At 35.1% G+C, this 115343-nt stretch carries 97 protein-coding genes, 2 tRNA genes and 1 other RNA gene (2 of these 100 running past the window's edge); 39 read left to right on the top strand and 61 right to left on the bottom strand.

The window, feature by feature from the left end; genetic code table 11:
- From ICJ85_RS02135 to ICJ85_RS02160, 6 genes are all read right to left on the bottom strand, one after another.
- A protein-coding gene (locus ICJ85_RS02135; protein WP_188222120.1) for a putative glycoside hydrolase crosses the window boundary here: on the bottom strand, nucleotides 1–408 show its beginning. It extends 708 nt beyond the left edge of the window; 408 of the gene's 1116 nt are visible here — the first part of the coding sequence; its start codon is at nucleotides 406–408; the stop codon falls past the left edge of the window.
- A 59-nt stretch (nucleotides 409–467) separates the two neighbouring features.
- Nucleotides 468–1628 (bottom strand): glycoside hydrolase family 18 protein, encoded by a 1161-nt coding sequence (locus ICJ85_RS02140; RefSeq protein ID WP_188222121.1) that lies wholly within the window; start codon nucleotides 1626–1628, stop codon nucleotides 468–470.
- 92 nt (nucleotides 1629–1720) lie between these two features.
- Entirely contained in the window at nucleotides 1721–2800 is a 1080-nt protein-coding gene (locus ICJ85_RS02145; RefSeq protein ID WP_241739473.1) for a carbohydrate-binding family 9-like protein, read from the bottom strand.
- Between the two features lies 1 nt (nucleotide 2801).
- A complete protein-coding gene (locus ICJ85_RS02150; protein ID WP_188222122.1) occupies nucleotides 2802–3767 on the bottom strand; it encodes a glycoside hydrolase family 130 protein in 966 nt (321 codons plus the stop codon).
- Between the two features lie 11 nt (nucleotides 3768–3778).
- The gene (locus ICJ85_RS02155; RefSeq protein WP_188222123.1) at nucleotides 3779–5653 is read right to left on the bottom strand and encodes a sodium:solute symporter family protein; all 1875 of its coding nucleotides are present in this window, start codon (nucleotides 5651–5653) and stop codon (nucleotides 3779–3781) included.
- Between the two features lie 4 nt (nucleotides 5654–5657).
- A complete protein-coding gene (locus tag ICJ85_RS02160; protein WP_188222124.1) occupies nucleotides 5658–7901 on the bottom strand; it encodes a GH92 family glycosyl hydrolase in 2244 nt (747 codons plus the stop codon).
- 115 nt (nucleotides 7902–8016) lie between these two features.
- Here ICJ85_RS02160 and ICJ85_RS02165 point away from each other — a divergent pair, with 115 nt between their 5' ends.
- Together ICJ85_RS02165 and ICJ85_RS02170 are read left to right on the top strand one after the other, a co-directional pair.
- Nucleotides 8017–9075 carry a sensor histidine kinase gene (locus ICJ85_RS02165; protein WP_188222125.1) on the top strand — a complete coding sequence of 353 codons (1059 nt, stop codon included), beginning with the start codon at nucleotides 8017–8019 and terminating at the stop codon, nucleotides 9073–9075.
- Between the two features lie 38 nt (nucleotides 9076–9113).
- Entirely contained in the window at nucleotides 9114–9827 is a 714-nt protein-coding gene (locus ICJ85_RS02170; RefSeq protein WP_188222126.1) for a LytR/AlgR family response regulator transcription factor, read from the top strand.
- Nucleotides 9828–9945: 118 nt separating this feature from the next.
- Here the strand turns inward: ICJ85_RS02170 and nagB are convergent, their stop codons facing one another.
- The 3 genes from nagB to ICJ85_RS02185 all read right to left on the bottom strand — a co-directional run bounded on the left by nagB (nucleotide 9946) and on the right by ICJ85_RS02185 (nucleotide 16041).
- Nucleotides 9946–11877 carry a glucosamine-6-phosphate deaminase gene (nagB, locus tag ICJ85_RS02175; protein WP_188222127.1) on the bottom strand — a complete coding sequence of 644 codons (1932 nt, stop codon included), beginning with the start codon at nucleotides 11875–11877 and terminating at the stop codon, nucleotides 9946–9948.
- Between the two features lie 131 nt (nucleotides 11878–12008).
- A complete protein-coding gene (locus tag ICJ85_RS02180; protein WP_188222466.1) occupies nucleotides 12009–14114 on the bottom strand; it encodes an alpha-L-fucosidase in 2106 nt (701 codons plus the stop codon).
- A gap of 28 nt (nucleotides 14115–14142) precedes the next feature.
- A complete protein-coding gene (locus tag ICJ85_RS02185) occupies nucleotides 14143–16041 on the bottom strand; it encodes a six-hairpin glycosidase (RefSeq protein ID WP_206688025.1) in 1899 nt (632 codons plus the stop codon).
- A 211-nt stretch (nucleotides 16042–16252) separates the two neighbouring features.
- Here ICJ85_RS02185 and fucP point away from each other — a divergent pair, with 211 nt between their 5' ends.
- On the top strand, nucleotides 16253–17557 hold the full coding sequence (gene fucP, locus ICJ85_RS02190) for an L-fucose:H+ symporter permease (RefSeq protein ID WP_188222128.1): 1305 nt from the start codon (nucleotides 16253–16255) through the stop codon (nucleotides 17555–17557).
- A gap of 39 nt (nucleotides 17558–17596) precedes the next feature.
- Here fucP and ICJ85_RS02195 read toward each other — a convergent pair whose 3' ends face one another.
- Both ICJ85_RS02195 and ICJ85_RS02200 read right to left on the bottom strand, forming a co-directional pair.
- Nucleotides 17597–18508, bottom strand: a complete 912-nt coding sequence (locus ICJ85_RS02195; RefSeq protein WP_188222129.1) for a L,D-transpeptidase — start codon at nucleotides 18506–18508, stop codon at nucleotides 17597–17599.
- A 23-nt stretch (nucleotides 18509–18531) separates the two neighbouring features.
- Entirely contained in the window at nucleotides 18532–18939 is a 408-nt protein-coding gene (locus ICJ85_RS02200; RefSeq protein ID WP_188222130.1) for a CBS domain-containing protein, read from the bottom strand.
- A 213-nt stretch (nucleotides 18940–19152) separates the two neighbouring features.
- Here ICJ85_RS02200 and ICJ85_RS02205 point away from each other — a divergent pair, with 213 nt between their 5' ends.
- Together ICJ85_RS02205 and ICJ85_RS02210 are read left to right on the top strand one after the other, a co-directional pair.
- A complete protein-coding gene (locus tag ICJ85_RS02205; RefSeq protein ID WP_188222131.1) occupies nucleotides 19153–19521 on the top strand; it encodes a hypothetical protein in 369 nt (122 codons plus the stop codon).
- A 4-nt stretch (nucleotides 19522–19525) separates the two neighbouring features.
- The gene (locus ICJ85_RS02210) at nucleotides 19526–21229 is read left to right on the top strand and encodes an ABC1 kinase family protein (RefSeq protein WP_188222132.1); all 1704 of its coding nucleotides are present in this window, start codon (nucleotides 19526–19528) and stop codon (nucleotides 21227–21229) included.
- Nucleotides 21230–21307: 78 nt separating this feature from the next.
- On the opposite strand, the gene ICJ85_RS02215 is transcribed toward ICJ85_RS02210, so the two are convergent.
- The gene (locus ICJ85_RS02215; protein ID WP_188222133.1) at nucleotides 21308–21910 is read right to left on the bottom strand and encodes a hypothetical protein; all 603 of its coding nucleotides are present in this window, start codon (nucleotides 21908–21910) and stop codon (nucleotides 21308–21310) included.
- Between the two features lie 220 nt (nucleotides 21911–22130).
- Between ICJ85_RS02215 and ICJ85_RS02220 the strand changes: the two genes are divergently transcribed.
- The 3 genes from ICJ85_RS02220 to ICJ85_RS02230 are packed head-to-tail and all read left to right on the top strand — an operon-like array spanning nucleotide 22131 to nucleotide 24682.
- Nucleotides 22131–22901 carry an MlaE family ABC transporter permease gene (locus tag ICJ85_RS02220; protein WP_188222134.1) on the top strand — a complete coding sequence of 257 codons (771 nt, stop codon included), beginning with the start codon at nucleotides 22131–22133 and terminating at the stop codon, nucleotides 22899–22901.
- Between the two features lie 2 nt (nucleotides 22902–22903).
- Nucleotides 22904–23683, top strand: a complete 780-nt coding sequence (locus tag ICJ85_RS02225) for an ABC transporter ATP-binding protein (protein WP_188222135.1) — start codon at nucleotides 22904–22906, stop codon at nucleotides 23681–23683.
- 12 nt (nucleotides 23684–23695) lie between these two features.
- Nucleotides 23696–24682 carry an MlaD family protein gene (locus ICJ85_RS02230; RefSeq protein WP_188222136.1) on the top strand — a complete coding sequence of 329 codons (987 nt, stop codon included), beginning with the start codon at nucleotides 23696–23698 and terminating at the stop codon, nucleotides 24680–24682.
- A 46-nt stretch (nucleotides 24683–24728) separates the two neighbouring features.
- On the opposite strand, the gene ICJ85_RS02235 is transcribed toward ICJ85_RS02230, so the two are convergent.
- The 9 genes from ICJ85_RS02235 to ICJ85_RS02270 form a co-directional block, all read right to left on the bottom strand.
- On the bottom strand, nucleotides 24729–25397 hold the full coding sequence (locus tag ICJ85_RS02235; RefSeq protein ID WP_188222137.1) for a BON domain-containing protein: 669 nt from the start codon (nucleotides 25395–25397) through the stop codon (nucleotides 24729–24731).
- Nucleotides 25398–25457: 60 nt separating this feature from the next.
- Complete coding sequence (locus ICJ85_RS02240) at nucleotides 25458–25955, bottom strand: nicotinate-nucleotide adenylyltransferase (protein ID WP_188222138.1); 498 nt, start codon at nucleotides 25953–25955, stop codon at nucleotides 25458–25460.
- A gap of 126 nt (nucleotides 25956–26081) precedes the next feature.
- Nucleotides 26082–27302: a metallophosphoesterase gene (locus ICJ85_RS02245; RefSeq protein WP_188222139.1), complete on the bottom strand. Its 1221-nt coding sequence runs from the start codon at nucleotides 27300–27302 to the stop codon at nucleotides 26082–26084.
- A 15-nt stretch (nucleotides 27303–27317) separates the two neighbouring features.
- A complete protein-coding gene (locus ICJ85_RS02250; protein WP_188222140.1) occupies nucleotides 27318–27905 on the bottom strand; it encodes a CDP-alcohol phosphatidyltransferase family protein in 588 nt (195 codons plus the stop codon).
- A gap of 112 nt (nucleotides 27906–28017) precedes the next feature.
- Nucleotides 28018–28203: a hypothetical protein gene (locus ICJ85_RS16675; protein ID WP_317173032.1), complete on the bottom strand. Its 186-nt coding sequence runs from the start codon at nucleotides 28201–28203 to the stop codon at nucleotides 28018–28020.
- Between the two features lie 38 nt (nucleotides 28204–28241).
- On the bottom strand, nucleotides 28242–28667 hold the full coding sequence (locus ICJ85_RS16680) for a mechanosensitive ion channel domain-containing protein (protein WP_317173033.1): 426 nt from the start codon (nucleotides 28665–28667) through the stop codon (nucleotides 28242–28244).
- A 9-nt stretch (nucleotides 28668–28676) separates the two neighbouring features.
- Nucleotides 28677–28973, bottom strand: coding sequence for a chaperone modulator CbpM (locus ICJ85_RS02260; protein ID WP_188222141.1), 297 nt, complete (start codon nucleotides 28971–28973; stop codon nucleotides 28677–28679).
- Nucleotides 28973–29860: a DnaJ C-terminal domain-containing protein gene (locus ICJ85_RS02265; RefSeq protein WP_188222142.1), complete on the bottom strand. Its 888-nt coding sequence runs from the start codon at nucleotides 29858–29860 to the stop codon at nucleotides 28973–28975. The genes ICJ85_RS02260 and ICJ85_RS02265 overlap by 1 nt, the downstream gene beginning before the upstream one ends.
- A gap of 106 nt (nucleotides 29861–29966) precedes the next feature.
- Nucleotides 29967–30374 carry a hypothetical protein gene (locus ICJ85_RS02270; protein ID WP_188222143.1) on the bottom strand — a complete coding sequence of 136 codons (408 nt, stop codon included), beginning with the start codon at nucleotides 30372–30374 and terminating at the stop codon, nucleotides 29967–29969.
- A gap of 131 nt (nucleotides 30375–30505) precedes the next feature.
- Between ICJ85_RS02270 and ICJ85_RS02275 the strand changes: the two genes are divergently transcribed.
- From ICJ85_RS02275 to ICJ85_RS02300, 6 genes are all read left to right on the top strand, one after another.
- A complete protein-coding gene (locus tag ICJ85_RS02275; RefSeq protein ID WP_188222144.1) occupies nucleotides 30506–32386 on the top strand; it encodes a PAS domain-containing sensor histidine kinase in 1881 nt (626 codons plus the stop codon).
- Nucleotides 32383–33441 (top strand): response regulator, encoded by a 1059-nt coding sequence (locus ICJ85_RS02280; RefSeq protein ID WP_188222145.1) that lies wholly within the window; start codon nucleotides 32383–32385, stop codon nucleotides 33439–33441. The genes ICJ85_RS02275 and ICJ85_RS02280 overlap by 4 nt, the downstream gene beginning before the upstream one ends.
- A gap of 87 nt (nucleotides 33442–33528) precedes the next feature.
- A complete protein-coding gene (locus ICJ85_RS02285; RefSeq protein ID WP_188222146.1) occupies nucleotides 33529–34377 on the top strand; it encodes a universal stress protein in 849 nt (282 codons plus the stop codon).
- 4 nt (nucleotides 34378–34381) lie between these two features.
- Entirely contained in the window at nucleotides 34382–34768 is a 387-nt protein-coding gene (locus ICJ85_RS02290) for a hypothetical protein (RefSeq protein ID WP_188222147.1), read from the top strand.
- A 372-nt stretch (nucleotides 34769–35140) separates the two neighbouring features.
- Nucleotides 35141–35989 carry a universal stress protein gene (locus ICJ85_RS02295; protein WP_188222148.1) on the top strand — a complete coding sequence of 283 codons (849 nt, stop codon included), beginning with the start codon at nucleotides 35141–35143 and terminating at the stop codon, nucleotides 35987–35989.
- Between the two features lie 92 nt (nucleotides 35990–36081).
- Nucleotides 36082–36924: a universal stress protein gene (locus ICJ85_RS02300; protein WP_188222149.1), complete on the top strand. Its 843-nt coding sequence runs from the start codon at nucleotides 36082–36084 to the stop codon at nucleotides 36922–36924.
- Between the two features lie 97 nt (nucleotides 36925–37021).
- Here the strand turns inward: ICJ85_RS02300 and ICJ85_RS02305 are convergent, their stop codons facing one another.
- The 11 genes from ICJ85_RS02305 to ICJ85_RS02355 form a co-directional block, all read right to left on the bottom strand.
- Nucleotides 37022–39076 carry a glycoside hydrolase family 53 protein gene (locus ICJ85_RS02305; protein WP_188222150.1) on the bottom strand — a complete coding sequence of 685 codons (2055 nt, stop codon included), beginning with the start codon at nucleotides 39074–39076 and terminating at the stop codon, nucleotides 37022–37024.
- An 8-nt stretch (nucleotides 39077–39084) separates the two neighbouring features.
- Nucleotides 39085–41517 (bottom strand): DUF4982 domain-containing protein, encoded by a 2433-nt coding sequence (locus ICJ85_RS02310; protein ID WP_188222151.1) that lies wholly within the window; start codon nucleotides 41515–41517, stop codon nucleotides 39085–39087.
- Between the two features lie 28 nt (nucleotides 41518–41545).
- Entirely contained in the window at nucleotides 41546–41848 is a 303-nt protein-coding gene (locus tag ICJ85_RS02315) for a hypothetical protein (RefSeq protein ID WP_188222152.1), read from the bottom strand.
- A gap of 62 nt (nucleotides 41849–41910) precedes the next feature.
- Nucleotides 41911–44316 carry a sugar-binding domain-containing protein gene (locus ICJ85_RS02320; protein WP_188222153.1) on the bottom strand — a complete coding sequence of 802 codons (2406 nt, stop codon included), beginning with the start codon at nucleotides 44314–44316 and terminating at the stop codon, nucleotides 41911–41913.
- A gap of 11 nt (nucleotides 44317–44327) precedes the next feature.
- Entirely contained in the window at nucleotides 44328–45197 is an 870-nt protein-coding gene (locus ICJ85_RS02325; protein ID WP_188222154.1) for an alpha/beta hydrolase, read from the bottom strand.
- An 11-nt stretch (nucleotides 45198–45208) separates the two neighbouring features.
- Nucleotides 45209–46129: an alpha/beta fold hydrolase gene (locus tag ICJ85_RS02330; protein ID WP_188222155.1), complete on the bottom strand. Its 921-nt coding sequence runs from the start codon at nucleotides 46127–46129 to the stop codon at nucleotides 45209–45211.
- Nucleotides 46130–46336: 207 nt separating this feature from the next.
- A complete protein-coding gene (locus ICJ85_RS02335) occupies nucleotides 46337–47956 on the bottom strand; it encodes a family 43 glycosylhydrolase (protein WP_188222156.1) in 1620 nt (539 codons plus the stop codon).
- 366 nt (nucleotides 47957–48322) lie between these two features.
- Nucleotides 48323–49570 carry a DUF2264 domain-containing protein gene (locus tag ICJ85_RS02340; RefSeq protein WP_188222157.1) on the bottom strand — a complete coding sequence of 416 codons (1248 nt, stop codon included), beginning with the start codon at nucleotides 49568–49570 and terminating at the stop codon, nucleotides 48323–48325.
- A 409-nt stretch (nucleotides 49571–49979) separates the two neighbouring features.
- Entirely contained in the window at nucleotides 49980–51971 is a 1992-nt protein-coding gene (locus ICJ85_RS02345; protein ID WP_188222158.1) for a RagB/SusD family nutrient uptake outer membrane protein, read from the bottom strand.
- A gap of 11 nt (nucleotides 51972–51982) precedes the next feature.
- Nucleotides 51983–55291: a SusC/RagA family TonB-linked outer membrane protein gene (locus ICJ85_RS02350; protein WP_188222159.1), complete on the bottom strand. Its 3309-nt coding sequence runs from the start codon at nucleotides 55289–55291 to the stop codon at nucleotides 51983–51985.
- A 161-nt stretch (nucleotides 55292–55452) separates the two neighbouring features.
- The gene (locus ICJ85_RS02355; protein WP_188222160.1) at nucleotides 55453–56634 is read right to left on the bottom strand and encodes a glycoside hydrolase family 88 protein; all 1182 of its coding nucleotides are present in this window, start codon (nucleotides 56632–56634) and stop codon (nucleotides 55453–55455) included.
- Nucleotides 56635–56962: 328 nt separating this feature from the next.
- Here ICJ85_RS02355 and ICJ85_RS02360 point away from each other — a divergent pair, with 328 nt between their 5' ends.
- A complete protein-coding gene (locus ICJ85_RS02360) occupies nucleotides 56963–61078 on the top strand; it encodes a two-component regulator propeller domain-containing protein (protein WP_188222161.1) in 4116 nt (1371 codons plus the stop codon).
- A 154-nt stretch (nucleotides 61079–61232) separates the two neighbouring features.
- On the opposite strand, the gene ICJ85_RS02365 is transcribed toward ICJ85_RS02360, so the two are convergent.
- Nucleotides 61233–61805: an HPP family protein gene (locus ICJ85_RS02365; protein WP_188222162.1), complete on the bottom strand. Its 573-nt coding sequence runs from the start codon at nucleotides 61803–61805 to the stop codon at nucleotides 61233–61235.
- 206 nt (nucleotides 61806–62011) lie between these two features.
- Between ICJ85_RS02365 and nirK the strand changes: the two genes are divergently transcribed.
- Genes nirK through ICJ85_RS02380 form a run of 3 tightly spaced genes read left to right on the top strand, consistent with a single transcriptional unit; the run spans nucleotide 62012 to nucleotide 64946 of the window.
- Nucleotides 62012–63454 carry a copper-containing nitrite reductase gene (gene nirK, locus ICJ85_RS02370; RefSeq protein WP_188222163.1) on the top strand — a complete coding sequence of 481 codons (1443 nt, stop codon included), beginning with the start codon at nucleotides 62012–62014 and terminating at the stop codon, nucleotides 63452–63454.
- A gap of 5 nt (nucleotides 63455–63459) precedes the next feature.
- The gene (locus ICJ85_RS02375; protein ID WP_188222164.1) at nucleotides 63460–64233 is read left to right on the top strand and encodes a formylglycine-generating enzyme family protein; all 774 of its coding nucleotides are present in this window, start codon (nucleotides 63460–63462) and stop codon (nucleotides 64231–64233) included.
- A 2-nt stretch (nucleotides 64234–64235) separates the two neighbouring features.
- Nucleotides 64236–64946 carry an SCO family protein gene (locus ICJ85_RS02380; RefSeq protein ID WP_188222165.1) on the top strand — a complete coding sequence of 237 codons (711 nt, stop codon included), beginning with the start codon at nucleotides 64236–64238 and terminating at the stop codon, nucleotides 64944–64946.
- 11 nt (nucleotides 64947–64957) lie between these two features.
- On the opposite strand, the gene ICJ85_RS16520 is transcribed toward ICJ85_RS02380, so the two are convergent.
- The 6 genes from ICJ85_RS16520 to ICJ85_RS02405 form a co-directional block, all read right to left on the bottom strand.
- Complete coding sequence (locus tag ICJ85_RS16520; RefSeq protein ID WP_241739475.1) at nucleotides 64958–65242, bottom strand: hypothetical protein; 285 nt, start codon at nucleotides 65240–65242, stop codon at nucleotides 64958–64960.
- A gap of 14 nt (nucleotides 65243–65256) precedes the next feature.
- A complete protein-coding gene (locus tag ICJ85_RS16525; RefSeq protein ID WP_241739476.1) occupies nucleotides 65257–65412 on the bottom strand; it encodes a hypothetical protein in 156 nt (51 codons plus the stop codon).
- Nucleotides 65409–66566 (bottom strand): hypothetical protein, encoded by a 1158-nt coding sequence (locus ICJ85_RS02390; protein WP_241739477.1) that lies wholly within the window; start codon nucleotides 66564–66566, stop codon nucleotides 65409–65411. Before ICJ85_RS02390 ends, ICJ85_RS16525 begins: the two co-directional genes overlap by 4 nt.
- Before the next feature lie 124 nt (nucleotides 66567–66690).
- Nucleotides 66691–67413: an iron-sulfur cluster repair di-iron protein gene (gene ric, locus ICJ85_RS02395; protein ID WP_188222167.1), complete on the bottom strand. Its 723-nt coding sequence runs from the start codon at nucleotides 67411–67413 to the stop codon at nucleotides 66691–66693.
- 11 nt (nucleotides 67414–67424) lie between these two features.
- Nucleotides 67425–69671, bottom strand: a complete 2247-nt coding sequence (locus ICJ85_RS02400; RefSeq protein ID WP_188222168.1) for a nitric-oxide reductase large subunit — start codon at nucleotides 69669–69671, stop codon at nucleotides 67425–67427.
- A gap of 127 nt (nucleotides 69672–69798) precedes the next feature.
- Nucleotides 69799–70233 carry an RrF2 family transcriptional regulator gene (locus ICJ85_RS02405; protein WP_188222169.1) on the bottom strand — a complete coding sequence of 145 codons (435 nt, stop codon included), beginning with the start codon at nucleotides 70231–70233 and terminating at the stop codon, nucleotides 69799–69801.
- A gap of 356 nt (nucleotides 70234–70589) precedes the next feature.
- Here ICJ85_RS02405 and ICJ85_RS02410 point away from each other — a divergent pair, with 356 nt between their 5' ends.
- The 3 genes from ICJ85_RS02410 to ICJ85_RS02420 all read left to right on the top strand — a co-directional run bounded on the left by ICJ85_RS02410 (nucleotide 70590) and on the right by ICJ85_RS02420 (nucleotide 73700).
- The gene (locus tag ICJ85_RS02410; protein WP_188222170.1) at nucleotides 70590–71003 is read left to right on the top strand and encodes an HYC_CC_PP family protein; all 414 of its coding nucleotides are present in this window, start codon (nucleotides 70590–70592) and stop codon (nucleotides 71001–71003) included.
- 83 nt (nucleotides 71004–71086) lie between these two features.
- Complete coding sequence (locus ICJ85_RS02415) at nucleotides 71087–73336, top strand: TonB-dependent receptor (RefSeq protein WP_188222171.1); 2250 nt, start codon at nucleotides 71087–71089, stop codon at nucleotides 73334–73336.
- A gap of 16 nt (nucleotides 73337–73352) precedes the next feature.
- Complete coding sequence (locus tag ICJ85_RS02420; protein WP_188222172.1) at nucleotides 73353–73700, top strand: heavy-metal-associated domain-containing protein; 348 nt, start codon at nucleotides 73353–73355, stop codon at nucleotides 73698–73700.
- A gap of 111 nt (nucleotides 73701–73811) precedes the next feature.
- Here the strand turns inward: ICJ85_RS02420 and ICJ85_RS02425 are convergent, their stop codons facing one another.
- The 4 genes from ICJ85_RS02425 to ICJ85_RS02440 all read right to left on the bottom strand — a co-directional run bounded on the left by ICJ85_RS02425 (nucleotide 73812) and on the right by ICJ85_RS02440 (nucleotide 77606).
- Nucleotides 73812–75032 (bottom strand): site-specific integrase, encoded by a 1221-nt coding sequence (locus ICJ85_RS02425; RefSeq protein ID WP_188222173.1) that lies wholly within the window; start codon nucleotides 75030–75032, stop codon nucleotides 73812–73814.
- Between the two features lie 204 nt (nucleotides 75033–75236).
- Nucleotides 75237–75311, bottom strand: a tRNA-Pro gene (locus ICJ85_RS02430).
- A 50-nt stretch (nucleotides 75312–75361) separates the two neighbouring features.
- Nucleotides 75362–75445: transfer RNA gene (locus tag ICJ85_RS02435), tRNA-Ser, on the bottom strand.
- A gap of 100 nt (nucleotides 75446–75545) precedes the next feature.
- Nucleotides 75546–77606, bottom strand: coding sequence for an HD family phosphohydrolase (locus tag ICJ85_RS02440; RefSeq protein ID WP_188222174.1), 2061 nt, complete (start codon nucleotides 77604–77606; stop codon nucleotides 75546–75548).
- Nucleotides 77607–77730: 124 nt separating this feature from the next.
- Between ICJ85_RS02440 and ICJ85_RS02445 the strand changes: the two genes are divergently transcribed.
- Together ICJ85_RS02445 and ICJ85_RS02450 are read left to right on the top strand one after the other, a co-directional pair.
- Nucleotides 77731–78909 (top strand): acetyl-CoA C-acyltransferase, encoded by a 1179-nt coding sequence (locus ICJ85_RS02445; RefSeq protein ID WP_188222175.1) that lies wholly within the window; start codon nucleotides 77731–77733, stop codon nucleotides 78907–78909.
- Between the two features lie 5 nt (nucleotides 78910–78914).
- On the top strand, nucleotides 78915–79664 hold the full coding sequence (locus tag ICJ85_RS02450; protein WP_188222176.1) for a C40 family peptidase: 750 nt from the start codon (nucleotides 78915–78917) through the stop codon (nucleotides 79662–79664).
- 55 nt (nucleotides 79665–79719) lie between these two features.
- On the opposite strand, the gene ICJ85_RS02455 is transcribed toward ICJ85_RS02450, so the two are convergent.
- Complete coding sequence (locus tag ICJ85_RS02455; RefSeq protein WP_188222177.1) at nucleotides 79720–80970, bottom strand: tetratricopeptide repeat protein; 1251 nt, start codon at nucleotides 80968–80970, stop codon at nucleotides 79720–79722.
- A gap of 11 nt (nucleotides 80971–80981) precedes the next feature.
- Entirely contained in the window at nucleotides 80982–83552 is a 2571-nt protein-coding gene (gyrA, locus tag ICJ85_RS02460) for a DNA gyrase subunit A (protein WP_188222178.1), read from the bottom strand.
- Nucleotides 83553–83809: 257 nt separating this feature from the next.
- Between gyrA and ICJ85_RS02465 the strand changes: the two genes are divergently transcribed.
- Entirely contained in the window at nucleotides 83810–86356 is a 2547-nt protein-coding gene (locus tag ICJ85_RS02465; RefSeq protein ID WP_188222179.1) for an ATP-dependent Clp protease ATP-binding subunit, read from the top strand.
- A 70-nt stretch (nucleotides 86357–86426) separates the two neighbouring features.
- Here the strand turns inward: ICJ85_RS02465 and ICJ85_RS02470 are convergent, their stop codons facing one another.
- Nucleotides 86427–86912 (bottom strand): Lrp/AsnC family transcriptional regulator, encoded by a 486-nt coding sequence (locus tag ICJ85_RS02470; RefSeq protein ID WP_188222180.1) that lies wholly within the window; start codon nucleotides 86910–86912, stop codon nucleotides 86427–86429.
- A gap of 136 nt (nucleotides 86913–87048) precedes the next feature.
- Here ICJ85_RS02470 and metE point away from each other — a divergent pair, with 136 nt between their 5' ends.
- The gene (metE, locus tag ICJ85_RS02475) at nucleotides 87049–89352 is read left to right on the top strand and encodes a 5-methyltetrahydropteroyltriglutamate--homocysteine S-methyltransferase (protein ID WP_188222181.1); all 2304 of its coding nucleotides are present in this window, start codon (nucleotides 87049–87051) and stop codon (nucleotides 89350–89352) included.
- 28 nt (nucleotides 89353–89380) lie between these two features.
- Here the strand turns inward: metE and ICJ85_RS02480 are convergent, their stop codons facing one another.
- Nucleotides 89381–90712 (bottom strand): MFS transporter, encoded by a 1332-nt coding sequence (locus tag ICJ85_RS02480; protein WP_188222182.1) that lies wholly within the window; start codon nucleotides 90710–90712, stop codon nucleotides 89381–89383.
- A 90-nt stretch (nucleotides 90713–90802) separates the two neighbouring features.
- Nucleotides 90803–91618, bottom strand: a complete 816-nt coding sequence (locus ICJ85_RS02485) for a M48 family metallopeptidase (RefSeq protein ID WP_188222183.1) — start codon at nucleotides 91616–91618, stop codon at nucleotides 90803–90805.
- Between the two features lie 164 nt (nucleotides 91619–91782).
- Between ICJ85_RS02485 and msrB the strand changes: the two genes are divergently transcribed.
- The gene (gene msrB / locus ICJ85_RS02490; protein WP_188222184.1) at nucleotides 91783–92259 is read left to right on the top strand and encodes a peptide-methionine (R)-S-oxide reductase MsrB; all 477 of its coding nucleotides are present in this window, start codon (nucleotides 91783–91785) and stop codon (nucleotides 92257–92259) included.
- An 18-nt stretch (nucleotides 92260–92277) separates the two neighbouring features.
- The gene (locus ICJ85_RS02495) at nucleotides 92278–92829 is read left to right on the top strand and encodes a DUF1572 family protein (RefSeq protein WP_188222185.1); all 552 of its coding nucleotides are present in this window, start codon (nucleotides 92278–92280) and stop codon (nucleotides 92827–92829) included.
- Nucleotides 92830–92881: 52 nt separating this feature from the next.
- On the opposite strand, the gene ICJ85_RS02500 is transcribed toward ICJ85_RS02495, so the two are convergent.
- Nucleotides 92882–93808, bottom strand: coding sequence for a nuclear transport factor 2 family protein (locus tag ICJ85_RS02500; protein ID WP_188222186.1), 927 nt, complete (start codon nucleotides 93806–93808; stop codon nucleotides 92882–92884).
- A 485-nt stretch (nucleotides 93809–94293) separates the two neighbouring features.
- On the opposite strand from ICJ85_RS02500, the gene lpdA reads away from it, so the two are divergent.
- Complete coding sequence (gene lpdA, locus ICJ85_RS02505) at nucleotides 94294–95670, top strand: dihydrolipoyl dehydrogenase (protein WP_188222187.1); 1377 nt, start codon at nucleotides 94294–94296, stop codon at nucleotides 95668–95670.
- Nucleotides 95671–95753: 83 nt separating this feature from the next.
- On the opposite strand, the gene ICJ85_RS02510 is transcribed toward lpdA, so the two are convergent.
- From ICJ85_RS02510 to ICJ85_RS02525, 4 genes are all read right to left on the bottom strand, one after another.
- Nucleotides 95754–96221, bottom strand: coding sequence for a hypothetical protein (locus ICJ85_RS02510; protein ID WP_188222188.1), 468 nt, complete (start codon nucleotides 96219–96221; stop codon nucleotides 95754–95756).
- Nucleotides 96218–96721, bottom strand: coding sequence for a hypothetical protein (locus ICJ85_RS02515; RefSeq protein WP_188222189.1), 504 nt, complete (start codon nucleotides 96719–96721; stop codon nucleotides 96218–96220). The genes ICJ85_RS02510 and ICJ85_RS02515 overlap by 4 nt, the downstream gene beginning before the upstream one ends.
- Before the next feature lie 103 nt (nucleotides 96722–96824).
- Nucleotides 96825–97241 carry a type II 3-dehydroquinate dehydratase gene (gene aroQ / locus ICJ85_RS02520; protein ID WP_188222190.1) on the bottom strand — a complete coding sequence of 139 codons (417 nt, stop codon included), beginning with the start codon at nucleotides 97239–97241 and terminating at the stop codon, nucleotides 96825–96827.
- A 17-nt stretch (nucleotides 97242–97258) separates the two neighbouring features.
- Nucleotides 97259–98137 carry a hypothetical protein gene (locus ICJ85_RS02525; protein ID WP_188222191.1) on the bottom strand — a complete coding sequence of 293 codons (879 nt, stop codon included), beginning with the start codon at nucleotides 98135–98137 and terminating at the stop codon, nucleotides 97259–97261.
- A 49-nt stretch (nucleotides 98138–98186) separates the two neighbouring features.
- On the opposite strand from ICJ85_RS02525, the gene ICJ85_RS02530 reads away from it, so the two are divergent.
- Nucleotides 98187–98507 carry a TM2 domain-containing protein gene (locus ICJ85_RS02530; protein WP_188222192.1) on the top strand — a complete coding sequence of 107 codons (321 nt, stop codon included), beginning with the start codon at nucleotides 98187–98189 and terminating at the stop codon, nucleotides 98505–98507.
- A gap of 187 nt (nucleotides 98508–98694) precedes the next feature.
- Nucleotides 98695–99591, top strand: coding sequence for a site-specific tyrosine recombinase XerD (gene xerD / locus ICJ85_RS02535; protein WP_188222193.1), 897 nt, complete (start codon nucleotides 98695–98697; stop codon nucleotides 99589–99591).
- Nucleotides 99592–99634: 43 nt separating this feature from the next.
- Here xerD and rny read toward each other — a convergent pair whose 3' ends face one another.
- The 4 genes from rny to ICJ85_RS02555 all read right to left on the bottom strand — a co-directional run bounded on the left by rny (nucleotide 99635) and on the right by ICJ85_RS02555 (nucleotide 102030).
- Complete coding sequence (gene rny, locus ICJ85_RS02540; RefSeq protein ID WP_188222194.1) at nucleotides 99635–101209, bottom strand: ribonuclease Y; 1575 nt, start codon at nucleotides 101207–101209, stop codon at nucleotides 99635–99637.
- 59 nt (nucleotides 101210–101268) lie between these two features.
- Nucleotides 101269–101375: non-coding RNA, 6S RNA (gene ssrS / locus ICJ85_RS02545), on the bottom strand.
- Nucleotides 101376–101430: 55 nt separating this feature from the next.
- Nucleotides 101431–101724, bottom strand: a complete 294-nt coding sequence (locus tag ICJ85_RS02550; RefSeq protein WP_188222195.1) for a cell division protein ZapA — start codon at nucleotides 101722–101724, stop codon at nucleotides 101431–101433.
- Between the two features lie 15 nt (nucleotides 101725–101739).
- Nucleotides 101740–102030, bottom strand: a complete 291-nt coding sequence (locus ICJ85_RS02555; RefSeq protein WP_188222196.1) for a hypothetical protein — start codon at nucleotides 102028–102030, stop codon at nucleotides 101740–101742.
- Nucleotides 102031–102205: 175 nt separating this feature from the next.
- On the opposite strand from ICJ85_RS02555, the gene ICJ85_RS02560 reads away from it, so the two are divergent.
- Complete coding sequence (locus tag ICJ85_RS02560; protein ID WP_188222197.1) at nucleotides 102206–103891, top strand: M23 family metallopeptidase; 1686 nt, start codon at nucleotides 102206–102208, stop codon at nucleotides 103889–103891.
- Nucleotides 103892–103898: 7 nt separating this feature from the next.
- Nucleotides 103899–106358 carry a TonB-dependent receptor plug domain-containing protein gene (locus ICJ85_RS02565; protein WP_194420791.1) on the top strand — a complete coding sequence of 820 codons (2460 nt, stop codon included), beginning with the start codon at nucleotides 103899–103901 and terminating at the stop codon, nucleotides 106356–106358.
- Between the two features lie 32 nt (nucleotides 106359–106390).
- On the opposite strand, the gene ICJ85_RS02570 is transcribed toward ICJ85_RS02565, so the two are convergent.
- Nucleotides 106391–107533, bottom strand: coding sequence for a cysteine desulfurase family protein (locus ICJ85_RS02570; protein ID WP_188222469.1), 1143 nt, complete (start codon nucleotides 107531–107533; stop codon nucleotides 106391–106393).
- Between the two features lie 101 nt (nucleotides 107534–107634).
- Here ICJ85_RS02570 and ICJ85_RS02575 point away from each other — a divergent pair, with 101 nt between their 5' ends.
- Nucleotides 107635–108567, top strand: a complete 933-nt coding sequence (locus ICJ85_RS02575; protein WP_188222198.1) for a hypothetical protein — start codon at nucleotides 107635–107637, stop codon at nucleotides 108565–108567.
- On the opposite strand, the gene ICJ85_RS02580 is transcribed toward ICJ85_RS02575, so the two are convergent.
- The gene (locus tag ICJ85_RS02580) at nucleotides 108564–109127 is read right to left on the bottom strand and encodes a Smr/MutS family protein (protein ID WP_188222199.1); all 564 of its coding nucleotides are present in this window, start codon (nucleotides 109125–109127) and stop codon (nucleotides 108564–108566) included. The genes ICJ85_RS02575 and ICJ85_RS02580 overlap by 4 nt on opposite strands.
- A 5-nt stretch (nucleotides 109128–109132) precedes the next feature.
- Nucleotides 109133–109324, bottom strand: coding sequence for a hypothetical protein (locus ICJ85_RS02585; protein ID WP_188222200.1), 192 nt, complete (start codon nucleotides 109322–109324; stop codon nucleotides 109133–109135).
- A gap of 246 nt (nucleotides 109325–109570) precedes the next feature.
- Between ICJ85_RS02585 and ICJ85_RS02590 the strand changes: the two genes are divergently transcribed.
- Both ICJ85_RS02590 and ICJ85_RS02595 read left to right on the top strand, forming a co-directional pair.
- Complete coding sequence (locus ICJ85_RS02590) at nucleotides 109571–109858, top strand: DUF2752 domain-containing protein (RefSeq protein ID WP_188222201.1); 288 nt, start codon at nucleotides 109571–109573, stop codon at nucleotides 109856–109858.
- A gap of 13 nt (nucleotides 109859–109871) precedes the next feature.
- Nucleotides 109872–110192, top strand: a complete 321-nt coding sequence (locus ICJ85_RS02595) for a CCC motif membrane protein (RefSeq protein WP_188222202.1) — start codon at nucleotides 109872–109874, stop codon at nucleotides 110190–110192.
- A 49-nt stretch (nucleotides 110193–110241) separates the two neighbouring features.
- Here ICJ85_RS02595 and rocD read toward each other — a convergent pair whose 3' ends face one another.
- Complete coding sequence (rocD, locus tag ICJ85_RS02600; RefSeq protein WP_188222203.1) at nucleotides 110242–111486, bottom strand: ornithine--oxo-acid transaminase; 1245 nt, start codon at nucleotides 111484–111486, stop codon at nucleotides 110242–110244.
- 237 nt (nucleotides 111487–111723) lie between these two features.
- Here rocD and rlmD point away from each other — a divergent pair, with 237 nt between their 5' ends.
- From rlmD to ICJ85_RS02620, 4 genes are all read left to right on the top strand, one after another.
- Nucleotides 111724–113133, top strand: coding sequence for a 23S rRNA (uracil(1939)-C(5))-methyltransferase RlmD (gene rlmD, locus ICJ85_RS02605; RefSeq protein ID WP_188222204.1), 1410 nt, complete (start codon nucleotides 111724–111726; stop codon nucleotides 113131–113133).
- A gap of 63 nt (nucleotides 113134–113196) precedes the next feature.
- Nucleotides 113197–113751, top strand: coding sequence for a DUF6452 family protein (locus tag ICJ85_RS02610; protein WP_188222205.1), 555 nt, complete (start codon nucleotides 113197–113199; stop codon nucleotides 113749–113751).
- On the top strand, nucleotides 113717–114445 hold the full coding sequence (locus ICJ85_RS02615; protein WP_188222206.1) for a DUF6048 family protein: 729 nt from the start codon (nucleotides 113717–113719) through the stop codon (nucleotides 114443–114445). The genes ICJ85_RS02610 and ICJ85_RS02615 overlap by 35 nt, the downstream gene beginning before the upstream one ends.
- Nucleotides 114446–114637: 192 nt before the next feature.
- Nucleotides 114638–115343, top strand: partial view of a carbon-nitrogen hydrolase gene (locus ICJ85_RS02620; RefSeq protein ID WP_188222207.1) — the 5' portion only. 182 nt of this gene lie beyond the right edge of the window; only the first 706 of its 888 coding nucleotides appear in the window; its start codon is at nucleotides 114638–114640; its stop codon lies beyond the right edge, outside the window.

A 115343-nucleotide genomic window follows, 5' to 3' on the forward strand; every position in this document is an offset into this window, starting at 1 on the left:
CCCTACATAAGGACGCGTATCAAAGCACGATTTTCCTTCTCTACTTACCTGATACCATTCTGGATGTTGCAGAGCAATAGTATCTCCCGGACGGTTTACTGCCATAATCCAGGCATGCACTCGTAACCCTTTTTCCTTAGCTAACGGCACTAATCGCTCTAATAACTTAGGGTCGGTTCCGGTGTTAATTAACACTTCATCTATACCGCCATTGCTGTATTTTTCAAATTCCTTAAGGTATTCTTCATCCGATTTTTTGTCGTTTGCGGTTGTCCAAACACCAAATTCGAAAGCTTCTTTTTTAGGTTCAGGAGAATCAACTTCAGCAATAGCCCCCTCTTTTTTTTGATCTCCACATGATATAAAGAGTAACACCAAAGCAGTTATTAGTAAGTATTTTGTTTTCATAAGTTGTTGTTAGTCGTTTGTTGTTTTATTGCCTTTTGTCTATCTCTAGACGTTTGTTGTTATTCCATACCCTTAAACAATGCGTTTAATAATTCTTGATTTTTATCCAAGCTATATTCCCAAAACATAGCGCCACCAAGACCTTTTTCTTTTATAAACTTTGTTTTAGCATCTATTTCTTTAGGGGTTTCCCATGAAATAAAAATGCTGTCTTTTGCATTCCATAAATAGGACGCTTTAGCAGATTCATCATATAACTTTTCGAAATCTCCTGATTTCATTTTTTCAACAATATCCCAATAAGGAATAATCATTCCTGTTGACATAGCTGATTGATAATAACCGTTATTTTCAGGGTTTACTTTCTCCCACATTCTTCCGTAAAAAGGAATTCCCATAATTAATTTATTTGCAGGAACACCTGCATTTAAATGTCTTTCAATGGCCTGTAATCCACTATTACCTTCGTATTTATCCTGTTTTGTTGGGTATAAATTGGCATGATGCCCTGTTTGGTAAAACCACCCATGATAATAATCGTAGCACATCACGTTAATAAAATCTAGGTATTCCTGAGCTTTACCTAACTCGGTATGGTCTATATAAGCCTGATTCGATCCAGTTGCAATAGTTAATAAATAATGCCTCTGATCTTTTTTTCCCTGCGCTTCTAATGCCACACGAATGGCTTTAAGAAGTAATGTGAAATTCTGTTTGTCTTCTGGGCGAAACGCATTGTCTTCCCCACGCTGTCCAGGGTATTCCCAATCTAAATCCACACCATCAAAATCGTGCTTTTTCATTAGCTTCACACAGGCTTCTGCAAACTTATTTCTGGATGCCTCAAAGGCAGCCACATGTGAAAACTCATTAGACCAAACCCAGCCACCAACAGAATACAACACTTTTAAATCTTTATTTTTAGACTTAAGCGCTATTAAACTTGCTATTTTACTGGAATCGACCTCTAACTCAAACTTCGGCTTACCATCTACTATATTTGCAAAGGCATAATTTATATGTGTCAACTTTGATGCATCAACTTTTGCTGGATCGAAATCCTCGTAACCCGCAACGTAGCCTATTAATTTAAAATTCTCAACTGGTGTTGCTTTTAATTCCTTCTTATTTTTACAACCAAAAATAGTAGCACCTACCAAAAGATACACTCCTATTTTTAAGATTCTAAATTTTATATTTACTAAGCTTAATTGAAACATCTATTACTTAATTTCCTTACTTCAACATTAAGGTTCTTTTATATTTATACGTGTGATTTTTATTGAACCCTGCTATTATATTTAACGTATTTCTATTTTATTTCTGAAAACTCTCCGTTCTCCTTAATTATCAATGTTTTATTTGAAAATGGACTTTTTACAGAAATATTATACCCAGTTGAGTGGTTCTCTAATACCGGTTTTAATACCTTGCCATCAACTGTAATATCTTTATCAACAAGTTGGGATATGGATGATGCCCAAACTTTTTTCTTATTTCGATAACTTTTCTGAGCACGGTACAAACTGAACATTTCCCATTTTATTTTTTCGTCCTGCGGAATTTCAAAAGCATCCTTTCCTCCTATTTCCTTTGATGAAAAATAAACATAACCCCATTTTTCAGGCTCATGCATATTAATCACCCCCATTGGTGACCATACCCAGTTATACTCTGGTAAAAATTTATCGTCTTCGTCTTTTTTACGGCTGTATTTTCCGTTATTTAAATCATGCTGCCAGTTAACACGCGAAAAATTTACACGCCAAAAACTATCCACCGGTACATTTTTATGAAAATAAGACGTTTTATAAGCAGCAAATGGAATCGCTATTTCTAATGTCCAGCCTTCATCAATATCGCTCGAATTATTCAAAGAGCCCTGAACGGTAACAGCTGACTTTAATCCGTTAATGTCCCAATCATTTAAAATTTTAGGATTATCTCGATAAGGCTTGGTTAAAAACAAATCCCATACCGTATTTAATGCATTAATTTCCAACTCATAATAGTTATACGCATCACTATCCGGATCGATAAAAACTTCAAAATCATTATTATAAAAAATAATAGTGTCTCTCTGCTTTAAATCGGCCCACACATGAGGCTCCTCCATTTTGGCCAGAATATAATAATACTCATCATCCCAAAGCATCTTAACCTTGGTGTCGTATTTTGGCTTCTTATCACCTTCAATATCTATGAATAAATCTGTCCATTCTGCTTTATCCCAAGAAACTTCAGACCCTTTTCCATCAATAGAAATAGACTCTGAAGTTTTGTACGCAATATATTGTCTAGGTTCTAAATCCTGCTTAGGTTGCGCACAACCCAGTGCACAAAAACACCACGCAGTACCAACCAAAGCCTTTATTTTCCTTTGTACCTCCAAATTATAAACTATTATTCTTTGTAAACTCAACCACTTCACTCAATTTACCGAATGCCATGGCTACCACAGTATCTGCCGCACCATAATACACCGCTAATTTATCCTCTTCGTAATCATGCAATGCTGCACATGGGAACACCACGTTAGGCACATCTCCATTCTGTTCGTAAGAAACCGCAGGTCCTAATAAATAGGGTTGTGTACGGTACTTTACTTTATTTGGCTCGTTTTCATCTAAAAGTGCAGCCCCCATAGCGTAACGGAATCCGTTACAGGTGTTAATCACTCCATGATACAACATTAACCATCCATCATCGGTTAAAATCGGAATTGGCCCTGCTCCAATTTTGGTACACTGCCAAGCACTCTCCTCAAAAGGCGCTGCTTTCATTACACAACGGTGTTCGCCCCAATATTTCATATCTGGACTGTAACTAATGTAAATATCTCCAAAAGGAGTATGCCCATTATCACTTGGTCGACTTAACATTGCATATTTACCGTTGATTTTTTTAGGGAATAACACCCCGTTTCTGTTGAAGGGTAAAAAGGCATTTTCACATTGAAAAAACTCTTTAAAATCGTAAGTATATGCGATACCAATGGTTGGTCCGTGGTACCCATTACACCAGGTAATCCAATATCGGTCCTCGATGAAAACCACACGCGGGTCGTATTTATAATCGGAATCAATCATTTCGGTATTCCCGGCTTGCATCACAATAGGATCATGATTTATATCCCAGTTGATACCATCTTTACTAAAGCCTGCGAAAATATTCATCTGCACTGCTTTATTATCACATCTGAAAACTCCAGCAAACCCATCTTCAAATGGTACTACCGCACTATTAAAAATACTGTTTGATGATGGAATTGCATATCGATCTATAATTGGGTTTTCAGAATATCTCCACATCACCTCATTACTATTCTCCGGTCTATCTTGCCAAGGTATATTTGCCACTTTTATATAATTTAATCTGTTATTTTATTTACTTTATTTAACCATGTATATTTTAAAATCCATGTTGTTACTAAAAATACAACTAAAGAGATTAAAGTTTTCGGGTAATCTCGTATTAAAAGGTAAATTGGTAACACAATCATACTTGATTGCCATATAATACCTATTACACAATTCAACATGTCGCTTAAAAAGTCATTATTCTTTTCAAAAGATGCATCTTCCGCTTTTAATTTTTTATACACCGGTTTCCACCATCCCCAAGGTCTTACATTAGTGTAAAATGATTTCAGAACAGCTTCATCTGTAGGCTTAGAAAAACAAGTTCCTAATAAACTTCCAATTAATGAAAAACCAAAAATAATGGGGAATAAATATATTGATGGCATGGTTGCTAATTGATACCATAACCCCCCAACATCAAAATTCATTTTGTTCTGATCTAACACAAATTGAAATGAAGCGATAATTAATCCTGCCAACATACCCCAGAAATAGCCCCAGCCATTAAAACGCCACCATACCCATTTCAAGAAATTTGCAGCCACATAACCGCCGAATAGCGAACTTGTAATCCATAAGGTTAATGAGTTAATTGAATCGGCAAAAAAGCCCATAAGTACCCCTAACAATACAATTACAAAGGATGCTAAATGACTAACTTTAATATAATGAGAGCTATCAGCCTCCGGTTTAAAATACTTTTTATAAATATCGTTTACAATATAAGCCGGCCCTGCATTTACGAATGCCGAAAACGTAGACATGAATGCCGCTAGCAACCCTGCCAAGAGTAACCCTTTAATTCCAACAGGCACATGAAAATTAATCACTTTAGGTAAAATAACTTCTAAATCCCCTCCTGTTAAATCGGCCGTATTCATGCCTGGTGCTAACACCATTAATGCGATCACGACAATACCTCCAATTAACAAATATCTAGGGATGAATAAAATCAAATTTGTGAAACCTGACATGTAAGCCGCCTCCTTTACGGTTTTTGTAGATAATATACGCTGTAAATCGTAGCTTGGTGTTGGTCCCGCGATACTAGCGAAAAAGCCTTTGAATAAAGACATACCAATAAAAGCACCAAACATTTTATAGCCTTCCGTATCAATTAAATTATTAAATGCTGCATATTCATCACTCCAATGCGGCCCTAATTCCCAACCAAAAAATATATTTTTCCATTCTTCAGAAATTAGAGATGTAATTTCTATATCTGTAAATGAAATCATTGTATAACCTGCCACCAAAACACCGGCAACAACCATAATTAAATACTGAAGTACTTCGGTTGCCACAACCGAAAACATACCACCTTTAATTGTATAAATTGTCGTTAAAAGTATAATGATTAATGCATAAGATTGCGTGGAGGTAAAAATTACAGTCTCTCCTATTTGCGCTGTTAAATCCCAAGGCAAAATAATGGTTAGAAACTTCCCAACACCTTCAAAGAAATAGGCTATAAACCCAATGGCTGACACAATAGCAAAGATTGCCACTATAATATGCGAAGCCTTTCCGGCTTTATCATTTCCAAAACGTGTTAAAATCCATTCCGATCCGGTCATCACTTTAGAGCGACGAATCCAAACCGCCAGGAACATCATAACAAAAATCTGATTCCAGATAGGCCAAAGCCACATAAACATAAAGCTTTTAACACCATACAGGAATAAAATCCCAACCATCCAGGCCGTTCCTGAGACATCAAACATTCCGGAACCATTACTTAAACCTAAGTAATACCATTTGATTGATTTTCCACCCAGAAAATAATGATCTAACCCTTGCGAAGCCTTTTTTGAAATCCAGACTCCCACTCCTACTGTTATTAAAACGTAGGAAACAATAATACTAATATCTATTATATCCATCCTACTATTTTTTAATTCCCCAGTTTTTATTTGGATTTGGTCCCATTACAAAATGTAATGTACCGCCTTCTAAAATCGCCTGATGCGAAATTGATGTTTGATTGAATTCTTCACCATTTAAAGTCGCCGATTGTATATAAATGTTTTTATCGGAAACATGTTCTGCTTTTATAGTAAATGTTTTTCCATTCGGTAAATTCAATGTTGTTTTATCAAAAATCGGACTTCCTATTTCGTACTCTGCGGAAGCGGGATTCATTGGGTAAAGCCCTATAGAACTGAACACATACCAAGCCGACATTTGTCCACAATCTTCATTTCCACTCAATCCGTTTGGTGTGGTGTTGTATTGCGTGTCTAAAATATGACGCACCCAATACTGTGTTCTCCACGGTTTGTTCGCGTCATTAAACATATAGGCAATATGATGACTCGGCTCATTACCATGCGCATACTGACCAATTAAACCTGATATATCTGCGGAAGTATGCGTTCCTGTAATCTCTGAACTTTCGGTAAATAATTGCTCCAATCGAGAGGTAAACACATCTTCTCCACCGTGTAGTTCAGCTAACTCTTTAACCGCATGAGGCACAAACCAACTGTGTTGCCAGGCATTACCTTCAGTGTAATCTGTTTGAACTCTGTGGTTCGAGTATTTCGGATCGAATGGTTCATTCCAGGATGTTCCATCTTCAGATTTCCCGCGCATAAATCCGGTTTGGTTATCGAACACATGTTCAAAGGCCTTTGAACGCTTCATGAAAAACTCGTAATCTTCAGTTTTGCCAAGTGCTTTTGCCATTTGAGCTACACACCAATCGTCGTAAGCATATTCTAAAGTAATGGTTACCGATTCATCAATTGATGTATAGGGAATATATCCGAACTCTTTATAATATTTTAATCCACGCTCATCCTGCATCATGGTGTTTTTCATCGCTTCAAAAGCTTTCTCTGCATCAAACCCTCTTATACCTTTTAAGTAAGCTTCAACAATTACAGGAATAGAATGGTATCCGGTCATGGTATTGGTTTCATTCGCATAAAGTGTCCACACCGGTAAAATTTTCTTCGTTTCATAATACGTCAACATAGAATTGATGATATCTGAAACATTATCAGGAGCAATTAAAGTTAATAAAGGCTGCTCTGCTCTAAAGGTATCCCAAAGTGATAATGTTGAATAGGCTGTGAAATCTTTAGCCGTTGCAATACTATCATTCTCCATTCTAAACTCGCCATTAGCATCACTAAACGTTACTGGCGCAACTTGTGCATGATACATAGCCGTGTAAAAAATAGTTTCTAAAGAATCTACAGAACTTTCAACTTCAATAGATTTTAAAGCGTTGTTCCAAGTATTGCTGGCAGCAGTTTTAACCGTTTCAAACTCAAAGCCACTGGTTTCTAAATTACCCTTGGCATTTTCAATACTAACTGATGATAATGCTACTTTTGCTAATAATTCGGTAGAATCTGAATCATTGAAGAATAGCTGTAAAGCGGTTTTTGCTCCTTTGGCAAAGTTACCTTCTATTTCTACACCATCGCTAAATACATTTTTACCAGTAATTGGTTTAGAAAATTTTGCTACAAAAAATACTTTTTGATTTGGCGCCCAGCCTTTACTATGTCGGTAACCTGTTATAGTATATTCATCCTCTACTTCCAGAATGGTTTCAACGGTCTTATCCCAATTTAAGCTAAAACCTAAATCAACCACAACAGACTGCTTGTCGCCTTCTTTAAAAGTATATTTATGATAAGCCGTTCGCTTTGCTGTGGTAAGTTCAACATTAACATCATGATCCTCTAAAAACAACTGGTAATAACCTGGCTTTGCAGTCTCATTATCATGACTATATTTAGACCTGTAAGTGATACTGTCTCTTGATTTAGGGTAAACAGACAAATCCACTTCTTTATTTATCGGCATGAATAATATATCGGCTAAATCACCAATACCCGTTCCACTTAAACTTAGGTGACTAAATCCAACAGCGATAGAATCGGAATAATGGTATCCGGAACACCAGTCCCATGAACTAATACCATTAATAGGACTTACCTGCAACATTCCAAAAGGCACTGTCGCCCCCGGATAAGTATGCCCGTGTCCTCCTGTTCCAATAAAAGGATCTACTTCATCACTTAAAATTTTGTTAGTCACAGTTTTATTAGTAACATTGTCTCCACAACTCACGAAAAGACTCACTAACAAAACAATTACCGATACGTTTTTCATATTATATTTTTAATATTGAAGTCTAAAGTTTCTAGTTTTTTTTAAACTTTGAAATTATTTTAGACGGATGACACATTTTAAGACCTAAACACCAAAAAATAAAAATTGCTTTTAAATGGACGCAAATCAAAACAAACTCTTTAAAATTCCATTGGTTTATCACCTTGTTTTTTGGTCAATTTATTTCCTGTTTAATACATTTCGTTGGGGAAGTTATTTTGACGACTATGAATATTCTTTAAAAACCAACTTGATAGGGTTTCCTATTCATATGATTTTATGCTACCTAAATATTTTCATTTTAATGCCCTTTCTGGTTTATAATAAAAAGTATGTGCTATATGTTATTTCTGTATTAGGGTCTATTTTTGTAATGGTACTGGTAAAATACAACTTAACATATTGGCTGGTTAGCCATAACGTATGGCCTGAAGGTCCGGAAGCTATTGAAAAATTAAACCTGAATTACACGGTAGACATGATGATTGGTGAGCTGTATGTAATCACCTTTGTAACAGCAATAAAAATCACTTTAGACTACTTAAAAGAACACAAACGCGTAGCACTTTTAGAAAAAACACAGTTAGAAACAGAATTACGCTTTTTAAAAACTCAAGTGTCTCCACATTTCTTTTTTAATACCTTAAATAACATCTATTCGTTATCTGTTGAAAAATCTAATAAAACCCCAAAAATGATTTTAAAACTCTCTGAATTGATGCGATACTTATTATATGAAACACGAGAAAGACGTCAAACTTTAGAGAAAGAAATTATTTATATTCAAAACTACATCGATTTAGAACGGGTAAGGTATGACGAGAATTTAGAAGTTAATATGTACATATCCGGCGACATTCACGACAAGGAAATCGCACCTATCCTATTATTAACATTTATCGAAAACGCCTTTAAACATGGGGCTGACAAGAATATTGGCAAAGTGAAAATTAATATCAACTTTAAGATTATAGAAAATTTTCTTTACTTTACCGTCACTAACCCGATGCCACAAATTAGCGAGCTCCAAAAGCCTAATAAAAAAGCCGGAGGAATTGGTTTGGTAAATGCCAAAAAACGATTGGAATTAGGTTATAATAAAAACGACTACAAACTCTCAATTAAACAAAAAAAGAACAAATTTGTTGTTAAACTGAAAATTAAAGTCGCTTAACAAACTATTACAAAACTAAAACTACGACCAAACAAACTATGAAAATTAAATGCTTGATAATTGATGACGAGCCATTAGCTATAAATGTCATAAAAAATTATCTTGAACAAATCGATGATTTTGAAATTATAAACACTTTTAATAATGCTATTGATGGATTAAATTTCCTAAAAAGCAATGCTATTGATGTGGTTTTCCTTGATATAAATATGCCTGTTTTAGACGGTATAAATTTTATTAAAAGTCTGGAAAACCCTCCATTAATAATAATAACGAGCGCATACGATGAATATGCTTTGGAAACCTACGAGTTAGATGTTTTAGACTATTTGGTTAAACCTATAGAAATGCCAAGGTTTATGAAAACCTTAAATAAAATCTCGAAACGCCTAGAATCTACAAACAAAATTCCTACAAGCACAACGAAAGACACACCCTTCATTTTTATTAAGATCGATAAAAAGAAAATGAAGAAAATTTTCCTTAATGAAATTTTAATTATTGAAAGTTTAAAGGATTATTTAAAAATTAAAACGTTTTCGGGGTCCTACATCGTTCACTATACATTAAAAGACTTTACTAATCTTTTACCACCTGCTGATTTTATTAGAATTCACCGCTCGTATACAGTGGCCATCGATAAGATTGATGCTTTAGAAGGAAATAGTGTTGAAATAGAAGGCTTACGTTATGTAATTGGCCGTTCATATTTAGATGAAGTGAAGCAAAAAATACTTGACGCTTCTGTTTAGTGTATTTGTAAAAAGGAAGATGGTCACCCCTAATTGAATAGAAATAACCATCTTTTTAACCAAACTCAAATAACATAAACTAAACAATAAAAAACTATAATGAGTTCGTTCTTAAGTTTTAAAAATAGAAGCGTTTAAAGGCTTCTATGGCCTCGTAGTCTGCCAGACCAAGGTCTTTATATTTTTTGGCTGTTGCACGATTTCTGTCTTCAGCTCGCACCCAGAACTCTCTGTTGTCATCACCCTGAAACATGACTCCGTCTTTTTGTGATTGGTGATAGAATATAGATTGTCTTTTCTTAAGTACCTGGTCTGGACTCATGGGCACCGCCATATCAATTTGATAGGTCTCCCATTCGTGCCAAGCGCCACGATATAACCACACCCAACAATCTTTCATATAACTTTCGGGTTTCAATATTTTTAAAGCTTCAAACAAAGCGTCTAAACACACTTTATGGGTCCCATGCGGATCCGCTAAATCGCCTGCTGCATAAATTTGATGTGGCTTAATATCATCTATTAGTTCGCACATTATTCTTATATCGGCTTCGGTAAGTTTCCCCTTTTTAATCGTTCCTGTTTCGTAAAAAGGCAACTCTAAAAAATGAACATTTTCATCGGGTAAGCCTACATATCTTGTTGCCGCCAAAGATTCACTTTTCCTAATTGTAGTTTTTAGCTTTCTAACCTCAAGTGTATCAATATCATTCTTGGATTTATTCTTTAAAAAATGAATAATGCTATCTACTTCGGTTGAATTTGAATTCAACACTTTTGAAACTTCAACGAATTTTAAGGCCTCTTCATTAGATACCGCTATATTTCCTGAAGTCTGATATGCAACATGAACCTCATGACCTTGCTCTACAAGTCTGGCAAAAGTACCTCCCATAGAAATCACATCATCATCCGGGTGCGGACTAAAAATAATCACACGCTTTTTTGCAGGTTCGGATCGCTCTGGCCTATTACTGTCATCTACATTAGGCTTTCCTCCCGGCCAACCGGTAATGGTATGCTGCATTTTATTAAACATCTTTATGTTTAAATCATAAGCAGCACCTTCTTCTGTTAATATGCTAGACATGCCATTATCGTTATAATCCTTATCGGTTAACTTTAAAAACGGCTTTTTTGTAAGTTCGCTTAACCAGATAACCGCCTTACATTTTAATTCATCATTCCAACGACAAGATTTTACTAACCAAGGAGTTTTTACACGGGTTAATTCTGATGACGCTTCAATATCAAGAACAAATGTTGTATTATCATGCTCTTGTAAATAGGTAGCCGGTACTTGAGAAGACATTTCTCCTTCAATAGCCTGCTTTACAATATCAGCTTTATTAATTCCCCATGCTAACAGTACAATCCGCTTTGCTTTCCTCACAGTTCCAACCCCCATAGTAATGGCCTTTCTAGGCACATTTTTCAATCCTAAAAATGCAGGGGCTGCATCTACGCGGGTAATATAATCTAAAGTAATGGCTCTGGTCCCTGAATTAATATGAGAACCAGGTTCATTAAATCCGATATGCCCTGTTCTTCCAATACCAAGCAACTGAAAATCTATCCCTCCATAAGACTGGATTTTCATCTCATAATCAATACAGTACTGATGCAGGTCTTGATCGCTAACCGTTCCATCAGGGATATTGATGTTTTCATGCAAAATATCGACATGATTAAATAAGTGATCATGCATGAAGTAATAATAACTCTGAATGTTATCGACATCAATAGGGTAATATTCATCTAAATTAAAAGTAACTACGTTTTTAAAACTTAATCCTTCCTCGCGATGCATTCTTACCAACTCTTCATACACCTTAACTGGTGAAGATCCTGTTGCTAAACCTAGTACGCATACTTCACCTAATTCTTCCTTGCGGCGAATTAAGTTAGCAATTTCGTGTGCTACAAGTATGGACGCCTCTGTAGACGATTCGAAAATGACATTATGAATTTTTTCAAATCGTGTTTCTTCAAATTTCCCAGCTTCTCTGTAGCTTATTTCTTTGGTTTTATTTATTACCTTATTAATCATAAACGTGTAGATTACTAATTAACTGATGGTTATCTAAGTTACCTATTTAAGATAGTTTCTACTTTATAATTTCGACTAATAACAACGGAACTACTCCGAAGGAATTAATTTTGTCGTCCTAACAGATCAATTTAATTTTCTGATGTTTCCAGAATATCTAATTCTGCTATTGAGAACATATTTTTATCATCAATCCCGGATTTTGCAACAAATTTTATGTAACGCGCGGTAATTGAATGAAATGTTTTTATCTGTTTTACGGGGTTATTTTTAATATTGGAAAACTCCCCTTCAGACTGTTTAACCCAATGTTTATTGTCTGAACTTGTATAAAAGGCATACTGTGATACTAAATTTAAATCATGTCCTAATTGCTTGGGAAAATATGAAAACCCATTAATAGTTATGGTTTCCCCCATATCAATCACAATATTCTGAGGTGATTTTGTACTGTTATCTCCAAATGTCCAAAAGGTACTCAAGTTTCCATCAATAGTTCTGTCTGCAGATTTAAAATCATGAGCTGAACTGGATAATACTTTCCATTTTTCTTTAGACTTCCCATAATTAATTACTTTAATCTTGCTGCTAATCTTTTCCTCTGCATTATGAGCTATAGCTTTTACCATAACAGCTTGAGGAAGTTGAATTGTTTCTTTATAACGCTGACTTTGGGTTGTTGGATCTGTTCCGTCAATAGTGTAATAAATCTCATTTCCGTTATCCGCTTCCATAGTCACTAACCCACGCTTATCACGGCTAATTTTTGGCATCGTAACTAAAGTTAGGGCATTGTATGCTTTTATAGTTGAAATTACTAAACTTGATTTAGAATCGGTAAAATTAACTCGAAGCGCTTCTGCTTTTACTCTATCCACTCTTAGAATTCGTTTATACCCAATAGTCGTTTCATTGGCTATAGTCTGCCATGCTCCATCAACTTTAGCTTCAACATTAAACGCCTTTACACGTTGTCCTAACCTAATATACTCTTGTAACTCTACTCGATTTATATAAATAGGTTTTTCAAATTCAAAAGACACAGAACCTGTATGAATACTATCATCGGTAGCCCAATAAGTTTCCGTATTGCTATCAATTAAATTTTCTGCTGCATATTGTTCACTCTCTCCGCGGGTATTATCTGATGATATTTTACTCTTTGCTAATAATTCTTCTTTAAAATCTGCTTTAATTACAGCGGTAAGTTCTTTTAATCTAACAATATCATTTTCATTAACAAGTCCACGCTTATCGACCGGAAGGTTTAGTAACAAATTGGCATTTCTACCAATCGACTCGTAGTAAATATCTACCATTTCTTCCAAAGGTCTTACTTTATCATCTTCAGCTTCATGGTAAAACCACCCCGGACGAATAGATACATCGGCTTCACCCGGCACCCATTTTTCACCGTCTTCATGACCGTTCATAAATTCTGAGTAATGTACTTTACCTGCCAATTCATCTTTTTGTCGCAACAAGCACCAATTGGTTTTCCCTGCTCTACCTCTTTCATTACCAATCCAACGTGCTTCTGATGGGCCTATACCCCAAACCAAAGTATTTGGAGAAATATCGTAAATCATTTTATAGGTGGCATCCCAATCGTAATACTCTAAAGTGTTTATTTTCCTTGTTTCGTTAGCGCCTCCGTAATATCCATCACCTCCATTAGCGCCATCAAACCACATCTCAAACACATCGCCATAATTAGTTAGCAATTCCTTTAACTGATTTCTGAAATAGGTAATGTATTCCGGCTTTCCATAGCCAGGATGATTTCTATCCCAAGGCGACAAGTATATTCCTAATTTTAAATCATATTCCTTACAAGCTTCGGCTAATTCTCTAACCACATCGCCCTGACCATCTTTCCATGGCGAATTTTTAACAGAACGTTCTGTGTATTTTGAGGGCCACAAGCAAAATCCATCGTGATGTTTAGCGGTTATAATGATCCCTTTCATTCCGGCTTCCTTCGCCACTCTCGCCCACTGTCTTGTGTCTAATTCTGTAGGGTTAAACAATTCAGGAGATTCATCTCCGTAGCCCCATTCCTTGTTTGTAAATGTATTTAATGAAAAATGAACAAAGGCATAAAACTCCATGTTGTGCCAGTTTAACTGCTTCATGGAAGGCGTTGGACCAAATGCTGCCGGTGGATCTACCTGAGCTTTGCAACTATACAATTGAGCTATAACCAACATGATTATTATTAAACCTTTGTCCTTCATCATTTAAGTTTTGCTGTTTTGTTTTAAGTTATTGGTTTTTAGTTGAAACGAAAACATCGTCAATTAAATAACTGGATTTATTTTGTTTTTCATCCGCATTTAAAAGAGGTGGATATTTTTCTTCGTTAGGTGTTTTGCGATTAGGTATATCGCGATAGGGTCCGGTTCTAAAGGACAACCGCTCCACAGATTTAACTGCCATTACTGTTGGAGCTTCTTTTATAACCTGCTTTTCATTAAGAAACAATGAATAGCTACCTAAACCAGAAGTGTTCATTTCAATTTTTATATCATACCATTCATCTAATCTTAATTTCATTACAGACTTCATTACTGATCCGTTTGAAGCAACTAACATCCCTTCTTTATTTAATGTAATTTGAACAGGCCTATTACCATAACGATCTGTAATATCGATATCAAACTGCGTTGTATCTATACTTTCAAGTTTAATTTTAAAATGAACCTTTACATTAGTCCCTTCTTCAAAAACCCGAATAGCCCGACTATAGTCGTAATGGTCCTCATCTGTGAGTTGCAAACATCGATTGCCATTAGGCTCCTTTATTAAATTTACTTTAGCCCATTTTGGCGAATATGTGTTCCAGTCAATAATATTCTCTCCCTCTCTCATGTTTTCAAAATCATCATTCACATCCTCTGTTATAGCATATTTTATGGGTACCGGAATACGACACATCCAGATATCTTCCTTATTCATGCTATAGGTCATCCACATATCATCACCAGGAGGATTTCCATTACCTTCTGTAATACCCCGCATATAGCAAGGTCCAAAATCCTTCCACCTTCCAAAAAAGCGCCTTGGTGGCACTTCGCCTTGAACTAACAATAAATTATCGTAGACAATACCATCATTACTGGTTACTAAAGCCATTGGGAACCGGTATTGCGTTTGATCTATAGGATTATATGAAATTGCATATTTACCATCTTCTGTTTGTTGTCCCCACATTTTACCGCCAGACATAATTAAGGTTTGAGCTTTTACAGGATCTGAAAACGTTTCACCTTCATCATCAGACAATGCGGTATAAGACTTTTTCCAAAGTCCGACAACCTTTCCATCTTTTCTATGATACCATGAAAATGCTTGCTCTCCCTTATTAAATGTGTAAAAGCCATCGTCTCCATTATCTTCCTCAAACCATTGTAATGTTTGTTTCTTATCTTTTAAAAGTGCTTCACAAGCCTTTATAAAACCCTTATCTTTTGATGTTTTGTAAAACGGATATGACGTGTTGCTTTCATCCCAATTTGTCTGACTATCGTAGCGAATAAAATAAATAGGACCAAACGTGCCGTCTTTATAAATTTCTCTAACTACGCGCCCTATACCATTTTCCCTGAAAGGGTTTTCGGTATGTCCATAAAATGCTAATGTTAAAAATCGACCATTAGGTGCTACATAAAATCCCATGCGCTGATGCATCATATATCCCGTTGATCCTTCAGGAATTTTAACACCTTCAGGTGCCTGATAAGGCGGAAACACAACCTTAGGAAAGCTCCATTCTTTCCCATCCGTTGAAGTGATTAATAAGGTTTGAACCGGAGGAACGTGCTCATCCGATTCTCCACTAATGTGTTGCTGAAAAAATTGCCCGTTCCAAAATGCTAAGTTAGACGCATGGTTATAGGTCCAACCAAAACCATCACTATGCTCTGGGTGAGACCTATTGGCTCTCATCGTTTGAATGTTTTCCACACCAATAGCATATCGTAACCCTCCTTCATGTGTAAAACGGTTGATATGAGTTCCTCCAATGTAGCGAACAGGCTCGTGAACACTTCCTGTTTGTGCCACCATACTTAATAAATTTCCAACACTACATCCCACGACCAAAACTTTTGAGATAAACTTATAAAGTTTTGTTTCATTATTGAATAGGATATTAAAATTCATTTTTTTATCTATTGCTATTGAAAAACAAGTTTAACATAAATAGCTCTTGTACTGTACTTTTTTCGACGGATGCATCTCTAGAAGTCCCGTTGGAAAATATTTTTTAAACATTCATTCAGGTAACCAAAAGTGGTACTCGTCGAAAAAATACATATTATTGCAGTCAAAAAAATTATTTTTCATTCAAATTAAACTAAACTAATTATTAAATATGAGTGATATTAAAAAGGTTCCTGTTGTTGAGAAAAAAATGCTCATTCCTTTCATTTTGGTAACCTCTCTTTTTGCTTTATGGGGTTTTGCAAATGCAGTAACCGATCCTATGGTACAGGCGTTTAAAAAGGTATTAGAATTATCAAACTCCCAAGCTGCCTGGGTACAAATGGCTTTTTACGGCGGATATTTTTGTATGGCACTTCCTGCGGCAATTTTTATGAGGAAATACTCTTATAAGGTGGGTATTTTAATAGGATTGGCACTGTATGCTACTGGTGCTTTATTGTTTTATCCAGCAGCCATTACCGAAAAGTTCTGGTTTTTCTGCTTAGGACTTTACATCTTAACATTTGGACTTGCCTTTTTAGAAACTGCTGCCAACCCTTATGCCTTAGCCATGGGCGCTAAAGAAACCGCTACACAACGTTTAAATTTAGCGCAGGCATTCAATCCGTTAGGGTTAATTGTCGGGTTAGTTGTTGCTCAGCAATTTGTATTAAAGAATCTACAATCGGATGACATTGCGGATTTTAGTGTTTTAGATGAAGCGTCGAAACTATTAGTAAGAACGTCTGATTTAATGGTAATTCGTAACCCTTATGTTATTTTAGGTTTGGTAATTACCGGTGTATTCGTCTTGTTCTTGGTTAGTAAAATGCCACAATCGAAAGACGAAGGTGGTATTCCTAAAATTGGAGAAACGTTTTCTGTATTAGCTAAAAACAGAAAATATGTTTTAGGAGTCTTAGCCCAAATTTTATATGTAGGTGGACAAATTATGTGCTGGACCTATATCTATCAATACGCTGAAGCTATTGGTGTTGATAGTGTAACAGCAGGGTATTACCAGATGGCCGCATTTATTTTATTTACAATAGGAAGAGCGGTAGGAACTTATATGCTACGCTTTATTAGTTCCGGAAAACTCTTAATGTCTTTTGCTTTACTAGCAGGGTTATGTGTTTTAGGGACCATTATTATAAAAGGTACTATAGGTCTATACTTCCTTGTTATGATTTCGTTTTTCATGTCTTTAATGTTCCCTACCATTTACGGTATTGCCCTAGGTGATTTAACCGAAGAGGAATCAAAAATAGGGTCAGCAGGTTTAGTTATGGCTATTGTTGGTGGTGCTTTATTACCAAAACTTCAAGGAGATATTATTGATATAGGGGGACATGGTGTTGCCGATACAACTATTTTAGGTGTTTCCGAAATTAACTTTTCATTTATATTACCATTTATTTGCTTTTGCTTTATAGCCTGGTACGGAAACCATGTGTATAAAAAACATGAATAACATACTCTTAAAAAAGCCTGATATTCGTATCAGGCTTTTTTATTGATAGGCATATATATCTTTCATTATAACTACGCTCCCGTCTTCATTAATAACTTTTAAATTGTATCGAATGTCTACTTTAGTGTTGATAGGTGCATAATAATAAATAACCCAGGCATCAGCTTCTTTTGTGCCGATACAGCCATTAGAATAGGCTTTTCCTAAAGTTTCGGGATTTGTGGTTGGGTGAATCATTTGTCCGTACCTCATGCCGTTTAATTCTGTTTCTATAAATGGAATTTGAGGCACTAAAGTCACTTTTCCATCATCTCGTCTCGTCACCTTATAATCATGATTATTGGCCGGGTTCGCATATCTGGGGTTTTTATTGTATCCCACAATAATACCAGTACCGGTTTTGGTTCTTAAGTCCTCTTCTCTACCTGACATTTCCAGGTATTTCGTTTCATGCCGTCCCACGCGAACAGGAAATTCAAAGAGCTTAATCGAATCCTGATAAATACGAAGTTTAAATTCAGGGATATTAATATCTATAAACGTGTTTTTAAATGCTCTTTGAAGTGAATCGACCTGTTTTAAACCGGGAATTACTAAAGCATTCCCTTTGGGGATAACAATCATTTTTTTCTGATTGTAAACAAAAGAATCCCTTGCTTTCATTCGGTAGTAATCGGTGTTTTGAAGTGTGTCAATAATCCATGGGTTACTTCTTACCAAAAGATGTTCAGTGAGCTTATAAGGTGTTATAGAATCATAGACTTGAACCAACGAATCCAAAAACTGAAAATACGTCTCAACGCGTATGTTCTGATTTATTTTAGTGGTCTTAGGAAAAACGTGTGAAGCATCACCAATATGAATTTCTTTATTTTGACTTAATATCAGATTTGGATAAAGACATAAAATAGACATCAAGGTAAACTTGAGAAGTACTTTAAAAGAATTCATTGTCTCTTATGTTTTAAAGTTTTTCAAACAGCTTTCTTAAGATAATAATTGATGATATCTGCAGTTGAAACAATACCAACCAACTTATCATCTTCTAAAACGGGTAATGCATGATAATATTCATTGGAAAATACTTTTGCAGCATCCTCAACACTCGCACTAGTTGTTAAATAAAATGGTTTGGCAGTCATAATATCTTTCACTTCAAGTGTTTTGTAAACCTCATGATTATCCTTCAATCCTGCTCCTGCAATATTATACATAAAGTCTACCAGGCTAACCATCCCTACTAACTTATCGTTTTCTAAAACAGGAATGTGATGATGCCATTGCTCTTTCTCGTAAATATGCTTTACATCTAAAAGCTTTTGGTGTGGTGAAACGGTCACGACATCTTTAGTCATTACTAATATGATTGAATTAGGTTTCATGGCGCAATTATTTAGTTTATATAACACTTAAAGTTAACCTTTAAACGCCTTTTTCGACATGATATATATCATGTTAAATCATGGAAATTGTTAATACATTTAATACTAGTATAAGCTATGTAAAATCGAACAAACAAGACATTTCATAGTTTGTAAAACAATACCCAAATACACTGTCTTCAATTTGGAATATGACTAATAAAAAATATAGTAATGAAAACTAAAACCATCATAGAATTACTCACCTTAAGTTCTAGCCTTTATGTTTTAGCTAGAGACACTAAATTTTTAGAAAAATTAAATGAGTATTCCGAAAAAGGAAAAGAAAACATAAATAAAGCGATGGCTGAATCGCAGTTAGATGAAAACGGAAACGAACTGGAGTTTATGGATAAAATATTTTTAAAAACACATGAACTTAAAGAGGAACTAGACGCCAAAATTGAGGAACTTGTCGTGAAATTTTATAAAAAAATAAACGTAGCTCATTTAGATGAAATTAAAGCCCTCAATGAAAAAATTGAAAAACTAGACAAAACCGTTGCCCTTCTTGAAGCCAGATTAAATAAAGTGCAAGCTTGACACCATGGGAATTGTAACCGACATAGTAAAACGTTTCAGATCTTTTTCGAGATACAATCAAATTCTTAAAGTCTTAATGAAATATGGCTTTGAGGATTTAGTTCATTATTTACAAGAAAACAGACGTTATGTCTTCATTCAGAAATTCATCCCTAACAGCACAAAAAAACAGGTTGAAGAATACAGCAAATGGGCAAAAATGCGATTAGTATGTGAGGAGTTAGGGCCCACGTTTGTAAAATTCGGACAGATTTTAAGCAACCGACCTGACTTGGTGCCGCTGGAATTAACCTTCGAGCTTGAAAAACTTCAGGATAATGTGCCTCCAATGTCTGAGGAACTGGCCAAACAAGTAGTTGAAACCGAATTAAAAAATTCTGTAGACCATTTGTTCGCCTGGTTTGAACCCTCCCCGTTTGCTTCAGCATCTATGGCGCAGGTTCACAAAGTAACGCTTCATTCTGGCAAACGTATTGCTTTAAAAATTCAGCGTGCCGGTATTCACGATGTAATCATTGAAGACATTAAAGTGATGTATAAAATTGCTCGAATTTTAGAGCATAGAATACCCTCTTTAAAAAGTTTTGACCCTATTGGCTTGGTAAAAAACTTTGAAGCCTCAATCTTAAAAGAACTCGACTTTATTCATGAATCTATAAACGTGCAACGCTTTTATAATAATCTACAAAAAGACCATTCTCTAGAACAATTCGCCCAGGCACCAAAAGTGTACCAAGAATTTACCACTTCAAAAGTTCTGGCTTTAGAATTTGTTAACGGCATCAAAATCGATAAAATTGAAACCCTTAGAGCGAAAAACATAGACACCAAAATTATTGCCAGACGCTTAAGTATAAGTTTCTACAAACAAATTTTTGAATACGGCTTTTTCCATGCCGATCCACATCCAGGGAATTTACTGGTGCTTCCTAACAATCATATTTGTTATTTAGATTTCGGTATGATGGGTAGCATGTTGCCCAGAGATATCGCAATTTTCGGAAAACTGTTTATTGCCATTACCGATAAAGATGTTAAGAAAATAATTAAGGCTTTACAACTACTTTCAAATAATGCACCTATAGCAAACCGTAGAGATTTAGAATTCGATATCAATGAATTTGTTGAGAAGTATTATGTACGTGATATTCATGACAACGAAATGAGTACGGTTTTGTTAGAACTCAAGGATATCATTATTGCACACGGTTTAAAAGTGCCAACGTACTTTTTCCTTTTTGCGCGTTCGTTAGTAACCATTGAGGGGGTTATTGAAAAATTAGATCCGAATCTAGAACAATTTGAAATGGCTAAACCTTATTTAACAGCCAGTGCCACTAAAAAATACAATCCTATAAAAATGGGCAAAAAGGTGATTAATTCCATAGTAGAACTGACCGATTACATAGAAGATTTTCCAATGGACTTAAAAAATGCCATTCGAAAAATAAATTCCGGGCAAATTAAAGTAGACCTTACACACAAAGGTATAGATCCTATGGTGCATACCTTACAAAGAATAACCAAGCAGTTAATTACCACCTTTATTATGGTCGCTTTGATCGTTGGGGCTTCTTTGTTTATTGCCTTTAAAATTGTTCCGCTTTGGAAAGGGATATCTGTACTTGGAATTATATGCTTTGTAATCGCCTTGCTTTTAGGCTTTGGAATGCTATCCAATATTAGAAAAGGAGATTACGATTATTGAAGACGTTTCACACATTAGTCTTCCTAAACAAAGAAAGCACAATGTACATTGTGCTTTCTTTGTTTGAAGAGTTTATAATTAGTTAGGCATTGAGAATGCTTTTTTAAAATGGTCATAGGCTGCAGATATTTCATTTTGAAAATGCTCCAATTTGGTTTCTTCTTTCTTTTTTATGTATTTACTTCTAAACTTATCAATAAAAGCATTGAAGTCCTTTTTACCTTGTTCGAAAGACGCTTTAGCCTCTGGTTTTTCCTTATTAAATTTTTGTTCTAAAATCTCGAGTTGTATTTTAAATTGTTCTATTTCAATAAGCGTTAAGGCATATAACCTATTTAATGTTTCGTTAGTTTTTATTTTTGTTTCTATATCATGAATAATAGTAAGCAACTGCTTTTTTTGTTTTTTAAACATATCTTTAGTTTCTGCTTTACCTAACGCTAATTGTACACGAAGCTGATCGAATTTAGTATGTAATTCTTCAATTTGTTCTTTTACATCTTTAATTCTATGTTCGTTATCATGAATGAATTGATTAAATTTCCGCTTAACCTCTTCATATTTATCTTGAGCCTCTGCTTTCCCTAAAGCAGCCTGTACCTGAAATTCCTCAAGTTCCGTAGCCGATTTTTTAAGAGCATCTATTACCCGATCGACAAAATGAATATCCTTGTTTTTCATGACTATTAAATTTTAGATTCTATTAAATATCATAACAAACTAAGTGTTTCACAATGAGGAATATCAGTTTTCCAAAACTTATAAAGTTTCTTATACAATTTAAACTTTCGTACTATTTATTTTACACTAAATTTTAGTAACTTAAACATATTAACTAAATGATTTTAATCATTTTATATGTGTTAATGCTATTATAACTTTAAATATAGAAACACATGTCATGCTAAAACCAACTAAAATAAAATCCTTTTTTATCGAAATTGGTGAGCTCACTTATTTTACAAAAAGGTTCTTTAAAGAGCTTTTTCACAAACCTTTTGAGTTTAATGAGTTACTAAAACAATGTTACAGTATTGGTAACCGATCTTTATTATTAGTTGGTGTCACTGGGTTTATTATTGGATTAGTTATAACATTACAAACTCGACCAACATTAGAAGAGTTTGGGGCTGAATCATGGATGCCATCAATGGTTAGTATCTCTATAATTCGAGAAATAGGTCCCGTTATTATTGCGTTAACCTTTGCCGGACGAATAGCCTCTGGCATTGGTGCCGAATTAGGCTCTATGCGTGTTACCGAGCAGATTGATGCCATGGAGGTTTCCGGTACAAATCCGTTTAAATTTCTTGTGGTTACCCGTATACTGGCATCTACCATCATGCTGCCCATTTTGGTTGTTTTAGGCGATGCTATAGCTCTTTACGGCTCCTATATTATTGAAAACTTAAAAGGTGATGTGTCCTTCCTTCTCTACTTTAACAAGGTGTTTAATGCGCTGGAATTTGGCGACCTCATCCCAGCCACTATTAAAACCTATTTTTTTGGTTTTGCTATTGGACTCGTTGGGTGTTTTAAAGGGTATTATTGTGAAAAAGGCACCGTTGGGGTTGGTTTAGCCGCTAATTCGGCTGTGGTATTTTCATCGATGTTATTATTTATAATCGACTTTATTGCTGTATTTGTAACCGATATATTTTTTGAAATTTAATTATGAAGGAAGCAGTTAACATATCAAATTCATCGATTAGTTCGGATACGCATCAACCTATTTTAGAAATCAGGGATTTAAAAAAATCATTTGGTAATAAAGCGGTTTTAAACGGATTCAATCTAAAACTTTATGAAGGTGAAAATTTGGTTATTATGGGAAGATCTGGTGCTGGAAAATCAGTGATGGTCAAATGTTTGGTCGGTTTAATGCTTCCCGACTCTGGTAGCATCAATGTTATGGGGCAGGATATAAATGCTCTAAACCGAATGGATTTAGATAAACTACGCACCGAAATTGGTTTCTTATTTCAAGGGAGTGCCTTGTATGATTCCATGACGGTTCGAGAAAATTTAGAATTCCCCTTACGACGCCACAAACATAAATTTGGTAACATTACCGATACTGAGCCTTTGGTTTTGGAAGCTTTAGAAAGAGTTGGACTTGTTAATACCATCGATCTCATGCCTAATGAACTTTCAGGTGGTATGCAAAGACGCGTAGCTTTAGCCAGAGCCTTAATACTGAAACCCAAAATAATCTTATACGACGAGCCTACCAGTGGTCTGGACCCTATAACATCCAAAGAAATCATAGAACTCATGCGGCGCGTTCAAAAGCAATATAAAACCTCATCACTCATCATCACACATGATGTGGATTGTGCCCGTGTGGTATCAGAGCGCATGATTTTATTAGTTGATGGCGTAAATTACGCAGAAGGTACCTTTCAAGCTTTAAGAGCTTCCGAAGATGATAAAGTAAAAGCATTCTTTAAATAAATATTTAAGATCATGAGAAAAACAAATAATCAAAAACTGAGGTTAGGCATCTTTGTCGTCACTGGTTTAATATTGTTTATTATCGCGGTGTATTTAATTGGTAACCGACAAAACATGTTTGTTAAAACGTTTACTATTAGTGCCAATTTCACTAATGTTAACGGTTTAATGCAGGGTAATAATGTTCGTTATTCTGGAATAAATATTGGAACAGTAAAAAGTATTTCCATGATTAACGATTCTACCATAAATGTTAATATGGTTATTGAAGAAAAAATGGTACAGCACATTAAAAAAGATGCCATTGCCACCATAAGTACCGATGGATTGGTGGGAAATATGATTGTAAATATTATTCCAGGCAAAGGTGATGCCGAAATGATTTCATCAGGAGATATCATTAAAACCTATACTAAAATTGGAACAAGCGAAATGCTCAACACACTAAACGTTACCAATGAAAATGCCGCTTTATTAACCGCCAAATTGCTGAATGTTGCTGATGCCATGTCTGATGACAAAGGTACTTTAGGAATGCTTATTAATGATACCATCGTTGCCTCTAACTTGAAACAAACCGTTAACCAATTACGAATTATGAGTATTGAGGCGAATAAAGCCATGAGAGAATTAAATACTATTATAAACACCGTTAATTTTGACGAAAGTGTTGCTGGAAAATTACTTAATGATTCTATTGAAGCCCAAAAAGTTAGTGCCGTACTAACCAATTTAGAAACCTCTACAAAAGACATTAAAACTGTTATCAATAATTTAAACAAAACCATTACTGATTATAAAAACGGCAATGGTGCGGTAAACTACCTTTTTAATGATGAAGAGTTTGTGAAAAACTTAGAGCAATCTATAATAAACATTAACGAAGGCTCCGATAATTTCAATCAAAACATGGAAGCTTTAAAGCATAACTTTTTAACCCGTGGTTATTTTAGAAAACTGGAACGACAACAAAGAAAGGCTGAAAAACAAAACAACTAAAAGTATAAAATTGATCATTATACTTTTAGTTGTCTTTAAAAAATACTTAGGCGTATTCTGGATAGAATTTAACTTTTAGGTTATTAATAACTTTGGTTACACCAGGTGCAAAAAATGTTGCTCTACGAGCTTCTTCTTTTTCTGTAATAGAATGCACGGTTCCACTTAAAGTTACCACACCTCCATTAATGTCGACTTGAATATTTTTAGCTTCAAGATCGGCCGATCTTTCGAAAGCTTTGGTAATTCTATCTTTAACTTCCACAGGTTCTACGCGTTGTTTAATGATAATATTATTTACGACACCTTTTACCCCATGTAAATTTTCGACAGCGACCTTAGCTGCGGTTTTCTGGAAAGACCACTCTACTTCTCCTGTTAAATAAACCCAGGCATTTTCTACTTTTATATTAATTTTATCTTCTGGAAGAGAGGAATTCCATTTGATAACATCTACCACTGCTTTAGCAACATCTGCATCAGACTTACCTTGTCCCAGTTTAAAATTAACTTCAATATCTTCTGCTACTGCTTTTACCCCAAATACACTTTTTGCTGCCCGTTCTGCTGCCATCTTCTTAGCATAAGAATCTACAACGCCATTTAAGGTAACAATACCATCTTTTACAATAACTCCTATTTGAGTTTCGTCTATACTAGATTGCCAGGCTAATTCGTCAAGCACATCTTGTTTTATTTGAGAATCTGTTTTCATAATTGTTTAGTTTAAGGTTTTAATTAATTAGAAGTTTTCAGCTATTAGCGCCATTAAATTTTACATGAAATCTCCATGATCATCAACTTTTACTCTAATACGTTTGTCTCCATTTTGTAATGTAATTTTGTACATTTTTTTAATATTATCAGGCTCGTAATAATTTACTAAATACACATTTTTTGAAATATTCCATTGTGGAAATCTTCTGGCAACAGATTGTTTTACATGCATTGGTAAATCGATATCTTTAAATCGCTCAGCTGTTCTTAAAAGGTTGCTTTCATCATCGTAAGTCGCTAATATTTTGCCTTTTGGAATAATAAAAAACACATCGTAGTACTCATTGTCTTCAGAATAAACGTCTAATTCCTTAACATTAAAATCACTAACTTTTAATTCTAACTGTTCAACATCTATCGCTAAATCTTTTGAGCCTGAAGCATCCAAATATTTATAATTGTGCACTAAAACCACTGTTGGTAGTTGGATGGGATCTTGCGCGTGCATTGGGATGGTTAATCCCATAATAAACAAACCAATAATAAACTTTTTCATGATTATAATCTTTACGGGTTAATACAATTAAATCTATTTAGATAATAGAATATGTAAAATGATAGGCATCAGTTTTTTATATTTTAAACCCAAAGACTAAACTTGAAAACAGAAACCATAAATATCCTATTTATTAGAATGAAGTTCTAAATAAGTAATCTCCGGACGCATCCCTAATCTGCCAGGGAAACCAATCCACCCCAAACCTCTGTTTACATACAGATACTGCTTATTATGTTCGTATAAACCTGCCCAGTGCTTGTATTTGTATTTAATAGGACTCCAGGTCATATTTTTGTAGTTCAGGCCTAATTGCATACCATGGGTATGACCAGACAGTGTTAAGGCAATATCTGTATTATGTATCACTTCTTCATTCCAATGTGTGGGATCATGAGACAACAGTATTTTAAATGGAATATGTGCTACCAAACTTAATGCTTTTTGTAAATCACCATATTGTTTGAATGGAGGTCTACCCCAGTTTTCTACCCCAACAATCGCTATGGCTTCTTCGTCTCTTTTTACAATTTCAGATGAATTAAGTAATAATTTAAAACCGACGCCCTGATAAAACCGTTTAATTTCATTTAGATTTTCAATTTTATCAGCCTTAGTTTCCCATTTTGAATAGTCGCCATAGTCGTGATTACCCAGAACAGCATATTTCCCTTTTTTAGCTAATAACTGATTAAATACTTTATCCCAACCAACAAGTTCCCAGGCATAATTATTTACTAAATCACCGGTAAAAAAAATAAAGTCTGCATGCAAAGCGTTAATCAGGTTGACAGCTTTTTTTAAAACTTTATATCGTTTGTTAAATCCTCCCAAATGCAAATCTGAAATGTGCACTATTTTTAAACCAGCGAAGGACTCTGGTAAATGATTAAAATACAATTTATGCTTATAAATTTTAAAATGATAAACAGCTCTGAAAATGGCATAAGAAATGGCAAAAAAAGGGAAAACGCCGGATAATACCCCAACCAAAGGAATAACTACTAATGATTGATTTTCAGAGAACACATAATTCCCGTAGAACAAAACAGATATAATAATAACAAAAAGAATTTTCGGTATAAATGATGAAACCGTAAGTCCGTATAAAGAAGATACTAAAAGGTGTTTTCTTCGTGGATTGATATCATCTAAAGTAATTTTTAATATAATAATTACGGTTATTAGCCCTACAGAGAAGATCCAAAATAAAATATGAATACTATTTTTAAGAAATGAAGCATTTATCAAGTGAGTAATACGTTGTAACCAGTAAAACGACAGCACATCGACTAATAAAATAGCGGCGCACAACAATAAAATGGTAAATAACGAGTAGCTGCGCATGAGTTTTAAATTTAATTATTTCCCTTTCAATCGTCGTTTATCTCTTAACGCCCAGTAAATACCTTTAACATCAGAAGCCCAGTTATCGTACATAAATATCAAAGTAATCTCTTCTATAGTTTCCAGAACTCCTATAATAATCATGATATAAAACAAATGTTTCTCAGGAAAGAAAAACAAAGAAAATAATATAAATATACTTTGAAGTATGGCGGATAGTTTTGCTAAATAGGTATGGAAAGCCGTGGCTTTACCATACTTGTAATAGGCGATTACCATTTGAGCGATATAAGGAATAAAAGCCAGAACAATTAATTCGAAATGTATTTTTATGAAAGCCATTTCAAAATAAAACAATCCAACAAGCCCCACTATAAGTGTAATTTGGTCGCCAAATGAATCGAGTTGCGACCCTCTTGGACTCGTTATTTTTAGTTTTCTCGCCAAAAAACCGTCTAAAGCATCCGTTAAGTAACTAACTAATAAAAATGAAGCAAATGCTAACCTATAATCTAAACCAATTAATAAGAGTAATACTGGTGCAGCTGCTATTCTGTAGAAGGATAACCAATCGGCAATATTAAAGTTTTTAAAGGTTAGCATGGGTATGTTTATTTTTAAGTTCTACACTTAATTCTGGTATTTTTATGAGTTCTAAAGTGGTTGACGCCAAATTAATTTCGCCTTGAGTTTTCTCAATAGCTTTATGAATTTCCTAATTTAACATATGTTTTACTGAACGTCGCTTTTTATAATCTACAATATATCTTAAGTTAAATTGAATCCAGTTATCGTTTAATGTAATAGCTAGTGTCGGGTCCAGTTGAGCATCTTCAATATAATATTTACTAACAACGGCTTTCCATTGCGATTTAGAATTGGCCGTATATTCTGAAAGCATTTTCGAGGCTATCTCTACAACAATAGATTTGGCTAATTCTATATCATTTCCATCATGGTGGTATAAATACTGTCTACATCAATAACATCGCCTTTTATACCATTTATTTCAATTCGATCTCCAGGCTTATAGACCTTAACAACAAAAATATAAAGCGATCCTGCTATGCTTAAAATAAGCTCTTGCAGCGTGATAGCTATCCCTGCTGAAAACAATCCGATGGCTAGAGTAAAGTCCCTAATATTTCCTGTGAAATAGGAAACGGTTAAAAAAATTAAAATAACATACCCAATAATCTCAATCCCCTTTTGAGACTTATATCTTGCCGTGGCATCTGTAACTTGCTTTCTGAGTAATCTTCTAACAAACTGTATTATCATAAATACAAAAACAACAAGCAAAACATATTTCGCAACACTGAAAAGCGTTGGATTGTCTGCCGCCCATTGTTTTAATTGTTCCATTTCTGTTTATTAAAAATCCTCATACAAACGCAATCTATTATGTAAACTTATTATTTCCTTTCTCAGACTGCTCACTTGATCTAACAAGTTTGAAATAGCGTCTATACCTTCCATATTAATTTCAAGATCGTAATGTAATCTTGCCATTTTTTCAACTTTTTTTAATTGCGTTTTATGAATAAAAACTTCATTAGCATCTGCCCTAAGTTCTATTAATTCAAATTCCTGTAACCTGTTTATAAAATCCTCTGGAATTTTATAGTACTTGCAAATAAGTTGTACTGATATTAAATCTGTTGTTTCCATTAGGCTCTTAAGGTTTGTAATTGTTGAATTAATACTTTTTCTTTTTCTGAGAGTTTAGTCGGTAATTTTATGTTATAAGTAATAATTAAATCACCAAACTGGCCTTCTTTTTTATATTTAGGAAAGCCTTTTCCTTTCAGTTTAACTTTTGTCCCATTTTGTGTTTCCGGTTTAACACTAAGTTTAACTTTTCCATTAAAGGTGTCAACTGTAATGTCTCCACCTAGCAGGGCTTTATATATGTCTAAATCAACTGTAACGTAAAGATCACTTTTATCCCGTTTAAACTTAGAATGGTTTTCTATGGAAAATTGAATATATAAATCGCCATTAGGACCACCGTTAATACCTTTACCGCCATGGCCTTTAATTTTAATAACCTGACCATTTTCAACACCTGCAGGGATAGTAATTCTAATGTTTTTATCGTTTACAGTTAAGGTTCGTTTATGGGTGGCAAAAACATCTTTTAAATCCAGTTGAAGGGTAGCGTTAAAATCTTGCCCTCTAAACCTAACTTGTCGTCCGCCAGCGCCTCTACTCGATCCACCAAACATATGTTCAAAAAATTCTGAAAAACCTTCCTCCGAATACCGACCTCCATCACTTTGATGCTGACGATGATACTGTTCCTGTTGTCTTGCTTTTTCGTATTCTTCCGCATGTTGCCAGTGCTCTCCATATTGATCGTATTTTTTACGATTTTCGGGATCACTTAATACCTCATTGGCTTCGTTAATGTCCTTGAATTTTTTCTCCGCCTCTGCATTATCAGGATTTAAATCTGGATGATATTTTCTTGCCAGCTTCCTGTAGGCTTTTTTTATATCATTTTCAGAAGCTGTTTTAGGAATTCCTAGTACCTTATAATAATCAATAAATGCCATTATTTTCTAATTAAAGTGTATCTAAATTAAAGTGTTTACCGTGATAATAAAATGATATATATCATGGTGTAACCTGTCGGCCCACCACAACTAGACAGATCAAAGTCTATTTTTTCAACTCAATATCCAACTTAGCCAGTATTATTAATTCAGACTTGTTAATTCCAGAAAATGCATCTGCTATGGCATGTGCTGTTTTTAGAATTAGAGATCGTCCTTCAGATGTAAATAAATGTAGTTGCTCGTTTTTATATGCTACAAAATCATCGAAACAAGCATCAACACCTAGTGTGTTTTGAGTATTTAGCCAATCGAATACAATCTCAATTTCAAAAGCAGCATCTGTACCAAAATCATCTACAATTGGGTCCATATCTAACCACTGGCTTTTAACCAGTTGTTTCAGCTTGTCAAACTCTGCTTTTCGAACCTGATTATCTGATGCGGCAATAGCATAAAATAATTTGCCTAGATTTTGATAAAAGGTATGTGTAAGTTTCTTTTTAGTTTCCATGACGACTCGTTTTTATAATACTAAAAATACAGGTATATGATATTTTTTGTAATGATATTCATCAGTTATATTAAGACTAAGCGGTGATTTTTTCGTATTTTTAAATGACCATTCCTAACTTCTGATCATTTATGTTTCATCAAGACCAAGAAATATTTAACATCCTTTTAGAAACGGTATCCGAGGGTGTTGTGATTGTCGATAGTGAGCAAATTTTAAGAGAAGTTAACGCCGCCTCTGAAACCATTTTTGGGTATACAAAAGATGAACTGATTGGGAAACCTCTCAATATACTTATTCCTTCAAATTATCATCATAACCACCATAACTATTTTAGAAAATTTATAGCAGATGGTAAACGTCGAAAAATGACAGAGGCTGCTGATATTTATGGGATAAAAAAAGACGGTACCATCTTTCCCATCGATATTGAATTAAACCCATTTACAAGTTATAACAAAAGCTTTGTCATTGCTTTAATTAATGATATTTCTAAAAAAAAGGAAGTTGAAAAAAACCTGATGCTTCGCACACAAGCGTTGGAGTCTGCAAAAAGTGGAATTTTCATTACTGACGCTTTAAAACCTGATAACCCGATAATTTATTTTAATTCCAGTTTTCAGCAATTAACAGGCTATCTTGATGAAGAAATTCTAAATCATAATTTTAAATTTCTTTTAGGAGCAGACACTAAACAGGAACCCATAAACCAATTAAACGAAGCCTTGCAAAAAGGAGAAAGTTGTCAAACCACCATACGCAACTATAGAAAAGATGGTTCTATGTTCTGGAATGACCTTTATATCTTCCCTATAACCAATTCAAGAGGTGTTGTCTCTAATTTTATTGGGATACAAAACGATGTTACAACAAAAAAAATAGCAGAAGAAGAACGCCTGCATCTCGCCACTATTTTCGATGAATCATTAAACGAAATTTATGTTTTCGATGCTCAAACTTTAAAATTTGTAAATGCAAATTATGGCGCTCAAAAGAATATTGGTTACACCATTGAGGAACTAAAAATAATGACCCCTTTAGATATTACCTCGGGTGATACTAAAGCCAACTTTAGAACAACCATACAATCCTTAATACAAAATGATTTAGAAAAAATAGAATTTGAAAGTGTACATAAACGAAAAGATGGTAGCGAATACCCAATTGAGGTGCATCTGCAGTCTTCACGGTTAAACGAAAACGAGGTATTTGTAGCTATTATTCTGGACATTACCGAACGTAAAAATTATACCACCAATCTAGAAAACCAGGTAGAAGAGCGTACCAAACAGTTAGAAAAAGCACTGAATAAAGAAAAAGAACTCAACGAACTAAAAACAAGCTTTTTATCATTAGTATCACATGAGTTTAAAACTCCATTAAGTGCCATTTTAACCTCCTGTGAATTATTAAACAAATATCAACTAGAAGAACACCAAGACAAACGCACCAAACATATAAAAACGGTTGTCGATAAAGTTCACTTTTTAAATAACATTCTTAATGACTTTCTATCGGTTGAAAAACTTGAAACGGGTAAAGTAAACTATCGCTTCAGTCAGTTTAAACTCAGCAAGATTATTAACGAAGCGGTATACGATGCCAATATGCATTTAAAAGAAGGACAGCAAATAAGCTATCCAGAAAATATAGATGATTTATCATTATACCAAGATGAAAAAATTATTCAGCTCATACTATCCAACTTACTTTACAATGCCATAAAGTATTCTCCAGAAGGCACCAATATTCAACTCATTGTAAAACAAAATAACGAGACCACTGTGCTTAAGATAATGGATCAGGGTATTGGAATCCCAGAAAAAGACCAAAAACACATTTTTGAACGTTATTTTAGAGCTGAAAATGTCCTTAACACCCAAGGCACCGGTATTGGTTTAAACATCGTTAAAAATCACCTAGAAAACTTAGGAGGTTCCATTTGTTTTGAAACTAAAGAACATATCGGCTCAACATTTATCATTACTTTTCCAAATACAGCTACACTATGAAAACCATATTATTAATAGAAGACGATACTGTTTTAAGAGAAAATACAGCCGAACTTTTAGAATTATCTAATTATAAGGTTTTAACGGCTTCTAATGGTAAATTAGGTATTGAACTGGCTAGAAAACATATTCCGAACATTATTATTTGCGATATAATGATGCCGGTTATGGACGGTTACGAAACTTTACAAATGTTATCTAAAAAAGAGGGCACAAAACACATTCCATTTATATTTTTATCTGCAAAAACGGAGCGTCAGGATATTAGAAAAGGTATGAATCTGGGTGCTGACGATTATATTACAAAACCATTTACGGAAGACGATATTGTAAGTGCCATTGAGAGTCGATTAGCGAAAGTGTCCATTTTAGAAGATTTAAAACAACAGAATCAAAAAATTGAAATACACCCTCCCGAAGAAAACGAAATAAAATCATTGAATGATTTAAAGAATTTCTTCGACGATTATGGTAAAGAATTCAAATACAGCGAAGAAGACATCATTTATTATGAAGGCGACCACTCCAATTATATTTACCTTATCAGCTATGGTACTGTAAAATGTTTCAGAATCGATGAAAAAGGCAAAGAGCTAGTAACTGCGCTGTACAAAGAAGACGATTTGTTTGGGTACACCTCCCTTAAAACCAATGCGCCACACAAGGAAACAGCCTCGGCAATTTCAGATACAAAATTACTCGGCATTTCACTTTTAGATTTCAAAGAACTTCTTGACAAGAATCAAAAAATAGCCTTGGCTCTTATAGAGCTATTAACCGACGATCTCTCTTCAGCAAAAGGTTTACTGCTTCAAATGGCCTATGGTACAGTTAATAAAAAAACCGCCTCAACCATTTTAAAGTTTGCTGAAAAAATAAATCGCCGACCTGAAGACCCTATAAAAATATCTAGAAACGACTTAGCCAGTGTAGCGGGTATTGCCACCGAAACTTTAATTCGAGCTTTAACAGAATTTAAAAAATCAGGAATAATAACAGCTGAAGGCAGAAACATTACAATACTAGATATCAACAAACTAAAAAGCATTACCTAAAAATTTCATACACTTCGTTAAAATGATGAATATCATTTTACCAATAACATCTTCATTGTAATTTAGACATACTAAGACGTTTGTACAATGAAGAATATACTGCTACCAACGGATTTTTCTGAAAACTCATGGAATGCTATAAAATATGCGGTTAAGTTTTTTGAAGATGATAAGTGTCATTTTTATCTACTGCACGTTAATCGCGTTAGCGACAATTACATGAATGGGTCTCCTTATATCGTTTCCGATGAAGTTTTGGAAGATGTTTACATTAAGCCAAGCAAACACCAATTGCGTAGCTTTTTAAAACGTATCGCAACCGAACTCACTCCTAATATCAATCATAAATTCCATACCCTTTTTGAATATAATTTTTTTATAGACTCTATTAGAAAACATGTTGAAGAAAAACACATAGACCTTATAGTTATGGGTACCAAAGGCTCTGATGGTTTAAGAAAAATTATAATGGGAAGTAATACCGGAGATGTTATAAAAAAAGTAAAATGTAATACACTAACAGTTCCTGAAAAAGCGACCTTAACCAATATTAAAGAAATTGCCTTTCCTTCTGATTTTTCTCTGACCTATAATTTTCAAATCCTTCAACCTCTACTAGATATTTTAGAACACAACAAAGCATCATTGCGTGTATTACACATAAGCAAAAACAAAACCAGTTTAAATTCTGAACAGCTGAAGAACCGCGAATTATTACAAGATTATTTTAGCAATATTGAATCTAGTTTTCATTATCTAACCAACAGAAAATTAGAAGATGCCGTACAATGCTTTATAGATAGCAGAGATATTAATATGATTTGTATGGTTGCCAAAAATCTAAACTATTTTCAGCAAATCTTATTTCATTCTCAAATTGAAGAATTAAGCTATCATTTAAAAATACCCTTTTTAGTATTACACGAAACACCGTAACCTTATGGAAACTTCAATTTTATTAGCAAAATTCTGGGGATGGTATCTTATCATCTTTTTCCTTATATTAAGTTTCAATCCCAAACGGATTAAACAAATTTTCTCTGATCTTAAAGATGAAAAATTTCTTACTATTTCGTCGTTTATGGCAATTCTCGTCGGGCTGACAAACACCCTATTTCATAATATTTGGGAACCGGAATGGACATTAATCATTACGCTTATCGGGTGGTTTTCTATTTTTATCGGGTTGTCTCTTTTCATATTTCCAAAACAAACCGTTTCAGCCTTAGAGCTTATAAATATTAAGCTTGTTCAACTAATTTACACGCTGCTCTTCTTAATCGGGTTGTTTCTTTTAAATATGGCTTACAATATTGTCCCGGTATAATAAACCAAACTGATATATATCATTTTAAAACAAGAAAAGTTAAAATATATTCGATACCAATTAACGATCATTTACTTAATGACAAACTAAACTAACAAACCGTTTAATGCTATTCAAGTTATAAAATCTAAAAACATATTGTTGAAAGCCGAATCAAGGCTTAGCATTAAACTATTAAAAGAAACAGGGCGTTTTAACATCCTGTTTCTTTTAACTTCAAATAGGCTATTAATCAGTTCGCTTACTTGTAAATTTGCGATGAAAAAAGGGAATGTTTTTTTTAAACGCATTCCCTTTTTTTATAGAATCATCTGATAAATATCATTGTATCAAAACCTTACTTAAAGTATCTTTAATTTAAATACTAAAGTGATGAGAAAGATATTAGTTCCAACCGATTTTTCAGAAAATGCATTTAATGCTATAAAATTTGCAATCGACTTGTTTAAATATGAGATTAGTGAATTTTATATTATGCATGCTTACCTCGATGAAATTTACAATCATGAAGATCTTGTTGAAGAAAGCGATTTAGAAAAAGTTTCTGAAACGGTAAGCAACACCTCTAAAACATCCTTAAAAAACACTTTAGAGGCTATAAAAGCAATTTCTCCGAACCCAAAACATACTTATAATATCATTTCAGCTAAAAATTTACTTATTGACGAAATGGACACCATAGCTGATAATAAAAACATTGATATCATTATTATGGGAACTAAAGGCAAAACCAATGATAAAAAAATAACTTTCGGAAGTCACACCTTGCAGGTTATAAAATATGTGCAATGCCCGGTTATGGCGATTCCCGAAAACTATAAATACACACAACCTAAACACATATTATTCCCTACCAACTACTTAATACCATATAAAAGAAGAGAATTAAAATTATTCTGTGAAATGGCCTCAACCTATCGCGCTATAGTAGATGTATTATATATTTCTACAAGTGATAAGCTATCCTTAAGACAAAAAGACAATCAGAAATTTATAAAAGAAGAATTACATAAAAACACATTGAACTTTAAACTGGTAAATAGTAAACACATCATTAATTCTATATATCAATACATAAAAGAAAATAACATAGATATGTTAGTAATGGTAAACACAAGACACTCGTTTTTGGAAGATATGATATATCAGTCAACCATAGATGAATTCGGTTTAAACCTGGACATTCCATTTTTAGCATTGCAAAATATTAAACGCTATTAAATGCAAATGAAATCATCTATTATAAAAACATTCTGAATATCTATACGAAGAAGACCTGACAAGCAATAACTAAACAAAATAATACCAAAGTCATGAAAACAATACTTCTTCCCACCGATTTTTCCGAGAATTCCTGGAATGCTATAAAGTACGCCTTGAAACTTTTTGAAGACGAAACCTGCACCTTCTATTTACTAAATATATACACTCCTGCCATTTATCATGTGGAGTATGTTTTGGTACAACCAGCCCAATTTGGTATGTATGATGCTGTTAGAGACAATTCAGTTAAAGGTCTTGAGCATTTTAAAGAACGTATAAAAAAAGAGTTTAAAAACCCAAAACACACTATCGAAATTATTGCTGCTTTTAATACCCTAATTTCTGAAATTAATGACATTATAAGTGAAAAGCATATAGATTATGTTATTATGGGGACAAAAGGAGCTACAGGGGCTGAAGGTATTTTATTTGGTTCTAACACTGTGCATGTCTTAAAACATGTAAAATGTCCGGTTCTTGCTGTACCAAGTGGATTTGAATTTGAAGAGCTTCATGAAGTACTATTCCCTACAGATTATGGTGTAAAATTTAAAGATCGACATTTTATACCCATTTTCGACCTAATTTCACTTGAACATACCCGAGTTAACGTTCTTCATGTTTTAGACGGATATGGCCTTGCAGACTATCAAAAAGCAAACAAAGAAACCTTAAAAACCTATTTTAAAAATGCCACCTACTTAATTCATGAAGTAGATAAGCAAACTGTTGAAGAAGGTATCTCTAATTTTCAGTTAACAACAAGAATAAATTTATTGGTAATGATAAACAACAAACACTCGTTTTTCACTAATCTATTTTTTAAATCAACGATTAATCAGATTGGTTTCCACTTAAACGTTCCTTTTTTGGTCATACCTGCTAAATCGTGATTTAATTTATTTAAATCACGGAGTCGTCCTAAAATAGATTAACTGTATTTTAGGACGACTCACGTCAATAGTAGTGCTATTTTAAATTTAACTGAATTTATTCAGTGTAGGCTGAATGCAACTCCGGATAGATGTCAATGTTTTCGTTGGTGTTCCCTTCTTGATCGAACAGCCCGCCCCATCGAGGGGATGTAGGCTCCCAAATAAAGGTGCCCAATCCCATTCCGTTTGGAATATTGTGGACGATATCATTGACTTCTTTTCTGTTGTGGTGATATTCTACTACGAAAATGGGCTTATCATATCGCGTCACCAGGTCATTGAGATTGGCTTCCAAATCCTCCAGTGTACCGTGGTATTCTGGATAGTAGGATTGTCCAATCACATCAAACTTCACATTACGACTTATGATCTTATCGAAAAAAGCCACAGATTCGGGATTCTGCCCACCACAGGCAATATGAACCATAATGGTAATGCTCGGGTCAGCCGCACGAACAGCCGCACTGGCACAGCGCAACAGCACACTGAAGCTTTCCATCTCCTCATCTGAATCCACTTTTTCTTTCCCCTCTGGCAGTTTGCCCTGTGGCCAAACCATCCCATTGTTGATTTCATTTCCAACCTGAACCATGTCTGGGCGTACCCCCTCGTCGATGAAGCGTTTGATCGTTTCGTTGGTATAGCTGTAAATTCTACCTTCTAATGCCGAACCATGCAGTTCCTTCCAGGCTGAAGGAGTGAATTGCTTTCCTGGGTCAGCCCAGGTATCACTGTAGTGAAAATCGAGCAAAAAGTTCATTCCAGCTGCTTTCACACGCTTGGCCATTTCCAGGGTTTTCTCTAACCCGCAAAAGCCTTTACCTCCTCGGGAATAACCGTTTTCTGCATCGGGATCCACAAACAAACGGAGTCTGATCCAGTTGAATTTGTGATCCTTCAATATCTCCAGAACGTCTTTTTCTTGTCCCTGATCCGAATATTTGGCACCACGATCTTCTGATTGTGGCACAAAAGAAACATCGGCTCCAATCACCGGTCTTTCAATATTCACTGTTCGCTCAAAAGGAGGCTCCACTTTAGGCTGTTGATCAGGGTTTAGGTTCTGCTCATATACATCATCGTATAATGCAAAAATTGATTCTGAGGGTTTGCCTTCTTTGTCGAACATCGCACGAGTAGGCTCCCAGGCCATCGTCCCATAACCCAAGCCATTAGGGACAGATCGAACGATATCATTGATGATTTTAATGTTCTCTTCGCTCGCTCCATACTCGTTGACGCACACCGGTTTATTGTAACGTTTCGAAAGGTCGTACAAATTGGCCTTCAGATCATTGTAGGTTTCGTGCCAGCGCTCATAGTAGGACAGACCTATCATATCGAACTCTGCCCCATATTGATTCATTTTGTCCAAAAACTCTCGACATAACGTGTTTTGACCTCCTAATGCCAGGTGAACCATGAGCTTGCTATCAGGTAAGACTTCCCGAACTGCCTTTTGTCCCGCTTTGTACAAGCCCATCAAAGCAGCCCAATTTTCCTCTGTTGCATTGTCTAGTACTCTGCCATCGGGCCATACCATGCCATGGCTGATCTCATTGCCCACCTGAACGATTTCAGGGGCCACGCCTTCTTTCTTTAGAGTGGTCAGCACTTCCTTAGTGTATTCGTACAGCTTATCTTCTAGGGCCTTACCTGTCAACCCTTCCCAGGCAGAAGGCTTGAATTGCTTATCGGGATCGGCCCAGGTATCACTGTAATGAAAATCCAGGGTAAACGTCATGCCAGCCGCCTTGATACGCTTGGCCATGGCCAGGGTATTGTTCAAATCACAAAAGCCATCCTTAGAATACCCATTTTCGGCAGAGGGATCTACAAATATCCTTAATCGGATATTGTCAAAATGATGCTTTTTTAGGAGATCAAAAATATCAGTCTCCTTACCTTCTGTATCGTAAAAACTACGTCCCCAAGACTCCATTTGTGGAACGAAAGATATATCAGCCCCTATACTCTGTGAGGGGGCGTCAGATGTATCTATTGTACAACCAAATAAAGTGAGAGCTAAAAGCAATACGACTGAGGTATTGAATTTTTTCCATCTAATATAAGAGGTCATCATATTGAATAGTATTTTTAGTTCTTTCATGCTACTAATTATTTGACTTGTATCTCCAACTGGCCTGATTCGAGACCATTTCCTGATACCGATAGTTTAACCGGCCCTGTATCAGTGGAGGATTGCACCAGGACCACCAACTTGCCATTAAAAGCTTTCATCGTTGGCTTATGAAACAATTCCAAAGAGGTAGGGTCTCCATTACAAACTGCTCTGAAACTCCCATTTCCTTTCACTTTGAATTTCAATTGGCTATCGGCTGTCGGGCAAGGGTTGCCATCTTTGTCCACGACAGTAGCCGTCACAAAACTGATATCCTCTCCATCTGCATTCAGTACGGTTCTATCAGCACTCAATTCAATGTGGTGCGGTGCTCCGGCAGTTTTTATTTCCTTTTCGCTCACGGCATTGCCATCATCGTCATACGCCACTACTCGTACCGTACCCGGTTCGTATTTCACGTCCATCCAGCGTAGACGATAGCGATCTAGCTTGGTGCTATCGTTCTTGGTGCGGACTCCCTGACTTTTTCCATTGATGAAAAGCTCCGCACTGTTGTAGTTGGTGTAGACGAAAACCGGAGTGGTTTCACCTTCACGGCCTTTCCAATTCCAGTGTGGGAGTATATGCAAGGTTTCGTCCTCTGTATTCCATCTGCTACGATAGAGATAGTAGCGATCTTTGGGCAACCCTGCCAGGTCATTGATACCAAAATAAGAGCTTCGAGATGGCCAAAATCCATCGTAAGGTGTAGGCTCTCCGAGATAGTCGAATCCCGTCCAGACAAACTCACCCAGCACCCAGGGCTTATCATCCTGCATCACAAAATCATCTTCGGGTAGATTGGACCAGCTACAGTACTCTAAATCATAAGACGAGCTATGCCCATCATCGTATTTTTTATTGATGCCCTTTTCAACAGGGAATTTGTATACTCCTCTAGAGCTGACAGTAGAGGCCGTTTCCGATCCCAGAATAAATCCCTGAGGAAATTTCTCATAGGCTTCTTCATACAAATGAACCCTGTAGTTCAATCCCGGTACGTCCAGCAATACACCAAAGCCTGACTCCATCACCGCCTTGACCTGATCCATACCTACCGTGACTGGCCGGGTTGGATCTTCGCGATGAAAAACATCCTGAATCCAATTAGCTCGCTTCACTCCGACTGATCCGTGCTGGTCTGGCACTTCATTACCAGCACTCCACATGATGATACTTGGGTGATTGCGAGTGGCGCGTACCAGGTTCACAATGTCTTTTTCAGCCCACTCATCAAAGTAGAGATTGTACCCATTTTTGACTTTAGGCTTTTTCCATTCGTCAAAGCTTTCGGCCAAAAGCAAAAAGCCCATCTCATCACAAAGCTCTACCTGCTCCAGGGATGGCATATTGTGAGCCGAACGGATGGCATTGCACCCCATATCTTTCAATATCGTCAACTGTCGCTTAAGTGCTGCTCGGTTGACAGCTGTTCCTAATGGCCCCAGGTCATGATGCAAACAGACGCCTTTGAATTGAGTAGGCTGTCCATTCAATACAAACCCTTCCTCTCGAGTATACGCGATATTTCTAATCCCGAATCGAACATTTTCAACCTGCTTTAAGGTTTCTCCCTGAAACAACTTGATCTCTGCGGTGTACAAATAGGGATTTTCGATCCCCCAGCGATTAGGATTGACCACTGCCAGATCCTGAACAAATTCATCTCCAAACTGGGTGGAAGAAGCATGAGTTGCTACCACCTTACCATCAGCATCTTTGATATGGGTTTCGACGCGAAGATTTTCTCCTTTTGCTCTGGACTTGATATTAACCCTAGCCAGCGTATCCGTAACATAAGGAGTCGTCACGAAATGTCCCCAGTGCTCAAAACTCACCTGGCCTTTTATGATCACCTGAACCTTGCGATAAAGACCTGCCCCAGGATACCATCGGGATGAAAAAGGCTGATTTTCCAACCTAACCGCTATCACATTTTCTCCTTTCTGAAGCTTGTCCGAAATATCAAAATAAAAATAACTGTAGCCATAGGGGCGTTTCCCCACCAACTGGCCATTAACATAGATGATTGCGTTACTCATGGCCCCATCAAAAGTCAGCAAAACCTGCTTATTATCGAGGTTGGGCAGATCGAGGGTATTTCTGTACCAACCGACACCTACGAAAGGTAATGCACCTGTACGACCGGTTTTCTCTGACGCCACTTTTTCATTGTTCTGGACGATTTTGACTACTTGCTTATCGACTTCTTTGTCAAAAGGCCCGTATATCGCCCAGTCGTGAGGAACGACCACTGACTCCCATTTGGAATCGTTAAAATCCACCTGATAGGCTGATATCTCCTCTCCTTTGTGGAATTTCCATCCCTCTTTCAATTGGATGACCTCTGTGTTCTGAGCCATAATCGGCTTAAAAAAGAGCACTGATGTGAATAAAGCTGTTGCTAGGATTATTTTTATTTTCTTCATATTTTTTAACATTCAATTTCTCTAGTTATCATTCGATAATCGGGAGCACCAAATATCCGCCTCGATAGCCCTGTATTATATCATCGGTGACCCATTCTAGTTTACTAGGAACAGGTTTTAATCTATCCCATGTCTTAAGATCTTTACTTTTAGTCATGCCTCCACCAGTAGTAAATAGGTAATAGATGCTGTCTTGCTTTATCATCACTGGGTCATGAGCCACAAAACCCTTTGAATCATCAGGCTTCCAAGAACTTTGAGCCCCAATTGTACTCACCACACATAGTCCTAAAATTATATACATCAATTTTTTAATTGGACAATTTTTCATTAGTGCCTCGTTTTTTTATTTCACATTAAATTTAATAATCTATCGTTTTTATTAAACCACTACTAATCGATCTCTAATACTACCGTTTCCATAAGTGGTGCCGATAATTGAACGGTTGTAAGGGTGTCTTCAGCATCTTTTTTTACGTAGATTAACATGCGTCCATCAATACAACGATGCTTATTATCAAGATAATTTTCAGCAACGTTACCAGAAGCATTTTCCATCCCTAATAACGATCCTCCAGATACTTTGCAGCTTATTTCTGTATCTGCCATAACAGAATAATTTCCATTGGTATCTAGCACTTTAATATTAATTTGACGCAATAACTCACCATCTTTAGACTCGAGCACATCTGCTTCAAGACTTGCCGACATGGTATTCGTAATTACTGTATTGGTAACAACTTCTTTTTCCTTTTTATAGGCTATTACTTTTAATTGTCCTGGCTGATAATTTACATCCCAGTCAATAATTCCAGTCTTAGAATCATAAGGCTTACGCTCCCCAATTATTTTTCCATTAAGTAAAAGCTCCGCTTCTTCGCAATTGGTATAACAAACTACCTTCACAGTTGTGTTATTTTCATAATTCCAAACAGGTGGTGCATCTGTTGACAATCTATTTCCCCAGCGTGATCTATTATCTTCAACATTTTCATACGTCCCTAAATAGGCCATAGGTTCATCACTCCATAATGATTGGCGAAAATAACCGCGGGGTTTTATATTCCCCGCAAGGTCCAATAATCCCGAATTAAATCCTCGCGAAGGCCAGGCATGTGCTTCTCCCAAATAATCCACGCCTGTCCAGAGAAATTGTGCAAAAATAAATTCACTATTCTTCACTGCATACCAGGCATCAATATCATGTCTATTTTCACTTCCATAGAGTATCCGTTCTGGATACTTTTTATGATCAGTATCATATTTGTTTTCGGTATAATTATACCCCACTATATCCAATACAAAAGGATACTCTGTATAGTTAGACATTACAGCTCCTGCTAAAGCTGCAGTAATTGGTCTAGATGTATCTGCTTCTTTAACAGCTGCAACCAATTCTTTAGCGACATCGCCCAACCGCTCTGCTCGTGGGTGATTTTCAAGGTACTTCCTTATATGCTGTTGTCCAATACCTTCATCTGCAAGAATAGGATGGGTATAGGGGTCATTAGGATAATCCACTTCATTTCCAATACTCCACATGATAATAGATGGGTGCTTCCTGTCCCGCCTCACAATATCCTTAATATCTCTTGCGCTCCACTCCCTAAAATATTGTGAAGTTCCCTGATGCCCGGGAGTTCCCTTGTTCCAACCTTCAATCCATTTGTTTTTAGGGTATTCCCATTCGTCGAAAGCTTCATCCATTACCACAAAGCCCATTTCATCACATAATTCATATAAATAAGACGCCTGTGGGTTATGGCTCATTCTAATGCCATTTACCCCTATACCCTTTAGGTTTTCCAATCGTGTACGCGATACTGATTTAGTTGCCGCAGCACCTAAAACCCCTGCATCGTGATGCAAACACACCCCTTTAATTTTAGTGTTAACTCCATTAAGTGCAAATCCTGAATTTGGATTAAAAGAAATGGTTCTGATACCTGCTTTAAAATTACTCTCATCAATTAAATTATTATCCTTAAAGACTTTGGTTTTTAGCGTGTACAAATAAGGGGATTTAATACTCCATAGCTTGGGTGATTTCAATATGATATCTTGACTAAAATCGGTTATACTATTAGCATTAGCAACGTCTGATTTTAAAGTTGTGGCTACCACCTCCCCTTTATCATCTAGTAATTGATTAACCACCTTTACAGTTGCCAATTCTTCTGTGTTTTTAATTTTTGTAGTTACTGTAACAGTAGCAACGTTATCTTGTATTTTCGATTGATAGGACACTCCCCAAAGGTTTATGTGTATGGGGTTGGCATAGACCAAGTATACGTTCCGGTAAATTCCAGACCCTGTATACCAACGTGAATCGGCATCATCACTATGGTCTACACGAACAGCAATTGAATTATTTTCACCCCATTTGATATAGGGGGTTAAATCGTACATAAAAGAAATATAACCATTGGGACGTTTGCCAACCCATTTCCCATTTATAAAAACTTCACTATTGTTATATACCCCTTCGAAATAGATATATACTTTATTTCCCTTTTCAACAGCCGGAATAGTAAGATCTTTTCTGTACCATGCTATGCCTCCTGGCAGATAGCCTGTGCAACTTGCAAGCTCTGGACTAGCATTTTGTTTTACGGTCCAGTCGTGTGGAACATCAACAACGCTCCATTTGCTACAATCCATCAACTCTCGACCTCCATATTGTACATCTCCCAAATTAAAGTACCAGTCATTGTTAATTTCTTCCCTTCGTCCGAAATCCTGCGCAAATGCTGTTAGACTGACTACAAAAAGTAAGAATGGTAAGGTTGACTTTTTCATGATATATTAGTTTAGTTTCTAAAATACTTTACATCTATAGACCAATTTGGAAAATCGGATAGGTCTGGTTCTAAAAACACGACGGACTTGTCTTTTTGTCCTTTCAATTGCCAGTCGAGCCAATTGAGGGCCATTCGGGCAAAGGCTCCACCATACTGTTCATTGAATGTACCTCCATGATTCCCATCCAGCATATTGGCAAAGGCCACAGGCACATGATTGATTCGCTCAAAGTCAAGTTTAGCATTGTTAGTGGCAATATCCTCTTCACCTCCTACAATGTAAATGACACTTCCATGCACATGAGTCAGTGATTTGGTACTCGCTCCTGCCATAGACATATCTCCCATACCAGAATTGAACATCATGTAGGTTTGAATGCGAGGATCTTTGGCTACCGCCATTACCTGAGCTCCACCACAGGACTGTCCTCCTGCAGCTATTTTGCTCAAGTCGAGCCTCTGGTAATAATCACTTCCAAGCTTTTCATTTTGTGCAACCAACCAATCCATCGCCTCTACAAGCATTTGGGCTTCTGTGCTTTCCCAGTTCTCATCATTGGCCATTTTCAAGGCACCAATGGCTACCACCATATATCCATGTGAAGCTATTTCGGACAATACCTTTTCATGCGTGATGGATGTATTCGCACAGGCACCATTAGCAAACACCATCAAAGGCAATGCCCCCTCTTTCTTGACGGCCATTTTCAGTTTTTTGGGTCTATACACTACAAAATCTCGTAAAGTCTCTTCTCTAACTGCTATGGCTTTATATGGACCACTCCCCCCTTGGTCTATTACTTTTGTTTTAATTACTTGACCAAAACTTGAAATTGTTATTACAAATAGCAAACCTATCAATATTATACTTTTTTTCATGTAGCAGGTTTTTAATTGGTATAAGATGACAAAAATTCATTTATAATCTCTACGGTTCGATCCAACGCATCATGATGCAAATTGTGGCCTGCGCCATCAATATGAAACAGTGTAACACGATTCAATCCCTGAACAGCTTTCTTATTCGCTTTACGTCCTTCAAGAGCTGTGTCTGCTTTTAGTACAAGTGCGGGAACTTGTATTTTTGAAAGCGCATCACCAATTTGCATCGTTCCATTCATAACGTTCCATGCATCTGGAGAATATGCGCCGTGATATTGTTTTTTAGATAAGGCCCAATACTTCACATCCATGATATCCCATTTCGGGTTCTCTCTTTTCCCCTTTTCTACCAAATCAATAAAGGCATAATTGTTTTGCTTCACAAGTATTTCTGGTTCGCCAAACATGCTAAAAGATAAGTTTTTAACCGGTTTATCCTTTGACTGCTTAGAGGGGTTCGGGTGGGATTCGCTTTTTCTCCTTTTACCCGGAATAGCCAGAAATGGGTCTAACATAATTATTTGTTTAGCAACATTAGGATACTCGGCCCCTAAACGCATCACGGTTGCCGCTCCCATAGAATGCCCCAAAAGAATAGGATTATCTATATCCATGGCCTTTACAAAACCAACCACATCTTTTATTAGTGTATTGGCATCATCGTTACAGGTAAATGGATCAGATAATCCATGACCACGCGTATCTAACATATATATATTGTAATCCTCTTGCAGCTTTAAAGCAAGTGTCGCCCAACAAAGTCCATTGTCAGTAACACCATGAACCATAACCATTACTGGTTTATCGTTAGCCGGCACAGCCTGGTAATAATGTAAACGAACGCCATTGGCATATACATATCCATCTGACCAACCCTTTGGAATTTCGAGAAGTTCTGCTGCAAATCCTTTTGAAGGATATACTAGCATTATAGCTATAACGATTAATAATAGCCCTATAGTACTCTTTTTTTTTATTTGATCTTTTATCATATGATTACATTCTATGGTGTTATATTTTATTCTGAATGATATCGCTCTTTAATTACATTTTTAAAAGACATCTTTACAGATTTCGATTTTATTAAACACATTAAAACAGTTTTACTATAACTTACATTGTAATATTCATATTAATTAATTTGACTTAACCAAAGAAACATCATCAACCAAGCAATATGCACCAGCCTTTCCATCAGCAAGAAAACCGACTTCCACTTCATTGTTTGTTACCTCTATATTTTTAATGCTTATGGTTGTCCACGTTTCATTTTTGTCTGTTACAACTACTTCAAGATGCTTGGCTCCTGATTTTGCGTACATTTTAAGGTATTTAAATCCGTCGCTGTTTTTAATTTTCGCCTTTAAATTATAGGTATCATTTTCAAAGGTCACATAAGGGGAAGAGGTTATTGTTTGATGCACTTTTCTTATAAAATTAACGCTATCACTCATATTAAGGCTCCTTTCTCCAATAACCACCTTACGCTCTTCTTCTGTATTTGCATGGTTTAATACTGGTGAAAGCGAGTCTAAAGAAATTTCCGTACCATTTATTACTGTAGTTTCCCAGCCCAAAAGTCTAGTTTGCACAGGCTTTTTATGACTCGGTATTTGCTTTCTATCTGCTTCAAATGAAGGATTTTTTATCCAGTTATTATCAGCAGCAACCTCCCATTCGCCAGTTTTTTCATTAAGATTCCAAGAGTTAATTGAATTAAAGTAAGGCACAAAACCATCAAAGGATAATGGACACCACTGGTTATATCCCAAGCCATTACCAGCAAAATCGGCCCAACGATCGCCACAGAAGATAGCAGTCTCTTGTTTGCTTCCACGGACGGTAACAAAAAAGCCAGTTTGGGAAATATGTGCATAATCATCTTCTGCACCTGAAAATACCTGCATGTCGTTTTCAGGTAGATAAGGCCCAAAAATATCATCTGCAACAAGATAGTATGCGTTAGAGCCATCCCAACCGTACAATTGTGATGCTGCTAAATAGTATTTACCTTTATATTTAAACATACAGTTACCTTCACGTCCTGCTCCTTTAAATACTTGTTTATAATTCAATAAAGTAATTGTATCATTTTTTAAACCTATTTCAGAAATATAAATTTTATGACGGCCTTTTCCATAACTGTAAACCAAATAAGACTTACCTGTGTCTTCGTCTGTAAATACGGTTTGGTCTCCTGTATTTGTTGTTCCAATCCAGTCTTCCATACTTTTAACATAGCTTTTCTTGAACGGCCCTAATGGCGAATCGGCCGTAGCGAACAGTACCCGAGCACCATATTGAATAATCAACACATATTTGTCTGCTTCTTTCACATAAGCCACCCCCATACGACCAAGCCAAGCCCACTGACGCTCGGAATCTTTGAATACCTCTTCTTGAGTCAGCACATTATCTTCAAACTTCCAATTAACCAAATCAGTAGAAGTATAACAGCTAACACCTACAAAGTTATTTCTGGCTTGGGTAACAGAAGGATCTGCTCTATACATTTCAGCTTGTTTGTAATGGACACCATACCAATAGTATTTCTCTTCACCTGTTTCATGATCTAGAAACTTGAATATTCCTCCTCCCTGACTATATATGGGTTCTCCATTTTTAGTATCCCAAAAACTATCATTCTTAATGTTATTGTTTTGGGCCTGAAGAAAGGTTGCAATACAAATTGCCAAAAGTGTTAAATAAGCATTAATAGTCGATCTATTCCGTAATTGTAATGTTTTAAGATTCATCTTATTTTTATATTTAAAAACCTGTGATTTATTTTAATTTCTATTTTTTACCATTTGTCAAAGTCTCCAAAACTGGATATTAATCCAAGTGGAAAACTTTTGAGTATAACCTTATTTTTATAAGTTTCCGAATAATAAGGTACACCATCATAAAGCAAAATAGAAAGCTTAACTCTGTCATCTGGACTCGTTATAGTTTGTTAGTTTACCCAAGAGGCATATACTACTAAAACAAATATGCATATGTGATTTTTTCAACCTAAAGTCATTTGCAATCTTAATTAACCTTTTCTTTGAGTGGCATTTACGTAAAATTTATCTCAATCTAACTTTGCACAACACTTTCTATAACAGAACAATTATTAATTAATTTCTAATCGCATGATCTATTTTAATATCCTGTCCTGACCATATTTTCTTTTGTGTCCAAGGTTCATAAGGGGCACTCCAAAACGGGTCTTCCTTAGACAATCCTAAAACCAAAAAGGCTTCAGAGCACAAATACAAACTCCCCGTAGAGATATATCCTTCTCCTATATCTGGTTGATGACCATACAAACCTATTTGTAACCATCCGTTTTCATTGAACGTCCCTTCTGCATTAATCTGATTATAAATCATAGCATATAAAGCAGACCTTACTTGCGCTGGCTTTATATCCTCGGGTAATTCTTTCCAGAGGGCAATTTGAGATAATGCCTGAAAAGCTCCAAAACGATATGCTAACGATCGTCCTATTGGCGGGTAAGTACCGTCAGGTGAAATTAAGCGTTCCTGAATAGCAGCATAACGGCTTGCTCTTTTTAAAGCTATAGAATAGTCCTTTTTTATTCTCTCATCTTTTTCGACAAGTACCTTTAATATATCTAATATCATGGGTTGAATAACAAAGCTATTGTAGTAATCCCAATGAAAATCTGGCCCATCGCCGTACATTCCGTCTCCCAAATACCATTCTTTATGTTTATTTAAGGGATAATCTAAGCGCATGTAATCTGGTCCTGCATCGAACTTTACTAATGCGGCTTCAACCATACCGGAAAACAGCAACCAATTACTATAATACGGTTTTATAACTCTACTTGACTTTAAGGCTTTTATAACATTGGCTTTTGTTGTTTTATCCAAAGGTTCCCATAATTGTTTTGGCGCTCTAATTAATCCTTGTGCTAAAAAAGCAGCATCAACTAGCGGCTGACCATCTTTGGTAAAATTCATAAAATCCGGTGATTGGGGATTGGTTGCATTATGAATACACTTTCGAGCTAATTCTATGTATCTTGCTCTTAATTTACCTTCTACTGTATCGTCTGGACCTAATTCCAACCATGGTGCCATTCCTGATAACAACCTACCAAAGGCTTCCAAATAGGTTACATGGGTTCGGTCGTCCCATGCTCCTGGCGATCTTTCTACAGGCATCGTTTTTTTTAATTCATTTTTGCTTAATGCATTTAAAACGGGATCCCCTATTTTTATTAAAGATTTAACAAAGAAATCCCGCACCTCTTGCGGTGTAGCCTCTTGTAATTTATTGTTTTGAGCATAAAAATTTAAACTATTCAAAAATAAAACAGCAATAATTAATAGCTTCCGTATTTCTTTATGTTTCATATGTATTTAATAAATAATCTATTTTTTGAAGATCCTTTGTATCGTTTTCTGACCATAAAAAATTACAGTCCATTGGGGTAAAACTCTTCAGTTCCTTCTCTAAAAAGGTATGAGTTTTTATTATTTTTAAGGTTATGGTTATCACAATGATATCGCCTTCAATTCAGATACCATCTGTTGTACTAAAAAATAATTGTTAGAACGTAGTGAGTAATCCTCTAAAATCGGTATTTGCATGCAGATAGTATATTTTATCTGGACCTTCCTGTTATTTCATAAACTAATACATCATGTATTGATTGGTCTTAGCGTCGTATGTTGCTGAGGTGCCATCCTCATTAAAAAAAGAGAAGAAGACATGTTATCTTCTTCTCTAAAAAATAATTTAAACTAAAACAAACTATTTAAACTAATCTATATTGTCCTCATCTGCTACGGCATCTTGCCAGTTGTCCCACATTTTTATACTTGGATCGTAACCGTCATACCCATAGTTCTGACTCAATTGTCCTTTGGTATTTGCTGTAATAGCACTATTTGGAACTGGCCAATATACATTACGCTTATCCATAGTGTAATATTTGGTTCCGTTAGGAATTACAATACCTTCTGGATGCTTGTTATAAAGCGTATAATGTACGATACGCTGATACCAATAACTACCCCCTGCATTATCTGTTCCCGACTGTTTATCCCAAGTATTAACATCATAAGTATTTCCCCATTCATCTGGCATACCACTTATTGCTAAACAATGAGAAATACGCGTTAGTTCTACGTTTCTCCATTCTTCTAGATAAAGCTCTCTACCTCTTTCTGCACAAATATCTCCAATAGTAACTGCGCTATACATTTGCGACGCATCTGCGCGCGCTCTAATCGTGTTAACATCTTGGGTCGCACCAGGTATATTGCCTTGGTAAAAACGTGCTTCTGCTCGCAATAAATAAGTTTCTGCCAAACGATAGAGATACCAATGTGCCTTACTACCAGTAGTTGCCCCTCTAAAATCACTAGAAGCTTGGTTATTTTCACTTTCCACGTCATGCAGATACAATTTATATAAAGGAAAATCAAACCAATCGCGTATAGAGTCTTTGACGATTAGCCTGCCATTGTCATCATACATTCTAAAATTTTCACCATAGTCTACAGAACTTGGGTCGCTATATTTAAGATCTTCCATATTAACCCAGTTACCAACCTCGTTATTATGCCTTAAATCTTGAGTATCTTCTATCCCATTTACAACCCACATTGGTTTTTGCGAATAATACGATGCACTAACGGTAGCAATACCACGACCAAAGGCTCTTGCGTAATCAAAGTTTGGGTCGTAATTAGAACTATTTAAACCAAATCGATTTGCACCTCGTTTTCCATCAGTAGGCGTTATAATATTTCCAGAATTCCAAAATGGCCCAAAAATACGCATAGACATAAAGTATAAAAACGATTGTGCACCATCGTTTGGCATAATCATTAAGGCTTCAGTGTTTTCCGAAAGTACCTTATTTTCTGGTCTATGTAAATCCCAAATTACATTTCTTGTAATTTCCCATGTTTGTGAATTTCCACCTTCATCAAACTGTCCGAATGGGTTTTGCATTAAGGAATATCCAGATTGATCTATTAAAATATTCGCTTGCTCCTCTGCTTCTTGAAACCGTCCTGAAGCCAAATAACATTTTATTAATAGTTGTCTACAAGCAGCTTTATTAACTAATCCTTTAAATTCTAACTGTCCTTGCTCAGGAACCCATTCTACAGCGTTTTCCATATCGGCAGTTATCATTTCAATAATTGCGGACTTCTTAGTAGAATAATAATTTTGCTTTGGTACTTCTAGAATTTTTGTTATTAACGGTACATCTCCAAATTGATATACCAAGTTAAGATATCTGTAAGCTCTATGAAATAATGCTTGCCCCTTGTATTTGTTTTTAACATCTTCTGATAGCCCTTCTACATCATCTATATACGACAATACCGTATTAGCATATTTAATACCATTATAACCTTCTTCCCAATAATATCCAAGATAGATATTGTCGCTAGGGTTTACCTGAAAAGTTCCTGTTGGAATAATGGTGTTGGCATAATCTGCAATGGTGTTACTCGCATCTGATTTACCATATTTTGCCATATCTGAAAACACATACTCTGTACTAATAGGCACATTGTTGTATGCACCACTGTAGTGAATCCAAAATCCTCGTAAAGCTCTATCTGCAATAGCTATGGTTGCCTTTAATCCTGATTCGGTAGAAAACGTTGTTTCTGGTTCGTAAAAAGAAAGAGGATCTGGTTCAAGAAAGTCTTCCGAACAAGAAATAAACAAAGCAGGCCCAATAAAAAAAGGTGCTAGTTTCTTTATTTTATTTTTTATATATCTTTTCATCGTTTTGTTTTTTAAAGAGTTAAATTAAATCCAAAGTTAAACGTACGGGTCGCAAGGCCTCCGGTTTCTGGATCACCAAAATATTCCCAATCTGCGGCCCATGTTGCCACATTACGAACAGACATAATAAACTTGAAATTCTTAACATTCATACGGTCTAAAACATTCTGAGGAAGAGAATATGATAAAGCTATATTGTCTAAACGGATAAAATTACGGTTATATAACTTTGCAGCTCCAGCTCCAGCTGGTGCTATAGCATCGAGACGTGCCCAGTCGTTGGTTGGGTTATCAATAGTCCAATATGGGTTTTTAAAAGGATTGTAATTATAGGTATATAAACTTCCGTCGTTATAATTATTCAAGTAGTTCCCATTAAGTGACTTATGCCCCATATATGAATACATATTTATGGAAAAATCCCAATTTTTAAAAAAGGTAAACTCATTACGGAGAGACCAATTTACGGGTGGTGCCGTTTCTCCTAAAAACACTTTATCATTATCGTTATAAACTGGCGTACCATCGGCTGCATCGTCTGCTGTGTAATGGTTTGCAACTTTAGGATCTCCTGGACGTTGCCCATAACGCTCTGCTTCTTGCCATTCATCTTTTTGCCAAATTCCTATAACTTCATAATCCCAAATTTCAGAAATTGCCTTACCTATAAACCAACCATTACTGATATCGTCCGCCTCTCGTTGTCCGATAACATTACCTTCACTATCTAGAACATTTTCCTGGTTTCCGTATAAAGCATTTATAGTATTCTTGTTGTATGATAACGCGAAATTAGTACGCCATTCAAAATTTGGATTTTGAATATTAACGGTATTTATAGCAATTTCAAAACCTTTATTTTGTACTTCCCCTAAGTTAGTTGTTATCGAACCGAAACCAGAAAAACTTGGTAAACGCTGTGCCATAATCATATCGTTGGTAACCATATTATAAGCATCAATAGAACCTGATATGCGATTATTTAAGAAACCAAAATCGAAACCAATATTTGTAGATGTTGTCTTCTCCCATTGTAAGTTAGGATTCGCCATACGATCTATTGCCAAATACTTAACATCTACAATTTCTCCAGAAGAATCAACATATCCCATCGTTGCACCTGTACCAGAACCTAAATTTGCTAAAGAAACATAAGGATCTGCTAAGGAGCGATTACCATTTTTACCCCAAGACAATCGTAATTTAGCAGTATTCATTGCATCCCAATTAAACCAGTTTTCATTGGACAAATTCCAACCTAAGGCTATAGAAGGGAATGTTGCATATGGATTTGACGCTCCAAATGCGGAATACCCATCGCGACGTATAGTTCCTGTTAACATATACCTGTCGTCGTAAGAATAAAATAGTCTTGCCATTAAACCATCTGCTGTTTGGTGTGTATCTGTGGTTGAAAAACCACTATTATCAAGCGTTGCATTAGACGTATTATGAAAACCTAAGGCATCTGATGGTAAAATATTACGAGCATCAATATCATCAGACCAATAGCGACGCTCTTCAGCTTCTTGTACCAAGGTTACAATAAAATGATGTTTGTCATTAAATGTATGATCCCATGTTATGTTATTATTTAAGTTCCAATCAAAACTTTTAGCATGCCCTCTATCTACACCAACATTAGCGGGATCCCAGCCCTCGTGTGCTGAAGATTGAAAATATCGGTCGTAAAAAAATTGATATCGTGGCGAAACGTTAAACGAATAGGTAATACCAAAAGGTAATTTAACTTTTGCATTGAAAATAGTATTCAGTACGGTAAAACCTTTCTCTAAATCCATAAACTGACGGTCATAGTAATAATTATAACCTCCAATATTTAGCCCCATTGGTAAACGCTCATAATTACCGTCTGCATCTCTAAAATTGGAATACGGACTGTTTCTTAACATATTTGCATCCCAATAGTTAGTTCCTGTACCTACCCGAATATCTCCATCGGTTCGATCTTGAAAATTAACGTTTGCTCCAACTTCAAGCCAATCGGTAACCTTACCATTAACTTTCATATTTGCACGAACAGCCGAATAATCATTCCCTTGTACAGCCCCTTCTGTACTCAAATAACCTAGCGACATATAATAATTAACTTGCTCACCAGCACCAGAAACACTAAGGTTATAATCTTTATTGATACCTGTTCTAAACGTACTACCATTCCAGTCGTGCGATTTTCCCGCTGTAAAATTATCTAATATAACATCTTCTAAACCTAAACGTCGACCCCAAACTTCCATTAAACTTCTGCCATCGGTTTCAGAGGTTGATTGATAAGCCAACCACTCATCCTGAGAAATGCCATATTGGTCCAACTTGAACGGACTAGAAAAATACCCTACTTGCCCAACTCGATCTGCTACCCAAGCCTCGTATTGCCCCGTATTATCATTAAAACCGTATGTCTTTGCCGTTTCCCAATCTTCGCGATACTTAATATAACCTTCTTTATCATAAATATCACGATATGCACTTTTAACATTAATACCTGCATTAAAATTAAAATTAATAATTGGCTTACCTTGACGTCCTTTTTTAGTCGTAATAATAAGTACACCTGCTGCAGCTTTAGACCCATAAACTGCTGTAGACGAAGCATCTTTTAAAACATCTATTTGTTCAATATCATCTGGGTTGATTTCTGAAAGTTCACCATAAAATTGCATGCCATCTAAAATGATTAATGGTGAATTATGACCACCATCTGTATACACAGACGTTTGACCACGAATTTGTAAAGATCCGCCTCCTTTAGCATCAGCTGAATAGCCCACTTTTAAACCTGGAACACCACGTAAAACATCTTGAACCGTTTGCGGATTTTCGTTTGCTATTTTATCTGGTTTAACTTGTACAACTGCTCCTGTTAAATCCTTTTTCTTGACTGAGCCATAGCCAATAACAATTACTTCATCAAGTACTGCAGTATCTTCCTCTAAGGTTATCGTTAATGAGGTTTCTCCTTTTAGAGCAATTTCTTGAGTTTTGAACCCCGTGTAAGAAATAACAATAGTAGCATTAGCGCTAGACACATTAAGTGAAAAAGCACCGTCAAAATCAGTTTGTGTACCGTTCGTCGTTCCTTTTTCTATAATATTTGCTCCCAGTAAAGGTAATCCTTCTTTATCTGTTACTTTTCCAGATATTTCAACTTTTTGTTTCAATTTTACCAATTCAGTATCCGTGCTTTTTAAATTGGTATTTTTTCCTTGAACTTGATAAGAGGTAATACAAAAAATCAGTAACGCTATTGTACTACATTTAAAATCAAAGTTACAACCCGTGAAAAGGTATTTTTTCATTTTAATTGGTTTTGTCATAATTAATTTAGTTTTGTTTGGTTATTGAGCATGCCTTTCCGTGGTTTGATATAGCATGCTTAACTTTGTTTGTTTTTAATTTAATTCATGTCATAAATTTTTAATTTTTTGTTTGTACATAATATTAGTTATTAAATGGTATGTTAAATCCTATTGTATTTGTATCTAAGCATGGCCTCAATTAAATAGTAATCGCCATAAGTTAAAGGCACATCGACTTCACTATTTTCAGGAATGTGTCCAACCCCATGTTTAAGTAAAAAACCTCCATTTGTTCCTAATTTGGCTAAATACTCATCCGATGTTAATGTACTGATCATTGTTTTAGCCGCAGAGTTATAAGTATTAGACAAGTTTTCATCAACATACTGCTTTAGCTCTAATAAAGCCGATGCCATGATAGCACCTGCAGAAGAATCTCGTAATGCATCCGGAATATCTGGTGCATTAAAATCCCAATACGGAACCATATCTTTTGGCATATTAGGGTGGTTTAAGATAAATTCTGCAATGGCTTTAGCTTGGTTTAAATAAATCTCATCTTTAGTTTCTCGATACATAACAGTATAACCATACAAGCCCCAAGCCTGACCTCTAGCCCATGCCGACTCGTCTGCAAACCCTTGCGCAGTGTGCTTCTTTTTTATTGACCCATCGTTTTTATTGTAATTAACAACATGATACGAGCTGTAGTCATCCCTAAAGTGGTTTTTAATGGTAGTATTGGCGTGTGTTACCGCAATATCATAATAGGTAGAATCGTTACTATATTTAGAAGCCCAAAACAACAATTCCAGATTCATCATATTATCAATTATAACTAAGTAATCATCATTTCGGCTGTCCCAAGATTTTATACATCCAACAGTTTCATCAAATCGAGATGCTAAGGATTTAGCACTATTCATTAAAATCGTTTCATATTCTAAAGAAGGATTTAAACGTTCAGCATTTCCAAAACTACAATACATCATAAAACCAAGATCGTGGGTTGTTGTATTAAACTGTTCTCGCTTTAAATCGTTTAAAACCCGTTTAATCTCTTTTTGAAATGCTGGATTTTTAGAATCTTCGTTTAAATAGATAAGAGATCCAGGATAAAACCCACTACACCACCAGCCAGAACCACTAATTTCTAATTTGTCTTGATCCGCAAAATAAGTTTTAGGATATTGACCCTTTGACAAACTATTCATTAAATGCTGGTACTGTGTTGTTGCGATTTTTAGTGTATCGTCTATTTTAGATTCTAGCGTACTTGATTTTTCAGCACATGAAAAAAGGAAAAATACAACGGCTACATATAAGCTTGAAAATGTTTTCATTCTGATGGTATACTACTTTATATTATGGTTTGTTTTAATAAATGTTTATAACACACTTATTGATTTTATCGAAAGTAGTTTAAATGTTATTTAAAACAGAGGTACTATTGATTAAAAAAAGAGGGAAAATAGATTCAATTAAGCCCCAAACGGGTATTAAAGCAGCTAACAAAAAACAATAAGCCCCTAAAAAACAACAATTTAAAACAAATATGGTATTATGTGAAATATTCTCAATTCTTACATTGTAAAATTGTTTTGTTGATAATTAAAAACTATTATTTGTTATTATTTTATTAATTTTCACACATCAAACCCTACGAATGCCATGAAAATAATAAAGAGTACATTTATAAAATTACTTATACTCTTCTGCTCATTTTGCCATGCCCAAGATTTTTCTTTGATTGACAGTAAACAAGATTTAAAATTCGAGTATTTTAATGTTCAATCTGGCTTGTCTAATAATGCCATTACAGATTTAGCAAAAGATTCTCTAGGTTACATTTGGGTATCTACTTTTGACGGACTTAATCGCTATAATGGAAATGAATTTTTTAGTTTTAAAAAGGAAACAGACACTTTAAATACCATAAACTACAACTTTATTCATGAAATTAAAGTTAACTCAAAAAACGAACTCCTAATAGCAACCGGAGAAGGACTTAATATTTACGATTCGAAAACAGAAAAATTTTCAATTTTCGATGAAACTAATGGACTATTTACAGAAAGCTTAAGCAGTCTAGAAGTAGGTAAACAAAATGAAATTATCATTAGTATCTACGGGAAAGGTTTAGAGTTTTTTAACCCTAATGAGCCAGAAAAAAACTTCCATTTAGAACATAACATACATTCAGAAAAAAGTTTATCCTCCAACCATATCTCAAGCGTACTTTTAGATGACAACACTATTTGGGTAGGTACCTTCTTTGACGGACTCAACAAAGTGGACTACCAAACAAAAACAGTAGAACGTGTTTTTATAGGCGATGAAACCGACAAGAGTCTAAATAAAATTAATTGCTTAGTAAAAGACGAAAACGATAATTTATGGATAGGTACCAGAAACGGAATCGTTATTCTTACCAAAGATAATAAACGTATATACATTACCGAGGGACAGAGAAAACAAGGCTTAAGCGACAAAGAGGTTCTTGCCTTAGAACCAGATGGGACAGGCAATATGTGGGTAGGCACGCAAAATGGAGGATTAAACATTATCAATCTAGACGCTTATTTAAAGCATCAAAATTATATAAAGTGGTACTTACCTAACGAAAATGGTAACGATTTTCAAGGCCGGTGGATTTCTTCTATTTTGAGAGATAACGACAACAGTATGTGGGTAGGCACACATCACGGACTGTATTATATAAATCCAAAAGAATCTGCCATAACTCATATTGAAAAGAAAGCAACCACCGCACCAATTTCAATAAATCACAACTACGTTAGAAGTATCTCTGAAAGCAAAAATGGTAATCTTTTAATTGGTACCGATGGTGGTGGATTAAATATTTATGACTCGAAAACTGGAAAATACAGCTATATTAAACATCATAACAATAAGCCATCAAGCCTTTCTAATAATTATGTTTACGATGTATTGGAAGACAGTAAAAACCGCATTTGGGTTGCCACATACAGAGGCGGATTAAATAGAATGACTTCGGCTTCAGGCGATTTTAAAAAATATCTTCAAGGTTCTATAGACAACGGATATAAGGTGAATGTGATTTTTGAAGATAAACAAAACAAAATATGGGTGGGTACAAATCGTGGTGGTCTCTATAAATATAACGAAAACACAGACGATTTTATATACATTACTACTCTAGGCACAATGGATATTCGCGATATATGCGAAGACGACCTTGGTAATTTATGGATGGCAACTTATGGTAATGGTGTTGTTAAATATATGCCGGACTCCGAAACCTATTTGCAGTTTAGTATGGCAAGAACAACAGGAATTGAAAGTAATATTATGTACGCTATTCAACCGTTACCCAATAATTTATATTTAATAGGAACAGGTTATGGTGGCCTTCTAAAACTTGACCCGATCGCAAACAAAGCAAAAGCTTTTACTACAAAACATGGATTAAGTAACAACACTGTAAATTGTATAGTGTACAATAATGAAAATGATATCTGGTTAGGTACTTTAAGAGGTTTAAGTCATTTTAACAACACAACCGAAACAATTACAAACCTTAATTATCTAGATGACATTCCGCTAACAAGTTTTAATGTTGGTGCTGCCTACTCTTCGACAGATGGTCTACTCTATTTTGGAAGTAACGACGGACTTTATAAAATTAATCCTGCAAAAGTATTTGCTGCAAATCAAGATTACCAATTAATTTTCGAAACCTTAAAAGTTTTTAATAATAAAGTAAAAGTATCTCCTAATAATCCCAAAAGCATACTTACCAAAGCCTTACCTTATGTAGACCACGTAAATCTAAATTATAACCAAACTTTGATTACTATTAATTTTAGTGTCTTAAAATACCCCAATGCCCAAAACATCGATTACTCTTATATTATAGAAGGCTACCAAGACCAATGGGTAAATATTAATCAAAGTAATACCATAAATATAAGTAACCTACCTCCTGGAGGTTATAATTTAATTGTAAAAGGAACTATAAATCCGCAAACTACAATTAGTAATAGTCTTAAAATAACAATTAGCCCACCATTCTGGAAAACACCACCGGCTTATTTATTATACACTTTAGTACTTGCAACGTGTATCTGGCTTGGTTTAAGATATTATAGTGAACGTATTAAATTAAAGAACTCCCTAATTTTCGAAAAAAAACAAAGACAATTAGAAAACGACCTTAATTTTGAACGGGCAAGATTCTTCACCAGTTTTTCACATGAATTAAAGACTCCTTTAAGTTTAATAATTGCACCTATAGAAAATCTTATTGAAAAAATTGATAAGAAAAAACAAAAAGAACAATTACAATTGGTACTCAAAAATTCTAAATATCTCTTAAAAAATATACAGAAACTATTAGAATTTAGAAAAACAGAAATTGGATTAAATAAGCTTGCTATAGAAAAAGTAAATCTCTCTGAACACATTGCTCAAATGATGCTTAGTTATAAAGCACTTGCTAAATCTCGAAACGTCCATTTAAAAATTCAAAATACAGAAAACGACATTTTTATCTGGTGTGATATCGAAAAAATTGAAATTATATTACATAACCTCCTCTCTAACGCTTTTAAATACACTCCAAAAGAAGGTACGATATCAATAACTATCAATAAGACGAATAATCAATTAAACATTGCTGTTACAGACACAGGAAAAGGCATTTCAAAACAAGATCTACCACATATATTCGATTGGTATTTTCAGTCAAAATCATCAAAAGGAAAAACAGGTTCTGGTATTGGTTTAGCCTTATCAAAAATATTTGCAGAACTTCACTTAGGTACACTTTCCGTAGAAAGCAACAAAAATAAAGGCTCTAAATTTAGGTTACAATTACCTACGGATGCTTTTAATGAGTCTACAAACCAAAACAATTCAAATTCACAAATAACACCTGAAATTAAAATAGACCAAGAGCTATCTCCCAAAATCTGGGCATACCAAGAGAATGCTTTAGAAACCAGCGACCTTAAAACCAAAATAAATGAAGATAAAGGGCGTAAACTCATCCTTATAGTAGATGATAATATCGACATATTAACCTTTTTATCCTCGTTATTAGAAGAAGACTACGATTTAATATTCGCAGAGAATGGAAGTGATGGTATTTCTAAGGCTATTAAATATGTTCCCGATTTAGTATTAAGCGATGTTATGATGCCTCTCAAAGATGGCTTCGATTTATGTAAAACACTCAAAAAGGAACAAACCACATCGCATATCCCAATCATACTACTTACCGCTGCAGCCAATCCCGAAAAAATAAACGAAGGCTATACAGAAGGCGCAGACGATTATGTTACAAAACCATTTCATCCTAAACTTTTAAAAACAAGAATTAAAAACCTAATTCAAACACGGTTAGAACTTAAAGCTTACTTTGACAATAAGGAAAAAGAATCAACTCAATTTGTCGAAACTCATAAAACGTTGTTAGATAATGAAAAAGCATTTTTAAAAGAATTTTATACCATTATAGAACAGCAAATTGCAGAACAAAATACCAACGTAGATATAATTTGCGAAAAACTAGGCATGAGCAAAACATCGCTTTACAGAAAAATAAAAGCCTTAACCGGAAAAACTATTAACGAATTGACCCGCAAGGCAAGACTAGATAAAGCCGTTAAATTAATTAAATACGACAATCTAACGGTTTCGGAAGCCTCATTCGAAGTCGGTTTTAACAGCGTTAAATATTTCAGAAAATTATTTAAAGAAGAATATGGTAAGCTCCCTTCTGAATTAAAAAATGATCTTTAATAGATAGAACAGAAACCGAGAGTCATAAACAGCGGACATAATAATCCAGTCTAATTCATAACATAAATCATTACTGAATAAAGATTTACCAAAAAATTCAGCTATGCTCAATATTTTCCGCTACTAATGGTTTAACATTTCCGTTTTTTGCATACTACTTCATAATGAATCTGGTTAACTTATTATCGGTTGGATATTTTCTAAACGTAGTCAAATTATTAAAAACCAAAGCGACAATAAACAATATTAATACACCCGACAAAACAGGAGAAAGTACATAAAAATACCCTAAAGATTTTATTTTTTCCGTTCCAATTATTGCTATCAAAGCGGTTGCCCCTCCTGGTGGATGCAAGGTTTTAGTAACCTGCATTAAAACAATTGACAATGAAACAGCTAAAGGCGCTGTAATCCAAATAATTTCTGGTAGTATTTTATAAATTGTAACTCCAATTATTGCAGAAATTAAGTGTCCTCCAATTAAATTTCTAGGTTGAGATAAAGGACTTTGAATTGCTCCAAAAATCAAAACACTTGTCGCACCAAACGAACCAATTAAAAAAACATTTTCTTCCTTAGATAAGTAAAACGATTGAATAAAAGCAATAATCCCTATACCAATAAAAGCCCCAATAAAAGACCAAAAATTTTCAGTATAATCAACAAGGGTTTCTCTGTATAAAATATATTTCGAGACTCTAATGCTTCTTTTTACTTTCTTCTTCATAAAATTTAATATCGGCTTTTCACATGATTTTTAAATCGTGCAAAAGTACAAATCTTAATTTCTTTAAAGTTTAGTTTTTTAAGAATCTTAATTTCATTTCTTTAACCATAGACAAAACAATTAAGACAAATTTATCCTAATTATGATAAATATCATATTTTAAAGCTTTTGTATCTTATAGATTTGAAAAACAAAAATCAATTAATATGAAAAATCAACTAAACTATTTGCTATTATTTATTTCGTTGTTATTGATTAGTTGTTTCAATAATCAAGAAAAAAATTACGAAAACACTTCTGAAATCCCAGTTAGTAGAGAAATGACGGCAGAGTTAACATCGCCTCCAAATGTCCCCACCCCTGTTGGAAGAAGAAAAGCTAAAAAGCTAATTGTAAAGATGGAAATTCTTGAAAAAGAAGGAGAAATGACTGATGGCGTAAGATACGTGTATTGGACCTTTGGAGGTACGGTACCAGGAAGTTTTATAAGAACCCGAATTGGAGATGAGGTCGAATTTCATTTACAAAACCACCCCGATAACAAATTACCTCATAATATCGACCTACATGCTGTGACTGGTCCTGGAGGCGGTGCTGAATCTTCATTTGTTGCTCCGGGTCATGAAAAAGTATTTTCTTTTAAAACTTTAAACCCCGGATTGTATGTTTACCACTGCGCTACAGCTCCAGTTGGCATGCATATTGCAAACGGTATGTATGGTTTAATTTTAGTTGAACCTGAAGGTGGTTTACCTATTGTTGATAAAGAATATTACATTATGCAAGGTGACTTTTACACTAAAGGCGCCAACGGTGAACGTGGATTACAACCTTTCGACATGCAAAAAGCAGTAGATGAAAAAGCCGATTATGTCGTATTTAATGGTAAAGTTGGCTCATTAACAGGCGACAATGCTATAACCGCAAAAGTTGGTGAAACCGTTCGACTTTTTGTCGGTAATGGTGGTCCAGGGTTGGTGTCATCTTTTCATGTTATTGGTGAAATTTTCGATAAGGTCCATATTGAAGGTGGTAACAAAATAAATGAAAACGTACAAACCACCCTAATACCTGCTGGAGGCGCAGCACTTGTTGAATTTAAAGTGGATGTCCCTGGAACTTTTATTTTGGTAGACCACTCCATTTTTAGAGCCTTTAATAAAGGGGCTTTAGGTATGTTAAAAGTTGAAGGCGAAGAAGATAAAAAAATATACTCAGGAGAAATTCGTGATGATATTTATTTACCTGAAGGTCCAGGTTTACAAGAAATGCCTACTACAAACGAAATTGTAGAATCAAAGATTCCTGCTAAAAATTTTGATGAACAAATGAAATTTGGAAAACAAGTTTATATGCAAACCTGCTTTGCTTGTCACCAATCTGAAGGACAAGGTGTCCCTAATGCCTTTCCTCCGTTGGCAAAATCGGATTATTTAAATGCCGATGTTAATCGTGCTATTGGTGTTGTTTTACATGGTTTAACAGGAGAAATCACTGTTAATGGTGAAAAATACAACAGTGTAATGACCCGACAAATGTTATCTTCTGAAGAAATAGCAAATGTGTTAACCTATGTTTACAATAGCTGGGGTAATTCTGAAAAAGTAATAAACACAGACATGGTTGAAAAAGTAAAAAATAAAAAGTAATCCCAATGAAACACCGTACCTTCTATGTGCTAACAATCGCATTACTGTTTCATACCCTTGGTTTTTCGCAAACAGAAGGTATGGTGTTTATAAAAGGTAATCGTTACATTCCTCTTTATGGTCGCGATTCAACCGTTGTAGAGGTGAAAGATTTTGAAATGGATATTTTCCCCGTCACTAATTCACAGTTTTTAGAATTTGTTAAACAATATCCAAAATGGCAAAAATCTAATGCTTTAAAATTATTTACCGATAAGAGCTATCTTTCCAATTGGGAAAATGACTTTGAACTTAAATCTTCCGAAAAACCAGACAGCCCCGTAACGTATGTATCCTGGTTTGCGGCCAAAGCCTATTGCGAATGCCAAGGAAAACGTTTACCCACCGTTGATGAATGGGAATATGTTGCCATGGCTGATGAAAACACACGTGATGCCCGAATAAAACCGGACTACAACAAGCAAATTTTAGCCTGGTACGAAGCCCCGAGAACCAACGAAAACAGTATAGGACAACTCCCTAAAAACATCTGGGGTATTTATGATTTACACGGTTTAGTTTGGGAGTGGACACTCGATTTCAATTCGGTATTGATTACCGGAGAATCACGAAAAGATGTCGATAAAGACAGTAATTTGTTTTGCGGAAGTGCCGCGGTTAATGCCACCGATTTAATGAACTATGCCGCCTTTATGCGCTATGCCATTCGGGGAAGTTTAAAAGCAAAATATTCCATAAAAAATCTGGGATTTAGATGTGTTAAAGACATAAACAAATAATCATGAAACCTCTAAAGTTAAATATAATTCTAGTATTACTCGCACTCACTTTTAGTGCCTGTAACTCTAAAAAAAACAATCAGGAAACTGTGCTTTACCAATGCCCTATGCATTGTGAAAGTGATAAAACTTATACAGATGCAGGACATTGCCCCATATGTAAAATGGATTTACAATCGTTGGAACCAAGTACTTCAAAAACTGAAAACACGCACAGTATTCCAGAAGAATCTATTTTCAATTTAACGTCTGATTGGAACACCGAAGAGGGTGAACAAATTCAGTTAAGGGACTTAAAAGGAAAAACCCTGGTTATGGTGATGATTTACACCTCATGTAAAGCTGCCTGCCCACGTTTGGTGGCCGATATGCATAATATTGAGGCTAAAATTCCGGATGACAAAATGGATCAGCTTAACTTTGCGTTAATCAGTATCGATCCTGAAACAGATACGCCAGAGCGCCTGAAAGCCTTTGCGATTGAAAATTATATGGATGAACCACAATGGACGTTCCTTCAAGGTACTGAATCCGGTGTTCGCGAATTCGCAAATGTGCTGGCGGTTAAATACAAACAAATTTCGCCAATAGATTTTTCGCATTCAAACATTATAAGTGTTTTTAATTCGCAAGGAGAACTCATACATCAACAGGAAGGTTTGGGCGTAGATAATAAAGAAACCGTAGCCTCCATTTTAAAACAATTAAAATAACATCCCAATAATTATTTCCAAAATTCATCACTCAGATTATCTTCAAAAGGGTCTGACTGATGAATTTTTTCTATTTCTAAAAACTGACTTTCGGTAGCGACTTCTTGAATTTTAGGAAACAAAACCCGTTCTTCAAATCTAATGTGGTTATCTAAAGTTTCGGCTATAACACTTAGAGTCTTACCATCTACAGCTGTATTTTCAAATAAATCACTTATTGTTACATGATCGTTTAATGCTTGCTTTATCAACTCATTACTCTCTTCAAGAATGGTAAAAACATATAATTCTTCCATTTTAAAATGAGGTATTAAATGTGTCTTGTAAAACCAATTGGCATATTGGTAAATTCGTTTTGGTTCGATATTTTTTTAAAACCTGTTCTTATTTTCCAAGTTAATAATAAACCATAATGATGTTCTCTGCTGAGTGGCTGTAAGGCTTTATGTCTTTTTAATGGTTTCATTGATTTATATTTTTTTGATTTACAAAATTTAATAAGATAAATAAAATACCTAAAGGCAATAACACACTGAATAAAAACAAGATTAAATAATAGTTTGAAATTAAACCTACACCAAGATAAAATCTAATGCCTTGAACTAATAAAATTACTTCTGTAAGTACAAATCCTGAAAGAAAACTATACAGACCTAATTTTAATGACACTGTGGGTTTCTGATCACTGTATAGAAACGCAAAAAGAAAACCTGTAATCACTCCCAGCATCACTAAATGAATAAAACCGATAACTAAGTTACGATGCATAAAAACTGCTTCGGAAAATTCAGGAATTAGAGTTACACCTTGTAAAAGTATTTTCAGTACCAAACAAAAGACACTAAAATAATACAAGGTAACGATGAGTATAGATTGTGTTTTTAAGGATTTTTTCAACTCAAATCTTATTAGTTTTAAAAACAAAGCCAACGTTAATAATTTCAGTATAACCCCTAATACATTTATATAAATTAAGATTGAATGCGGAGCAAACCATTGCACGGGCAAGGCAAAAGTAAGCACGGTTGATACGACTAATAATTTAAAAAAGTTTTTAAACCGTCTGGAATCTTCAATCTTTAAAATATGGAAGAACAGCGCCAGAACAGCAATTAAAAACCAACCGTTAAATTGAAAGTGTAAAAAGAACTGAATGGCAATTTGGTAAAAAGCCGAAGCCTGACCTAACAACCCCACAGCTGGCCCCAAACACCACACACCTATAGTTGATATCAGCATAAATAATAACGAGGTTTTCAAAATTAAACCAACAGCTTTAGAAGTTGTTTTATGATGCTTCCATACCAAATACACAAAGTAATATGAACAAAAAATATGTAGTGTTGAAAACGTAATGGAAATAGGGGCATATCCCTGAAATGGAAAACTAAACATCATTCCGATAACTGCGATTTCAGTTAGCCAGAATAATTTATTATAAATCGGTTTTTTATCAGGGATGAAAAAATGAACAATGAAGACATAAAGCATTAAATACACCCAGCCCAACATGGCCACATGAGAATGGGCGTGTGTTAAAAACCGATAATTTAATCCGATGGGTTCTAAAAAAGAAAAACGAAGTGCCAACCCCATTAAGGCGGCTATTAAAAAATTCATCAGACAAACAACAATTAGTTTTTTGGGCATAAAAAAATATAAAGTCCTTAAAATTAAGAAATCCTATGTTGTTTGTAATGAAACAACATAGGATTAATGTATAACCATTAGTTAAAGAACAATACTAACAAAATTTACTTTCCAGTTTTTCGGCCGCTGGAAATAAGATGTTATTCTCTAAATGGATATGTAAATGCAAATCTTCTTCAAACTCTTGAAGCATCGCAAATGTTACTCGGTAGGTGTTGCAAGCATCGGCTGGAGGCGTGTAATTATCTGTAATTTCAGCAATTTTTCTAAATCTAACCCCTTCATTATCGTGTTCTTTCATCATCATGGCTATTGGGTTTTTAACGGTCCCAAACCCTGGAGCTTCCACCTCGATATCCGCTAACTCTGCCTTTACTAATTTTTTAACAAAGGGAAACAATACCAACTCTTCCTTTTTCATGTGCTGTGCTAATTCTCCTGCCGAAGCTGTAAACAACTCGTTTACTTCAAAAAGTTCAGGATGTCTTTCACCGTGCACTCGACATAGCTTATCTAAAAACTGTTTTAAAATGGGTATTTTATCTTCTACGTATCGGTGATGTTTTTTTTCAATATAATCTACAAGTAAATCTAAAGGCCATGATTTATAATCGATAGTTTGATTGCCCTGTGAGTTTAAAACCTGCTCCAAACGATCCACCAATTCACTAGTTTCAATTCCATTTTTTTCACATACATCTTCCAGTGTTCTATTTCCTCTACAGCAAAAATCGATGCCGTATTGCGTAAAAACTGCTGCTGTTCTAAAATCTTCTGCAACAAATTCTCCAACTTGTTTTTGTGTTATCGTACTCATAATATCTACTATTAATTATTCTTTGTTATTTTATTTTTTAAAGTTAAATCGAATACAAACCAACAGGTTGTAACGATACCTACTGCAAAAATGACATCGCCAATGGTTCTTAACCATTTTAATGTAATCATGGTCGGGTCTTGCATTAATTCTGATGAACGTGCATACCACATACCGTGTTCAATACTTTCAACAGCCTGCCAAATCCCCATAGGTAGTAAGCTTAATAAAGCCATTCCTAATAGTCCTAAGTTTAATGACCAAAATGTAATTTTTAATAATTTATTATTCCAGTTTACATTCCTGTATAAACTTCGTAATACAAAAAGCATTAAACCAATTCCAAGCATACCATAAACTCCGAATAAAGCTGTATGTCCATGTAATGGAGTGGTATTTAAACCTTGTACATAGTATAGTGCAATTGGTGGATTGATGATGAACCCAAAGATTCCAGCTCCTAAAAAATTCCAAAAGGCAACGGCAATCATGAAATAAATAGGCCATTTATAATCTTCTAACCATTTTGTTACTTTTGATAATTTGTAATTATGGTAAGCTTCATAGCCAATTAAGGTTAACGGAACCACTTCTAAAGCACTAAATGTAGCGCCTAGAGCCATGACAGCTTTTGGAGTTCCGCTGAAATACAAATGGTGAAACGTTCCTAAAATACCGCCAGACATAAAAATAATGGTAGCCAACAATACATTTAATGTTGCTGTTTTGGTTTTTAATAATCCTAAGCGAACAAACAAAAAGGCGATAACAACGGTTGCAAATACTTCGAAGAAGCCTTCTACCCACAGATGTACAACCCACCATCTCCAGTATTCGGCCATCGCTAAATTAGTGTGTCTTCCCCACATTAATCCCGAAGCATAAAAAAGAGCAATAGCACTACAAGACACTAAGAACATAATGATAAGGTTCTTTTCTTCGGTTTTACTCTTTAAAACAGGTAATAACGGTCTTACCATTAATGCCAGCCATAAGAACAAGCCTATTAATAGGAATATTTGCCAGAACCTTCCAAGATCGACATATTCATAACCTTGATGCCCAAACCAGAAATTATTAACGAGATTTAACTTTTGCATCACCCCTAACCATTGTCCGGCCATAGAGCCTAAAACAATAATTAAAAGCGCAATAAATAAGAAGTTAACTCCAAATTTCTGAAACTTTGGATCTTTTCCTGAAACCGCCGGAGCAATATACAATCCTGTAGCTAACCAAGCGGTTGCAATCCAGAAAATAGCCAGTTGCGTATGCCAGGTTCGAGTAACGGAATATGGTAATATTTTGTCTAAGGCAAAACCATAAAATCCATCGCCTTCAACACCGTAATGTGCAGTTACAATACCTAAAAGCATTTGTAAAACCATTAATAAAGTCACAACCCAAAAGTATTTTTTAACTAGATGCATACTTGGTGTCATGCCTTGTTTCAATAACGGATCTTTGGCTGGTGGTGGTAATGATTCATCTTCACCAGATTTTACATGATAAAACACCAGTATTCCAATACATAATATCAATAAAATAATACTAACACCAGACCAAACCATTAAATCCATAGTTGGTTCATTTCCTACCAAATCGTCGGCAGGCCAATTGTGCGTATAACTAACGTGACTGTTTGGACGTTCGGTTACCGTTGCCCATGTTGCCCAAAAGAAAAAGGCATTCATTTTATGCATTTTAGCTTCATCCTTAATGGTGTTTATAGGAATAGCATAATCAGCACGAAGTTTATCGAATTTAGGATCATTAGTGAATAATCCTTTATAATAATCGCTTAAATAATTTATAGCTTCTACCCTGTTCTCTGAGATGGTAATGGTGTTAACTGATTTATTAAATGTATTTGTTCTTAAATCGTTTTGTAATCTTACTTTTAAAGCAGCCTGTTGCTCTTCGGTTACAGCATCATAATTTTTTCCGAAATCATCTTGAGCATAAATATTTAAAATATAAGTCGCTTCTCTGTGTAACCAATCGGCAGTCCAGTCTGGAGCAACATAAGCGCCATGCCCCCAAACAGACCCTAGTTCCTGCCCTCCTATACTCTGCCAGATATTCTGACCATCTTTAATTTCAGATTCTGTGAAAATAATATCCCCTTTTGTAGATATAATGGATTCTGGGATTGGTGGTGATTGCTGATAAATTTCGAAGCCGTAATACCCTAATACGCTAAACGAACTTATCATAACTGCTGCAAATAGTAACCAGAGCTTTTTTTCTTTCTTCATAGTAATTGTTTTGGTTTTAAATTTATTTAGGATAATTTTGTCTTATTTATGATTAAAAAATATATTTATAAATTATTCTCCCATTGTTTAATTCGGATAATTTTATCCTATTTTATAGCAATTTTTTTTAGCGCCGTAAAAAGGTATCTCCTTCTTTAATATCTAATGCTAAATCTTCAAGGTTAGTAGATTCTAACATCGTTTTAAGCTCTTCTCTAACTACTTTAAACTTATCGTGCATCGGGCAGGGACGATCTTCATCACAAGCTTTTAAACCAAGTCCGCAACCTTTATAAATATTATCACCATCAATGGCATCAACAATATCTGATAACTTAATATCTTTAATTCTGTTTTTATCGATTTCAAAACCACCATAAGCCCCTTTAACAGATTGAATAACGTTATGTCTTACCAATGCCTGCAAAATTTTGGCTGTGAACGCTTGAGGTGAATCAATTTCTGCCGCTATTTCCTTGGGACTCACTCGTCTACCCTCAAAAGAATTAAGTGCTATAAAAATGGATGCTCTAATACCGTATTCACAAGCTTTTGAAAACATATATTAAATTTATAATGGCAAATATAATAACAGATTTTTAATTAAGATAAAAAAGTCTTAATTAATTTTTAGTTTTATTTAAAATAACAAATTTTCCTAATTCGATATTAATTGTAAAACCCCAATACACCTCTCAGATTGAAAACAATGAGTATAATTGAAATTTATGTAAACCTTTATTTAATCACTTCATATGAGGAATTAGACTGGGTTATTACTTACGTTGTTTATGGTTCCGGTTTCAGTTCCATTCAATGTAAAATCAAAACTTGACCAAAAGTTCAGTTTACTACCCTTTTTAGATTGTCTTAACGAAGCTAAAAACTAAATCCATATATTTTTTATAACTTTGAAGCATGCCAAAACTTCTGTTACATAAGATATTTGCTTTAGGACTTATAGTCTTAATGCTTATTTCTACTACATCGTTTACAGTGCAAAAACGCTATTGTCATGATGATTTAGTGGGTGTTTCTTATTTCTCAAAAATGAAGGCATGTTATAAAAAGGAATTGATTATAACAAAATCTAGCATCAATAGTAAAAATTGCTGCACTGATGATGTAGATGTAATAAAGGGAAAAGAATCAATAAAAAATTCCTCTTTAGAAGATTTTAATCTTACCTCAAAAATTTTCTTTACATCCTTTACTCTTACTTATTTAAGTTTATTTGAGTCTTTTGAGGCTCGTGAGTCTTTCTTTATAGACTATTCGCCTCCAAAACTAACCTTTAACAGACAAGTTCTAGATCAAGTATTTATAATTTGATTCTTAAAAATTTACCGTTTTAATATTAACACTTTGAAGGTGTTATGTTAATGTTATTTGTAAATTTTTATGAAAAAGTTATAATGAAAAAATATATTTATATACTGGTGTGTCTTCCTTTTATGGCCTGGTCTCAACAGGTTTTAAAAGGCCATATTTATGAAGCAAACCAAACAAACAAAAATTACCCGTTAGTAGGAGCCAATGTCTATTGGCTAAATACTGAGATTGGGGCTGTCACCGATTTAGATGGAAGTTTCTCAATACCTTACCAATCAAATTACAAAAATTTAATCATTAGTTATGTTGGGTATAAAACGGATACTTTAAAAATAAAATCCTCGAAGGATTTAAAGCATTGGCTAAAACCAACTTCCAGTTTGGATGAAGTTGCGATTACAGCTCGAAATAAATCAACATTTGCCTCTTATCTTAAAGCTGAGAATGTAATGACCATGAGTAGTGATGAATTGCTAAAATCGGCCTGCTGTAATTTATGTGAAAGCTTTGAAACGAACCCTTCAATAGACGTTAATTTTGCCGATGCCATAACAGGTACTCGTCAAATAAAAATGCTCGGATTAAACAGTCCGTATATTTTAACTGCTATTGAAAGTGTACCTACTGTAAGAGGGGCTGCCCAAATCTATGGATTGAGTTTTGTACCAGGCACCTGGGTAGAAAGCATTCAAGTAACTAAAGGCACTGGAACTGTTATAAATGGATTTGAAAGTATCGCTGGACAAATTAATGCCAAACTTCAAAAACCGGTAGAGGACAGTAAGTTGTTTCTTAATCTCTATGGTGCTGCAAATGGACGCCTAGAGTTAAATACCCACCTTAATACTAAAGTTTCTGACAAACTATATACAGGACTTTATTTGCATGGTAATTTAAGAAATCAAAAATTTGATAATAATAACGATAGTTTCTTAGATGTGCCTTTAGCAGAGCAAATTAACATCATGAACAGGTGGCAATATGTCGATTTAGAAAAAGGTATTGTGAGCTTTTTGAATGTGCGTATTTTAAATGATGAAAAGCAAACCGGGCAAGTTAATTTCAGCCCTGATAGCGACAGGTTTTCAACTACTTATTGGGGAAGTGAAATAGATACTAAACGTTTGGATGTGTCTGGGAAATTCAGCTATGCAAATCAAGATATTACACATCGAAACTTTGACGCCCAAGCTAACTTTAGCACCCATAATCAGCAGTCTTATTTCGGTCAGAACATTTATAACATCAATCATAATAGTTTGTATTCAAGAGCTATTTACAGTTCTATTTTAAGTAATACAATGCATAAGTTTAAAACGGGAATTAATTTCTCGTTAGATCATTATGATGAAATCACAGGAATTTATTCCAACACATCAAACTACGAACGCGAAGAAAATAGTATCGGTGCTTTTTTTGAATACAACTATGATAATCTTGGGGCGTTTAATTTAACAGCAGGTATACGTGTTGATAACAGTAATCTTTTAGGTGTTTTTGTAACACCTCGTCTTAATGTTCGTTACACACCATGGAGTCGCGGTTCACTAAAAGCTTCTCTTGGTCGGGGTAAACGCAGTGCTAATATCTTTGCAGAAAATCAAAATATGTTTGCTAGTTCAAGAAGTATCAATATTGTAAATAGCAATGGAAACATTTATGGGTTAGATCCTGAAATAGCTTGGAATTATGGTCTATCTTTTATGCAGGGATTCAATCTATTTGGAAGAACAGCAGATGTTGTTTTTGATTTCTATAAAACAGATTTTAAAAATCAAGTGGTAGTGGATTGGGAAAATCCTAATCAGATTAGCTTTTATAATTTAAACGGAACTAGTTATGCTAACAGTTTTCAAACCGAGTTTAATTATAATGTATTACGGGGTTTAGATTTAAGATTGGCTTACAAATATTACGATGTAAAAACGACGTATACATCCGGTAAACTTGAAAAACCATTAACGCCTAAACATCGTTTGTTTGCCAATACAGCTTATAAAACTAAAGTTAAATCTAATGGGGCGCAATGGAAATTTGATGCAACCTATAATTGGCTTGGTGAACAACGATCACCATCAACAACAGTTAACCCTGAGCTTTATCAATTACCTGATTATACTCCAACTGTTGCAACCGTAAATGCGCAAATAACTAAGGTGTTTTCCAAAGCTTTTGAGGTATATGCAGGAGCAGAGAATATTACCAATACAAGAATACAAAATCCTATTTTAGGAGCTGATAATCCATTTGGAGATTATTTTGACACCACCTTAGTATATGGTCCAATTTTTGGAAGCTCTTATTACTTAGGTTTGAGATATAGATTAAATTAATTATAAACCATAAAACATGAAAAATTTATTAGTATTAATAACCCTTTTTGTAAGCGCAATGTCTTTTGCTCAAAATAAAAATGCGAAGACTACTCTTCAAGTGAATGGGGTATGTGAAATGTGCAAGGCTCGCATAGAAAAAGCTTGTATAAAAACCAAAGGTGTTAAATCTGCAAATTGGAATTTAGACACACATGAGTTGAGTTTAGTTTACAATGAAAATAAAACAGATTTAAAAGCCATCAAGCAATCTGTCTTAAATGCTGGCCATGATTTAAAAGATGAAAAAGCTCCTGATGAAGCCTACAATAAACTACATGGATGCTGTAAGTACAGAGATGAGAAAGTATTAGACGCACATTAATTAGTCTTATTTGAAATATAATTTCCTTTCAATACACTCCTATAGTCTTTTGAGGAGCGCATTGAAAGGAAATTCATTTTAAGGCTAAAAAGATATTGTTTTAGATTGTTTCTATATCGCAGCGGTTCGTTTTTCTAACTTTTGATGCAGGCTTCCCATATCTTCACTAATCTTACGCTCCACCACTCTTGCATAAATCTGAGTCGTTGACAACTTGGTATGTCCAAGCAGTTTCGACACCGTTTCAATCGGCACACCGTTTGAAAGTGTAACTGTTGTGGCAAAGGTATGTCTGGCAACATGAAAGGTTAAATTCTTCTTGATTCGACATACATCAGCAATCTCTTTTAAATAAGAGTTCAATTTCTGATTGGATATACTCGGGAAAATAGTTTGCTTCGAAACAGACTCAGGATGAGTTTCATATTTTCTGATGATTTCTAAAGCCTTTTGCAATAAAGGTATTTTAATAGGAACATTCGTTTTCTCTCTTTGTGAGTGAATCCAAAGCTTGCCATCAATCCCTAAACACAAATCGTTAGGCGTTAATTGCATCACATCTCCATAGGACAAACCTGTATAGCAGGCGAACACAAATAAATCCTTTATCTGCTGAAGTCTGGCTATATCAAAAGACTTATTTTCTATAGCTTCCAATTCTTCGGCCGTTAAAAAGCAACGTTCCTTTTTATCATATTTCGCTTCAAACTTTATAAAAGGATCTTTATCTATCCATTCCATTATAAAAGCTAAACTTACCAGTTTTCGTAACCGTTCAATATGTTTCATAACGGTATTATTACTCATATTTTCCTGAGTCTTTAAAAACCGCTCAAAATCAATAATGAATTGATAATTTAGCTCTGAGAGATACATATCGGTTGTGCCATACTTCAACTTTAAAAACTTAAAGATGTACTTATGCGTTGTGAAGTAGTTCTTTTGGGTTCCCCACCGTAAAGTGGACTGCATATGGATATTATGATAATCTATAATATCCGTTAATGCTTGACGAGAGTCATCCTCTCCCAAATATTGGGATTTAATGATACTGGAACTAATGAGCTTACCTTCTCTTTTTAAATTTTGATAAATCTCGAAGAGATCGACATTAACCTGCTTTAAAAATTCATTGATTAATTTAGGTTCATCACCTAAGCCTTTTAATCGACTTTTATTAGAATCCCATTCCGAAATAAGGACTTTTCGTTTTAAGGATAGTTCGGCTCGTTTGCCATTTACCGTAATACGAGCATAAAGGGGCGCTTTTCCGTTTTGGATACTGGATTGCTTCAGCCAAAACAGAACACTGAAAGTTTGTGTGGTTTTCATACACTTTTGTTTTTAAAATTGAACATTAGAAACAAAAGCCAAATCAAATTGCTCGGTTACCTTTTTATACGTTTTTAAATGTGGTAACCGAATAGGTCACATTTTTATTTAAATGAATTCAAATAATATGAACCCCTAAAAACGCCAAAACCTTGATAATCATAAAATTACCAAGGTTTTGTTACTTATTGATCTCTGATCTAGTCGGGGTGGCAGGATTCGAACCTGCGACCTCCTGCTCCCAAAGCAGGCGCGATAACCGGGCTACGCTACACCCCGAAGTGTAAATTATATTTCTTTAACCGGCTGTTTTAAAAGAAATTTTTTTGCGGAGAGACGGGGACTCGAACCCCGGCGACAGTTACCCGTCGACAGATTAGCAATCTGCTCCATTACCACTCTGGCACCTCTCCTTAAACTTTTAATTATGAACTTGCGCAATCGTTTTTGCGGTTGCAAATGTAAGCGATACTTGAGATACTCACAACTATTTTTTGCACTTTTTTTTGAAAATTATTCGGGGTATTCAATTCTCAAATGGTAAATGTTTGCAAGCTTGCGTTTTAGCACTTTTTTTATTTTTTGAATTTCTTTAAAAGTTATATCCGCATTTAAAAATTGTCCATCTTCAATCTGCTTATCTATGATATTTTCAACAAACGAATCAATTTTTGTTGAGGTAGGTTCCTTTAAACTTTTCGAAGCCGCTTCAATACTATCACACATCATAAGGATTGCAGTTTCTTTACTAAACGGTTTTGGTCCTGGATAGCTAAAATCTGCAGGATCTGGTTGAATATTTGTTTCTTCATATTCCTTTTTCTCTTTCATATAGAAATAATAAACCAAATTGGTCCCGTGATGCGAACGAATAAAATCTATAACTCGGTCCGGCAAGTTATTCTTTTTAGCTATTTCAATGCCATTAATAACATGATCTATTATAACTCTAGCACTTTCCTTTGGCGATAGCTCATCATGAGGATTAAGACCTGTTAATTGATTTTCGGTGAAATAGGTCGGATTTTTCATTTTTCCAATATCATGATATAACGCTCCTACCCTCACCAACATAGCATTGGCATGTATTTCGTTAGCAGAAGCCTCTGCTAAATTGGCCACATTTAAAGAATGGTGGAATGTTCCTGGTGCTTTATTAGAAAGTTCTTTTAACAACTTAGAATTCGTATCAGACAACTCTAAAAGCGACACATCAGACACCAATCCAAAAAAACGTTCGTAGGCATAAATTAGCGGCTGAACAAATAAGGTTGCCAGGCCACCCAAAAGAAACCACTTAAACATTTCCCATTTAATGGTCTCGATGCTTCCTTCATGAATTAAGAAAAAAGCAAAATAAGCTACAATATAAATTAAGGTAATCTGTCCTACCGAGATAAACAAGTTAGCGCGTTTATACAACTCTGACACCGTTAAAATAGTTACAATACCTGCAATAATTTGCAGGAATGTATACTCATAACTGTTTGGAACAATAAACCCTAAAAGCAATACGGTTATAACATGTGAAAACAACCCTAAACGCGCATCGAAAAATGCTTTAAGAATTAAAGGTAAAATACATATTGGAACCACATAAACGAACTCAGAATTATAATTTACAACTAGGGTAGTCATAAACACCATGAGGAACACATTAAAGAAAATAAAGGTAACTTTGGTATTATTTTCAAAGACTTCAACACGATATTTTCTAAGGAATAAAAGTAACATCAAGAGCGCCAAAGCGACTAAAACAGTATATGCAAAAATAATCCAATTGTAATTGGATTTAGTCCAGACTTGTGACTCGTATTCCGATTCAAGTGATTTTAAAACCTGATACTTATCCCCTTCTATAACTTCTCCTTTGGAAATAATTAGGGTTTCTTTTTCAATGCTCCCACGGGTGTAAGCTATCCTGCTTAACTCTTCTTCTAAAGCTTTTTCTGTAAACGATTTATCGAACGTTAAATTCGGTTCGATAATATCAAAAAACAAGGATGTAAAATTGGTTTTATAAGCCAGAAGGCCTTTGCTTTCAAGCTCTTTATTGATTATAATACTAACAGCATCAAGTTTTATTAAATCGGCAAAAAAACCGTCTTGCTTTTTTGTGCGTTCTTCAAGGAGGGTAATTATTCTGGTATCGGCATAATCGTAAGTTTCATTAAGAATACCAAAGGCATAAAGTTCTTCCATAATTTCTAAGCCGGTATTGTAAACGGTTTCAAATGATCTGACAGGTAATGAGTCGCCAAATACCTTTTTAAACTGTTCTTTATACAGATCTTTAACTTTAGGTTCAACCGAACTATCAATATCGAAATACAATACAGAATTATCAATAATATTCTGCTTTTCAAAAGTAATTTCTTCATCGGTTTTCTTTATGGCGAAATCGAACGGCGCATATAAATTTTCCGATTGCCAGGGTTTTCCTTTTTCAAAATTATATCTGAATTTTCCACTTTTTGGAAACAGATACACAATTAGAAACGATGTACATAAAAACAGTAACCCCTTGTAAATCAATGAGTGGTTTTTATACAATTTATTTATTAAGTCTTTCATTTAAAGCGATAAGTAAATCAAATGTAATAAAATTATAAACTTCCATTGCTTTTATAATAAATGAATCCTTCTCTTGTTTGCTAAAAAATGATTAATTTCGCAGGAATAAGACAAAGATTAAATAATGAATAAAGAAGTTGTAATTGTTTCTGCAGCAAGGACTCCTATTGGTAGTTTTTTAGGGGCTTTATCTACAATACCAGCACCTCGACTAGGAGCCATTGCCATTAAAGGCGCTTTAGATAAAATTAACCTGAAACCAGAATTGGTAGATGAAGTGTTAATGGGTAATGTAGTGCAAGCAGGAACAGGTCAGGCACCAGCCAGACAAGCAGCTATTTATGCAGGAATACCTAATACCGTACCGTGTACAACAGTTAATAAAGTATGTGCAAGTGGTATGAAAACCGTAATGCAAGGGGCTCAAGCAATTGCTCTTGGTGATGCCGAAATTGTTGTTGCCGGAGGTATGGAAAACATGAGTTTAATTCCTCATTATTTACATGCAAGAACTGGCACTAAATTCGGACCAGCTTCACTTATTGATGGTATGCAAAAAGATGGATTGGTAGACGCTTACGACGAGCAGGCTATGGGCGTATGTGCTGATGCCTGCGCTACCGAATATGGCTTTAGTCGAGAAGAGCAGGATGCCTATGCGATTCAATCTTATAAACGCTCTGCAGCAGCATGGGAAGCCGGAAAATTCGATAATGAAGTTGTTCCTGTAGAAGTTCCACAACGCCGTGGAGAGGCTATTCTTGTGACCAAAGATGAAGAGTTTTCTAATGTAAAACTTGACAAGATTCCGCAGCTACGTCCGGCATTTACTAAAGAAGGAACAGTAACGGCAGCTAATGCCTCAACCATTAATGATGGTGCAGGTGCTGTTATTTTAATGAGTAAAGACAAAGCTAATGAATTAGGGTTAACACCTCTTGCTACTATAAAAAGCTATGCAGATGCTGCTCATGAACCAGAATGGTTTACAACAGCTCCCGCAAAAGCCCTCCCAAAAGCTTTAAGTAAAGCCAATCTTAACCTTGATGATGTGGATTATTTTGAATTCAATGAGGCGTTTTCTGTGGTTGGTTTAGCTAATATGAAACTTCTTGGTCTTAATGATTCTAAAGTTAATGTTAACGGTGGCGCCGTTTCTCTAGGACACCCTCTAGGCTGTTCAGGTGTTAGAATCATCATTACATTATTAAACATTTTACAGCAAAACGATGCTAAAATTGGTGCCGCAGCCATTTGTAACGGTGGCGGAGGTGCATCTGCAATAATTATAGAACGTAATTAATTTTAATGCAATACGGAATTTGTAATTTAAGCATTGTCCCTTTAAGAAGAGAGCCTTCAGACGCCAGCGAACTTGTTTCTCAGGTGCTATATGGTGACTTTTTTAAAGTGTTGGAACAACGCAAGAACTGGAGCAAAATAAGATTATCTTTTGATAAATATGAAGGTTGGATTGACAATAAACAATATGTTTCAATATCGGCTTCAGACTACAATACACTTCAAAAAGAAACACCCAGATTATCTATAGATTTAGTTGAGTTTATTGAAGATCCTCAACATCAATTACACCCTATTTTATTAGGTTCTTCGTTAAACGGGTTAAGTATTTTAAACCACACCCACGACGGTAATACCGTTTCGGGTAAGGTTGCTAAAAACAATCTTATTGAAACCGCTTTTTTATATTTAAACTCACCTTATTTGTGGGGAGGAAAAACCCCGTTTGGTATTGATTGTTCGGGATTTACGCAAATGGTTTATAAACTTAACGGCTATAAATTATTGCGTGATGCCTCACAACAGGCCACACAAGGTGAGCCTTTAAGTTTTATTGAAGAAAGTGAACCTGGAGATTTGGCTTTCTTTGACAACCAGGAAGGTGTAATTACCCATGTCGGTTTAATTATGAGCGATAATTATATTATTCATGCCCATGGTAAAGTAAGGATAGATCGATTAGATCACACCGGAATTTATAACGTCGACAAACGCATGCATACCCATAAACTAAGGGTTATTAAAAAGATTATATAAATAAAAAAAGCCGCAATTTAAATTGCGGCTTTTTTTATTTATATGAAATTACTAATTAGTTTCCTGCTTCTAAATCGGCAACTTTAGCTTTCATTTCTTTATGCTTTTCTGTTTCACCCAGAATACTGTAAATATTCATTAGGGTTTTAGCAGCATTGATATTTTGTGAATCAACAGCTAAGGCTTTCTCTAAATAAGGAACAGCATCACGATAAAGATCCTGACGTTGTTGTCTTAATTCATCGTAACGTAAATCGTCCTTTTTAGAACTTCCTAAACCATTCATTTCTTTAATGATACCTTCTTCTTTTGACAATACAATCGCCGAAAGATTAATATATGCATTTACATAGTTAGGATCTAACTCGATAGTCTTTTCGTAGTATCCTTTAGCTTGTTCGGTCTCACCAGATTCTGCAGCAATAACACCAAGGTTATACTGTAATTCCGGGTTAGTAGGGTCCATTTTAGTAGCTTGCTCTAATAAAGCTTTAAACTTCTCAGTGTTCCCCATTTTATAATGAACATTAGCCTCTGTTAAAATCAAATTAACATCGTCAGGGCTTTGAGCTCTTGCTGCAGCCATAGCTTCAATCGCTTTTTCATTATCGCCTTTATTTACATAAATAATAGCGATGTTTTTAACGATTTCAGGCTCTTTAGATTCTGTTGTACGTTCTCCCGGATTGATATGAGACTTTGCTTTTACAGAAATATCACGCATGTTTTTGTTTTCAAATACTTCCTCTTTATTAGTTTCAGCATTCGTTGCGAAATATTCCGTTTTAACACCAGTATATCCTAAATCTTTTAATTCTTCATAGATACTTAATGCTCTGTCGAAATCCTGAACATTAATAGCTGTTGCAGCAGCGTAGTACAAGAATAAAGTATCCTTAGTACTTAATCTGTAAGCTTTCTCGAAGTATTGAGATGCCTGAGCGTAATCGTTTCCTTCATAAGATTCATTTCCTTTCGACAGTAATGAGTTAACCATTTCTTGCTTTAACTCTGCACTTTCTGCTGAAAGCGAACCTTCAATATTACCTAAGCTTTTTATAGCTTCATCGATATCACTTAAAGACCCTGCTCCACCAGCATATAGTGTTTGAGCATATAAGTAATAGTAATCTGCTTTGTATTTATCCTCTAAAGGCATATACGCTTCAACCTGCTTTAAGGCAGATTTCGCTTCAGCATAATTAGTTCCCTTAATAGCTTTTTCGGCTGCTCTCAGTTCTTTCTTTTGTGCAAATGAAAGTGCACTAACTGAAAGCGTTAAAGCTACAATAATCTGTTTTTTCATTTTTGTTTTATTTAATTATCATTGTTATTCTCTTCTGTTGTGTTAGTATCAAGAGTTGTGCCACCCTCTGCTCCTTCACCATTTAGAGCATCTACAACACCTTCTTCCGTTTCTTGCTCCTCATCGTGCATTACTTTCGCAACCGCAGCGATAGAATCTTTTCCTTTAAGATTGATAAGCTTAACGCCTTGAGTTGCTCTACCCATTACGCGTAGGTTACTAACTTCTAAACGAATGGCGATACCAGATTTATTGATAATCATTAAATCATCGTTATCTGTTACACTCTTAATCGCAACAAGTTCGCCTGTTTTTTCAGTGATAGAAATAGTTTTAACTCCTTTACCACCTCTGTTAGTAATTCTGTAAACTGGTTCTCCATCCTCTGGATCATCAACATAAGTACGTTTACCATATCCGTTTTCAGATACTACAAGCACCGATTCTTCTTTGGAATTTTCAATGGTTATCATACCAATAACTTCATCACCTTCATGAGCTAAAGTAATTCCTCGAACACCTGAAGCTCCACGACCCATTGGACGCGTTTTTGCTTCTTCGAAACGAATGGCTTTACCTGATTTTAATGCTAGCATTACCTGACTATTTCCTGTCGTTAATTTAGCTTCTAATAGCTCATCATCTTCTTTAATCGTAATGGCATTGATTCCGTTTGTACGCGGACGAGAATATTGCTCTAAAGATGTTTTCTTAACCTGACCATTCTTAGTCGCCATGATTACATAATGACTGTTAATGTAGTCTTCATTTTTCAAGTCTTGAGTACAAATGAAAGCCATAACTTTATCATCCTGCTCAATATTGATAAGATTTTGAATCGCACGACCTTTAGATGTTTTACTTCCTTCAGGGATTTCATAAACGCGCATCCAGAAACATTTTCCTTTTTGCGTGAAGAATAACATGTACTGGTGGTTTGTTCCAACAAATAAATGCTCTAAGAAATCTTCGTTACGCGTGGTCGAAGCTTTCTGGCCAACTCCTCCTCTATTCTGCGTTTTATACTCATTAAGTGATGTACGTTTGATATAACCCGCATGCGAAATGGTAATCACTACCTGCTCATCTGGAATCATATCTTCAATACTTAAATCGCCACCAGCATACTCGATAACTGAACGACGCTCATCACCGTATTTCTCTTTTACAACTTCAAGCTCTTCCTTTATGATATCCATACGACGCTCTTTCTTGTCTAAGATATCTTTTAAGTCTTCGATAGTTTTAAGTAATTCGTCGTATTCTGAACGTAACTTATCTTGCTCCAGTCCTGTTAACTGACGCAGACGCATCTCAACAATGGCTTTTGCTTGAATTTCAGAAAGTTTGAAACGCTCAATTAACTTAGTTCTTGCTTCATCGGCATTTGATGATGCTCTGATAATCGCAATAACTTCATCAATATTATCTGATGCAATAATTAAACCCTCTAAAATATGAGCACGTTCTTCAGCCTTACGCAATTCATACTGCGTACGTCTTACAACAACCTCATGCCTGTGCTCAACGAAATGGTATATTAAATCTTTTAAGTTTAATAATTCCGGACGCCCTTTAACTAAGGCAATATTGTTTACACTAAAAGACGATTGTAACGCCGTATACTTATATAGTTTATTTAAAACGATATTCGGAATTGCATCACGCTTAAGCACGTAAACAATACGCATACCATTTCTATCCGATTCATCACGAATAGTAGAAATACCTTCAAGTTTTTTCTCGTTTACCAAGTCAGCAGTTTTCTTAATCATCTCTGCTTTGTTTACCTGGTAAGGAATCTCAGTTACAATAATACATTCACGACCTTGTACTTCTTCAATATTGGCTTTACCACGAAGTACTATTCTTCCACGTCCTGTCTGGAACGCTTCTTTAACACCGTCGTATCCGTAAATAGTACCTCCGGTTGGGAAATCTGGGGCTTTAATGTGTTTTATTAACTCGTCGATTTCTATATCGTTATTATCGATATACGCAATAGTACCATCTACAACTTCACTTAAATTGTGAGGAGGCATATTGGTTGCCATACCTACAGCAATACCAGACGCGCCGTTAACTAAAAGTCCAGGAATACGTGTTGGTAAAACAGTTGGTTCTTGTAAAGTATCGTCGAAGTTTAATTTGTGATCTACTGTTTCTTTATCGATATCTGCTAACATATCTTCAGATATCTTACGCATACGCGCTTCGGTATAACGCATTGCTGCCGGGCTATCGCCATCTATAGAACCAAAGTTCCCTTGTCCGTCTACTAGCATATAGCGTAAACTCCATTCCTGAGCCATACGTACCATTGTATCGTAAACTGAGGAATCACCATGTGGATGATACTTACCTAAAACCTCTCCTACGATTCTAGCTGATTTTTTATATGCGGTATTCGATTTAACACCTAGTTCATGCATTCCAAACAACACACGTCTGTGTACTGGTTTCAACCCATCTCTAACATCTGGTAATGCACGTGACACAATGACTGACATTGAATAATCAATGTAAGCAGACTTCATCTCATCTTCAATATTAATAGGGATCAATTTTTCTCCTTCTGCCATAAATATTTAATTAAGTTTTATGAGTTTTTCAAAACATGCTAATATAAGTATTTCGTCAATCACAGCCTGACTTTTTCTTATATTTTTTCGTGTTTTTATTAACAATTTTAACACTTTTTTTAGTTGATAAAAATGAAGGGGTAAATTTTGATTTTATGAAGTTTTTTTTGTCACTTAGCAACTTTCACACAATTTAAGGTATAGTTTTTGCCTTTAGTAAAATGTTTTAGTATTTTTAATGCAGAAAGGAAACTATTATGGATGATAATTTTTCACCAAGAGTAAAAGACGTAATTGCCTACAGCAAGGAAGAAGCGCTTCGTTTGGGTCATGATTTTATTGGCACCGAACATTTGATGCTTGGGTTATTACGCGATGGAGATGGCAAGGCTATAAATATTCTAAACGCTTTAGATGTAGATTTAAATCACTTAAGGCGAAAAGTTGAAATATTAAGTCCTGCAAACCCTAATATTGCTGCAGCTTCAAATCAAAAGAAGAACCTGCATCTTACTAGGCAAGCAGAACGCGCGCTAAAAACAACCTTTTTAGAGGCCAAACTATTTCAAAGTTCTTCTATCAATACAGCACACTTGTTATTGTGTATTTTAAGAAACGAGAACGACCCCACTACTAAGCTTTTAAATAAGCTAAAAATCGACTACGATAATGTTAAAGAACAATTTAAACTTATGATTACAAACGATAATGATTATATAGAGCCAAAGGCAGAATCGTTTCAAGATGATACGAGTTCTGATGACGATACTTCAAAAGACATTTTCAATAGTCCTACAGGTAAAACCAACAAGAAATCCAAAACTCCTGTTTTAGATAATTTTGGACGCGATCTTACAGCGTTAGCCGAAGAAGGTAAACTTGACCCTGTAGTAGGTAGAGAAAAAGAAATTGAGCGTGTCTCGCAAATTTTAAGTCGACGTAAAAAAAACAACCCACTTTTAATTGGTGAACCTGGTGTTGGTAAGTCTGCCATTGCCGAAGGTTTAGCTCTTAGAATTGTTAAACGAAAAGTATCCAGAATTCTTTTCAACAAACGTGTAGTAACGTTAGATTTAGCAAGTTTAGTTGCCGGAACTAAGTACCGCGGACAATTTGAAGAACGTATGAAAGCGGTAATGAACGAACTTGAAAAGAATGATGATGTTATCTTATTCATCGACGAGATTCACACTATTGTTGGTGCGGGTGGAGCTACCGGAAGCTTGGATGCTTCCAACATGTTTAAACCGGCATTAGCCAGAGGAGAAATCCAATGTATTGGTGCGACAACGCTTGACGAATACAGACAATATATCGAAAAGGATGGTGCTTTAGAGCGTCGTTTCCAAAAGGTAATTGTTGAGCCGACGAGTGTTTCTGAAACGATTGAGATTTTAAATAATATTAAAGCGAAATACGAAGAACACCATAACGTAGACTACACGCCTGAAGCAATTGAAGCTTGTGTAAAATTAACCAACCGTTACATGACGGAGCGTTTTTTACCAGACAAGGCTATCGATGCTTTAGATGAGGCCGGTTCTCGTGTACACATCACAAACATTGAAGTTCCTAAACAAATTATCGAGCTTGAAAAACAGTTGGAAGCTATAAAGGAAACTAAAAATGCGGTGGTAAGAAAGCAAAAATACGAGGAAGCTGCTAAGCTAAGAGATGATGAAAAACGCATTGAAAAAGAGTTAGCTGTTGCTCAGGAAAAATGGGAAGAAGATACCAAGCAACATCGTGAAATAGTTACCGAAGAAAATGTTGCCGATGTGATCTCGATGATGACGGGTATTCCTGTTAATAGAATTGCCCAAACTGAGATTAATAAGCTAGCCGAATTACCAAACCTGATTAAAGGCAAAGTTATTGGACAAGATGAAGCGGTTGCTAAAGTTGTAAAAGCAATTCAACGTAATCGCGCAGGGCTTAAAGATCCAAATAAACCAATTGGTTCATTTATCTTTTTAGGCCAAACTGGTGTCGGTAAAACACAGTTAGCTAAAGTGTTATCGAGAGAGCTTTTTGATAGTGAAGATTCATTGATTAGAATCGACATGAGTGAATACATGGAGAAATTTGCGATTTCAAGATTAATTGGTGCACCTCCGGGATACGTAGGTTACGAAGAAGGCGGACAATTAACCGAAAAAGTAAGACGCAAACCTTACGCTGTAATTTTATTAGACGAGATTGAAAAAGCTCACCCAGATGTTTTCAACATGTTACTTCAAGTGCTTGACGACGGTTACCTAACAGATAGTCTAGGCCGTAAAATCGATTTTAGAAATACCATCATCATTATGACTTCAAATATTGGAGCTCGTAAGCTAAAAGATTTTGGTACTGGAATTGGGTTCGGGACTTCGTCACAAAAAGCACAGGAAGATGCTAACGCGAAGAGTGTTATTGAAAACGCACTTAAGAAGTCTTTTGCCCCTGAATTCTTAAACAGAATTGACGATGTTGTAATGTTTAACGCTCTAGAAAAAGAGGATATCAATAAGATTATTGATATTGAATTAAGCAAACTTTTAGTTCGTATTAAAGATTTAGGATACACCTTAAAACTTTCTGATAAAGCTAAAGATTATATAGCAGAAAAAGGTTTCGATAAGCAATACGGCGCAAGACCTTTAAAGCGTGCTATTCAAAAATACATTGAAGATGCTTTAGCTGAGGAAATCATAACTTCTAATGTAGAAGAAGGCGATACAATTACTATCGATTTAAATAGTGACACACAGGAATTAGACATCAGCATTCAAAAAGCTGAAAACAATCCAACAGAATCTTAGTATGATTCTATCATAAACCAAAAGCCCGAAATTATCTTTCGGGCTTTTTTTATAATTCAAATTTCAGTTTTTAAATAGGTACCGCATAAGAATTCTTAATCTCCCCCATCACAAAAGTACTGTGCGCGCTTCCAATATTTTTTATACTTCCCAATTTATCTAAAACAAAATTCTGATACTCTTTCATATCGCTAACTAATATTTTTAGAAAAAAATCATAATCTCCCGAAATATTATAGCATTCCACAACTTCCTTTAGCGCCTGAATATCTTTAACAAATTGATTCCCTATTTCCCGCGTATGCTCTTTTAAAGTAACGTTGCAAAATACCATTAGTCCTTTATTTAATTTTTCGGCACTCAAAACAGCTACATAATTTTTAATATACCCTGCTCTTTCAAGTTTTTTAACACGTTCAAAAACCGGTGTTGTCGATAAGTTTACTTTAGCCGCCAACTCTTTGGTGGTTAAATTCGACCGGTTTTGAAGTATTTTCAAAATTCTAAAATCGATTTCATCTAATACTATTGTAGAATTATTTTCTGGCAAACTCATTTTATTTAAAATTAAAAAGATTAATCAGCTATAATTTTACTTAAAAACAGCTATTACCCCCAAATTAAACACAAAATTACCTATTAATATTCTTCTAATCTAATTTTGAACAGTATTTAAAACTAATAAAAAAATCATGAAAACTACCATTTTAGGGTATCCAAGAATTGGCGCAAATCGCGAATTAAAAAAGGCTTGCGAAGCTTATTGGGCTAACAAAATTAACGGTAACGAATTACTGAAAATCGCAAAGGGTTTAAAAAAACAAAATTGGCTACTACAGCAGAAATCTGATATTGACATAATCCCTTCAAACGACTTTTCGTTTTACGATCAGGTATTAGACACCTGTTTAACGGTTGGCTGTATTCCTAATCGATATAAAAACATAGATAAAGAAAATACTTTAGATCTATATTTTGCTATGGCAAGAGGTTTGCAAAAAAACAATATTGATGTTACTGCAATGGAAATGACTAAATGGTTCGACACCAATTACCACTACATTGTTCCTGAATTTTCTAAAGAGCAAACCTTCGAATTTTTCTCCAAAAAAGTAATTGAAGAATATCAAGAAGCCTTAGACCTAGGTATTAAAACCAAACCCGTTTTAATCGGGCCTGTAACTTTTCTTTTATTAGGAAAAGAAAAAGAACCTGGATTTCATCGCCTTGATTTACTAAAGAGATTGTTGCCTGTTTACCTTGAAATTATTCAGGCGTTGACAGATCTGAATGTGGAATATATTCAATTTGACGAGCCTTGTTTAGCCCTGAATTTAACCGACCAAGAACGTGAAGCTTTTACACTAACCTACGAAACTATTCACAAGGAATTTCCAAATTTAAAAGTATTCTTAGCTAATTATTTCGATTGTTATGGAGAGAATCTGGAGACCGCATTAAAACTTCCTGTTGACACACTTCATTTAGATTTAGTAAGATGCCAATTGCAGTTAGATGATATTTTAAATTCTGAATACTTTAATGAAAACACTAAACTTTCATTAGGTATTGTAGATGGGAGAAATATTTGGAAAAACGACTTTGAAGCATCATTAAAACTAATCGAAAAAGCCTTAACCAAAGTCCCCTTTGAAAATTTATGGATTTCATCTTCATGCTCACTTTTACATACACCTTACGATTTGGATTTAGAACACCTTCTAAATTTTGAAATCAAACAATGGTTAGCTTTTGCGAAACAAAAACTGGAAGAAATAAGTACTTTAAGAAATTTACAGTTACCTGAAAATGATGCTTATTTATCACTTTATGAAGAAAACAAACTTGCTAATCTAAAACGAAAAACTTCTAGACTAATTCATAACGATGCTGTTAAAAATAGGGTTTCCAATTTAAAAGAATCCGATAGCCATCGAGAAAATAACTTTGCCATAAGACAAGCTAAACAAAAGAAAGCTTTAAACCTCCCACTCTACCCAACAACAACCATTGGTTCTTTTCCGCAAACAAAAGATGTTAGAAACTGGCGTTTAAAACATAAAAAAGGACAACTATCTCAAGAAGATTACGACTTTTTAATTGCCAAGGAAATTGAGGATTCTATCCGTTTTCAAGAGGATATTGGGTTGGATGTTTTAGTTCATGGGGAGTTTGAACGCAATGATATGGTGGAATATTTTGGTGAGAAATTGAAAGGCTTTGCTTTTAGCGATTTTGGCTGGGTACAAAGTTACGGTAGCCGATGTGTAAAACCTCCTATTTTATTTGGCGATGTGTCTCGCGAAAACCCTATGACTGTTGATTGGTCTGAATATGCGCAATCACTAACACAAAAACCTTTAAAAGGCATGTTAACTGGTCCTGTAACCATTTTACAATGGTCGTTTGTTAGAAACGATCAGCCACGGGAAACCACCTGTAATCAAATTGCCTTAGCTATTAGAGACGAAGTGGTTGACTTAGAAAAACACGGTTTAAAAATCATTCAAATTGATGAACCTGCTATTCGTGAAGGTCTTCCATTAAGAAATGAGGAATGGGCAAAATACCTGAATTGGGCCGTAAAAGCCTTTAGAATCTCAGCAAGTGGTGTTAAAGACGAAACGCAAATTCATACGCACATGTGTTATTCTGAATTTAATGATATTATTGCCAGCATTGCAGATATGGATGCCGACGTTATTACTATTGAAACTTCACGTTCTGAAATGGAATTGTTAGATGCCTTTGTAAATTTTGAATATCCTAACGAAATCGGTCCTGGCGTTTACGACATCCATTCTCCAAGAGTACCAACGCTACAAGAAATTGAAAATTTATTATTAAAAGCTAAAAAGGTCTTGCCAAAAGAACATATTTGGGTTAACCCCGATTGCGGATTAAAAACCAGAGACTGGCCAGAAACCAAAGAGGCTTTAAAAAATATTGTAAAAGCTGCCGAAAACTTAAGACAGCTTGAACTAGAGTTGGCTTAAAATTGAAAAGAAGAAGTCTAAGCCTATCTTAGGCTTCTTTTTTATCCTTAGGAACTCTAAATAACAGCACTATACCTATAAAAAAGAAAACAAATAGAAACAAAACAGCATTACGCATACTTCCTGTAAACTGCGCTACAAATCCATATAGAAAGGTTCCAATAATAATCCCTATTTTTTCAGCTACATCGTAAAAACTAAAAAACGAAGTTGTATCTTTTGTTTCGGGCAAAAACTTAGAATATGTAGATCTTGATAACGCTTGAATCCCCCCCATTACAATCCCAACAAAACCTGCAGCGATATAAAAATCCATTGGGGTAATTACAAAATACGCATACACACAAATTATCGCCCAAATTACATTAATACCTATCAACGTTTTTACATTTCCAAATACTCTTGAAACTCTTGCTGTTACCATGGCGCCTAAAATGGCAACTACCTGAATAACGAGAATGCTTACAATAAGTCCCATAGTGCGCTCTGCATCTGTTCCCCAGGCGATTTCTTCTTCACCAAAATAGGTGGCAATAAGCATAACGGTTTGTACGGCCATACTGTAAACAAAAAAAGCACCTAGATAACGCTTCAGTTTTACATTATGACTCAACTGATTCCAAACCAGTTTCAACTCCTTGAATCCGTTTAAAACAACATTTTTCTTAGGGCTTTCACTTTCCTTTTTATTTCCTTTTGGCAGATAATAGAATGAATACTGACTGAACAGAATCCACCAGATACCCACTGAAACAAATGAATATTTCATAGCTTTAATTTCGGCTGCCCCACTTTCATCTGTAGTAATTCCAAAAAAATCTGGTTTCATAACCATAGCCAAATTAAGCAATAGAAGAATCACACTTCCTATATAACCCAACGAAAATCCTTTGGCACTAATTTTATCTTGCTGATTGGCGAAAGCGATATCTGGCAAATATGAATTATTAATCGCAAAACTTACCCAAAAACCAACTAGTCCAAAAAAGTAGCACGCCAGACTAAAATAAATATGTTCCAACGAAAACCAATACAAACCTATACAAGAGGCTCCTCCTAAATAACAGAAAAACTTCATGAAAATCTTCTTATTCCCTAAATAATCTGCAACACCAGAGATTAAAGGCGTTACAATAGCAATAAAAACAAAAGCTAAAGATGTGGTATAACTAATAAGTGGCGCTCTAGAAATGTCGCCTCCAAAAACCGATACTTTTTCTATATCTGCAATTCTAAAAAGTGCACCGTAAAAAATAGGAAAGATTGCCGATGCGATAACTAAACTATAAACCGAATTTGCCCAATCGTAAAAAGCCCAAGCGTTTAACAGTTTTTTACTTCCTTTTTCTAATTGCTTCATAAAGTAATCTAAACGTTTTAAATAAAAAAGACTGCCCAAACCGAGCAGCCTCAAAGTAAATAAATATTTTTAACTCTTATTGGTTAAATCTTACTTAAATGACGTTACACCAAATTTAGCCGCCTCAGCTTTTGCTTTAGGTGCCAAAGCTGTTAAATTCGCAATACGCGACTCGTTAGAAGGGTGCGTGCTTAGCATTTCTGGAGGAGCTTCACCTCCAAGCGCATTCATACGTTTCCATATTTCTGCTGCCTCATCCGGATTATACCCGGCAATAGCCATTAAATACACACCTATTTCATCGGCTTCGGTTTCATGAGACCTGCTAAACGGCAACATAACACCTACTTGAGAACCAATTCCGTAAGCCTGATTAAAAATATCCAGAGACTGCTGATCTCCCGACAGAGCCACATTACCTGCTAATGCCACACCTTGCTGTACATAAGCTGCACTCATACGTTGTTGTCCATGATTTGCAAGTGCATGAGCCACCTCATGACCAACCACAGCAGCCAAACCTGCTTCTGTTTTAGTTACAGGCAAAATTCCTGTGTACACCACAATTTTACCTCCAGGCATACACCAGGCATTAACTGTTTCATCATCCACCAGATTATACTCCCATTTATAGTCGTTTAAATACCCTTGATAACCGTTGGCATCTAAATAACGTTCAGCAGCCTTAGCTATCTTTTGTCCTACACGGGTTACCATGTTTGCCTGAGTAGTTCCAGAAACCACTTTGTTTTCTGATAAGAATTGATTGTATTGTGCAAATGAGGTTGGAAATAATTGATCGTTAGATACAAATGCCATAGTTTTCTTTCCTGAAAATGGATTTGTAGCACACGATAAAGCCATTGCTACTACACCTGTAGCTATAAGTGTTTTCTTAAATTTCATCGTAATTTGGATTAAATACGCTATAAAAATACAAAAATTGTACGGTTCTCTTTTAGACGCTTTCAATTTTTAAAAGTCACTTAAACAAATAAAAATTATACACAAGGGTTCTGTTATTTTTAATTGAATCCTTCGACTGACTTTCTGTAAAAACAACTCAACTCATGAAAAATATTTTTCTACTTACATTTTCTATATTGCTATTTAATTGTAACGGAAATGCTCAAAAACATAATCAACAAGATTTTAAGGTTGTAAAAACTGAAAAACAATGGCAGGCCGAATTAAACGATATGGAATACAAAGTACTTAGGCAAGCTTACACCGAAAGACCTCACTCTAGTCCATTAGATAAAAATTTTAAAAAAGGCACCTATGTGTGTAAAGCCTGTGAAGCACCTCTTTTTAAAAGTAACAATAAATTTAATGCGGGCTGTGGTTGGCCTAGTTTCGACCAAGAAATAAAAGGAAGCATTACCTATCAAACCGATTATAAATTAGGCTATGCCAGATTAGAAGAAATTTGCGCCAATTGTGGCAGTCATTTAGGTCATGTTTTTAACGATGGACCAAAGGAAACTACCGGAAAACGCCACTGTATTAACGGTGTAGCTTTGAAATTTATCCCCGAGAAGAAATAAAGCTCTAATTTTACACGTATGGAAAGTTATTTAAGCAGTATCATCAAACAGTTTGAATACTATAAAAGTTTGGGCGACAAAACCTTTAATCAACTAACGTTTGATGCAATCTCCTGGCAAAGTAGCGAGGATGCCAATAGTATATCCATAATTGCAAAACATATGGTTGGTAATATGCTAAGCCGATGGACGAACTTTTTAACTGAAGACGGCGAGAAATCGTGGCGGAATCGAGATGATGAATTTATTGCCTCTTACACCTCAAAAGAAGACCTAATTGCATCCTGGGAAAGTGGCTGGCATTGTTTATTTAAAGCGATTAAACCGCTAACCTCTGCCGATTTAGAAAGTATAATTTATATTAGAAATGAAGGACATACCATTTTAGAAGCTATCAATCGCCAATTGGCTCATTATTCGTATCACATTGGGCAAATTGTATTTTTAGGAAAATTACTAAAAGGAAATGAATGGCAATCATTGTCCATTCCCAAAGGAAAATCTACAACATACAACGCTAATAAATTCAGTCAGGAAAAATCTAGAAAACATTTTACTGATGATGTATAAAATAAAAGCCTTTAATAGAAATTAAAGGCTTTATATCTTTTTAAAAATTAGGTTATTCCATTAAAGCACTTAAACTATAGTATCCTCTTTCTCGAGTAATCATACCTTCATCATTAAAATCGTGAGTCAGCATCATTGGGATAACAAATTTCTTGTCATCCTTTTTACGAGTCATTCTCACTTTCCACCATGACTGCACCACTTTTGCTGCTCCTAATTCATATTCTAAATAATCAGGGTAACCAACTACTTCTATAGCATCTATAGTCCAGTCGTCTAACATTTTGGTGAAGCCTTCTTTTTCTTCTGCTAAACTATGTGTTTCTCCCCATGGCATATCTAAGTTTGAAAATTCCGCATCTTCAGTAAAATAACTAAATCCTTTGTCTGCATCTGCATTTTCAAGCGCACTCATCATTCGACGTACTTTATTAATGTTTTCATGCTGATTATAAATAGTCCCATTTGTTCTGGGCTGAAATCCTTGTCGCAATTCCTGAAAAACTGTACCATCATCATAGGTGATCATCATTTTAATTTTGTTATCGTCATCAATAACAAACAACCTGTGAAGCTGCATATTTAATCGTACACCCGTTTTATCATGTACGCCTTTTAAAAAGTCCCAGGTCTGCACCCACAAACCAGATTCTTTATATTCAAGCGCATCTGGATAAGCTCCTGGAGCACGTTCAATACTTAAATAAGAAGTGTTATTGTGCCAAAAAGCCACTTGTCTTAAATATCGGCTTTTATCTACACCTTCATTGTCCGGGTCTGTATTCATACCATTGTAAGCTTTAAAATCGTCTGCTAAATAACTGGCGACTTTAACAGTATCTCCTTCTACAAAGGCTTTTGTCATATCTTCTACAACTTTAATTGCAGGATGTTCAACGTAAATAGTTCCATTTTTTTTTGTCTGAGAGAACATGATGATTGAGGACATCATCATGCCGATAATAGCGAGTTTTTTCATTTTGAATAAATTTTTGGTTAATTAATCTCTTTTAAATTTAGTCAAAATAACTGATAATAAACAGATTACATTGTTTTTATTTTATTTCCTACCTGTAAAATAAGAAAAGCTTTAACTTATTAATCCTTTTAATCCTTATCAATGCTTTTTCGAGGTCTGTAATTCATCTTCTATCTTATCAAAATCACTTGTAATTGTAAAACGTGTTTTTAAGACAATTAAAATGCCTATTAACAAGACTCTTATGTAATACATCCGTATATACTTTACCTAAACAGAATCTTGAAATCATTTTATACCCTAAAGAAAAACTACTAAACGTCTCTTTAATTTCTCTTAAAGAAAAAACTTATTTAGAAGATGATATTAAAGTAAATCTTACTAATTAAGGCAATAAAAGATACAAATTTATAGGGTTCTAAATTCTTTATATGGATAAGGTTTCGTAAATTCGTAGCCGGAAAAATAACGATTAAAAAAATCTCATGAGTAAATACGATATTATTGTTCTTGGAAGTGGTCCTGGTGGTTATGTAACGGCTATTAGAGCATCGCAGTTAGGTTTTAAAACTGCCATTGTTGAAAAAGAAAACCTTGGTGGTGTATGTTTAAATTGGGGATGTATTCCAACCAAAGCGTTACTAAAATCTGCCCAAGTATTTGAGTATCTTAAGCATGCTGAAGATTACGGACTAAAAGTTAAGGAAGCAGAACACGATTTTGATGCTGTTGTAAAACGTAGCCGTGGTGTTGCGGAAGGCATGAGCAAAGGTGTTCAGTTCTTAATGAAAAAGAATAAAATTGATGTGATTAACGGTTACGGAAAAGTTAAACCTGGTAAAAAGGTGGACGTTGACGGAACTGAATATAGCGCAGACCATATTATTATTGCTACTGGAGCACGCTCTCGCGAATTACCAAGCTTACCACAAGATGGTAAAAAAGTAATTGGTTACAGAGAAGCAATGACTTTACCAGAGCAGCCAAAGAAAATGATTGTTGTTGGTTCTGGAGCTATTGGAGTAGAGTTTGCTTATTTCTACAACTCTATGGGAACCGAAGTAACTATTGTTGAGTACTTACCAAACATTGTTCCTGTTGAAGACGAAGATGTATCTAAACAATTAGAGCGTTCGTTTAAGAAAAACGGTATTAACATCATGACTTCTGCTGAAGTAACTAAAGTTGATACTTCTGGAGACGGTGTTAAAGCAACTGTAAAAACAGCTAAAGGCGAAGAAGTTTTAGAGGCTGATATCATTTTAAGTGCTGTTGGTATTAAAACAAACATCGAAAACATCGGATTAGAAGATGTAGGTATTGTTGTAGACCGTGATAAAATATTAGTAAATAACTTCTACCAAACTAACATACCAGGTTACTATGCTATTGGAGATGTTACTCCTGGCCAGGCTTTAGCTCACGTCGCTTCGGCTGAAGGTATTTTATGTGTTGAAAGAATTGCAGGACAACACGTTGAAGCTTTAGATTACGGAAATATTCCTGGATGTACCTACGCTACTCCTGAAATTGCCAGTGTTGGTTTAACTGAAAAACAAGCTAAAGAAAAAGGATACGACCTTAAAATTGGTAAGTTCCCATTCTCGGCTTCAGGTAAAGCAAGTGCTGGTGGAAACAAAGACGGATTTGTAAAAGTAATTTTTGATGCAAAATACGGTGAGTGGTTAGGTTGCCATATGATTGGTGCCGGTGTTACCGATATGATTGCTGAAGCTGTTGTAGCCAGAAAATTAGAAACTACAGGTCATGAAGTATTAAAAGCAGTTCACCCACACCCAACCATGAGTGAAGCGGTTATGGAAGCTGTTGCTGCTGCTTACGACGAAGTAATTCATATCTAATACAGACTTTTTAGATAAGTTAAAAATTAGACCATTTATATATAAAAAAGGTTTCAGCAATTACTGAAACCTTTTTTATTTCTTTAAAATTTTAATTTAGACCCAACGGTGAATGATTCCCTTGAACCAGAAGTGAAATCTGTTTTTATGAGATTATCATTTGAAAGTCTATAATTAAATTGAGCATTTAATATCAAATTATTTGTAGGCTCATATTCAATACCAAAGTTTGCATTTAATGAAGGGGAATCAATACCTGTCATTCCGTCCTTAAACAACATTAAATTCGCACCACTAAACAACTTCCACTTTTCGCTTAATTTTACCCTTAACAAAACCGGTAATTCAAATTTTGAATAGATTCCAAAATCAAATGTTTGTGCCCTCTGAAGAACATTTAAATTACTGTTAATTCTAAAAATATTAAAGTCATTGGTTACTTCAAATTTAGAACTACTATCCTGAATCGAGATTTTACTTTGTAAATTCTGCGCATTTAATTGGAAAACTCCAATAAAAGCCAATAAATGAAGTGTTAGTTTTTTACTCATAACTTAAATTCAACACCTAAAGACACCATATCAATATTAGGCCCGACATCAACTGAAGAATCCATATTAAACAGCCTATAGCCCAAAACTATGTCAGTTGATTTAAACAGTTCATATTGAACTTTAGGAGCAAAATAAAAACCACTAGAATAAGGATGAGAATCCATTGCTAATGCATACCCAAAATCTAAACCCAAGGTTAACTTTTCAGTAAAATTAAACCGGCTGGTTAACGCTATTGGGACCATTTTAATATCACCCCTACCGGAAACTTTTAAACCGGATAGATCATATTCGTCACTTTTAACCCAATACGATAGCCCGGTTGTAAAACCAAGATCTAAATTCTTGTTTATATTCACTAAATAAGTTGCATCAAGAGCGAGAGCAAAATTATTTACTCCACCATTCGACCCTACACTTGTAGTGATTTTTAATTCTTGTGCTTGCAATTTAATTAATCCTAAAAATAGGAATAATAGCAGTAAGTTTCTTTTCATGATTGATTTGTTTTATAATTAATAACACAAACCTAAGACTTATTCGTGTTAAAAAACTCACAAAACAATCATAATTAAACTACAATTTAAAGTTAAAAAAGTACTAAATAAAACTCTGAATAGCTAACTCATAACTCTGCAAACCAAACCCAAGAATAACCCCTTTGGCATTTGGAGAAATATACGATTGATGCCTAAACTCTTCTCGACCAAACGTATTTGAAATATGAACTTCTACAACCGGTGTTTCAATACCTTTTATGGCATCACCAATACCTATTGAAGTATGCGTATAAGCGCCAGCATTTAAAATTACCCCGTCGTAACTAAAACCAACTTCGTGTAGTTTATTTATAATTTCACCTTCAACATTAGATTGATAATATTCTAAAGTTATGCCTTCGTATTTCTCTTTAATGGTATCGAAAAACTCTGTAAAGGTTAAACTACCATAAATAGCAGGCTCACGCTTTCCTAATAAATTTAAGTTCGGGCCGTTAATTATAATTATCTTTTTCATTTAAATTTATAATAGACTTATTTAGCTTTTAAAAAATCGATTTGTGTCTTTTCTCCTTTTTTGAGGTTAGACATGGCTTTTAAAGTATTATCACCATCTTTTAGTTCTACAATAACCGTATTAGGCGTTATGCTTCCTTCATTATCAGCATGAATTACAATAGAGGTTTTTCCGCTGGCTAAATCGAGATTAATCAACTTTTGTTTATTGGTCGCTTCAAAATTAGAAAGTAAAGTTTTATTATTTACAGAGATAGTAACTTTATCTCCATCTTCCTTCCCTCCGTCATAAATAATTAAAGACACATTTTCAGATTTTGAAAACACACTCATCGTTTGATCTTTTCTAAGGATATTCAGATTAAGTGAATCCATCATCTTCATGGAGCTTAACTTCTCTTTAATACTATCTGATACACGCTTCGACTTATTAATTTTAGTCATGACCTTATCAAACTTAGCCTCCATTTTCTCTAACGGACTTAACAATATTTCTCCATTAATGCATTTCGTATTATCAGGAAATAGCCCTATAAAATCCGCTTTTATTTTATTAGATTTTTTAAATGTAAAATTGTCTATAGTCGTATTAATAAAACAAAAATCATCCTGCGTTACTGGCGATTTTGTATAAACAATTCCTGTTTCTCTGAAGTTCAATTCCTTTTTGTCTTCATAATATTCGCCACGAATGGTTGATCGCGTCTCATGCTCCCCTCCCATTCCTGTTAACGAATACCCTTTCACCACACCTGATTGCTCTGTTAAAGCAACTTTGTAAGATATGTTAACCGTATCGTTAACCCTTATAAAACCTATATATTCATAATTTTCTTGAGCACGTAAGAATAACGGAAAAACCAATGACAGAAAAATAACTAAGTGTTTATTAGACATATACAGGATTTTTTTATAAATTGTATCAACAAACATAAAATAATTAATTATGAAAATTAAATTTTTACTTACATTATTAGTGACTTTAGTTTCGTACGCTACTAGTTACGCATCTTTCCCTGTAAAAAGAACAGTTACAGAGCTTGCTGGCAATTCAACTACCACTGAAGTATTAACACCAATAGCCTCTGCTGTAGGTGATAATTTAGTCATTGGTATTTTACTTTGGTTCTTCTTAGGATGGGCCGCAGGACACAGATGGTACTACGGAAAACCAATCCTTTGGAACATCGTATTCATTGTTACAGCTATGGGATTAGGTGTTTGGTGGATTATCGATTTAATTAATATGATTACTGGTAGATTCTAAAATTAATTTCATAATTATTTTACCTGCAATCAACCGAAGTTAAATTAATAACCATTAAGTAAATAAATGCTAATTTTACTTTACTAAATAAAAAAGTCGAAAGATATCTTTCGGCTTTTTTATTTCAATCAACAATTAGTTCCTTTGTATAAATTATTAAAACTCTAACAATTTCAGTTTTACTTGTATGAAATGGGAAAATGCCTTAAAAGATTATCAGATGTATTTAAAGATAGAGCGTGGCCTATCTCAAAACTCTATCGATAATTATTCTTTAGACATTAGAAAACTTATAAAGTATTTAGAAGCTCATAATGATGCCATTTCTCCCACTGACATAAAAACCGAAAGCATTCAGCAGTTTGTTTATGAAACCGCTAAAAATGTAAATGCCCGATCACAATCCAGAATCATATCTGGTTTACGTAGCTTCTTTAATTATCTGGTTTTCGAAGATTATAGAGAAACCAATCCTTTAGATCTTATTGAATCACCTAAAATAGGTCGTAAGCTCCCGGACACACTATCCGAAGAAGAAATCGACAAACTTATTGATGCTATAGATTTAAGCAAACCTGAAGGCGAGCGCAATCGTGCTATTTTGGAAACGCTTTATGGCTGCGGGCTTCGAGTAAGTGAACTCATTAATTTAAAACTTTCAGATTTATTCTTTGATGAAGGCTTTATTAAAGTCACAGGAAAAGGAGATAAACAACGTTTTGTACCTATTGTAGAAGTCACACAGAAATTCATTAATATTTACCGTAGCGAAATTAGAAATCATCTTCCTATTCAATCCGGACATGAAGACACCTTGTTTTTAAACAGACGAGGGAAACAGTTAACACGTGCCATGATTTTTACCATCATCAAACAGTTAGCTGAAAAAACAGGCCTTAAAAAAAGTATTTCGCCACATACATTCAGACATTCGTTTGCCACACACCTTTTACAAAACAATGCCGATTTACGTTCCATTCAATTGATGCTCGGTCATGAAAGCATTACCACCACCGAAATTTATGTTCACTTAGATAAAAGTCATTTAACTAAAGTAATTGAACAATATCATCCCAGAAAATAAAAAAGCCTCAACATATGTTGAGGCTTTTTTATTTAAACGATACTTACTTCGCAATATTTACCGCTCTGGTTTCTCTAATAACCGTTACTTTAACTTGTCCCGGATACGTCATATCGGTTTGAACTTTTTGAGATATATTGAATGATAAATCCGCAGCTTTTTGATCATCTACTTTTTCACTTTCAACAATAACACGTAATTCTCTACCGGCCTGAATCGCGTAAGCTTTTTTAACACCGTTAAATCCGAAAGCGATATCTTCAAGGTCTTTTAAACGTTGAATATAACTATCTAACACCTGACGTCTTGCTCCTGGTCTTGCTCCTGAAATAGCATCACAAACCTGAATGATTGGCGCTAATAAAGACTTCATTTCTATCTCGTCGTGGTGTGCTCCAATAGCATTGCATACATCTTCTTTCTCTCCAAATTTCTCAGCCCACTGCATACCTAAAATAGCGTGAGGTGTTTCCATATCTGCTTCTGCATCTGGCACCTTACCTATATCGTGTAAAAGTCCGGCACGCTTCGCTAATTTAGGGTTCAAACCTAATTCCGCTGCCATTACACCACAAAGCTTAGCTACTTCACGTGAGTGTTGTAATAAGTTCTGACCATAAGACGAACGGTATTTCATTCTACCCACCATCTTAATTAATTCTGGGTGTAAGTTGTGAATTCCTAAGTCGATAACAGTACGTTTACCAACTTCAATGATTTCCTGCTCGATTTGCTTTTGTGTTTTTTGAACCACCTCTTCAATACGAGCCGGGTGAATACGTCCATCGGTTACCAACTTGTGTAACGACAAACGTGCTACCTCACGACGCACAGAATCAAAACAAGACAAAATGATAGCCTCAGGTGTGTCATCTACAATAATTTCAACACCAGTAGCCGCTTCAATAGCTCTAATGTTACGTCCTTCACGGCCAATAATTCGTCCTTTAACATCGTCTGATTCGATATTGAATACAGACACACAGTTATCTACAGCTTCTTCTGTTCCGATACGCTGGATGGTGTTTATAATAACTTTCTTAGCTTCCTGTTCAGCTGTTAATTTAGCCTCTTCAAGAGAGCTTTGAATATAAGCCATCGCGTCGTTTCTAGCTTCACCTTTTAAAGATTCTACTAACTGTGCTTTTGCCTCTTCCGCAGATAAACTAGAAATAACTTCAAGTTGTTCTACCTGGCTTTTATGTAAACGATCTATTTCCTCTTGCTTCTTATCTAAAACATCTAGCCTGTGATTGTAATCTTTTAATTTACTTTCAAAGCTATCGTTTAACTTTTTGTTTTTAGCTAATTCACTAGACACCTGAGATTCTTTATCACGTGTACGTTTTTCGGCTTCTGCCATTTTTTTGTCACGTGCTAAAATAACCTTTTCGTGTTCCGATTTAAGTTCTATGAATTTTTCTTTAGCCTGAAGTATTTTATCCTTTTTAATCGATTCGCCTTCACTTTTGGCTTCTTTGATTATTAAACTAGCACTTTTCTTAGCTTCCTTAACCAGTTTAGATGCATTATTTTTTTCTAATACCTTAGCAATAACAAAACCTATTGCTATCCCTAATACTCCCCCTCCTGCAATTAATATAATTGAGTTATCCATTATTGATTTTAGTTGATTTAAACATATAAAAAAGCCCACACCAGTATAAAGTTTTGTATAAACTCCTTAAAAACAAGTTTAGGGCTAACAAGCTGATCAAGGGTCTGCTCAAGGCAGCATGCTTTAACAGCTTAAACTCACCCTTTTTAAAGAATTAACGTTGAGTTTATCAAAAAAAATCACTAATGCAGGCAGTATTTTTAACTTATTTTAAAGAACGTTTAAGAGACTAAATAAGATTGAAGTAAATCGTTTAATGCATTTAATTTATCTTCCACATGTTCGTTTACATGTTCCTTATCGATAGACTTCTGCTCGACCTGAGCCGCAAACTGTAAAGCACACATCGCTAATACATCTTGCTTATCCCGAACAGAATAACTTTGCTCAAATTGCTTAATCATTGTCTCGATGTTTTTAGCTGCTTTACGCAATCCTTCTTCTTGACTCGGGTCAATATTTAAAGGATATACCCTGTTTGCTATAGATAGCTTTATTTTAAGCTTGTCTGACATTGATTTGTTTTATCTTTAATCTGAGAGTTGCGCAATACAATGATCTATATCTCGAATTAAAGCATTTATTTTAAGCTTAGTTTCTCTTTTACTTTCGTCACTGCCAAGTATTGTATTTGCCATTCTAAGCGCTTCGTATTTTTCTTCCCAATTTGTGATATGTTCTTTTTGGGCCGAAATTTCTTGTCTTGAAGCTATCAATTCTTCTTTCAGCTTCGAGTTTTCAAGCTTTAAACGCTCTAATCTATGTAATACTTTGCTAATTTTGCTTTCTAAAGAATCTACAATATCTTCAATATTACCCATTTGCAAATTTCAATACTTATTACACAAAGTTAACATACCTTAGTATAAATAACAATTGTTTTTTAATAAAATTTGAAAATTCTCGTTATTACTCTAAATCAACAAAATGGGTCGATTTTTCTTTTATTTTTGCAGTATAACATCAAATTAACAATTTAGCAACACCTACTTTTTTATGCGATTAGTCCTATTTCTACTTACAACTTTTTCTTTAATTTCTCAGGCTCAAAATATGTACCCTCAAGATTATTTTGGAGATCCTCTTGAAGTGCCTTTAATACTTTCCGGAACCTTTGCCGAGCTGCGCTCCAATCATTTTCATTCAGGATTAGATATTAAAACGCAACAACGAGAAGGATTAAGGGTTCTTGCTTCTGCTGAGGGGTTTGTGAGTCGCATTAAAATTTCTCATTACGGCTACGGAAAAGCACTGTATATAACCCACCCTAACGGATACACTACAGTTTATGCGCATTTACAAAAATTTGCTCCAGAAATTGAAGCCTACATTAAAAAGCGTCAGTACGAAGCCGAATCTTATGAGATTGAACTATTCCCCACTGCTAATGAATTAAAACTAAATAAAAGCGAGCATATTGCCTATAGCGGAAACACAGGGGGATCAGGCGGTCCTCACTTACATTTCGAAATAAGAAATAAAGAAGAACACCCTTTAAACCCTATGCTTTTCGGTATTAATATAGCAGATACAACGAAGCCGACCATAAAATCTATTTATGCCTACGCACTAAACGATTCCTCCTCCGTTAATAATTCAACTGAAAAACAAAAAATAAGATTGATTCCTCTAGCTTCGGGAGATTACAATACCGAAAACATTGAAGCTTATGGGGTGATTGGAATTGGAGTGGAAACTAACGACAGACAAAACTTAGCCGCTAACTCTAACGGGGTTTATCAAATCCAATCCTTTTTAAACGGTAATCAAAATTTTGAAATTAATTTTCAATCTTTCTCCTTTAATGAAACCAGAAATATTAATCAGCTCATAGATTACGAACACTACACTTCAACAAAGCATCGTATTCAGAAACTATTTAACCATAATAATACGTTGAGTTTATACAATTCTGAATTCTATAACGGAAATCTGGTTATTAAAGACAGCACCAACTCAATTTATAAAATTCGAGTGGTCGATTTTGAAAATAATGATGCCTGGGTGACGATTAACATTAAAGGAAATAAAACTTCTACTAAAAAAGCAGAAGAAAAAACACCATATTATATATACGCAAACCAAAGCACCGATTTAAAATCCGGAAACGTAGCTGTTCATTTTTATCCTAACACATTTTACGAAGATTTCTATATGGATTTTAATGTGCAAAATGATACGTTAACGCTTCATGATGATATCATGCCTACAAAGAATAATTTCAACATCAATTTTAATGTGAGTCATTTTAATGATGAAGATAAAGACAAATTGTTTGTTTCAAGATTAGTGGGACGAAACAAAAATTACCCACTTTATACTAGCACCAAACGCGAAGGCGATACTTTAATTGCCAGTACCAAGTATTTAGGTTCTTATACCTTGACAGCAGATACGGTAAAACCGAGTATTACCCCAAAAAACTTTAGAGATGAACAGTGGATAAGCAATTACCGGTTTTTAAAGGTTACAATTGATGATTCCGGATCAGGGATTTCAAACTACAGAGCGACAATTAACGGCAAATGGATTTTAATGGAGTATGATTATAAGACAAAAACACTTACTTTCGATTTTAACGATCATATTTCTACCGAAACAAAAAATAATTTCAAACTTATAGTTACCGATAATGTTGGAAATAGTTCTACATTTGAATCTGTATTCTATAGAAAAAAATAAATAACTTTTGAAAAGCAGATTTCACGTTTTAACCTTATTATTTTTTGCAATATCCTTAACCGGTATATCTCAAACAGCAACTATAAAAGGCATTATTCTAGACGATAACAACTCCCCTGTTCCAAACGTAAATATTAAATGGAACACTAGCGGAACTACAACAAACAATAATGGATTCTATAGTTTTAATATTCCGGCTAATCAAGATATTTCGGTTGAATTCACTCACCTATCCTATAAAAGAATAGCAAGTATTTTCAATCTTAAAAATGGAGAGGTTTTAGAGTTTAATCCTGTTATGAATACGGCTACAGAGCAGATTGCAACGGTAGTTATTAATAATACAAGCCAAAGAGAAGTTGAGGGCATTATCACGTTAAAACCAGAAACTATTAGAAAAATCCCTGGAGCCAATGCTGGTGTAGAAAATTTACTTTTAACACTTCCGGGTGTTAGTAATAACAATGAACTGAGTACCCAATACTCTGTACGAGGTGGGAACTACGATGAAAATCTGGTTTATGTAAACGGTATTGAAGTCTACAGGCCCTTTTTAATTCGCTCTGGCCAACAGGAAGGATTGAGTTTTGTTAATACCGATTTGACGCAAAACGTCGATTTCTCTGCCGGAGGTTTTCAAGCTAAATATGGAGATAAATTATCATCTGTTCTTGACATCACGTATAAAACACCGTACCAATTTGAAGTTAATGGCGATTTAAGTTTACTTGGCGGAAGTGTATCTGTTGAAGGCATAAGTAAAGATTCTAAATTTACAGGTATTGCCGGTGTGCGATATCGCGATAACAGCTTGCTGGTAGATGCTAAGGAAACCGAAACAAATTACCAGCCCTCTTTTGCCGATATTCAAACGTATTTAACGTATAAGTTTTCGAATAAATTTCATTTGAGCTTTTTAGGAAACGCTTCTATAAACAAATACAATTACCAACCGGAAACGCGACAAACCAACTTCGGAACCTTCAGCGATCCCATAGCGCTTTTGGTATTTTATGAAGGTCAGGAAAAAGATCAATATCGCACCTTTTTCGGCGCTTTTAAAGGAACGTATTTTGCAAACGACAACCTGAATTTAAAATTACTAGCCTCAACTTACCATACTACCGAGGAAGAGTATTTTGATATTCTGGCACAATACAGATTAGGAGAAGTTAATACCGATATTGGTGGCGAAAATTTAGGTGATGTTGAATACAGCCGTGGTATAGGAAGCCAATTAAACCACGGTCGAAATGACCTAGATGCTTTAATAAGCAACTTTGAACACAAAGGTGATTATAAGATTGATGACAACCGTTTTGAATGGTCTGTAAAATATACCCATGAAGATATTCGCGACCGATTAATCGAATGGGAAGTTATCGATTCGGCAGGATTTTCTATTCGTCCTCCAAAACTTTCTCCAAACGAACAACCTTATGTCGCTTATTCTGGTCCGTTAGAAGCTTTTCAGAATGTACGAAGCATAAACAAAACCCAAATAGACCGTATACAGGCGTATTTACAATGGAGTAAACGCAGTACTATTGGGTCGAGTGATGTCTGGTATAATGCCGGAGTTCGAGCACACAACTGGTCGGTTAATGGTATGGGTATTGAAAAATCAAATCAAACGGTTTTTAGCCCAAGAGCTCAGTTTGCGATTAAACCAGACTGGAATAAAGACATGTTATTTAGGGTAGCAACTGGTCTCTATTATCAGCCGCCTTTTTACAGAGAACTTCGTGATGCCAACGGACTAGTTCAGCCTAATGTTAAAGCACAACAATCCTATCATATTGTTCTAGGAAATGATTACAGTTTTAAAATGTGGGACAGACCTTTTAAACTGACTTCCGAAGCTTATTATAAACACCTTAATGATGTAAACCCATACACCATTGAGAACGTTCGTATTCGCTACCGAGCATCTAACAATGCCAAAGCATACGCTTACGGACTAGATATGCGTTTAAACGGGGAGTTTGTACCTGGTACTGAATCGTGGTTTAGTTTCGGGTATCTAAAAACCGAAGAAAACATTGATGATCGTGGCTATATTGCCAGGCCAACCGATCAAAGATTAAAATTCGCTGCCTTGTTTCAAGACTACGTACCTAATGTTCCTAATTTAAAAGTGTATTTGAATTTAGTATATAATACCGGATTGCCGGGAGGCTCTCCAAGTTATGCTGATGTTTACGAATATCAAACCCGATTACCAGATTACAAACGCGCCGATTTAGGTTTACAATTTGTTCTGGTAGATGCCAACAAACAATTTAACAGTGGCTGGAAAAAACCATTTAAGGCTTTATCTTTTGGTTTCGAAATTTACAACATATTCGATGTACAAAACTCCATCACCAACACCTGGGTACGCGATGTATACACCAAAAGACAATATGGCATTCCGAATTATTTAACGCCGAGAGTATTTAATGTTAGAACAACTATGAAGTTTTAACCTATTAGGTAAAACTCCTGAAAATTATTCTATTATTTGGAAAGCGTTTTTAAAACATCGACCACATAATCGATTTCTTCTTTTGTATTGAAAACACTAAAAGAAAAGCGTAATGCAGGCTTTTGCAAATCTTCAGCATTTAAAATTTCAGAAAGTACATGCGATTTTTGGCTACTTCCACTTTGGCAGGCACTCCCTCTGGAACAAGCTATACCTTTTAAATCCAGTTGAAATAAAATCATAGACGCATCAACCTTCGAACTTGGTAAACGTAAATTTAACATGGTATTGGTGCTTTGTTCTAAATCGCCAGATTGCCCATTAAACTTAATATCAGAGATGCCTTTTAATAGTTCTTCTTTAAAGTAAGCTTTTAAATCCCGTAAGTAACTTTGCTCTGTTTCTAAATTATCGCAAGACAATTTTAAAGCCTTCTCCATACCTACTATATTATGAACACTTTCGGTGCCTGCACGTAAACCTCGCTCCTGCTCGCCTCCAAAAATTAATGGATGTAAACCTGAATCCTTTCGCACATATACAAACCCAATCCCTTTTGGTCCATGAAATTTATGTGCCGAAGCTGCCAAAAAATCAACTTTAATTTCTTCTAAATTTAATTGATAATGACCTACAGACTGCACAGCATCACTATGAAATAAAGCGTCGTATTTTAGGCACAAATCTGAAACTTGCTTAATATCTAAAATATTACCAATCTCATTATTTATATGCATCAAACTCACCAGAGTTTTGCTTTCAACATCTAACAAAGTTTCTAAATGCAGGTAATCAACATCTCCGTTTTCATCAAGGTTTACATAACTCACCTGTATTTCATACTCCCTTTTTAGTGCTTCAACAGTATGTAAAACAGCATGATGCTCTATTTTTGAAGTAATAATATGAGTTACTTTTAAATCGCGAACCGCCGACCTTAAAATTAAATTATCGGCCTCGGTGCCTCCCGAAGTAAATACAATCTCACCAGCCGAACAGTTTAAATACCCCGCTATGGTCTTTCTTGACTTCTCTAAAAGCACTTTAGCTGAGCGACCAAAACTATGTGAAGATGATGCATTTCCGTAGTTTGTTTTCATTACTTCAGAAATCACATCTACAACTTCGCTCCTAATTGGCGTTGTTGCTGCATTATCAAAATAAACCTGTTGCATAATTGTATTTTTCATCACAAAATTACTTAGAATAAAATTATTGACAATATGCTACGTTATAAAATACAATTCGTTTATTTTTGCCTTAAAACCCAAATAGAATGCGTAAAATATTTTTTGCTTTAACTACCCTAAGTTTATTAACCTATTCGGCTTGTGATGATGGTGACGTACTTGATGTCGAATTCGACTTTGATGATGAATTTTCGGTATGTACAGGAACAAATGGCTTAGTATTCTACAAAACAAAAAACGATCCTTCTGAATCTTTATCAGTTAGAATTTCTGAAATAAACAGCCTTAGTGAAATTTTAGCTGTTGGAGACGATAACATTTTCGCAGACACCTTAAGTTTATCGGCTACAAATACCTTCAACTACAGAACATACAGTAACACTTCTTTGCCAAGTGATTTGTTTTGTAACGACATTCCAAATTCTGAAGTAAGAATTTTAGAGGACTATGAAGCGACCAGCGGTTATGTTATTATCAGAACTGAATTGACAGAAGATGATAACGACGGAATCCCTGCTATACTTGAAGATAGGAATGGTAACGGCGATTTAACAGATGATGACACCGATAATGATGGCATTCCTAATTATTTAGATGCCGATGATGATGGTGATAATATTTTAACAAAAGATGAAAACCCAGACCCTAATGGGGATAACAATTTAGATGATGCGCAAGACACCGATGGAGATGGTATTCCGGACTATTTAGATAATGATGATGATGGTGACGGTGTTTTAACGCGTGATGAGGAGAACGAATCGCAAGACAATAACCCTGCTAACGATATTACTAACCCTGATGCGGGACCAGATTACCTTAATCCTGAAGTAAATACAACTGTGTCTGCTACCTCATACAGAGCTCACAATATTACCAAAGCATACAAAGTAACCTTAACCGTTTACGATATAGATTTAAGAGTCATTTCTTTTGACGTTTTAGAGTTTGGAACTTTAGATGATTCTGAAATTAGTAACAGTTTAAAATCAGAAACCTTATCGCCTGTATTTAATTAATCAGGCGTATTTTGGTAAATATAAACCTCGGTAGCACCTAAACCGTATTTTTGATAATTGGCATCATAGAATCTCACGTTGTTATAGCGACCAAACAAGTATTCTAATTCGGTTCTTAAAACACCTTCTCCAACACCGTGAATGAATACGATTTTCTGAATACGCTTATTAATCGCGAATTCCAGTTGTCGTCGGGCGGTATCTAATTGCAAGGTTAACATATCGTAATTACTCATACCTCTTGATGATTTCACCAACTGATGAATATGCAGATCGACTTCCATAGTTGGCTCATAACGATCTTTTGCACGTTTCTTAGGTTGTTGAGTTCGTTTTTTCGAAGCTTCCTTTTCCTGAATTGCCTGACCAATACCTACAGAAGACGATAACGTTTCCTTTATCGACTTGCTGGATGTTGTCTTGACCAATTCGTCAGCTTGAAAACGCAACAAAAACCCATCGTCTGTTTCAATTGAAATGGTATTGCCCTCAACCTGCTTTACCACACCAGACATATCCTCATCTAAAACCAAAACTGTATCCCCTACCTTAAACGACATGCTTTTTAGTTTTCGTTATCTTCTGTATACTCTTCCTCACTGTTTTTACTTGGAATAGTTTTAGATATCCTGTAAACACCGGTCATTAAAATGATAATTCCTGCTATTAAAACATACTGATTTTGTTCTTCTCCTGCCTTCGAATATATGGCCACAATGGCTCCTAAAACAATCAGTATATAATTTATGTATTTCATTATTTAAAACAACTTTTAGTTAAGTTCTAATTTTTTAAAGAGTTCAATAAACTTATTATTTTCTGCAAAATTACATTAAAAATTTGGAGAGCAATCCTTCATTTCGCAAATAAGCTACCTTACTTTTAAGTATCAATTGCTAGTGAAAGAAAATCAATTATTTAGCAATATTTTCTGATAAACAGGAAGAATTAACTTTAAAGAACCTTTTATTTTTATAAATTTGGATTATTATAGTTACAAAATATGCAAGGTTTAGAAGAATACATGTTACCCTGTTTGAATAAGAAATTGTTCGGTATGGAGTGTATGGGTTGCGGTATGCAACGTTCGCTTTCACTGTTACTTCATGGCGAATTTATTGCCGCATTTAAAATGTATCCTGCTATTTATACTTTAATTCCTTTAATGGGGATTATCTTCTTAAATTTTATATTTAAAATTAAATACGCGAATAGAATTATAACTGTTCTTGCTGTTTTGTCTGTAATTATAATTATTCTTTCATTCATCATTAAACAAACTTATCATTAATTAAATTTAACTTATGAAAAAACAACTTAACCCTACACTTGTTTATGTATTATCTATTTTCGGACTTTTATGCTGCTGTTTTGGCGGTTTAGGGTTTGTATTATCGCTTCCTGCTTTTTTAATTGCTAATAGCAAAGTTAAAAATGCTGAATTAGCTCCTGATGATTATGAAGGAAATATTAGCGCAATGAAAACTGCAAAAATTGTTGCGTTGGTCATTTTAGTTATCAATATTTTATATTTCGTTACTACCATTTACCGTATTGCAACTGTTGGATGGGATGAAATAATGAGACAATCTCAAGAAATCATGGAACAAATCCAAAATCAATAAGATTTAACAAAAAAGAGCGACCATTTGGTCGCTTTTTTTATTTCATAATTTACTTTTCAAACTGTTTTAGCGTTTTAGTAATGATATTTACGCAATCTAATAACTGCTCTTCAGTCATTACCAAAGGTGGTGCAAAACGAATAATATTTCCGTGTGTAGGTTTGGCTAACAAACCATTATCACGTAATGCCAAACAGATATTCCAGGCGGTATCACTATCTTCACTATCATTAATCACAATAGCATTTAACAAGCCTTTACCTCTCACTAAATTAGCAATAGAACTCGTTTCAATGTATGTATTCAACTCTCTTCTAAATAACTGCCCCAAAGATTCTGCTCTTTCAGCAAGGTTTTCTTCTTTGACCACTTCTAATGCTGCGATGGCTACAGCTGCCGCTACAGGGTTCCCTCCAAATGTACTTCCGTGGTTTCCAGGCTTAATCACGTTCATTACGTTATCGTTAGCTAACACAGCACTTACAGGATAAGCACCTCCGCTTAAAGCCTTACCTAAAATTAAAAGGTCTGGTGTGACATTCTCATGATTTACAGCCAATAATTTCCCAGTGCGGGCAATACCGGTTTGTACTTCATCGGCTATAAACAAGACATTGTATTGTTCACACAAGGCTTTTGCTTTGGCTAGGTAACCTTCACTAGGCACATAAACACCAGCCTCACCTTGAATAGGCTCAACTAAAAATCCCGCAACGTTTTTATTATTTTGTAATGCGTTCTCTAAAGCTGCTAAATTGTCATATTCAATTTTAATAAACCCTTTAGTATATGGTCCGAAATTCTCACGAGCTACAGGATCGTTAGAGAATGAAATGATTGTTGTTGTTCTTCCGTGGAAGTTATTTTCACACACAATAATTTCAGCCTCGTTTTCATCGATACCTTTAACCTCATACGCCCATTTTCTACAAATTTTCAAAGCCGTCTCAACCGCTTCAGCTCCCGTATTCATTGGTAATAACTTATCAAAACCAAAATAATCACAGGCAAACTTTTCATATTTACCCAGCATATCGTTGTAAAATGCTCTGGATGTCAACGTTAATACTTTAGCCTGCTCTGTCATGGCATTGATAATTTTCGGGTGACAATGCCCTTGATTCACTGCCGAGTACGCAGATAAAAAATCGTAATACTGTTTGCCTTCTATGTCCCAAACATGAACCCCTTCACCTTTACTTAACACCACGGGTAACGGGTGATAATTATGAGCGCCATACTTGTTTTCTAAATCGATTGCTTGCTGCGATGTTAATTCTTTTAAAACAGCCATTTTAATATAATTTAAATTGATAAAATAACCATTCCTACTGTACCTTTATCCTTCCGAAGTCCTCGAAAATTCAGCGTGGGAGAGAAATCATCCCTAGGGCTCGCAAATTAATAAATATAACTTGCTTCAGAAAATTTAACGTTCATTATCCTGTTAGTTCCTTTCTAAACCAAAATTTCTGTTAAACTAAATGCAAATAAACCAATTTTTATTTCCGGCTATTATTATTTTTGCAGCATGTCTAGAAAAAAGAGAAAACAAATATTTACAAACGTAGAAGTTGTAGATGCTGGAGCTAAGGGTAAAACCGTTGCCAAAGCACCAGATGGGAAGGTTATTTTTTTACCTAATGCCGTACCTGGCGATGTAGTTGATGTGCAAACATTTAAAGCTCGTAAAGCCTATTACGAAGGCAAAGCAACGGTATTCCATAAATTATCAGATAAACGTACCGAACCTGCCTGCGAGCATTTTGGTGTTTGTGGTGGTTGTAAGTGGCAGGACATGGCCTATGAGCATCAATTATATTATAAACAAAAGGAGGTTACCAATAACCTAACCCGTTTAGGGCATATTGAGCTACCGGAAGTAACCCCTATTTTGGGGTCGGCTAAGCAATATTTCTACCGTAATAAAATGGAATTCTCATTTAGCGATAGCCGTTGGTTAACTTTAGAAGAAGTTCAATCTGGAGAAGATGTAGGTGATAGAAATGCTTTAGGGTTTCATATTCCTGGCATGTGGGATAAAATTCTTGATGTAAAGACATGTCATTTACAGCAAGATCCTTCAAATGATATTAGAAATTCCGTTAAGAACTTCGCGATTGAAAACGGCTTGGATTTTTTTAACACACGTAACCAAACCGGGTTATTACGAACCATGATGATTCGTACGTCCACGACCGGAGACATTATGGTGTTAATTCAATTCTTTAAAGAAGACAAAAACCAACGTGAATTATTATTAGATTTTATTGCTGACAAATTCCCTGCAGTGACCTCTTTATTATACGTTATTAACGGAAAAGCGAATGACACCATTTACGATCAAGAAGTTATTTGCTACAAAGGCGACGATCATATTTTTGAAGAAATGGAAGGCTTAAAATTTAAAATTAACGCGAAGTCCTTCTACCAAACTAATTCAGAGCAAGCCTTCGAACTTTATAAAATTACCAGAGATTTTGCAGACTTAACAGGCGACGAACTGGTTTACGATTTATATACCGGAACCGGAACCATCGCTCAATTCGTTTCTAGAAAAGCTAAAAAAGTGGTTGGTGTTGAAGCTGTGCCAGATGCCATTTTAGCGGCTAAAGAAAATGCCGAACGCAATAATATTACCAATTGCGAGTTTTTTGTAGGAGACATGAAAAATGTGTTCAATCAGGAATTTATCGATACACATGGTGTTCCAGATATTATTATTACCGATCCACCACGCGATGGTATGCATAAAGATGTGGTGCAACAAATATTAAATATTTCACCAAAGCGTGTGGTTTATGTTAGCTGTAATAGTGCAACCCAAGCCAGAGATTTGGCCTTAATGAACGACATGTTTAAAGTGATTAAAACACAAGCGGTTGACATGTTCCCACAAACATTTCACGTAGAAAATGTTGTGTTACTAGAAAAACGTTAATTAGTTTTAAATCCCTAAATTGCCAATCTGAAGACATTTTCAGAAACCTATTTAAAATTAAGAATGAAATACTTAAAATTTATTTCTTTAGTTGTTATAGCGCTTTTAATAGGCATTAATATCAGTTGTGAACGTGACGATATTTGTCCTGACGGCACACCTACAACACCAAATTTAATTATTGATTTTTACGATGTAAACAATCAGGAAAGCAAGAAAAATGTTTTCAATTTAGTATTGTATGGCATTGATGATGAAGGTAACCCTGTCCTTCCGGCTATTGCGGTTGGTAGTTCAACAAACACCTTATCTCTTCCGCTAAAAACCTACACGAATTCAACACAATTTGTACTTCATAAAGATTACGCTGTAAACAATAATGGTACACCAGATAACACCTCTGATGATTTTATTGAAGGTAACTCCGATTTAATCACTATTAATTACAGCCGAGAAGAAGTTTACGTATCACGTGCCTGTGGTTACAAAACCATTTTTAAAAACGTAACACTTAATATTGAAGACGATAGCGACAACTGGATTCAAGCCAGACAACCATTAACCGATAACCAATCTGTAGAAGATGAAACAACAACGCATTTCAATTTATATCATTAGTAGTATCGCGTGCTTACTGTTGTTTTGTTACTCTGTAAATGCTCAAAACGATAGTATTCCAAGTGTTGCTAACGATTCGGTAAAAGTGAAACTTAAATATGGGTTACGTGTTGGTGGTGACTTGGGAAAATTGATTCGTTCTACCATCGATGATGAATACAGCGGATTTGAAATTTCAGCCGATTACCGAATCAAACAGAAATTGTATATCGCTGGGGAATTAGGTTACGAAGAAAAAAACACAGTTAACGATTATCTTGATGTAAGCACCAAAGGAGGTTATATTAAAGGTGGTATTGACTACAACATGTACCAGAACTGGCTGGATATGGACAATATGATTTACTTCGGGTTTCGTATTGGTGGAAGTAGTTTTAGTCACGACTTAAATAATTATACCGTTTACAACACGACGCAATACTGGAATCAGTTTTCATCTACAGAAGCAAGAACCTACGATGGTTTAACAGCCTTTTGGAGTGAAATAATTTTAGGAATAAAAGTTGAAGTTTTAACTAACCTATATCTAGGATTGAATGCTCAGCTTAAATTCTTGGTTGCAGAATCAGATCCTGGAAATTTTGAAAATATTTATATCCCCGGATTTCATAAAACTTACGACAGTAGCGGCATAGGTGTTGGCTATGGTTATACGGTATCTTATAGAATTCCACTTTACAAAAAAGAGAAATAACTTAAACCATATAAAAACACATCAAACCCTTATGTTTTATTTATAAGCAGAAGGGTTTTCTATTTCAAAACACTCATTTAACAGCTTCAAATCAATACTTTAAATAATATTTTTTAAATAAAATTTCATAAAAAATATTTAAACTTCTTCATTTAAAAATTATATATCTTTGTTTTAAATTAATAGTTTAAAATGCCTAAAAACACTTACAAGATTGCGGTTATTCAGTTAAACTTGAATAACACACCTGAAAACAATTTAAAAAAATGTATTCAGTGGGTAAAAGATGCTGCTAAGCAAGGTGCTGAAGTTATCTCCTTACCCGAACTTTATAGTAGCCACTATTTTTGTCAGAGTGAAGATGTCGATAATTTCGCTTTCGCGGAACCACTATACAGTACATCTTTTAACGCGTTTAGCGCTTTAGCAAAAGAACTGGGTGTGGTTATTATTGTGCCGTTTTTCGAAAAAAGAATGGCAGGTGTTTATCACAACAGTGCTTATATTATTGATACCGATGGTTCTGAAGCCGGACTTTACCGTAAAATGCACATCCCGGACGATCCGCATTTCTATGAAAAATTCTACTTTACGCCTGGCGATATCGGGTTCAAGTCCTTCCCGACTAAAAAAGGAAATATTGGAACACTAATCTGCTGGGATCAATGGTATCCTGAAGCAGCGCGCTTAACCGCATTGCAAGGTGCCGAAGTATTATTCTACCCTACCGCTATTGGTTGGCATCCACAGGAAAAAGCTGAATTTGGAGAAAACCAACAAGGCGCCTGGATGAATGTTATGCGTGGTCATGCCGTGGCTAATGGTATTTATGTGGCAGCTGCTAACCGTATTGGCTTAGAAAAATATTTACCAGATACTAATGGCATCGAATTTTGGG

The sequence above is a fragment of the Aestuariibaculum marinum genome (assembly GCF_014596975.1).
Lineage (GTDB): Bacteria > Bacteroidota > Bacteroidia > Flavobacteriales > Flavobacteriaceae > Aestuariibaculum > Aestuariibaculum marinum.

Bases quoted from the DNA above. Each gene is read 5' to 3' on its own strand.
- ICJ85_RS02140 (WP_188222121.1), bottom strand. From the start codon at position 1,628: ATGTTTCAATTAAGCTTAGTAAATATAAAATTTAGAATCTTAAAAATA.
- ICJ85_RS02155 (WP_188222123.1), bottom strand. From the start codon at position 5,653: ATGGATATAATAGATATTAGTATTATTGTTTCCTACGTTTTAATAACA.
- ICJ85_RS02160 (WP_188222124.1), bottom strand. From the start codon at position 7,901: ATGAAAAACGTATCGGTAATTGTTTTGTTAGTGAGTCTTTTCGTGAGT.
- ICJ85_RS02165 (WP_188222125.1), top strand. From the start codon at position 8,017: ATGGACGCAAATCAAAACAAACTCTTTAAAATTCCATTGGTTTATCAC.
- ICJ85_RS02170 (WP_188222126.1), top strand. From the start codon at position 9,114: ATGAAAATTAAATGCTTGATAATTGATGACGAGCCATTAGCTATAAAT.
- nagB (WP_188222127.1), bottom strand. From the start codon at position 11,877: ATGATTAATAAGGTAATAAATAAAACCAAAGAAATAAGCTACAGAGAA.
- ICJ85_RS02180 (WP_188222466.1), bottom strand. From the start codon at position 14,114: ATGAAGGACAAAGGTTTAATAATAATCATGTTGGTTATAGCTCAATTG.
- ICJ85_RS02185 (WP_206688025.1), bottom strand. From the start codon at position 16,041: ATGAATTTTAATATCCTATTCAATAATGAAACAAAACTTTATAAGTTT.
- fucP (WP_188222128.1), top strand. From the start codon at position 16,253: ATGAGTGATATTAAAAAGGTTCCTGTTGTTGAGAAAAAAATGCTCATT.
- ICJ85_RS02195 (WP_188222129.1), bottom strand. From the start codon at position 18,508: ATGAATTCTTTTAAAGTACTTCTCAAGTTTACCTTGATGTCTATTTTA.
- ICJ85_RS02200 (WP_188222130.1), bottom strand. From the start codon at position 18,939: ATGAAACCTAATTCAATCATATTAGTAATGACTAAAGATGTCGTGACC.
- ICJ85_RS02205 (WP_188222131.1), top strand. From the start codon at position 19,153: ATGAAAACTAAAACCATCATAGAATTACTCACCTTAAGTTCTAGCCTT.
- ICJ85_RS02210 (WP_188222132.1), top strand. From the start codon at position 19,526: ATGGGAATTGTAACCGACATAGTAAAACGTTTCAGATCTTTTTCGAGA.
- ICJ85_RS02215 (WP_188222133.1), bottom strand. From the start codon at position 21,910: ATGAAAAACAAGGATATTCATTTTGTCGATCGGGTAATAGATGCTCTT.
- ICJ85_RS02220 (WP_188222134.1), top strand. From the start codon at position 22,131: ATGCTAAAACCAACTAAAATAAAATCCTTTTTTATCGAAATTGGTGAG.
- ICJ85_RS02225 (WP_188222135.1), top strand. From the start codon at position 22,904: ATGAAGGAAGCAGTTAACATATCAAATTCATCGATTAGTTCGGATACG.
- ICJ85_RS02230 (WP_188222136.1), top strand. From the start codon at position 23,696: ATGAGAAAAACAAATAATCAAAAACTGAGGTTAGGCATCTTTGTCGTC.
- ICJ85_RS02235 (WP_188222137.1), bottom strand. From the start codon at position 25,397: ATGAAAACAGATTCTCAAATAAAACAAGATGTGCTTGACGAATTAGCC.
- ICJ85_RS02240 (WP_188222138.1), bottom strand. From the start codon at position 25,955: ATGAAAAAGTTTATTATTGGTTTGTTTATTATGGGATTAACCATCCCA.
- ICJ85_RS02245 (WP_188222139.1), bottom strand. From the start codon at position 27,302: ATGCGCAGCTACTCGTTATTTACCATTTTATTGTTGTGCGCCGCTATT.
- ICJ85_RS02250 (WP_188222140.1), bottom strand. From the start codon at position 27,905: ATGCTAACCTTTAAAAACTTTAATATTGCCGATTGGTTATCCTTCTAC.
- ICJ85_RS16675 (WP_317173032.1), bottom strand. From the start codon at position 28,203: ATGCTTTCAGAATATACGGCCAATTCTAAATCGCAATGGAAAGCCGTT.
- ICJ85_RS16680 (WP_317173033.1), bottom strand. From the start codon at position 28,667: ATGGAACAATTAAAACAATGGGCGGCAGACAATCCAACGCTTTTCAGT.
- ICJ85_RS02260 (WP_188222141.1), bottom strand. From the start codon at position 28,973: ATGGAAACAACAGATTTAATATCAGTACAACTTATTTGCAAGTACTAT.
- ICJ85_RS02265 (WP_188222142.1), bottom strand. From the start codon at position 29,860: ATGGCATTTATTGATTATTATAAGGTACTAGGAATTCCTAAAACAGCT.
- ICJ85_RS02270 (WP_188222143.1), bottom strand. From the start codon at position 30,374: ATGGAAACTAAAAAGAAACTTACACATACCTTTTATCAAAATCTAGGC.
- ICJ85_RS02275 (WP_188222144.1), top strand. From the start codon at position 30,506: ATGTTTCATCAAGACCAAGAAATATTTAACATCCTTTTAGAAACGGTA.
- ICJ85_RS02280 (WP_188222145.1), top strand. From the start codon at position 32,383: ATGAAAACCATATTATTAATAGAAGACGATACTGTTTTAAGAGAAAAT.
- ICJ85_RS02285 (WP_188222146.1), top strand. From the start codon at position 33,529: ATGAAGAATATACTGCTACCAACGGATTTTTCTGAAAACTCATGGAAT.
- ICJ85_RS02290 (WP_188222147.1), top strand. From the start codon at position 34,382: ATGGAAACTTCAATTTTATTAGCAAAATTCTGGGGATGGTATCTTATC.
- ICJ85_RS02295 (WP_188222148.1), top strand. From the start codon at position 35,141: ATGAGAAAGATATTAGTTCCAACCGATTTTTCAGAAAATGCATTTAAT.
- ICJ85_RS02300 (WP_188222149.1), top strand. From the start codon at position 36,082: ATGAAAACAATACTTCTTCCCACCGATTTTTCCGAGAATTCCTGGAAT.
- ICJ85_RS02305 (WP_188222150.1), bottom strand. From the start codon at position 39,076: ATGAAAGAACTAAAAATACTATTCAATATGATGACCTCTTATATTAGA.
- ICJ85_RS02310 (WP_188222151.1), bottom strand. From the start codon at position 41,517: ATGAAGAAAATAAAAATAATCCTAGCAACAGCTTTATTCACATCAGTG.
- ICJ85_RS02315 (WP_188222152.1), bottom strand. From the start codon at position 41,848: ATGAAAAATTGTCCAATTAAAAAATTGATGTATATAATTTTAGGACTA.
- ICJ85_RS02320 (WP_188222153.1), bottom strand. From the start codon at position 44,316: ATGAAAAAGTCAACCTTACCATTCTTACTTTTTGTAGTCAGTCTAACA.
- ICJ85_RS02325 (WP_188222154.1), bottom strand. From the start codon at position 45,197: ATGAAAAAAAGTATAATATTGATAGGTTTGCTATTTGTAATAACAATT.
- ICJ85_RS02330 (WP_188222155.1), bottom strand. From the start codon at position 46,129: ATGCTAGTATATCCTTCAAAAGGATTTGCAGCAGAACTTCTCGAAATT.
- ICJ85_RS02335 (WP_188222156.1), bottom strand. From the start codon at position 47,956: ATGAATCTTAAAACATTACAATTACGGAATAGATCGACTATTAATGCT.
- ICJ85_RS02340 (WP_188222157.1), bottom strand. From the start codon at position 49,570: ATGAAACATAAAGAAATACGGAAGCTATTAATTATTGCTGTTTTATTT.
- ICJ85_RS02345 (WP_188222158.1), bottom strand. From the start codon at position 51,971: ATGAAAAGATATATAAAAAATAAAATAAAGAAACTAGCACCTTTTTTT.
- ICJ85_RS02350 (WP_188222159.1), bottom strand. From the start codon at position 55,291: ATGAAAAAATACCTTTTCACGGGTTGTAACTTTGATTTTAAATGTAGT.
- ICJ85_RS02355 (WP_188222160.1), bottom strand. From the start codon at position 56,634: ATGAAAACATTTTCAAGCTTATATGTAGCCGTTGTATTTTTCCTTTTT.
- ICJ85_RS02360 (WP_188222161.1), top strand. From the start codon at position 56,963: ATGAAAATAATAAAGAGTACATTTATAAAATTACTTATACTCTTCTGC.
- ICJ85_RS02365 (WP_188222162.1), bottom strand. From the start codon at position 61,805: ATGAAGAAGAAAGTAAAAAGAAGCATTAGAGTCTCGAAATATATTTTA.
- nirK (WP_188222163.1), top strand. From the start codon at position 62,012: ATGAAAAATCAACTAAACTATTTGCTATTATTTATTTCGTTGTTATTG.
- ICJ85_RS02375 (WP_188222164.1), top strand. From the start codon at position 63,460: ATGAAACACCGTACCTTCTATGTGCTAACAATCGCATTACTGTTTCAT.
- ICJ85_RS02380 (WP_188222165.1), top strand. From the start codon at position 64,236: ATGAAACCTCTAAAGTTAAATATAATTCTAGTATTACTCGCACTCACT.
- ICJ85_RS16520 (WP_241739475.1), bottom strand. From the start codon at position 65,242: ATGGAAGAATTATATGTTTTTACCATTCTTGAAGAGAGTAATGAGTTG.
- ICJ85_RS16525 (WP_241739476.1), bottom strand. From the start codon at position 65,412: ATGAAACCATTAAAAAGACATAAAGCCTTACAGCCACTCAGCAGAGAA.
- ICJ85_RS02390 (WP_241739477.1), bottom strand. From the start codon at position 66,566: ATGAATTTTTTAATAGCCGCCTTAATGGGGTTGGCACTTCGTTTTTCT.
- ric (WP_188222167.1), bottom strand. From the start codon at position 67,413: ATGAGTACGATAACACAAAAACAAGTTGGAGAATTTGTTGCAGAAGAT.
- ICJ85_RS02400 (WP_188222168.1), bottom strand. From the start codon at position 69,671: ATGAAGAAAGAAAAAAAGCTCTGGTTACTATTTGCAGCAGTTATGATA.
- ICJ85_RS02405 (WP_188222169.1), bottom strand. From the start codon at position 70,233: ATGTTTTCAAAAGCTTGTGAATACGGTATTAGAGCATCCATTTTTATA.
- ICJ85_RS02410 (WP_188222170.1), top strand. From the start codon at position 70,590: ATGCCAAAACTTCTGTTACATAAGATATTTGCTTTAGGACTTATAGTC.
- ICJ85_RS02415 (WP_188222171.1), top strand. From the start codon at position 71,087: ATGAAAAAATATATTTATATACTGGTGTGTCTTCCTTTTATGGCCTGG.
- ICJ85_RS02420 (WP_188222172.1), top strand. From the start codon at position 73,353: ATGAAAAATTTATTAGTATTAATAACCCTTTTTGTAAGCGCAATGTCT.
- ICJ85_RS02425 (WP_188222173.1), bottom strand. From the start codon at position 75,032: ATGAAAACCACACAAACTTTCAGTGTTCTGTTTTGGCTGAAGCAATCC.
- ICJ85_RS02440 (WP_188222174.1), bottom strand. From the start codon at position 77,606: ATGAAAGACTTAATAAATAAATTGTATAAAAACCACTCATTGATTTAC.
- ICJ85_RS02445 (WP_188222175.1), top strand. From the start codon at position 77,731: ATGAATAAAGAAGTTGTAATTGTTTCTGCAGCAAGGACTCCTATTGGT.
- ICJ85_RS02450 (WP_188222176.1), top strand. From the start codon at position 78,915: ATGCAATACGGAATTTGTAATTTAAGCATTGTCCCTTTAAGAAGAGAG.
- ICJ85_RS02455 (WP_188222177.1), bottom strand. From the start codon at position 80,970: ATGAAAAAACAGATTATTGTAGCTTTAACGCTTTCAGTTAGTGCACTT.
- gyrA (WP_188222178.1), bottom strand. From the start codon at position 83,552: ATGGCAGAAGGAGAAAAATTGATCCCTATTAATATTGAAGATGAGATG.
- ICJ85_RS02465 (WP_188222179.1), top strand. From the start codon at position 83,810: ATGGATGATAATTTTTCACCAAGAGTAAAAGACGTAATTGCCTACAGC.
- ICJ85_RS02470 (WP_188222180.1), bottom strand. From the start codon at position 86,912: ATGAGTTTGCCAGAAAATAATTCTACAATAGTATTAGATGAAATCGAT.
- metE (WP_188222181.1), top strand. From the start codon at position 87,049: ATGAAAACTACCATTTTAGGGTATCCAAGAATTGGCGCAAATCGCGAA.
- ICJ85_RS02480 (WP_188222182.1), bottom strand. From the start codon at position 90,712: ATGAAGCAATTAGAAAAAGGAAGTAAAAAACTGTTAAACGCTTGGGCT.
- ICJ85_RS02485 (WP_188222183.1), bottom strand. From the start codon at position 91,618: ATGAAATTTAAGAAAACACTTATAGCTACAGGTGTAGTAGCAATGGCT.
- msrB (WP_188222184.1), top strand. From the start codon at position 91,783: ATGAAAAATATTTTTCTACTTACATTTTCTATATTGCTATTTAATTGT.
- ICJ85_RS02495 (WP_188222185.1), top strand. From the start codon at position 92,278: ATGGAAAGTTATTTAAGCAGTATCATCAAACAGTTTGAATACTATAAA.
- ICJ85_RS02500 (WP_188222186.1), bottom strand. From the start codon at position 93,808: ATGAAAAAACTCGCTATTATCGGCATGATGATGTCCTCAATCATCATG.
- lpdA (WP_188222187.1), top strand. From the start codon at position 94,294: ATGAGTAAATACGATATTATTGTTCTTGGAAGTGGTCCTGGTGGTTAT.
- ICJ85_RS02510 (WP_188222188.1), bottom strand. From the start codon at position 96,221: ATGAGTAAAAAACTAACACTTCATTTATTGGCTTTTATTGGAGTTTTC.
- ICJ85_RS02515 (WP_188222189.1), bottom strand. From the start codon at position 96,721: ATGAAAAGAAACTTACTGCTATTATTCCTATTTTTAGGATTAATTAAA.
- aroQ (WP_188222190.1), bottom strand. From the start codon at position 97,241: ATGAAAAAGATAATTATAATTAACGGCCCGAACTTAAATTTATTAGGA.
- ICJ85_RS02525 (WP_188222191.1), bottom strand. From the start codon at position 98,137: ATGTCTAATAAACACTTAGTTATTTTTCTGTCATTGGTTTTTCCGTTA.
- ICJ85_RS02530 (WP_188222192.1), top strand. From the start codon at position 98,187: ATGAAAATTAAATTTTTACTTACATTATTAGTGACTTTAGTTTCGTAC.
- xerD (WP_188222193.1), top strand. From the start codon at position 98,695: ATGAAATGGGAAAATGCCTTAAAAGATTATCAGATGTATTTAAAGATA.
- rny (WP_188222194.1), bottom strand. From the start codon at position 101,209: ATGGATAACTCAATTATATTAATTGCAGGAGGGGGAGTATTAGGGATA.
- ICJ85_RS02550 (WP_188222195.1), bottom strand. From the start codon at position 101,724: ATGTCAGACAAGCTTAAAATAAAGCTATCTATAGCAAACAGGGTATAT.
- ICJ85_RS02555 (WP_188222196.1), bottom strand. From the start codon at position 102,030: ATGGGTAATATTGAAGATATTGTAGATTCTTTAGAAAGCAAAATTAGC.
- ICJ85_RS02560 (WP_188222197.1), top strand. From the start codon at position 102,206: ATGCGATTAGTCCTATTTCTACTTACAACTTTTTCTTTAATTTCTCAG.
- ICJ85_RS02570 (WP_188222469.1), bottom strand. From the start codon at position 107,533: ATGCAACAGGTTTATTTTGATAATGCAGCAACAACGCCAATTAGGAGC.
- ICJ85_RS02575 (WP_188222198.1), top strand. From the start codon at position 107,635: ATGCGTAAAATATTTTTTGCTTTAACTACCCTAAGTTTATTAACCTAT.
- ICJ85_RS02580 (WP_188222199.1), bottom strand. From the start codon at position 109,127: ATGTCGTTTAAGGTAGGGGATACAGTTTTGGTTTTAGATGAGGATATG.
- ICJ85_RS02585 (WP_188222200.1), bottom strand. From the start codon at position 109,324: ATGAAATACATAAATTATATACTGATTGTTTTAGGAGCCATTGTGGCC.
- ICJ85_RS02590 (WP_188222201.1), top strand. From the start codon at position 109,571: ATGCAAGGTTTAGAAGAATACATGTTACCCTGTTTGAATAAGAAATTG.
- ICJ85_RS02595 (WP_188222202.1), top strand. From the start codon at position 109,872: ATGAAAAAACAACTTAACCCTACACTTGTTTATGTATTATCTATTTTC.
- rocD (WP_188222203.1), bottom strand. From the start codon at position 111,486: ATGGCTGTTTTAAAAGAATTAACATCGCAGCAAGCAATCGATTTAGAA.
- rlmD (WP_188222204.1), top strand. From the start codon at position 111,724: ATGTCTAGAAAAAAGAGAAAACAAATATTTACAAACGTAGAAGTTGTA.
- ICJ85_RS02610 (WP_188222205.1), top strand. From the start codon at position 113,197: ATGAAATACTTAAAATTTATTTCTTTAGTTGTTATAGCGCTTTTAATA.
- ICJ85_RS02615 (WP_188222206.1), top strand. From the start codon at position 113,717: ATGAAACAACAACGCATTTCAATTTATATCATTAGTAGTATCGCGTGC.